Raw genomic sequence first — 90,751 nt, 5'->3', positions numbered from 1 at the left:
CCCCCAGACATCCACAAATGAATGCAAAAAAGCCCAGCTCCCTTTAAAAGCAGGAGCTGGGCTTTCTCTTATTTCAATTACTTGCGCTTCAAGTTGTAGAACGACTTCAAGCCGTTGTATTGAGCAAGCTCGCCCAATTGGTCTTCGATGCGAAGCAATTGGTTGTATTTCGCCACACGGTCGGTACGGGAAGGAGCACCCGTTTTGATCTGACCCGCGTTCGTAGCTACTGCGATATCAGCGATCGTGCTGTCCTCGGACTCACCGGAACGGTGGGAGATCACAGCCGTGTATCCTGCGCGTTTCGCCATTTCGATCGCATCGAATGTTTCCGTCAATGTACCGATTTGGTTTACTTTGATCAGGATGGAGTTACCGATGCCTTCGTTGATACCTTTTTCCAGACGCTCGGTGTTGGTAACAAACAGGTCGTCACCCACGAGTTGAATTTTGTTACCCAATTTCTCGGTGAGCAATTTCCAACCTTCCCAATCGTCCTCGGAGCATCCGTCTTCGATGGTTACGATAGGGTATTTGTCTACCCAAGAAGCGAGCAAGTCCACGAATTCTGCTGGTGTGAAGGATTTGCCTTCGCCTTCCAGAACATACTTGCCATCTTTGAAGAACTCAGTTGAAGCTACGTCCATACCCAGCAATACATCTTCACCTGGCTTGTAGCCGGCTTTTTCGATTGCTTCAATGATGGAAGACAAGGCATCTTCGTTGGACGTGAAGTTAGGAGCGAAACCACCCTCATCACCAACCGCTGTGTTCAGGCCTTTGCCTTTCAGAACGGATTTCAGGTTGTGGAAGATTTCAGCGCCCATGCGAAGTGCTTCTTTGAAGCTAGGTGCGCCAACAGGCAATACCATGAACTCTTGAACGTCAACGTTGTTGTCCGCGTGGGCGCCACCGTTCACGATGTTCATCATAGGTACTGGAAGTTGTTTGGCGTTGAATCCGCCAAGGTAAACATACAGTGGAAGATCCAATGCATCAGCAGCAGCGCGAGCTACAGCCATGGATACGGCCAGGATTGCGTTCGCACCCAATTTGCCTTTGTTCGGCGTACCGTCCAAAGCGATCATCAGCTTGTCGATGCCGAGCTGGTCCAGAGCGTCCATGCCGATCACTTCAGGAGCGATGATTTCATTCACGTTCTCAACAGCTTTCAGAACGCCTTTGCCCAGGTAACGGGATTTGTCGTCGTCGCGAAGCTCAACGGCTTCGTGAACGCCAGTGGAAGCACCGGATGGAACGATCGCGCGACCGATTGCACCGGATTCCAGGTATACTTCAACCTCTACGGTTGGATTGCCGCGGGAGTCAAGGACTTCGCGTGCATATACATCAGAAATAATAGTCATGTGTATAGTCTCCTTTGATATGTTATGTTTATGTTCCATTATGAACCACTTATTTACGTGCTGCAATCATCGAAGTTCCGGTCATTTCGTCCGGCTTCGGCAGACCCATCAGGTCGAGAATGGTTGGCGCGATGTCGGCAAGAATACCACCTTCACGCAGCGTTACATTCTCATCCGTTACGATGAACGGAACCGGGTTCGTGGTATGTGCGGTGAACGGACGTCCATTCTCGTCAAATACCATGTCCGCATTTCCGTGGTCAGCGGTGATCAGAACAACCCCGCCTTTTGCCAAAACAGCCTCAACGACCTTGCCGACACACTCATCCGTAGTCTCAACGGCTTTAATCGTCGGCTCCAGCATACCGGAATGGCCTACCATGTCCGGGTTTGCGAAGTTCAAGATGATCGCGTCATGCTTATCCGCTTCGATTTCTCTCACGCAAGCATCCGCCACTTCATAGGCGCTCATCTCCGGCTTCAGATCGTACGTCGCTACTTTCGGCGAGTTGATCAGTACGCGTGTTTCGCCTGGAAGCTCAACATCGCGTCCACCGCTGAAGAAGAACGTGACGTGTGGATACTTTTCGGTTTCCGCAATACGAAGCTGCTTCTTGTTGTGCTGAACCAGCACTTCGCCCAGCGTGTTGTCCAGATTCTTCGGTTTGTAGGCGACGAAGCCTTCCACCGTCTCACTGAACAGCGTCAAGCAGACAAAATGCAAGTTTTGCGGGAACTTCGGTCCACGTTCAAAGCCACGGAAATCATTATTCGTAAACACCTGGGACAGCTGAATCGCACGGTCAGGACGGTAGTTCAGGAAGATGACGGAATCTCCGCTCTCCACCAGACTAACCGGCTCGCCTTCACCATTCACAATCACGGTCGGTTCTACGAATTCATCGTAAACCGATTTCTCGTAAGATTCAGTGATGGCTTTCAGCGGATCCGTATATTTAGGTCCTTCGCCATACACCATGGCACGGTAAGCCTTCTCGACACGATCCCAACGCTTGTCGCGGTCCATCGCATAATAACGACCGGAAAGCGTAGCGATTTGGCCAACGCCCACTTCTTCAATCTTCGCAATCAGATCCTTAACGAACTGCTTGCCGCTGTCCGGTGCCACGTCGCGTCCATCCATGAAGCCATGGATGTATACGTCATGGAAATCTTCCTTTTTACAAAGATCCAGCATGGCGAACATATGCTCAATATGACTGTGAACGCCGCCGTCGGATACCAGTCCGTACAAATGCAGCTTCTTGTTGTTGTTCTTGGCAGCGCGAACGGCTTCCACCAACGTTTCGTTCTCGAAGAACTCTCCTTCACGAATCGACTTCGTGATACGGGTCAAGTCCTGATACACAATCCGGCCTGCGCCGATGTTCAAGTGACCCACTTCGGAGTTCCCCATTTGACCTTCCGGCAAGCCTACGGCTTCACCGCAAGCGGTCAACGTGGTGTTCGGGTATTGCTTCAAATACCGGTCGTAGTTAGGCTTGTTCGCTTGAGCGACCGCATTGCCCACCTCGGTGTTGCGAAGCCCGAAACCGTCCATGATGATCAGAGCTACGGGTTTTGGAGCAGACATTTACTTCGCCCCCTCAACGAGTGCGATGTAGGAAACCGGTTGTAGACTTGCACCACCAACGAGCGCGCCGTCGATGTCGCTTTGTCCCATATACTCCGCTACATTTTCAGGCTTCACGCTACCGCCGTATTGAATGCGAACTTGCTCTGCAACGGTTTCGCCGTACAGACCTTTAACGAGTTCACGAATATAAGCGATGACTTCGTTCGCATCCTCTGCCGTAGAGGACTTGCCCGTTCCGATCGCCCAGATTGGCTCATAAGCAATAACAACATGAATCGCTTGATCAGCCGGAACACCTGCGAACGCAGCTTCCGTTTGTACTTTGCACACGTCTTTGGTTTGGCCGGCTTCGCGTTCTTCCAGCTTTTCGCCGACGCATACGATCGGAAGAAGACTATGACGGAATGCCGCATGTACCTTCTTGTTCACGATCTCATCGGTTTCGGCAAAATACTGACGGCGCTCGGAATGTCCAATAATGACATAGTCCACGCCCAGATCCTTCAGCATCAAACCGCTGATTTCACCCGTAAAGGCGCCATTATCTTCAAAATGAAGATTTTGTGCACCGATTTTGATGTTCGTGCCCTTGACCGCTTCAACCAATGCAGGAAGGTTGGTAAATGGCGCGCAAATCACGCTTTCCACGCCTTCTACTTCCGCTTTGCCTTTCACATCTTCAATAAATGAAGTTGCTTCCGGAACGGTTTTGAACATTTTCCAGTTACCAGCTATGATAGGTGTTCTCACACGATTCACTCCTTTATTCCCCCGAAGAATCGGGGTCCAAACTTCATCCACTTGCTATCCAATTGTAGTGCCTATTTCTATTTATCGTTCAGTGCCACAACACCAGGAAGTGCTTTGCCTTCCATGAACTCAAGAGATGCACCGCCGCCTGTCGAGATGTGATTCATCTTGTCGGCAAGGCCGAATTTCTCCGCTGCTGCAGCCGAGTCGCCGCCGCCGATAATCGTGTAAGCTTCCGTATCCGCACAAGCTTGTGCCACTTCACGAGTACCGTTGCTGAACGGAGCGATTTCAAATACGCCCATAGGACCGTTCCACACGACAAGTTTGGAGTTCTTGATCACTTCTGCATACTTGGCGCGAGTCTTAGGACCGATGTCAACGCCTTCCCAATCGGCTGGGATGCCGTCGATATCAACGATCTTGGTATTCGCGTCTGCACTGAACTCGTCCGTAACGACGATATCTTCCGGCAGGTAGAAGTTTTTGCCCAGCTCTTTAGCTTTCTCGATAAAACCGAGTGCAACATCAAGCTTCTCTTTATCAAGCAGAGATTGACCGATTTCATGGCCTTGAGCTTTGAAGAACGTGTAAGCAAGTCCACCGCCGATGATGACATTGTCAGCAAGCGTAAGCAGGTTGTCGATCACGTCGATTTTGTCCTTAACCTTCGATCCACCGATGATGGCGGTAAAAGGACGGTCCGGATTCGAAAGGGCTTTGCCGAGAACGGACAGCTCTTTCTCCATCAACAATCCCGATACAGCCGGAAGATGATGAGCGATACCTTCTGTCGAAGCATGCGCACGGTGAGCAGCACCAAACGCGTCATTCACGAACAGATCGGCCAGTTCGGCGAATTGCTTCGCAAGTTCCGGATCATTCTTCTCTTCACCAGCGTAAAAACGAACATTTTCAAGCACGAGCACATCGCCGTTTTGCAGCTTCTCTACCTGCGCTTTAACCGCTTCTCCTACGGCTTCATCCGCTTTGGCTACCGGTTTGCCGAGCAGCTCGGACAGACGCTGACTTGCCGGAGTCAGGCGCAAAGATTCAACGACCTCACCTTTTGGACGGCCCATGTGGCTGGCCAGGATGACTTTCGCTCCTTGCTCTACCAGATAGTTAATGGTCGGCAAAGTCTCGCGAATACGAGTGTCGTCTGTAATTTTACCATCTTCGAGCGGTACATTGAAATCGACGCGGACAAACACCCGTTTTCCGCTTACTTCTACATCACGTACACTTTTCTTGTTCATCTCCACGTTCCTCCTAAGAAAACTATTCTCCTCACCGACAGCATGCAGTTGCTCTCGTTTCTCTCTCTATCGCTAACCAGCGCCCGGATCTTGTCTATTCTTCCCAGTGCTCTGGCATGAAAACAAGGAAAAACCATGAACCAAAGAGGAGACCCGTGAAACGGAACTCCTCTTCGATTGTATGGCTAGATCAATTACAGACCTTTGCTTGCGATGTAAGCAGCGAGGTCAACGACACGGTTGGAGTAGCCCCACTCGTTGTCATACCAAGAAACAACTTTCACCATGTTGTCGCCAACTACCATAGTGGAGAGCGAATCGATCGTGGAAGAAGCTGGGTCACCATTGTAGTCGCTGGATACAAGCGGCTCATCAGAGTAGTTCAAGATGCCTTTCAGCGGGCCTTCAGCAGCAGCTTTCAGCGCTCCGTTTACATCTTCAAGGGTTACGTTTTTGGACAGTTCTACTACGAGGTCTGTTACAGAAACGTTCTTCGTAGGTACACGCATAGAGTTACCGTTCAATTTGCCTTTCAATTGCGGCAGAACGAGGCTCACTGCTTTTGCAGCACCTGTTGTGGAAGGAATGATGTTTTCAGCAGCTGCACGAGCACGACGCAGATCTTTGTGCGGCAGATCAAGCACTTGCTGGTCATTCGTGTAGGAGTGAATGGTAGTCATCAGACCTTTAACGATACCAAAATTCTCGTCAAGAACTTTTGCAAAAGGAGCCAAGCAGTTCGTCGTACAAGAAGCATTGGAGATGATGGTGTGGCTAGCAGCATCGTATTTGTCTTCGTTAACGCCCATAACGATGGTGATATCTTCGTCAGTAGCTGGAGCAGAGATGATAACTTTCTTAGCGCCGCCTTTCAAGTGAGCGGAGGCTTTGTCTTTCGCTGTGAAAATACCAGTGGATTCTACAACGATTTCTACGCCGTACTCAGCCCAAGGCAATGCTTCTGGGTTACGCTCAGCGAATACTTTCACTTCACGGCCGTTTACAACGAGTGCGCCTTCTTTAGCTTCAACCGTTGCATTAAGTCTGCCGTGAGTTGTGTCATATTTCAAAAGGTGTGCCAGCGTTTTTACATCCGTCAAATCGTTGATTGCCACGATTTCAACTTCGCTGTTGTTCAGCGCAGCGCGGAACACGTTACGTCCAATACGTCCAAAACCGTTAATACCTACTTTAACCATGAGTAGTTCCCTCCATATTTGTAAAATTTATATATTCAAGATTGGCTGTTAAGCCAATCAAGACAACAATAATGAAAAATCAGTTGTACGCCCTTGGATTCAAATACCGGCGTCAATCTCCTTCTCGACTTCCAGTGCCGCGGCTTCATCGGTAACGAGAATATCCTCATGTCCGAATTTCAGCACCGCGTGAATCGCCTTGCCCTTACCTTGCCCCCCAGCAATGCCGATGATCGTCTCTGTCCGCATAATATCCTCAAGCCGCAGCCCGAGGGTAAGCATTTTGTGGACAACTTCGCCATCTTCACTGAAGTAGTAGCCGAAGGATTCCGCAATCGCGCCATCGGCCTGCAAGTTCTGAATCGAGTCTTCATCCAGCTTGCGCCTTCTTGCCATTTCCATGGCATCTCCGATGCCGTGAATAATGACTCGGCAGCGCCTGATCACATCCACAATCTCCTGGATATGCTGATCCTGCACCAAAGACTGGTAGGCATCCTCGCTTAGCAGATCCGGTACATGAAGCAATCGGTACTCAGCTCCAACGCGCTTAGCCATCTTAGAGGCAATGGTGTTCGCTTGAATCTCGACACTCTCCCCGAGACCGCCCCGGGCAGGCACAAACCAAGTGCTTGTCAGCGGTTCGCCACCAGGCAAAGAGGACATCTGCTCTGCTACTTCGGCGAGCGTGGAGCCGCCTGTTACGGCAATCGTATCTCCATCCTGCACAAAGCTTAGCAGCGTTCTTGCTCCGGCACGGCCAAGCTCGCGTTTGACTTCCGGAGATGACTCACTGTTACCGGGAATAATGACCACTTTACGAAGCCCGTAAGCCTGACGGATCTTCTCTTCCAGTTCAACCAGTCCGAATAACTCATTCATAACCGGTTCCAGTTCCTCCAGCAAGCATATCCCTGAACTGCTGATCCGCATGCCAAGCGTTTCAATCTCGATCAGCCCTTGCGCTTTCAGAAGATCTGTTTCTGCTCTGAGGACACGCTCGGTCATCGAGAGTGATGAAGCCAATGTTCTTCGGCCAACAATTCCGGACAACTTGATCTGATGAAGGATGGAATACCTTCGTTTAAGAGTGTCCATCAGATCCGGCAGAAGCTGCTCTTGTATTTCTAATAGGTTACGCATGCATTCCACTCCTGCAAACTTCGTCTCGGCTCTCCTCTACCTGGTCGTAAAATGTCCCAGTCAAACTTTTTAAGTCCCACCCTTATTCTAACCAATAATCATGCTGGTTGCAAGTATCCGAAAGTATATTTCTCTGCCCCAGGCATTCTTATACATTATGACCAACTACAGGCTTGTCTATATAAATAGGAACAAAGTTTTGCCCGCTATTGTATTTTTAAAAAAGATGCGGTATAATCAACTTCGTTGCTAATTTTTTAAGATATCAGAAAGTATAAACTTCGCGGAGCCAGCTTCCTGATATCGCAAGAAAAACTACCGCTAAACGCGGTCTGTCTTCTTTGAATGCACGTCGATAGACGTTTTTCTTATGCGCCCGTGGTCCAATGGATATGACGTAGGCCTCCGGAGCCTGAGATCGAGGTTCGATTCCTCGCGGGCGCGCCATTTTATCTTATTCTCTATACTGATTACCCTAAAGTGCCCATGACGGCTCTTTTTTTTACCCAATAGTTTGACTATCTTTGACTTTTTGATTTAAATTGTTTATCATGTGGGTAATACGGTAACAGTATTTATATGAGGTACTTAAGAGGAGGTTTTCCACGTGAGTTTTATACCTATGGTCGTTGAACAAAGCAACCGCGGTGAGCGGGCATACGACATCTATTCCAGATTGCTGAAAGACCGCATTATCTTCCTCGGCTCCGACGTAAATGACGTGGTCGCCAATTCCATCATTGCTCAAATGCTGTTCTTGTCGGCTGAGGATCCTGAGAAGGATATTCATCTTTACATCAACAGTCCTGGCGGTTCCATTACCGCAGGTATGGCGATATTCGATACGATGCAGTTCATCAAGCCGGACGTTTCGACGATCTGTGTCGGCATGGCTGCTTCCATGGGCGCATTCCTGCTCAACGCAGGCGCTAAAGGCAAACGTTACGGTCTGCCTAACAGCGAAATTATGATTCACCAGCCGCTCGGCGGCGCACAAGGTCAAGCCACGGATATTGAGATCCGTGCTCGCCGCATTCTCAAAATGCGCGACAAACTGAACCGCATCCTGTCCGAACGCACCGGCCAACCGCTGGAGCGCATTGAGAAGGATACCGATCGTGACTACTTCATGACGGCTGACGAAGCCAAAGAGTATGGCCTGATCGATCAAGTACTGGAAAATACACCACCGCAAGGACTATAAAAAGAAATGAAGTAAAGGCAGGCGCCGTTATCCGGTGCCTGCCCTTTTTTATCCTCTAGAATCATTGAAAACTTCGAGTACTAAATAGTGAGAGTATCCCCTCCGGTCGCTGTTGAAATCGGGAAACATGAATGAACAGATAAGGAGGTTTCCCGATTTCAAAGGCGAACGCGTTGCTCCTCTGAGGACACTCTCACTGCGGTACGACTATTTCAATAAAACTTAAAGACGGTAATGGCACTGCCCTCCTAAAAGGCCTGCCTTAACTATTGGGAAGGGAATAAAGAGCAAGCCTGTGCAGGATTCCTTTGCACGGGCAATCGGATTGCGTAAGGCCTAATGATGCGCTACCCTCACTCACTGCTTTCATAAACGGGGTGACATCCAATATCGCATAGGGCGAATGTGTGGCCTTTTACCGCACGGCTTTGCTTGCCACTAACCAAGCACCGTGCGCACAGGGAGCAGTGCGCATGGTGTACAAGCGTGTACAAGCTATACAAGTTATCATCGAGAGGACTATGTTAATCAGAGTATGCCTAAATAGCAATTCCTAAGGATCACATATTCGTAATCGGAGGCAATCCTCTCGATAAACACAAACAATCCCTTGATCGCAGGAAAGGAGAATACACTCTCCACATTCCATGATCAAGGGATACTCGCAACTAGTTCCAGCACAGTGTTACATCAGGACAACATATTGTATCAAGACAAAGCTATAGCATTTAAAAAATGATTGCGGCTTATAAATAACTACTTACCGTATACTCTTACTTCCACTCTTTCAGCTTCAGCTCAAACTCCGGAAATCCATAGGCATACGCCGTGTACTCATAAAGCTGGAAGTACAGCACCGCAGCATTATCCTTCACATAAAAATCAGCATCGGCAGGCACGCCCTCAAATCCGCCGAGGTAGCCTCCTTCTTTCTTCATCTTGCTCAGCACAAGGTTGTTCAGCTTCTGCTTGTTCTTGCCCTGCATGTTGATGAAATCGCCCAGCTTCATCTGCTTGCCGTCCTTCAAGGAGAACGTGAAGCTTTTACGGAAGGTCATGCCGTGAGCGCCACCAGTGTAGGAATAATCGTATGCCGTAATGCTCAGGATATCGTTCTGGTTGTAATGGACCACGAAGTCACCGCTGAATTCGTAAGGGAAACTGGATTCCGACGGCGGGAATTCCTCAGCATTCCCTTCGGCACTGGTGATTACGCCGGACGCATTTTCTTTCAGCACTTTGTTGATCTCGGCTTGGGCCTCCGCATTATCAAGTCCACTGATTACAGGATAGTTCACAACGGCATCCACGCCCTGAATCTTCTTCTTCAGCGCTACAGATTTAATGGTGATGTCATTCTGCTTCTTCTGCGTCATGCTGAGTGTTTTCAAGGAAGGATTCCATTGCCCCTGAACACCCATGTATTCGCTGATCGTTTTGAATGGCACATACAGACGACCATTGATGATCTGTCCCCCAGGCTCGCCGGCATACGAACCATTCACCAGAATACCGATTTCAGTTGAATCATATACGATAGCGCTCAGTTTGTTATAACCGTTACCCAGTGTATACGTACGGTTTTTTGCATCATATTTAAGAGGCATCCCCAGGCCGTCCCGCAAAGCGGTTGCCGGCACATAAGTTACTCCGTGCAGCACGAGACCTTTCTGTGACAGGGTCTTGCCATTCCATTTCAGTACGACTTCATTCTTTGAGGATTTTTGGCTGGCGGAAACGGTTGCCTTAGCGGCGCTTGCATCGATGACCTGTCCGCTCAAACCCAGACTGCCAAGCAGGACGCTAGTTGCAATTAATGATGCACATACACGAAATTTAGGATTCATATCAGAATTCCACCTTTGTTAAATTAAGTTTCCGTTAGTTGTTAATCTATTACCCTTAATCATTATAAGGAAAGCTTTGAATGTATTGGTAACAAAGCCAATGACAATTTTGATTCCAGGCCGTAGGACCTATACGTTCTCATTATTCTTTCCGTACGGACGCCGTTACGCTTAGAAACACACCGAACAAGAGAGCGCACGCACCCATCAATAATAGCATTTCACTGCCCTCGACAACATAGGCAAGCAGAAATAAACCGATGCCCACAAGCGCACTGTGAATACTCAATAACAGCAGATGCAGCGCGCTTTTCCTGAAGATGTTCAGAAATAAAACGGCTGCAACCCCCGCAACAATCAATGCAATCAAAAACATGCTCATCACATCGCTCAAGCTGCTTTCTCCTTTTCTGATTAAACGAATAGAAACCTGATGGAAGTCGTTAGCGTCCTCCCTTATATATAACAACGAGACGGGCCCCAAAGTTGTGGTTCAATTCGTATAAATCGGCCAATTTTTCCTATTCCGGGTCTTAGGACCTATTATTCGCAAACAAAAAAAGAGCCTGCCCCCAATGGGACAGACTTTTTTATTACAAAAATATCAAAATGTAAGCTATAATTAACGACCGCTCTTCAGTTCGGTCCATAGACGATCATAGATTGAGAGCGAGTCACCGACATTATCGAGCCACTCGGTACGGCCCAGCTCTTCATCTGTCAGGTTGATCATCGTATTGGTGCGGTATGCCTCGCTATGGAATTCCATCGCCTTGGTGTTCGGATTGCTGTATCCGATGAATTCATAGTTTTTGGCGCTGACCTCAGGCTCCATCATGAAGTTGATGAATTTCTCGGCCAGCTCTTTATTCTTGGCACCCTTAGGAATCGCGTAGTTATCAGAGAAGATGGTAGCCCCTTCTTCTGGCACGACATACGCCACATCCGGATTCTCCGCTGCAATGAAGGCCGCATCTCCGGACCAGACCGTAGCAATCCAGCCTTCTTCTTGGATCATCTTCTGCTTGATGTTATCCGTATCAAACGCGAGCACATTGGGCAGCAAGGTCTTCAGGTCATCCGTAGCTGCGGTGATTTCCGCTTCATCCGTACTGCTGTTTGATTTCCCCTGCTTCTTCAGCGCCATGCCGATCATTTCGCGGTTGTCGTCCAGAAGCAGGACTTTCCCCTTGTATTCCGGGTTCCAGAGGTCTTCCCAGCTGTTGATCTCGTCCTTAACATACTTCTTGTTATATGCAATTCCCGTTACACCGGACGTGTAGACAATCGAATATTTATTGCCCGGGTCATAAGAAGGATCTTTGAAAGTATCCGTAAGATTGACGAAGTTCGGGATATTATTCATATCAAGCGGCTCAAGCAGCTCCGATTCAATCATCGTTTTCACCATATAATCGGACGGCTGAATGAGGTCATATCCACTGCCGCCAGCCTTGATTTTAGCCAGCAGGTCTTCATTGTTTGCGTAATTGTCGTAGGTTACCTTCACGTCGAATTTCTCTTCGAAGTCCTTCAGCACCTCGGGATCAAAGTTATCCGCCCAGCTGTAAATGTGAAGCGTCTCCTTATCCGAGCCGCAGCCGGCCAGCAGTCCTACAGACAATACCGCAACCATGCCTGCCGTCAGCAGGCGGGTCCATCTTGATTTTTTCAATTCAATATCTCCTCTCTTTCCAGTTCCATGTTTTATTTCGAAAAAAAGCGTTTCTATCGCTTAAATCGGTAATGTTTTATGTTTCTTTTCCCCGCTGCCGCGGTTAAGAATATATTGCGCTAACAGAATCAGCGTGATGCTGACCAGAATGAGCAGCGTACACAGCGCGTTAATCTCTGGCGAGATGCCGCGCTTCACCTGAGCGTAAATATAGATCGGCAGCGTCGTTGAGCTTGGGCCGGCGACAAAAAAGCTGACCATAAAGTCATCCAATGACAGCGTAAAAGCAATCAAGGCGCCGGAGATAATGCCCGGTGCAATCTGCGGCAGCGTGACGTGCCGGAACGTCTGCCAAGGCGTAGCTCCCAAATCCTGCGCCGCTTCACCGAGCTGTTTGCCCATTCCAGACAATCTGGCCGTAACTACAACATATACATAAGACATACTGAAGGTGATATGAGCTATAATCACGGTCGTTTTACCGAGCGGCATATTGAGTTGACTGAACAAAACCAGCAGCGACAGCCCCATAATAATATCCGGGATAATGACCGGCAGATACAGCAGCCCATTCATGCCGCTGCGGCCTCTGCGCCCCATACTCCGAAGCGAGAGCGCCGCTGCGGTTCCGAGCAGGGTGGAAACGATCGTCGATATGACCGCCACCGTCAAACTGTTCATCAGCGCTTCCATCACGTGCCGGTTCTCGAACAGCGACACATACCAATCCAACGTAAATCCTTCCCAGTTGCCGCTAAGCCGCGTGTTGTTAAAGGAATAGATGATGATCATGATGATCGGTACATAGATGAAAGCCATCATAAGGAAAGAGTGAATCCCGAGCAGCGGGTGATTCTTCTTCTTCACTTATCTCCCCTCCCCTACGCGTTGATGGCGGGCTTGCATCGCCCGGTTAAAGAGCAGGATTAGCACGAGGGACGTAATCACAAAGATCACCGACAACGCCGCTCCAAAGGGCCAGTTGCGCGCACCCAGGAACTGCTGCTGAATAATATTACTGATCATGGAGGACTTCGCGCCTCCCAAAATATCCGTAACTACAAACATCCCGGAAGTCGAGACATACACCAGAACCGCTCCCGTCATGATGCCGGATTTACTTTGCGGGAAGGTAATGTGCCGGAATGCCTTCCACCTGGAAGCGCCCAGATCGCTGGCCGCATCCAGCAGACGCTTGTCCATCTGCTCCAGAGCCACGTAAATCGGCAGCACCATGAAGGGGATGAAGTTATAGACCATGCCGAGAAGTACGGCGCCATACGTATACAGCATCTGAATCGGCTCGTCGATCCATCCCATCCACAGCAGCAGACTGTTCACCACGCCTTGCGTCCGGAGCAGGAGAACCCAAGCATAGGTCCGGATCAGAAAGTTAATCCAGAACGGGACCGTGATCAGAATTAATCCCCAGGTTTGGATACGCGGGGAAGCGTTGGCTATATAATAGGCCAAAGGATAGCTGACTAACAAGCAAATCACCGTTGTCAGCAGCGACAATACCAGGGTATCCCCGTAAATCCCCAAATATAAAGGGTCAAAAAAGGTTTTATAGCCTTCGAGACTAAAGGAAAAAACGATATTCCCCAGCGAATCCCGCGAGAGCAGGGAGATGCCGACCACAATCAGCATCGGAACCATCAGGAACAGGGATAACCACAGCAGCACCGGAGTCAACAGGAACCTTGATTTCCTCATGGCCCGATGATCACCTCATCTTTGGTGTTCCAGTTCACCCCGACCCGTTCACCAACCTCCCAAGGATGGTCATCCGAGATATCCAGGGCAATCGTGACCTTCATCGGTTCATCATCCAATTGGACCAGCAGCTTATGAACACTGCCGAGGTACTGCACATCCTCGATCACGCCGCTCTTCCTGGCACCCGATTCCCGCTGCGGAATAAGTTTCTCCGGCCTTACGGCAAAAAGACCCTCTGGCGAGGAGAAGACGTTATTCTCCCCAACAAACGTGGCGGCAAACAGCGTTTGCGGTTTCGCATAGATCTCGCGCGGCGTGCCGATTTGCTCTACCCGTCCGTGGTTCATGATGACGATCCGGTCGGAGAGCATCATGGCTTCCTCTTGGTCGTGGGTTACATATACAAACGTAATCCCGAGCGTCCGCTGCAAATGCTTGAGCTCGGACTTCAGGTTCTTCCGCAGCTGCAAATCCAGCGCGCCGAGCGGTTCATCCAGCAGCAGTACCTTCGGTTTGTTGGCGATGGCGCGGGCGATGGCCACGCGCTGCTGCTGTCCGCCGGACAGTTGGTGCGGGAATCGTTCCCGCAGGGGAGTCAGCTGTGTCATGGCAACGGCCTCGTCCACCCGCTCCTTGATAAGCTGACGCGGCATTTTTTTCATTTTCAACCCAAAAGCGATATTGTCTTCTACGGTCATATGCGGAAACAGAGCATAGTGTTGGAATACCAGATTCAAGTCCCGCTTGTTCGGAGGCATTTCCGTCACATTCTGACCCGCCAGCCAGACCTGTCCTTTGGTCGGCTGTTCGAATCCTGCTATCATTCGGAGAATCGTCGTTTTGCCGCAGCCGCTGGGGCCCAGCAAAGTCAGGAATTCCCCTTCTTTAATGGAGAGCGACAGCGGATGCACGACCGCTTGTCCCTGAAAATGCTTCTCGATCTGGACAAGTTCAATCACATGCATCAACCCCTTCTTCAAAATGTGACCTATTCCATGTGTACATTCCTGCTAACCAGTATGCACAAAAACGTTCCCCACTAAGAAGAAACGGTCATACTGCCTATCGTGCTCAGGTTGGCAGAATCCGTTTCTTAAGGGTGGAAGCGTCTAGAAGTCTCTACTAAGAAAAAAAAGCCATATCCATGGGTATGGCTTTAACGTTTAACATAAAGTTCAGTTTTTCGCATATTCACTATACCTCGTTTTCCCCCTATACACAACACTTTTCTGCGTATTTCGACAGGGGAAGGCACGGATATGGGACCGGATTATGGTATTTCATTTTCCGAAAAGGGATGCACAAAAAACCGTTCACCCGGAAAGACCCGGATGAACGGTTTTCAGTATTCTTAGAAGAAAACAGCTACTATTTCAGCTCATATTGCACGTACAGCTGCGTCGAGATTTTGATCTCGCCCGGCTTCACGGATGTGTTGGCACCTGCGTCCGCTGCAGTGGACTGTGCTTCCATCGCCATTTTTTCGAGGCCATAGATGTTATCTACACCAACAGAACCTTCCACAATGTTAAGCACGATACCCAGCTGACGCTTAGAGGCCTTTGCCATAGCTTGGGCTTTCAGATCCGCGTTCGCCATGGCTTTATCTATCACTTGAGCTTCGAAAGCATCACGGTTCTTAACCGAGAAACGGGCGTTGCCAATGGAATTGGCGCCGGCATCGGACGCTGCATCAAGCAGATCGCCGACTTTGCTCAAGTCGCGAAGGGTGACTTCCAGGGAATGATAGGCGCTGTAATTTTTCACTTTACGTCCATTATCATCGGAATACGTATAGTTAGGTTGGACATAGAACTGTTCGGTTTTGATATCCTTGTCATCAATCTTCCATGTTTCTTTCAACAGCTTCGTAATTTTATCCATTTTCTGTGCATTGCTCTTCTGTGCGGATTTTGCGGTTTCCGCATATGATTCAGCCCCGATGGAAAGATAAACGATATCTGGCTTCACCGAGATCTCGCCTTTACCGAGTACGGTAAGAAGGTTTTGCTGTGCCGCCTCCGCCGCATGCACCTCGGTTGCCCCGCTCAATCCTACTAAAGCCGTACTTCCAGTCAACAGTGCACCTGCAATCATGATGGAACCTACTTGTTTGACCCATCTTTTCATTATTGTCAGCCTCCTTCAATATTGGCATCGCTGCCATGCTTGCCTTACCCTTCTAACGTGAGGGCATTGGTAAATGTTGCATCCGAACGGAGCGTCTTAAAATTTTTCTTCGACTTATTTTAATACGCCCCTGTTAATTGGTATATCTAGGCATGATTGGTTGATTAGCAAAATAAGATACCCAATGAAGAAGCGGTAACTGTTTAATAAGGAAGCCTTAATGGGTAACTAACTTACATCGGTGTTTAAAAAGAGGAGGTCACTATGAAATCATTCCGGATGTTATACGCGTTCATGTCACTGCTGCTACTCATGGCAGCGGGCATGCCATACGGGGCGGCAAGCGCCGCGGCAGAGCCAGCCTCCGGTAAAACCTACCAGATCGGAACGGACATTACGTTTGCCCCGTTTGAATTCCAGGATGCAAGCGGCAAATTTGTCGGTATTGACATGGATCTGCTGGACGCGATCGCAAAAGATCAGAACTTCAAATATGAGATCAAGCCGCTCGGCTTCAATGCGGCAGTTCAAGCGCTGGAAGCCAACCAGGTGGACGGAGTCATTGCCGGCATGAGCATCACGGATGAGCGGAAGCAAAAATTCGACTTCTCCGATCCTTATTTTGACTCAGGTGTGGTCATGGCCATTCGCAAGGATCAGGAGTCCATCAAAGGGTATGAGGATTTAAAAGGAAAAAAAGTCGCCGTCAAAACCGGTACGGAGGGCTACAGCTTTGCTGAATCCATATCCTCCAAGTACGGATTCACCATCGTGCCTTTTGACGATTCGGCCCAGATGTATGACGATGTCAGGACAGGCAATTCCGTTGCCTGTTTTGACGACTTCCCCGTATTGGCTTATGGAGTCGAACAGAACAACGGGCTGAAGATCGTCACGGAAATGGAGCCCGGCGCCTCCTACGGATTTGCCGTCGGCAAGGGACGGAACCAGGAGCTTCTGGAGAAATTCAATGCCGGCTTGATCAACCTGAAGGCAAGCGGAGAGTATGAACGTATTAAGGCAAAATACATTGGCGAAAATGCCGTAGGCGCGGCGAGTCAAAGCCGCTGGGAGCTGGTCGTGGAGTCGCTGCCCTCATTGCTGAAGGGCCTTGGCAATACGCTGCTGCTGACCATTGTATCGCTGTTCTTTGCGTTTTTCTTAGGGTTAATATTCGGTTTTATGAAGGTCGGACGCAATAAATGGCTCCGAGGCATCGCCACCGTATTCGTGGATATTTTCCGCGGCATACCGCTGCTGGTCCTTGCCTTCTTCATTTACTTCGGTATTCCGCAGGCGCTCGGATTCACGATGTCGCCGATCGTGGCAGCGGTGCTGACACTTAGCCTGAATGCCGGCGCTTATGTAACGGAGATTATCCGGGGCGGCATCCAATCCATTGACCCTGGACAGCTGGAGGCTGCCCGCTCGCTCGGTCTGCCATACCGCAAAGCCATGATGAAAATCATCATTCCCCAAGCGATCAAAGTCATGATCCCGACCTTTATTAACCAGCTCGTGATCACACTCAAGGATACGTCGATCCTGTCGGTAATCGGTCTGGTCGAACTGACCCAATCCGGGAAAATCATCATCGCAAGAACATTCGCTTCGTTTGATATCTGGCTCGTGGTGGCCATCATGTATCTGGTCGTGATCACGATTCTGACCAAAATTTCGGGCCGTCTGGAAGGGAAGGTGCGTCATGGATAAAATTCGCGTAGAAGGACTGAAGAAGAACTTTGGCACGAACGAGGTGCTGAAGGGCATCAACATGCAGGTCCAGGAAGGCGAGGTTGTTTGTGTCATCGGACCTTCGGGCTCCGGCAAAAGCACCTTCCTGCGCTGCATCAATCGACTGGAGGACATTACGGCAGGCAGGGTGTTCGTGCATGACAAGGATATCAATGACCCTAAAACAGACATTAACAAGGCACGGGAGAATATCGGGATGGTGTTCCAGCACTTTAATCTGTTCCCTCACTTCAACGTGCTGAAGAACATTACATTTGCCCCGGTCGAGCTGGGCAAGCAGAACGCGTCCGAGGCGCGTGCCACGGGGCTAAAACTACTGGAACAAGTAGGCCTCTCCGATAAGGCGGAGGCCTTCCCAAGCCAGCTCTCAGGCGGTCAGAAGCAGCGTGTGGCGATCGCCCGGGCGCTGGCGATGAATCCGGACATCATGCTGTTTGACGAACCGACTTCCGCGCTGGACCCGGAGATGGTCGGCGAAGTGCTCGGCGTCATGAAGGATCTGGCACGCGAAGGCATGACGATGATCATCGTCACGCACGAGATGGGTTTTGCCCGCGAGGTTGCGGACCGGGTGATCTTCATGGATGGCGGGTATATCGTAGAGGAAGGCCCGCCGGAGGAAGTATTCGGCAGACCGAAGCATGAGCGTACGATCAGCTTTTTGGAGAAGGTGCTGTAAACCATGCAGCTAACCTATCTTTAACAAGCCGCTGCCGTGCGGCTGCATCAACCGTACGCACAACTCCCTGTGCGTACGGTGCGTGGCCCTCGGGGTGTGCTTGGATGGCAGCACGCACCTTGCGGGTTGCTCCTTGTGCGGACTGTTCCCTGGCGGACGGTGCGTGGCCTAGGAGCGTGCTTAGTTGGCTGCAGAAACCGTGTGCACGGTGCGTGGCCTCGGGCGTGCTTGGCATGGCTGCAGAAATCTTGCGCACAGAGCGTGGCCTCGGGGCGTGCTTGACATGGCTGTCGACCATATTCATGCAGTGACCCTATTATTCGGCCAGCCTGTTGGGGTGAAACTAACCGGTTATTGTACGGCTAACAATGGCATGTACATGTTATGGCACGCTATGGAGTGGCATAACATGTATCGCACGGCTATGGAATGGCGTGTGCACGTTATCGTATGGCTATAGAATGGCATCTGCATTGAATTTAGAGCCGACCTGCGATGGTCTTGTTGATAGCTGCACCATTCTTTAGAGTAGCTGACGGGCCGAATGGCATCTACATTGAATCTAAGGCCGACCTGCGATGGTCTTGCGATAGCTGCGCCATCCTTTAGAGTAGCTAACGGACCGAATGGCATCTACATTGAATCTAAGGCCGACCTGTGATGGTCTTGCGATAGCTGCACCATTCTTTAGAGTAGCTAACGGACCGAGAGGACCTTATTTGAGGGAAAATAGAGATTTTCCGCAAGCTACCGGACCAAGGATCCGTTATTTCTCGAAAAGGAAGGATTTCCCTAAGCAAATCCTAAAATAACGGCTCTGGTGTCCGTTAATTTTAAATAGGGCCTTAATTTGGAGTAAATAAGGTCCTTTGTGTCCGTTTAAATTCGCAAGATTACCAGGGAATGCTTGTATTGCTTGTATTGCTGCTCTCACTTGCATTACTTGCATACACATGTATTACTTGTATTACTGCCTTCACATGCATTCTTTGCATTACTACTTTCACTCGCATCCACTTGCATTCACATGTATTACTTGCATTACTGCTTCCACTTGCATTCACACACATTGCTTGCATTACTACCTTCACTTGCATTCACTCGCATTGCTTGCATTACTACTTTCACTTGCATTCACTCGCATTACTTGCATTACTGCTCCCACTTCAATTCGCATGTATTACTTGCATTAATTCCATCCAATCTTCATATCCAATCTTCATGCACAATCTTTATATTCATTCTCACGCTCAATCAATGCTTCGTATCCAGAGATCGCTTATAAGGCACCATCACGGTAAAAATAGATCCCTTTCCTAGCTCGGATTGGACCGTTATCTTTCCCTGATGTATATCGACGATCCGCTTCACGATGGATAATCCCAGCCCGCTGCCGCCAGCGGCGCGATTGCGCGATTTATCCGCTTTGTAGAAGCGTTCGAATATATGCAGCTGATCCGACTCCGACATCCCGACTCCCGTATCCGTTATCGTAACCTTGGCCCCGTCTTCCCCTGCTTTCAGCACAATCGTGATCATGCCGTCTTCGGGCGTAAATTTGATGCTGTTGTGCAGCAAATTGGTCCACACTTGACTCAGCAGATCCTCCGTGGCCTCAATCTCTACCTCAGCGAGGTCCAGATCCACCTGAATCCGCTTCGCCAGCCATTGCGGTTCATTCGCCAACACGACCGCACGCAGCTGCCCGTCGAGCCGGTAACGCGCCCTTTCGAATGCCGGTTGCTCTCCTTCCAGGGATGACAGCTTTAACAGATTGTCACTCAGCTGCGACAAGCGGCAGCTCTCTCCTTCGATAATCTCCAGGTAACGGGCTCTCTTCTCCTCCGTGAGGCGGGGATTTCGGAGCGCTCGGGCAAACCCCCGAATCGAAGTAAGCGGGGATTGGATTTCATGGGACACATTAGAGATGAAATCCTGACGCATGGTCTCCATCCGCCCCAATTCGCCGGCCATGTCGTTAATGCCGCTCGCGATCATCTTGAACTCCCCGCGCCATTCATTTTCGTTCATCTTTACATTGAAGTCCCCCTGCGATATCCGGCGCATGGCATCCGTAATGGAATTCAGCATGGCCATTTGCCGGTGCTTGAAGAACATGCCCACGACCAGCATGCACAGGAAGAAGATGATCACGCCGACAAACAAATCGATCAGCTGGATGACATAATCCCACGGCGGGGTTCCCGTCCAGGTGTAAACAAACCGAGTCACATAGGTCGCCGCTGTCCATGACGCTCCCAAGACCGCGAAGACCAAGATCGTCTGAAGCGTTTCTCGAACGATCTTCCACAAGATTTTAGGCGTTTTTCTCATCAGCCCTCACCTGCTTCCAGGCGATATCCCAGCCCGCGCACCGTTCGAATCCTGAACCGGTACTTCTCCTCCGGGAATCGCTCCCGGAGCCGATTCACGTGAACGTCCAGCGTGCGTTCGTTCCCTTCAAAGTCATAACCCCAAATATCCTCGATCAGCCGGTCGCGCGGCAATGTGCTCCCCGGGTAACTGGCCAGCTTGAAGAGCAGCTCGAACTCCTTCAGCGGCAGGGTAAAGACCTCATCCCCCGCCTTGACCTCATAGGTTCTGCGGTTCATCTGCAGCTTGCCGATGGTCACCGTCTGTGATGCGGCTACCTGATACCGCTTCAGCAGCGCTTTGACGCGCACGACGAGCTCCGCGGGCTCGAAGGGCTTCACCAGATAATCGTCGGTGCCCAGCTCAAAGCCCTTCACAATCTGTCTCGTTTCCCCTTTGGCCGTCAGCATCAGCACCGGAATACCGGTGTTCCTCCGGATCTCCCGGCATAACTCCCATCCGTCCATATTCGGCATCATGATATCCATCACGACCAGATCGACGGATGTCTGATCCATGACGGACAAGGCCTCAACGCCGTCCGAGGCTTCGAACACCCCTTCCATCCCCGCTTCCTCCAAGAACACCTTTATGAGTTCGCGGATATTCGGGTCGTCGTCCACTACCAATATTTTTGCCACGGTGACCATCCCTTCTTCCCCAGCATCTTCTAGGCGCCCTTAGGCTCGACCGTTTCATTCATCTGCAGCTGCTGCACGGCAAACTCTCTATACATATCATGCTGCTCAATCAATTCATCATGCGTTCCCCGTCCGGTTACGGTTCCTTTTTCAATGAAAATAATTTGATCCGCTCCTACAACCGTGGATAACCGGTGCGCAATAATAATTGTTGTCCGTCCAGCCATCAGGTTCTTAAGCGCCTTCTGCACTTCAATCTCGGAACGGCTGTCCAGGCTGGAGGTGGCTTCGTCCAGCATCAGAATCTTCGGATCCCGCAGCAGGGCTCTGGCGATGGCAATCCGCTGCCGCTGTCCCCCGGAGAGCTTCACGCCCCGTTCACCCACATCCGTATCAAAACCATGAGGCAGCTCGTCGATAAATCCATCGGCGTAGGCCATTTCTGCCGCTCTTCGGATCTCCCCATCGCTCACTTCCCGGTCCATCCCATAACATAAGTTGTCACGGATGGTTCCCGCGATCATGGGACTATCCTGTGAGACATAACCGATCAATCCGCGCCATGAGCGTAAAGAGAACGTATCAATCGCCGTTTTGCCCAATCGGATCTGTCCTTTTTGTGGAAGGTAAAAACGCTCCAGCATGGAGAACAGCGTCGTTTTACCGCCGCCACTCGGGCCCACCACTGCCGTGACCGTGCCCGGCTCCATCTGAAAGCTGATATCATGCAGTACCAGCTCATCCGGCTTGTAACCAAACGAAAGATTCTCGATGGACACCCGCTGATTCGCGTTCACCACATCGCTACCTGCCGAAATGGACTCTTCCTCTGCATCCAGGGTTTCCAATATTCGCTCCGTTGCTCCTTTGGCCTTCTGAAACTGGGTAAAAAACGTCGTCAACTGCGTCATCGGCATCACGATCTGAATCAGATACAGAATAAACGCAACCAGCTCACCAGCGGTCAGTGCCCCTGTCGATACCTGAAGTCCGCCATACCCGATGACAACCACCAGCAGCATCATCAGCACGAAGGACATCAGCGGTGCGATCCAGGCGGATACCACGCCTTCCTTGATCCCGAAATTCAGCAGATTGGTGATACCTTTATGCCCATTCTCATACTCTCTGTCCTCAGCGTTAGAAGCTTTAACCAGGCGAATCTCCGACAGCACCTGACTGATATTCGCCGTAAACGTAGCCGTCTCGTCTTGCATGCCAAGCGATATTTTATACATTTTCTTGCCAAGCGGCACAAGGATCAGCGCTGCAATCGGAATGACGATGAACATTGTCAGCGTCATCTTCCAGTTTAAATAGAGGAGCACCCCAATGGAACCGACAATGGAGATAATCCCGCTGAAAAATCCGGCCACATGGTCCGATATGAGACTTTTGATCACGCCTGTATCATTCGTCATACGACTGACCGATTCCCCTGAACGGTTATGATCAAAATAGCGGATCGGCAGCACAAGCAGCTTTTTCCACAGCCGTTCCCTAAGAGCAGCCACCATCTTCTGTCCGGTATAGCTTAGCAAGAAAATCGAAACCCCGGCGGCAATCGTCTGCACCACAAACGCGATTCCAAGCCCGATGATATGGGAAGAATTCATATCCGTTAAGGAGAAGCCATCCACCAGGCTCTTCGTAAACATCGGAATGACAAGTCCGACCAGGGTTGATACCACATTTAGCAGGATGGCTCCAATCAGCAGCAGCATCGGAGGTTTCGTTTCTTTCAACAACCGGAAGAAGGCCTGTGAACCTGCTTTGCTGCTGCCGGCCAGCTTTTCCTGCGCTATTTCCTGTATAGAAGAATGATCCGTTTCTCTCATCGTTTCCTCTTCCCTTCCATCCCTGTTTATTGTCTGTAAGGAAAGAATATATCAACAAGTTAAACTGAAGTTAAACGAAGTCTTACTTTTGGGAAAACAACCTAAAACAACCCCATAAGTGGAGACTATGCTACGGTGCTTATTCCAAATACTTTGCGGGGCTCCCAAAAAACATATATATTCCAGTATATAGTAAATAGCCATCCAAGCATGCCCCGGACCACGCACCGTGCGCACAGGGAGCAGTGTGCACGATGTACAAAAAGGGCGGATATCTCCGCCCCTTCTCGAAATCTATTCTTATGTACGCGAAAAACTAGCGAGAATCACAGCAACAAGAACTTGATAGCAAAAAAAGCCTTGCAGTAACAAGACTTTTCTTAAACTTCAATCACGGTTACCCTTATTGGTTCTCGAGTTCCTCTTTGCTCACCAAGTTCACGAGTGAAGTAACCGCTTGCTCCGCGTCGGCTCCCTCAGCACTAATGTAAACTTCCGTACCAGAGCTGATCGCAAGGCTCATAATTCCCATGATACTTTTGGCATTTACTTTTTTATCATCTTTTTCAACGAAGATTTCAGATGAGTATTTATTCGCTTCCTGAACGAACAGCGCGGCCGGTCTGGCGTGAAGACCCGTCTTTAACCGAACGACTACCGGGTGCTTTGTCATGAAAATTACCCCCTATCTAATAAATCTGCTGCATTGAAAGCGCGATTGACATTTTATAATATTATACCATTTTACCATACAGGACACTAGAAGAAAAAATTCTTACCCATTCCGAATCTTTTCGGCCAATTCATCGATTTTGCGCAGACGGTGATTGACGCCGGATTTGCTGACGGTTCCTTTAAGCAGCTCGCCGACTTCCTTCAGATTCATGTCCGGATGAGCCAGCCGAATTTCCGCCACTTCCCGCAGTTTATCGGGCAAATTCTCAAGACCCATTTCCTTTTGGAGCAGCTTGATGTTCTCGATCTGCCGGACGGCCGCGCCGATCGTTTTGTTCAGGTTGGCGGTCTCGCAGTTGACGATCCGGTTTACCGAGTTGCGCATATCCCGCATAATCCGGACATCCTCGAACTTGAACAATGCCTGGTGGGCACCGATCAGATTGAGGAATTCGATAATTTTCTCGCCTTCCTTAATGTAGAAGATAAAGCCTTTCTTCCGCTCGATGCAACGTGCGTTCAGATGAAATTCATTCGCCAGATCCACCAGGGACTGGCAGTGCTCTTCATACATTGAGGCAATTTCCAGATGGTACGAAGATCCCTCGGGATTGTTCACTGAACCGCCAGCCATAAAGGCACCGCGCAAATAGGCGCGTTTACAGCAATTTTTGCGAACGATTTGTTTATCAATCCGCGATTGAAACAGAAAGCCTTCGGAAACGATGCGCAGTTCTTTAAGTATCTCCTGAACCTGGGCGGGAATACGAACGATATATACGTTATTCTTCTTCAAACGCATTTTTTTACGCACCAAAAGTTCAGTATGCGCCTGGAAATGCCTCTTAATTAAGGAATAAATACGTCTTGCAATCGCGGCATTTTCCGTTGAAATATCCAGGATTACCTTTTTGTTCGAAAGCTGAACAGAACCGTTCATCCGAATGAGCGCGGACAGCTCGGCTTTTTCACAGCAGTTCTGGCTTTCGATCATTGTCAGTTCTTTCTTCGTCTGTGCCGCAAAGGACAAGGTACTCACCCCTTTCGTGTAATCCAATCCTGTACCAGCTGAAAAATATGGTTGCTCAGCTTGTCAGCGTCATGCCTTAAGTATGTTCTAAATAGCACAAGCTTATCTGCAATGAGTTTGTACCCTCTGCTGGTCACCTCATCACGATCCAGGAACACGGGCTTTGCACCCTTCTGGGCATACTTATCCTGAACCTGAGGCGGGATTTCTCCATCATTTACAATAACATAATCGAACAGATGAAGACCAATATGGTCGTAAACGGCCTGCAAATGATCGCTCACCGTATAATTATCGGTTTCTCCAGGCTGCGTCATCACATTGCACACGAACATTTTGATCGCCTCAGAGGATACGATGGCTTCAGCAAGCTTGGGAACAAGCAAATTGGGCAAAATACTGGTATACAGGCTTCCCGGACCGATCAGAATCGCATCGGCCTGCTGAATCGCCTCCAGCGCCTCCGGCAGCGGCTCGACATGCTCCGGCTCCAAGAAGATCCGCTTAATTCGCTGTCCAGCCTCCGGGATTTTGGATTCACCGGTCACAATGGAACCGTCCTCCATCTCCGCATGCAAAATAACAGCTTCACCCGCCGCAGGCAGCACCTGTCCACGAACAACAAAAACCCGGCTCATCTCCTTGACTGCCGTGACAAAATCACCGTGCAAATCCGTCATGGCAGCCAAGATTAAATTGCCGAGGCTGTGCCCGGCCAGTCCCGAGCCATTCTTAAAACGGTATTTCAATATATCGGATAACAGCGGCTCCACATCAGCAAGCGCTGTAAGTACATTTCGAATATCTCCCGGGGGCGGCATCTGCAATTCGCTACGCAGTATGCCGGAGCTTCCCCCATCATCAGCGACGGTAACGATGGCCGTAATATCGAGCGGCTTTTCCTTGAGTCCCCGCAGCATAACGGACAGCCCGGTTCCTCCACCCATCACCACGATGCGGGGACGCTTTCTAGCTTGCACAGCCACATTTATCACTTCCCTTAATTAATGCCGATCCCGATCAGAATCACGGTGACTCACAGATACCGTCTCCGTTTCGCTAACGCCCAGCATTTTGCCAAGGTATTCCGCTATCGCAACGGAGCGGTGCTTCCCGCCGGTACAGCCGATGCCGATAATAACCTGGCTTTTGCCTTCCTTCCGATACTGCGGGATCAAGAAATGCAGCATATCGAGCAGTTTGGTTAGAAAAGCCTGCGTCTCCGGCCATTTCATCACGTATTCATATACATCACTGTTCTGACCGGTATTGGGGCGCAGCTGCTCAACATAGTGCGGGTTGGGCAGAAAGCGCACATCAAACACCAGATCAGCGTCAATCGGAATACCGTATTTAAACCCAAAGGATGTGATATTTACCGATAACGTGCTGCTCTCCAGATGTGTGAAGCGTGAGATAATCTTCTCCTTCAATCGCACAGGCTTCATATTGCTGGTGTCGATCACCTGAGTGGCCGAATTCTTTAGCTCATCCAACATTTTGCGCTCCAACCTAATACCGTCGAGCGGCATGCCTTCCGGAGCGAGCGGATGGCGGCGGCGGCTTTCCTTGTAACGTTGAACAAGCACGGAATCCGTTGCATCGAGGAACAGAATCTCGCAATGGATGGTAAAGTGATCCTTGATGTAACTCAGAGACTCTGATAGAGCCGTGAAAAATTCGCGGCCACGCAGGTCGATGACCAATGCAACCTTGCCGATCTTACCCTTGGATTGATCGATCAGCTCCGCGAATTTGGGAATGAGCACCGGAGGCAGATTATCGACGCAAAAAAATCCAAGATCCTCCAGACTTTGTACGGCCAAGGTCTTACCTGCTCCCGACATCCCGGTGATGATGATCAGGGTGGCCATGGATGATGTGTTGCTGCCGCGGTTGGCTGCTTCCAGCATCAGCTTTCCCTCCCTTATAAGTTTAGATCAGACGATGTATGGTGAATAATGACTACGAACGCAAATGCAGACCAGCAGCGCCTACAACGCCGGCATCGTTGCCAAGCTCAGCCGGAACGATGCGTACACCTCGCTGAAGCGGCTCTGGTGTCAGCTTCGCAAATACAGCGCGGACTTCGTTAAACAGAATGTCGCCGGCTTTGGATACGCCGCCGCCGATAATAAAGGCTTCCGGATTCAACACGGCCGCAACGGCTGCCATGGATTTGCCCAGGTAATAAGCTGCGCGATTCACGATCCGAATGGCAACTTCATCGCCGGCTTTTGCAGCATCAAACACTTCCTTCGCCGCAATGCTCTCTACATGTGCAAGGGAAGTACGGTCGCCACGCTCTACGGCATCCTTCGCCATGCGGATAATGCCGGTTGCCGACGAAACCGTCTCCAGGCAGCCCATTTCACCGCATCCGCATTGAATCGCTTCCAAGTCCGGCACAACCGAGATATGTCCAAGCTCGCCAGCCATGCCGCCGAAACCCTGATAAATCTTGCCGTTAATAATAATGCCACCGCCGACGCCGGTACCCAGCGTGTAGCATACGCAGTTCTCAACGCCGCGGCCTGAGCCGCTCCACGCTTCACCCAATGCTGCCACATTGGCGTCGTTGTCTATTTTGACGGGCTTGCCGAGACGCTCTTCAAGCAGTGCGCGAATCGGTACATCTTTAAATCCTACATTCGGTGCCAGAATAATGATGCCTTCACGAATATTCGTAAAGCCGGCGAATCCAGCTCCCACACCAGCAAGTTGATCCCAGCTGTATGGCGATTCTTCTACAATGTGACGTACATATTTCTCAATGTTGTCAATAACCGTGTCAACGCCTTTGGCTGTTTCCGTCGGCCCCTCATACTTATGCAGAAGATGCCCTTCTTCGTTGCAAATTCCAACTTTAATTGCTGTTCCGCCCAGATCGACACCGACGTAGATGTTCTCAGACATGTTTCAAGCCACCTTTTTCCTTCTATATTATAGATTGCTCCTACTGTACCCACTATAATTGAAGGCACTCCTGCGGTCAAGAGAAGACAACGTGACGGGAAACCGTAAGCAGACCTTTAATCGCGCCAATGTAAGCGCATACAAACAACCTCGAAACCGCCCTTATTTGTTCATAATCAAACCTCCTCTATCCTTCATCAGATCACACATGACAAATGTCACTCCGAAGTGATGACATCCTTTACTAACGGGTATTCCTTCGCTTTCGTATGATGAATTCAGATCATTTCGATGACAAAGGAGCGATACCATGTCAAAACCAATCCATGAACCTATTGCAGAACTGCGGCAGGTAACCAAAATGTTCGGAAGCAAAAAAGCAGTCAACCAAGTGTCGTTTACGATAGAAAAAGGATCTATCACGGCCATTCTCGGGCCAAACGGAGCAGGTAAATCAACCGCCATCTCCATGATGCTCGGTCTGAAGGACGCCAGCGAAGGCGAGGTCCTCCTGTTCGGTCGAAGCCCGAAGGACTTGAAGGTCCGCGAGAAGATCGGCGCCATGCTTCAAGAGGTGAGCGTCATGGACGGGCTCCGCACGCGTGAAATCATCAATCTCATTCGCGGCTACTATCCGAACCCGCTGTCACTGTCGGACATCGCCCTGCTTAGCGGGCTCACAACGGAAGAGCTTAACAAATGGGCCGTCAAAATGTCCGGCGGCCAAAAACGCAAGCTCAGCTTTGCACTGGCAATTGCGGGGAACCCTGAGCTGTTATTTTTCGATGAACCCACGGTCGGCCTGGATACATCGGCACGCCGGTTATTCTGGCAGACGGTACGCAAGCTTGCCGATCAGGGCAAAACGATTCTGTTTACCACGCATTACCTGCAAGAGGCTGACGATATGGCTGACCGCATTCTGCTGTTCCACCAAGGTCAGGTTGCTGCAGACGGCACGCCGGATGCTATCAAGGCTAAGCTGACCCGAAGGTCGCTCTCCTTTATCGTCGATGCGGACCACCAGCAGGTCAAGGAGCTGCTTCAGGAGGTTCCCGGCGTAACGGATGTATATGAACTGAACGGTCGGCTGAACGCTGTAACTGATGACACCGACACGGCACTAGCGGCTCTGTTCCGGGCCGGGCTGGCTGTACGTGACGTCCGTATCGATCAAGGTAGCCTGGATGAAGCATTCGACCAATTAACGATGAATCAAGGGGAGGCCGTATAATCATGACAACCTGGAAACTGATGGCCATACAGTGCAGGATGGAACTGCTGCGGATGGTACGCAATCCATATTATATTTTCTGGTCGCTTGCTATGCCGATTCTGTTCTATTTCATCTTTACACGGGTCGTGAATACGGGGGCCGACGATACCGGACAATGGCAGGCGCATTATCTCATGTCGATGGCATCCTTCAGTGTTATGGGCACCGCCATCATGTCGCTCGGCATTCGCCTCGTGCAAGAGAGAGTGCAGGGCTGGGCCGTTTATATGCGGGTTACGCCGCTTCCCGGCAGCGTGTATTTCTTTGGCAAAATGTTTGTGCAGACGGTCATGCATCTGCTCTGTATCATCGTGATTTTCGTAGCCGGCTATCTGATTAATGGCGTCTCCCTCACCTTCGGACAATGGCTGCTCAGCGGACTGTGGATTCTGATCGCATCCGTTCCGTTTCTTGCCATCGGCACCCTGATCGGCTCCATGAAGCGGGTCGATACGGCAAGCGGCGTCAGCAACGGCATTTACTTAGGGCTGGCCGTGACGGGCGGGATGTGGTTCCCGATCGAGGCGATGCCTTCTATTATGCAAGCTATCGGCAAGTGGATGCCCTCCTACCATTTCGGCGGGGGTGCCTGGTCGATCGTGCGCGGAGAAGCGCCGGGCTTGGATAATTTCATGGTTTTGACAGGATATTTGGTAGTATTTATGTTACTATCCACCTATATTCGGAAAAAACAACAAGCCGATTAAGGGGATAGGATGATGGCTTTATGAAAAAATTGAAAGACGCGAAATCTGCAGGGTTTGAGGTGTTTCCAACTCAATTGGGGTTTTTCCCCTATTTATGGCTCATTTATATATCCCTGCCCGTGATCAACATGATGAGCGAACAAGGATGGAAGATGGGGATCGGCTTTACGCTTATTGCCTTGTTTCTCGTCACGTACCGCCAGCTTTACTTCGCCGCTGGAACGCCTCGTTTTTTCTGGTGGCTCGGCATTCAAATGTCCATCATTTTTATCCTCTGTATGTGGTACCACCCAACCTATATGTACATGGGTTTCTTTACTGCCAATTTCATCGGCTGGTATACCGACCGGCGCAAATTCACGATATCCCTTGTGCTGTTTGGCATCATCGAGACCGTTCCTTTAATCAAAAACGCGAGCATGCTGGGATGGAAGGATCTGGTCTTTATGATTCCTTTCTTTCTCATCATGCTATTCTCACCCTTCGGTATCCGCTCACTGAACCGGCGACAAGAGTTGGAGAAGGAGCTCGCGCAGGCTAACGAGCAGATTCGCAATCTGATTAAAGGCGAAGAGCGGATGCGCATCGCCAGGGATCTTCATGACACCTTGGGGCATACCCTCTCCCTCATCACGTTGAAGAGCCAGCTTGTCGAGAAGCTGGCAATGAAGGATCCCGAGAAAGCCCAATTGGAGGCCCGAGAGATTCAGAACACCTCGCGCGCGGCGCTGCGCCAAGTGCGTGAGCTGGTATCCGATATGCGGACCGCCACCTTGCCCGAGGAATTGGTAGAGGCCCAGATCATTCTGGAGAGTGCCGATATCCGGTTTATCTGCACCGGTGATCCAAAGCTGGAGGGAATATCCGACCTGGCCCACAATATTCTGAGTCTCTGCTTGCGGGAGGCCGTAACCAATGTGGTGAAGCACAGCCAAGCAAGCCAGTGCCGGATTGCCATCGAGTCGCTTGATAATGAGTGGCGTCTTGAGGTGGCCGACAATGGAGTTGGTCTTCAATGCAAGGAAGAGGATGCGTCCTCTTCCAATAGTAATGGCCTGAAAGGCATGGTGGAGCGATTGTCCCTCATCGGGGGCACCGTTGAGGCCAGCTCCGACCAACAAGGCACGATATTAGACATTCGTGTTCCGATCATCATCAAGAACCGGAAGGAGGACACATCCCATGAGCATCAAAGTGCTGATCGCCGAGGATCAGCGAATGCTGCGCGGCGCTCTGGCTTCCTTGCTTGATTTTGAAGACGATATTGATGTGATTGGTCAAGCCGGCGACGGCAATGAAGCTCTATCCCTGATTGCTTTGCATCAACCCGATGTATGCCTGCTCGATATCGAAATGCCTGCGCGCAGCGGTCTCGAAGTGGCGGAGGAAGTGAAGCTGCGCGGTTATGCCAGCCGGGTCATCATCCTTACCACGTTTGCCAGACCCGGTTATTTCGAGCGGGCCGTGCAGGCGGGAGTTCAGGGATACCTGCTTAAGGACGAGCCCAGTGAACGGCTGGCAGAAGCCATCCGCCAGGTAATGGATGGGCGGCGGGAGGTCTCCCCTGAGCTCGTATTCGGTACGCTTTCGGGTGCGGGTGCCAATCCGCTGACCGAACGCGAACGGGAAGTGCTGCGGTTGGCTGCAGACGGGAACAGCTCCAATGAAATTGCGTCGAAGCTCCACTTGTCCTACGGGACGGTCCGCAACTATATGTCCGAGATTTTAAGCAAGCTGAATGCCAAGAACCGGATCGAGGCCATCTCGATGGCGGAAGAGAAGGGCTGGATATAGCCTCCTTGCAGCTTGATCACACACCTTACCCTCGTCTTGAAGAGACGAGGGCTTTTGTATTTCACAGCGCAAACAGGCCCATTTGGGTCTGTTTTTTTCTTTTTGATTGACACATCCTCCCATCCGGCATTATAGTATGTTACAAGACTAACATACCGACAGGGTGATATCATGAATTCCAGGTTTGACGAAGGACAGCCGATTTTTCAGCAAATCGCAGATATGATTGAAGATGACATATTGAACGGGACATACCAAGCGGATGATCAGATTATCTCGATGTCGCAGTTCGCGAGTACTTTTCAGGTCAATCCCGCAACAGCTGTAAAAGGCATTGCCCTGCTTGTCAATGAAGGGATTTTGTACAAGAAAAGGGGGCTGGGCATGTTTGTTGCAGCAGATGCCAAACAGATCATATTGACCAAGCGACAGGATCGGTTTTACAACGAACTCGTATTGAAGCTGCTTGATGAAGCCGAAAAGCTTGAATTGACCACCGAGGATGTTATTGAAATGATCAAACAAAAGAGATAGGAGATGAGCAGATGAACGCAATACTTACCTGTTCCAATCTGAGCAAGAGTTACGGGCGTACGGAAGCGGTCCGAAATCTGGAGCTCCAGCTGGAAGAGAATACGATCTATGGTCTGCTGGGCCGCAATGGCGCCGGAAAGACTACGCTGCTTAATATGATGACCGGCGGATCTTTTCCCGACTATGGCAGTATTCAAGTTTCGGGGGTAACGCTTAAGAGCGGGGAAACTCCCAAAGGAATCTGCTACGTCAGAGAGAAAAATTTGTTCTTCGGCGGTGCCAAGGTGATGGATGTGTTGCGCCTGGCTTCGGCCTTTCACGAGAACTGGGATTGGGACTATGCCCAGAGCCTGCTGAAGACATTCAAGCTGAACCCGGACAAAAAAATCCGCCAGCTATCACGGGGTATGGAATCTCTGGTCGGAAACATAATCGGTCTGGCCAGCCGGGCCCCGATCACCGTATTTGATGAACCGGTGCTGGGATTGGATGTGCTCATGCGAGAGAAATTTTATCGCGTCCTGGTTGAGGATTATGCCAATCATCCCCGGACCATCCTGCTCTCGACCCATCTGATTGATGAGATCGCAACCGTCGTTGAGAAAGTCTATATCATGGATTCCGGCGCTATGTTATTGCATGACGATGTTGACCATATCCGCGCCAATTCCCATCTGTTGACCGGGAATCAGGAGCAAGTCGAACAATTTACGAAGGATCGTCACGTGATCTATAAAGAATCTTACGGTAAGGGTTCCTTAACCGCGATATATGGAGCCATTCATGAAGCAGACCGTGCACAAGCCAACAAGCTTGGTATTGCTATTGACGGTTTACCGCTGCAAAAGTTTTTCTCCTATTTAATCGAAGGAGGGCAATCCATTGAATAAAACCACCGCGCTCATGAGGGCTTCATTTCTTCAGCTTCGACCTTATCTCTTGGTGATGCTCGGCACCGTTGCGATTAGTATGATTGCAAATGTTATCGTAAGCCTGTCTCTTGGAGACAGTTCGGAGAATACGCAGGTGTCTGCGGCCAACCTCCTTACGGTGCTCCTGTTATTTGTAGGCAGTGTACTCCCGGCAAGCTTGTTCCGGCGGGTGATGAATTTAGGAGCTACTCGAAAAGAATATTATTTTGGCATGCTCCTGGTTTACTCCCTTTGGTCCGCCATCTTTGCTGTCCTCAATATCATCTGGCTTCAGGTGGAGATCGGCTTTATACGACAATATGAGAATACCTTCAACATCCTTGAAATCTTTGGGTGGAATCAATTCGGAATCGTTGGCATGTTCTTCTATCAATTCGGTGCTTACCTGCTTCTTATTTCGTTACTGAATCTGCTGTTCTCCGGTCTGCGTCATGTACTGGGCTGGGTGGTCTGGGTGGTATTTATTGCGGCAATCCCTATCTTTACATCCATTCCTTCACTTCGGCATACGCTGGCTGATGGCTTGCTGGCCCTTCTCTTCAACGATTCGCTGCTGCAAGGACTCGGACTCACGCTGATCGTCTCCCTCGTTCTGCTGGCAGGAGGCTGGTGGTTCACGGCCAGACGCACCATCGCTTAAGCTTGTTTCCCCTAACAACGCGTTAATGGATCACTCTAGCACGAAAGGAATGATGGATCTTGAAAAAGGATGCTGTCCCCCATGAAGTGTTCCAGTCCTTTCTGTTATGGATCATTGCCATTGGTGCAGGGGTATTCGAGATGACCCTGGCTGTCATCGATTCGATATCCAGCCTAACGGGTGCTGGAATTGTCGGTATTCTCATTCAAGTCGCAGCACGAACGATGATGTTCGCTGTCCTTGTTTACATCATGTTCAGAATGCTTCGGGGTAATAATTGGGCGCGTATCGCACTGGCTTTGTTTTTAGGCGGGTTTGGCATTCTCTCCCTAATCATTGACCCCATCAAATGGCTCATTACAGGAGGTTCCCTTTGGGACGCCTTCGCTAATGCAGACAATATTTCCATACTATTTGCCTCCAGCCGTACCCTTCATATTATCGCCGTTGTTGCAGCCTTGATTTTTATGTTCAGACCCGCGGCGAATCGGTACTTCAAAGCTGAAACGTAACCAACCCACCAACACCGGCTTGATCTTGGGATCAACAGAACAACAGCCCCTGGCCTATTCAAGGCCTGGGGCTGTTTCATGTAGGTCAAGCTCGCTTCAACCATTCTTCCTCGATGAACTGCATCATTTCAAAAGCGCCACCACCGGCATTGGAAGCCACTACAAGGGTATGACCGGTGGCCGGATAATAGGCAGACCGAAAATTCACACCCGGGTCATAACCCATGACGTGGTATTTAAACACATCCTCATTTTTCTTGGTAATCCACACGCCAAGCCCATAATGCAGATCACTGTCCGAAACGTACATATGTGAAGCCAGCAGCTTCTCCGTCATGGATGCGGTGAGCAGCGTGTTATTCATAAGCGATCCCCATAACTTCACCATGTCCGGTGCCGTCACATACGCCCCGCCATCGGCATAACCCTGAATCGGAATGGCATACTGGTTCGTTCTCCACGTGCCGTCTTCCTCATCGATATACCCGTAAGCCGTATTTGCGGGTAGACGATCCAACGGGAAATATCCCGAATCCTGCATGCCGCACGGCTCAAAAACAAACTGCTGAACATAGTCGCGAAACGGCATTCCGGCATGCTGCTCAACGATCAGGCCAAGCACCACAAATCCTGCATTGTTGTAATGAAATCTTTCACCGGGCTGAAATTTCATGCGCTCATCCTGGAACAGAGGAAGGAAATCCCTTCCGTTCCGGAGTGTATACATGGGAACCGCCTTCCACAGATCCTCAAAGTCATCCATGATCTCTTCATCAAAATAATCCGGAATACCCGAGCTGTGGCTTAGCAAATGCAAAATGGTAATCTCCGGGCTAAAATGAGGCAGCGAAATATCCAGACAATCGCTTAGCTTGATGTCCAGCGATAGCTTACCCTGTTCGATAAGCTGACAAACCGCAATAGCGGTAAACAGCTTACAGCCTGAGGCAATGCCAAACCTGGTGTCTGCTTGATTCGGGATGCGATCGGCCCGGTTTGAATAACCAAAGGCACCGTCCCATACGATGTTGTCATTTTCATCTGTTACGAGCACAGCTCCCGAAAAACGGATACTTGCGGCAAATTCCTTCATTTTATGTATCATCACGAACCCCATCCTTTATCTGGTTAGGGGTATTTTAACATGATTCTGGATGAGGGTCTTGGTACAAGATCAGTATAATGAAATATTCCCCCCTTATGTCCGGAATGAAGGTTGAAGCTCCATAGGAGATTTCATTAGGCCTGCGCTGCCCCAACCATGAAAAAAACCCCTCCTGCCAACCATGTCGAATTCATCACTTGATGAGATGAACGCTTCGATCACAGTCTTCTAGTGGGGATTATAAAATGTATTCGCTTCTATCCTAATGTCTCCACATCATCAGCAGGATCACCGGGACCGCAAAAATAAGCAGCCCGGCACCAATCATCGAAGCAACCTGCAGCATGAATCTGTGCTTGGTTGGACCGGACGTCTGCAGCATTCCGCATTGAGCGCATCGGTTAGAGGCAGGGTATACCTCGCCGCCGCAGCTGACACAATTCCCATTATTCCTCATGAATAACGCTCCTTTACTTGGAAAGACAACATCGACATCTAAGCATTTCTTTATCGTTTAACATGTCTTATGGACGGAATCCTCACGGATCCTATCCATGAGTACTTTATTAATGTTCATTTATTTGTGAATATTATCACATAAATGCGATAACAAGTAAAGGCATAAATGATTTATATTCCATCTCATCCCTCCGCTCCTCCATTGCAAAGTTGCTCCGTGCCAACATAAAAACAGGAAGCCTGCAGCTCCCTGTCCTATACTTCATTCTTATTCTTTATAACAATTGATCCTAATACTAAGCCAATAAGCCCTGCGAAGGAGGTTTTACTTGTTCTTGGCATGCAATACCAAATTCCCTACTCCACCAATCGCAAACAACAGTGAAACGATTCCAAATCCCCATTGCCAAGAGCTTCGATCCGTAATGAAAACGACCACCAAGAACGCTATCGCGGCCAAAAAATTAAGCAGCGCAACGATCAAAAATTCCTTTTTCTTCATTATTCATCCTCTACATTCCTACAGAATCAAATCTGTCCAGTCTATAAACCACTGTGGTGATCATATCATATTTTTGCTTATGAAGTATGATCGTTTATATGAACTTACGGTACAAAATTAACCGTCTGCTCCGTCCACGCCGCATCGTCAAATGCCTTGGCCACTCCCTGTTCAGCAATCTTCGCCTTCAACACATATTTCCACTTCACCGAAGCCGACCATGCCTGTTCGAACAGAAACGGACTCAATTGAATCTCGTGCTCGCTTGCCCATGCCGCCATAACCCGTTCCCCATCGATCGACATATCGAAGCCCTCTTTAAACCAAGGATGCTCCTGATCCTTGGAAACACCGGGTGCATTCATGTTTACATAGAGCGAGATATCATCGCACAGCTGCAGCAGGCCAAACTGCCTGTGAACCACATCTTCATCGGGAAATGGAAAGTGATCACGCAGCCGTTTTTGCCGATCCAACTCATCATGGTAGAATTCCACCAGCGGCGCTTCGGACGCATTTTTCATAAATGACGCAAAATGAAGGCTGCAGAGATACCCTGCATAAGGACTCATCGCTTCGATCTCATCAACGCCCTTGGTATACATTAGCATTTTCGGCATGACCGGATAATCGATAAAAGTGAACGGAGTCCGGCTTGCATCATTCCAGATCGGCGTATCATCCATCCGAATCCAGGCGCGGTCATGCTCGGTTATAGCCAGCAGTACTTCTTCCCATACCGTCTCATCCATAAACAGATCTCTTCGAAAGCCCCGGGCCACATCGCCCGAGAAGCGGCCATGGTCGTCCTGGGTCGTCATAACAAAAGCATCTTCCGTCTCGCGAATGATCATCCGATTCTCTCCCTTCGATTCGGTCTTACCCCAGATACGCTTTTCGCTTCATCACGGCAATAATATCTCTGGACTGGCCTTGATGCACGCTCGTATCGAAACACGAGATCAATTCCCAGCCGTCAATCCCGTAACTGTTCAGTAAATCCTCGAATTCCTCCTCGTTCACTTTACCCCCAAGGAATCCTCCGGTTTTGTATTTCAGCGTTTTGTATTCCCATTGATCCATAGTCGGCATCCTCCGTTATCCCATTGATTTTGACAACAAACCTCGCGACCTTCCAACCTGCAGACAAAAATCAGTTCGTATCCCCAACATAGCAAACCACGGGGCGCGCAGCCTTATCCTGAAGTGGCTTGACCAGGGAGCGAGGGTATACTCGAATCTCATCCAATGCGGACAGATCGATCCATTCCACACCCACCTGATATTCATCCGGGTTATGTCCTTGAAACAGGTCCCCCTCGTCCGCCAAACGGCATTCAAAATAAAACTCCACTTGGTGCACGTCGAAATCCCATTCCGCGAACTCGTGGTTGGACCCTATGTATTCACGGACATGCAGCAGATCTTGAACCTCGACCTTGCGCCCGATTTCCTCCAGGCACTCTCTGACCACGGCCTCAACCAAGGTTTCCCCCTTTTCTTGCCCGCCGCCAGGGAACAGATAGAAATCCCCCAAATGGTCTGCGTTTTTCGTTAGAAGAATTTGATGATTCCGCATAATAACGGCCTTGGCCGAGTTTCGTATCGGTTTCATGGGCTGGCTCCTTATCGTATCGGTTTCTAGTTCTATTTTCTATTGTAGCAAATATAAATCCTCCATAGGCCAAGCTGCAACCCGCACAGATACATGTATATAACAAGCCGGTGTCCTATGAGCATACTCAAAGAATACCGGCTGTATTATTGCGCATCGTGAATATGTCTGCCCAGCTCCCGAAGCATCTAGCGCCTATATGAGCCACTCACCCGCTTCTTTCGAACAACGGCAGCCACCCACACAACAATCAGCAGGATCAGTCCCGCCGCAATCCAATTCTTGATGACTTCCCACGGAACACGAGACCCGCCATACTCACCCTCATAACGAGCCATGACATAACCTTCCTGCGTCTCAACCGCGATGGCGGATTCAGGAGCGATTCCTTGGATGGCATAGTATTTCGTTCCCTTTGGGTAAATATTAGAGAAGTTGCCGCCGTAGGTCCCTTCCTGATCCGTATGGTAGGTGACCTTCCCCACCACGTCTCCAAGAGTGGACTCATCCACGCGGTCCTCTGACACAACAAAAATCTTCCCGCCATTCACGACAAATGGATATGCCCAGGAAGCAACCGCAGCGGGCGATGAACAAATCACCAGCAACAGCAGCGTGACCAGCGATATTTGCATAAGCCGACCCGCACGGCGAATATCGACCATGGTTCACCCCACAATTCATGTTATCTGTAGAACCGGATGGCTATTTCACCTGCTTGCTTCTCCCATCGACGATCAGCTCGATGCCCGGCTCGTTCGTTCCACCTGACATCCTGTAGGAAGAGTCAGGCTGTTCCAAGAAACCCTCAAAGGTTTCATGGACCTGCACCACCCCTCGCGGCCGAACCGTAACCACCTTAGGCTCGAAATCAACCATCCTTCCGCCAACATCCACGCTAAGCGGGCGTACCGTAACCTGCCGCTCAGTGCCGTAACTGTAAATTTGAATCTGGCAGCGTGCCCGAATAGCCTCGTTCTCTGTACGATAGTCGCATTTGCTGTCTTTTTTGGAATAGGCGACGGTGGATATTCCGCTCGAATTGAAGTTCGCCACAAACATGACGGACTCCGATACGAATGGAAAAACAACGATCCATGCGACGCAGCCGAACATCACCCTGCTCATGATCTTCGGATAACGTGGGCGATAAATACGCGTTACCCACAGGATGCCGATCGTCAATAAGATAAGACCTGCGATAACGGGCAGATGAAGCCCATAATTGCCTTGCTTAGTCCATGGAGAGATCCCTGACCAGCGAAACAGATCATCCCCGAACGAATAGCCCAGATGCTGGTTGGAAATAAAGAGCAGACCCAGGACGATGGCAGAAATGGAGAGGATTTTGCCTTTCAGTTGTATCTCCTCCTTGACAAACCCATTTTCCACATTATAACAAATAAGAAGACCTGTGGTAACCAACTTTAATCCGCCTTATGCACGGGTTTATTCTCCACGATCGCGAGCCTTGTTCCACTCTTGGCTTCATGCAGCAGCTTCCGGTCACGATGGATGAGACATAACAGCACATGAATGAACACAACGCCGTCCAGCAGCAATATCCCCAGCGCATACATCGCAAGCAGGACATGAGAGCCGGTGACATTAACCGTAATGAGCAAGGCATGGAACCCGCCCCATACCACATACAGCAGGCCGTTGCGCACAATCACTTCCTTCAGCTTCAGATGTTCGCCTGCTCCGCGGATCTGGACCCGGACGACCCATTTCCCCAGCGTCTGCCCCTGCATCATATAAGGCAGCACGATATAATATAAAATCACGGCAAAGAAGTATGCACCCCTCACGTTCATCACGGTCAGCACGCCAATGGTCGGTAGCATGACCGCTGCATCTATGCCAAAAGCAATGGCCCGGCGCGTATAACTGACCCTCTTCTGCGACAGATCCACCTTGTCATCCAAACGATCCAGGCGGGGCAGGTGATTTTTCATCCAATCCGCAAGCACAAGGCCCATCATTCCGCCCAGGGTATTCATCAGCAGATCGTCCACGTCAAACAATCGGTAAGGGTGATCATAGAAGCCGTAAATGCCGGTTACCTGGGTTACCTCGAAGAACAGCGACAAGCCAAATGAGGCAGCCAGACAAACAACCCAGGACGCCCGCGCATAATAACGAAGGAACATGCCGAACGGAACCACGAGAAATACGTTAAACACGACCTGCAAGAAGGCTCTTTCCTTCAACAAATGCATGTAAGTCGATGGCTCGCCCCATACCACCTTGGTCTCTTTCAATATGTCTTGTATAAAATTCAGCGGAATCCACTGCATAACCGAGGCTACATTCATCGGAGCATTATGCCGCGAGGCAGGCAAAGGAAGGAGCACCAGATACACTGCGTTCATCATGTAGAGCAGAAATAGATACAGCAGAAATCCCCGGAATTTATTAAAATAACCATATTTGCGATACTGCACAATCAGAAAGGGAACTGCGCACAGCAAAGCCGCTATGGGAAAGGTTAAAAATGCATAAGATATTGGAAACAGGTAGGCTTCCAGCATGCTTTCGTTCACTCCCTCTGTGATGTTCTACTTATAAGTTACAGGATCAAGTTTAAATGACGGGGATTCCTTCGTTTAAAATGCGTTTAAAAAAGGCACACCCGCGTCATCATCGGCCCTGTTGTTAATCCGGGGGTTATGGCTACAGCCCAAAACCGAATAACCCACACCAACAGTGTGGGCAGGATCACCATATGCAAAAAGCATTTGATGCAATGTCATTGGAATAATGTGGTCGTCATGCCCGCCTTACGCGTAAGTGATGATGGGAGGGTCGGCCCCTGTCTTGCTTCCATGAAATCCCGCTATTCCTTCCGCTTACGGACCGCTTTTCCAAAGCTGATCTTCCGGGGAAGCCCCAGCTTAAACTCTTCACGGTGCCCGTTCCACTCAATCTTTAGGGTTAGAACCTTGTTTGGGTTCATCATATCGAGCAGATGCTCCAAATCCAGCTTCCCCTTGGTTTCCTTCATGGCAGCATGATCGATCCCCACGACAATTCTGCCTTCCATGGAGTAGCCCGTCATATCTTCCAGCCGATAGTCTACCTTGCCATGGTCGAGGAGTTCCTTTCCTAAGTACTGCAGCTTCAGCTTTCCGCCAAGCGAATCCTGAAACACGGTAAACTTCGCATTGACCTTATCCTGATGGGTAATGGCATAAGTCGCTTTCCACTTCTCACCCTTGCCTATAAAGGTCATGGCTTTATTTCGATTCACGGGGACACCCTCCTCACGCAGAACAACCGGTTATCTCGATTCGGCTTATATAAATGATAACGAGTGAAAGAATGAAATGGTTGTTCAACTTTTTAAATAATGGGTGATTTCAAGCAAATCGGTAATCTCCCCATCCTTAGCGAAGTCCTGATCATAATGGGGATCTCGCTTCCAGATGCCCTTCATGCCGATACGCCGGCTTGCGGTTACGTCATTGTCCGGATGGTCTCCAACATAGATCGATTCTTCGGCCTTTGATTCAAGCCGATGTAATGTATGGAGAAAAATCCTAGGATCCGGCTTACGTAAACCTTCCCACTCCGAAATCGTGATAATATCAAAATAAGGCTCAATGCCAAGTCCCCTGATATTGCTGTATTGAAAATCGCCGTACCCATTGGAGATCAGTCCGAGCTTTATCCCTTTACTCCTCAAGTAAGCTAACATTTCATGCAAATGGGGGAAACCGACGCAATGATGATGGAACTCGGATATGTAATCCCGCAGCAGAGCTTCCCAACCGAGGGGGAGCGCAAACTCCTCGGTTAGCTGCCGATATACCTGATCCTTCCATACATAACCTCTACGATCAAGCTCGACAAACCGTCTTACGTACTCATCTCTGCCCACAACTAAACCGTCATGGAGCGCTAGACGATCATACTGATCTTGAACGAAATGAACCAATGACGTGTCGCGGTCAAGCAGCGTCCCGTCCAAATCAAAAACAACGGTGGTAATCATCGCGTCAATCCCTCCTTTCTATAAATTTCGAATCCAAGGAAAGGATCCAAGCGATATGCAGCTGCAAGTCTAGGCGGAATATCCCAGTCTCGCATCCGGTTATTTAACCCTACGCTCTCCGGTACACCCGTTCCGGCCTGCCTACCGTGCCGTATGAAATATCCGCTATCAGCACGCCTTTCTCTACGAAGTACTCCAGGTACCTCCTAGCAGTAGTACGGCTAAAGCCGCCGCGCTTACCCAGCTCCTCCGCGGTCCACACATCCTCCGACTCCTCGATGTAGGACAGGATCTTCTCGCTTGTCAGCTTATCGATGCCTTTCGGAAAATACGTCTCTTTGTCCATTCGTTCGCCGGAACGCCATAACAGCTGGTCGATGCCCTGTTGGTCGATCTGCTTGTTCGCACCGCCGAGCTGCTTCATCTGCTCGTAATATTTCCGGTAGGCTTTCAGCTTCTCCTGGAAACGGTCGAAGACCACCGGCTTGATCATGAAATCATACACCCCGCCGCGAATCGCCTCCCGCACCGTATCGAATTCCTTGGCTGCTGTTATGATAATAACATCGGTATTCGGATATCCCCACTGTATATGCTGCAGCAGATCCAGTCCCGACATATCCGGAAAATACAAATCCAGCAGCACCAGATCAGGTGCCAGAATGTCCAGCTGCTCATGCGCCTGGGCCCGATCCGTTGCAATGCCGACGACCTCGAAGCCCTCTACCTTCTCTACGAACCGTTGGTTAATGCTGGCAATGCGCACATCATCCTCAATGATTGCGACCCGAATCATGGATATCCCCCCTTGTTTTTGGAATCTTGACCGTGAATACCGCCCCGCTCTCTGGTGCGTTACGGTAAGCAATCATACCATGCAATTGCTGTACGGTCCCGTTAACGATAGATAGGCCAAAGCCCCGATTGTGCTCCCCTTTGGTGGAGTAACCCAGCTCAAACAAACGATCCGTATCATTCTCGGCAATACCGTTCCCGCTGTCGGATACTTCGATCATTAATTCATGATCCTTGTCGTGTAACTCTACTCTTACCCATCTGTTATCCGATTTGGATCCCAAGGCCGCCTCCATGGCGTTGTCGATCAGATTACCGATAATGGTGACCAGCTGGTTCCGGCTAATATGACCGGGGATGTCTTTGAAGGAACTGCTCCGGTCGATCTCCACCTTCACTCTCAACTCGCTTCCGCGATTAAACTTTCCGATGAGAATGCCACCGATGATAGGGTCCGGTATCTCTTGCAGCAGAAATTGAATGAGATTCTGATGCACATCGGTCTCATGCGTAATCAGATCCATCGCCTCCTGATATGATTCCAGCTGAATCAGACCGTAAATCGTATAGAGCTTGTTGGAATATTCATGCGTCTGCGCGCGCAGTGCTTCCGTATATCTCTTCACCTGCGTAAGCTCTTCGGTCAGGTGCAGAAGCTCGGATTTATTGCGGAAGCTGGAGACTGCCCCTACAATCCGATGTTCATGATCATAGATAGGCAGCCGGTTCACCACAACCGCATGATCGTTAATGACCATCTCCTGATCCTTCTCCGCTACCCCGGTCTGCATAACCTCCAGCAATCGGGTGCCCGGGATGACATCCTGAATATACTGCCCGGCGATCGCCCTTCGCTCCGCCGGATCAATCAGCATCATCGCTGTATGGTTGGCCAGGGTTACCATGCCCTCTCGATTAACGGCGATAATGCCTTCATGAATCGTTTCCAGAATCGCGCGTTTCTCTTGGTACAATAAGCCGATTTCCTTCGGCTCCAGCCCGTGAATGGATCGCTTGACGCTGGAGGATATCCATATAGCGCCGCCGCACCCCAGGATTAATGCAATTCCCGCAAAGAACAGGACTCGATTGCGGTACGATTGTGCCGATGTCTCGATATCTCTCATTAGAATGCCGACCGATACGATGCCGATGATTTCGTTCTTGTCATTGTAAATCGGCGTCTTCCCCCGGAGCGAGGGCCCCATGGAGCCATTCGCCTTCGATATGATGCTCATGCCCTCCAATACCGGGCCGTTGTCGCCTCCGACCATCTCTTTGCCGATCCGATCGGCAATAGGATGCGCATACCGGATCCCTTCACGGTTACCGATGACGATATACTCGGCGTCTGTCTCCAGCCGGATTTCCTCCACGACGGGCTGAATAATGGCAGACGGGTTCTCCTCCTCGAACGCATCCTGAATGACGTCCATTTCCGCCACGGCCTTTGCCAGCTTTAATGCCGAAGCGCCGATGCTCTTCTCCAGCGTCGTTACGAGCAGTCGCTCAAAACTGAAGGTCAAGGCGACAATGACGGCAAACAACAGGGTGCCAATAAGCAGAATAAGCCTCGTCTGTAAACGCATTCAATCTCCCCCATACGCATGGTCGTCTAAACACACATGTCTCTGATTTTCCTATTGTATTCTAGATCATACCTCTAACATAGTCCTGTAAAAAAATCAGCCGTAAATTTTATGAACAAAATTAGCGAAATGAAGTTTTTTCAACTTATGTCGCAATTCTATTCAAGCCAGACGCTCGATGATAGTATGAAGGAACTTCATTAAGTAAGCGCTTACAGATATTGCGAACTCTCGGTCAATGATAAGGAGGAATTTATCCATGCTTAAACGAAACGGCATAAAAATCATAACCGCTGCGCTTGTCCTGGCGATGAGCCTGACAGCCTGCAGTACTCCCGGAAGCAGCACCGGCGAATATCCGAAAAAACCATTTATCGTGACCGCACCTTCAGGGGCGGGCGGCGGATGGGACAAAACCGCCCGATCTCTCACCAAGGTATTAACGGAAACGAAGCTTATCGAACAGACGATGACCGTTGAGAACAAGCCTGGCGGCGGCGGAACCGTGTTTCTCGCGGAATACGTAGCTAAAGACAACGAAGACCCCTACAAGCTGTTCGTCAGCTCCCCGCCTATTCTAATTAACAATCTGAAAAAAGAAGGGAACAGTCCATTCGGCTACAAGGACGTGACGCCGCTCGCCCAAATGACCAAAGACTTCGGAGCGATTGCCGTACCGGCAAACTCCAAATTCACCGATCTGCAATCGCTGATCGACGCGATCAAAGCCGATCCGACCTCCGTCACACTAGCGGGTGGTTCCGCTCCGGGCTCGATGGACCATTTGATCAGTGTTCTGCCTGCATTCAAGTCCGGCGTGGATCCGAGAACCGTGAAGTACTTATCCTATGATGGCGGCGGCGAGGCCATCGCGGCGCTCCTCGGCAACAATGCCGATGCGATCGGCACGGACATCTCTTCCCTCGGTAGCTACTTGAAGGCCGGCAAGATCAAAATCCTGGCCGTTACTTCAAGCGAACGACTCGGCGGAGACTTCGCGGATGTACCGACCCTGAAGGAGCTCGGTCTGGACGCCGAATTCACCATCTGGCGCGGTGTATTCGGTCCGAAGGGACTGACGGAAGAGCAGTTGGCCTTTTGGGATAAAACGCTGAAGGACCTCTCCGAGAACGAAGTATGGCAGCAAGAGCTCGTTGCTAACGATTGGGCTAGTGAGTATCGTAACGCCGCTGACTTCAAGGCCTTCCTTGAAGAGCAAGAACAAGATGTACAAGAGCTGCTTACGGCTCTAGGCATGCAGAAGTAACGCCTTGGAATGAGGGGGTGGCGCACTCCCTCTCCCGTTTCATCCTTGAGGAGGTGTCAACCTTGAACAGAACGTTTGACCGTTACGCCAGCATCGTCTTCCTGCTCCTTGGCATCGGCTTTATGTGGCAGAGCGCCAAGATCAGCTCATCCGCGTACGGAAGCACCGTTGGCCCTAACATATTCCCGTTCGGCCTCGGCCTGGCGCTTGTGCTGCTCAGCATTCGTTTGTTTTATGAAGCCCTGAAAGCCAGGCCGACGGAGAACCATACAGAGAAACTGGACTACAAACGGTTCTTCATGATTTTTGCGGCAGCCTTTCTCTATGCTTATTTCCTGGAACTCATCGGATATATCATCGGTACCTTCCTGTTCCTCCTGTTTGCGTTTCAGACGCTGGAACGAGGCAAGTGGCTGAAATCCATTCTAATCTCCGCGCTGTTCTCCGGCGGCGTGTACGTCATCTTTGTTATCTTGCTGGAAGGCTCCATGCCGGGCTTCCCGTCTTGGCTATCATGAGCATGGGAGGAATCTACAATGAACGTTCTGGATTATTTGGCGGATGGCTTTATGACCGCCTTGCAGTGGCATAATCTGCTCTTCGCCTTTTTAGGCGTGCTGATCGGCACTTCGGTCGGGGTCCTTCCCGGCATCGGTCCGATGAGCGGCGTCGCGCTTTTGATCCCTGTCACCGCCTCCATGACTAGCGGCTTGCCGGCGGAAGCGGCTGCAACCAGCTCGATTATTCTGCTGGCAGGCGTCTATTACGGAGCTATGTATGGCGGATCTACAACTTCGATTCTGCTGAACACGCCGGGAGAGTCCTCGTCTGTCGTTACGACGCTGGACGGCTACCAGATGGCGAAGCAAGGCAGGGCAGGCCCTGCCTTGTCCATCGCTGCGATCGGCTCGTTCGCAGCCGGGCTCTTCGCGCTTGTGGCATTGATCGCACTGGCGGAGCCTCTATCCAATGTAGCCATTAAATTCGGGCCAGCCGATTATTTCTCGCTCATGCTGCTGGGACTCTGTGCAGTAAGTGGGCTTGCAGGCAAATCGATCACGAAGGCACTCATTATGACCGTATTCGGTCTGCTGCTTGCTACCATCGGCATGGATACCGTATCCGGCGTCGCCCGGTTCACCTTTGATATCCCCATCCTGTACTCCGGACTGGAATTTCTAACGATTGCCGTCGGTTTATTTGCCCTTGGCGAAGTGTTTAAATCCATCCTGGAGAAAGACTACGCAGCAGGTCCAACTTCCAAGATCGGCCGCATCCTGCCGACACGCCAAGACCTGAAGGATAGCGCGGGACCGATTGCCCGAGGCTCGATCCTCGGCTTCTTTATCGGTATTCTGCCGGGCGCCGGCGCAACGCTTGCTTCCTTTTTCAGTTATATCGTTGAGAAAAAGGTCAGCAAGCATCCGGAATCCTTCGGCAAAGGCAACATCGCTGGCGTTGCTGCCCCGGAATCCGCCAACAACGCGGCTTCCGGAGGCGCCATGATCCCGCTGCTGACGCTGGGCATTCCCGGTTCCGGGACAACTGCCATCCTGATGGGGGCGCTCATCATGTACAACATCCAGCCAGGCCCGCTGCTGTTCGAGGAGCACCCACAAGTTGCATGGGGACTGATCGCCAGCATGCTCATCGGCAACCTGCTTCTGCTCGTGCTGAACATGCCGCTGGTCAAGGTTTTCGCCAAGGTCATCCAGACCCCGGCCAAATATCTCATTCCGATCATCATTGCCATCTCCATCTTCGGCGTTTACGCCGTTCAAGCACAGATCTTCGACCTGGTCCTCCTGCTCATCTGCGGCATTGCCGGCTTCCTGCTGGCCCGCAATGACTTTCCGCTCGCGCCGCTGGTACTCGGACTCGTGCTGGGTCCCATGATCGAGAACAATATGCGCCGGGCGCTGACCACATCCAACGGCGACTTTATGATCTTCCTGCAGAAGCCGATGTCCCTGGCATTCCTCATCATCGCCCTGCTCTGGATTATCGTTCCGATTCTGCTCAAGCGAAGAGGCAAGGAAGTTGTCGTGAACGAAGAAGGCTAACCATCATACGTATATCGTAGGCCAAGGAGGCAGTCATGAATACCAGCAAATTAGGCGGCAAAAGTGTCATCGCAAGAATCGAAATGCATATGGAAGAAGCCAACTTCGGCCAAGTCGCGGCCGCCATCTTCGAGGCAGGCGGCGATATCGTCGCCATTGACGTCATTCAGACGAGCAAGCATGCCACGATTCGAGACGTTACCATCACCGTGATCGACACCGTCGACATCGACATTATTGCCGAGCGCATTCGCAGCATGTCCGGCGTTCAGCTGCTGCATCTATCTGATCGCACCTTCCTGCTGCACTTGGGAGGAAAGATCGAGACCAAGCTGAAAGCGCCGATCCAGAACCGCGCCGACCTCTCCCGCGTGTACACCCCGGATGTCGCGCGCGTGTGCATGGCCATTCACGAAGAGCCCCGCAAGGCCTTTACGCTAACCGTAAAGCGCAACACCGTGGCCGTAATCTCCGACGGCAGCGCCGTACTGGGGCTTGGCAATATCGGCCCCTATGCGGCCATGCCGGTGATGGAAGGCAAGTCGATGCTCTTCAAGCAGCTGGCAGACGTGGACTCCTTCCCGATCTGCCTGGATACGCAGGATACCGAGGGCATCATTACGGCGATCAAAGCGATCGCTCCCGCGTTTGGCGGTATCAATCTGGAGGATATCTCCTCGCCGCGATGCTTTGAGATTGAGCAGCGCCTCCGCGAGGAATTGGACATCCCGGTGTTCCATGACGACCAGCACGGAACGGCCGTCGTCCTGTATGCAGCCTTGATCAATGCGCTGAAGGTCGTCGGTAAATCCGTGGATAATCTGAAGGTTGTCGTCTGCGGCATTGGCGCCGCCGGCATTGCCTGCAGCAAAATACTTATGTCAGCGGGCGTGAAGAATATCATCGGCGTCGATCGCCTCGGCGCGCTGACCGCTGATCAGACGTATGACCATGCCATGTGGCAGTGGTACGCCAGCCATACCAACACCGAACGGCGTTCCGGATCACTCCAAGACGTCATCCAAGGCGCCGACGTGTTTATCGGCTTGTCTGCCGGCGGAATCCTGACGAGGGCGGATGTCCAAGCGATGGCAGAGCGTCCAATCGTCTTCGCGATGGCCAATCCGATCCCGGAGATTCTGCCGGAGGAGGCCGAGGATATCGCGGGCGTCATTGCAACGGGAAGATCGGATTATCCGAACCAGATCAACAACGTGTTATGCTTTCCGGGGATTTTCCGCGGCGCCCTGGACTGCAGAGCCTCCACTATCAACGAGGAGATGAAGCTCGCCGCGGCCGAAGCTATTGCTTCGGCGGTGACGGACAAGGAACGGAGCCGGCATTACATCATTCCGAGCGTATTCAACCAGCAAGTCGTCAGCGGCATCCGGGACCTTGTCATCCAGGCAGCCATCCGAACCGGGGTCGCGCGCCGAATCCCAAGGGAATACCGTTAACGAGTACGATTCCATGAAACGGGGAGGATTCATAAATGGGAAGCAGCATACGAGCCATCGTGGACATCAATATGAGGTCGAATGATTTCTCATCAAGCATCGTACTCGTCCTTGGGCCGGATCAATAAATCGACGCAAAAAGCATACTGGGACTAAGCATGACACTGTACCGCAACCAAACGTACCTTCTCTACGTTTACGGTCCGGACCAATGGGAAGCGAAAGCCGCCATGCGGGAAGTATTCGCCAAGCACCGTCTACAGCTGCAGCTGAAGGAGGATTGATCCCTAAGATATCAGAGCAACCCTACTTGAACCGTAAGGGTATGAGTACTTAAAGAAAAAGAGCAAGAGAGTACGGTCCTAACAGGAAACCGTACTCTCTTGCTCTTTGCATGTACGCTCGGCTCTGGCTTACTCGCCGAGGATTGCAACAATTAAACTGACAGATTCAGCGCGGGTAGCATGAGCCTGTGGAGCGAACACCCCCTGGCCTCTGCCTTGAACCAGTTTCGCCTCAACAGCTGCTGCCACGTAAGGCTGAGCCCATGCAGGGATTTGGTCTGCATCGACAAAGGAGACCTTACCTTGAGGGTCTAATGGAAGTTTCTTTGCTCTGGCGATCATGACCGTCATCTCCAGACGTGTCAGTTCTTGTGCCGGCCGGAAGGTCCGATCTTCATAGCCATTCATGATTCCGGCTTTAACAATCCCTGTAACAAATGCTTTAGCCCAAACAGGAATCCCGTCCGCATCTTCGAAGCTCATTGTCCCCTGCTGGCCCTGGTCCAATCCCATCGCCCTTCCTAACAACACTGCAAACTCGGCACGTGTAATCTTGGCGTTTGGACGGAAGGTATAATCTTTATATCCCTGTACCCAACCAAGCTCCACAGCCTTCTCAATAGCCTTTGAAGCCCAGTGTTTACGAATATCCTGAAGATGCACCTCCAGCTTCGGAGGGTTCGGCTTCTCAGCTACTTCCTTGTCATCTTCTTCGGCTTCCCTGGACTCCTCCGGATTCTCGGTCTTCGGAACGGTTGGAGATGGGGTGGTCGACGATGTCCCTCCATCCGATGAACCGCCGCCAGGCTCCGTTACGATTGCGGCTGTTCTGATGGTAATACTTGGCCCGTCGTGGCTCCACTCACCATTACTGCCTGCTTCAACCTTGAAGCTGTATATGCTGTCAGGACTTAGTCCTGTGACATGATAACGGTACACTGACCCGGTTACCGTGGCTAATTCAGCCCCATTCCGAGATATTTTATAGCCTTCAACTTGATCTGCCTGAACCTCACCTGACCAATGAAGATGAACACTGGTGGCAGAGACATTTTCCGCTGTGAGTATGCCTCCTGACCAAGAAGGGACTTTACTTCCTGGAATCATGCTCCCTTTAAACTCCGCAAGGGCCGCATATATGGCACGGATGGCAGCCTGGACGTCCGCTTGCGATACATCCTCATCTGTCATCACGTCTTCTGCTGCTTGAATCGCGTGATGGAACCGCAGCATGGCCTCCGGCGGATATTGTCCGGGCTCTACTCCCTCCACAGCCTCGGCATACACCGATTTGGCCACGGTAATCGCTTCGTTTAAACGACTCTTATCCACCGGAGCTCCCGGGTCCACGATCACCAAGGACTGGAATGCTGCCACAGCCGCTTGAAGTGCAGTGACCGCTGCGTCGATTTCCGCCTGCTTCGGATTTGCTTGGTTCAGCACTGCCTTGGCAGCTTCGATGGCATCGAATAACTGGAGTTTCGAACCTGCTGGATATTGCCCCGGTGCAGTTCCTTCAACGGCAGGATCATAAACGCTTTGGGCGACGGTAATCGCCTGGTTCAAGGCAGCTCTATCCACTGTCTGATGTACGGACAGCGTGAGTTTCTCAGCCGGTTTCGTCACCTTGCCATCCGTCGAAGCATACTTGATATTGTCAAAGGCAAAGGTACGGCCGTTCGCGCTGTCCCACAGGAAGCCAAGCACAATCCGGTCGAAATGGGTGATCACGTTTGTCGTTTTCACCAGATGACCATCGATGTACATGTTTAATTCGGTTCCCGAGGTATAGTCCCATTTCAGTTCATGCCAGCCTTTACTACGCTTAATGCTCGTTTTTTCCCAAGCCGTTGAAACACCGCTTGCCCTCACGGAATAATAGTCCTGGGAACCATAGTTCGGGTTCCCATCATCCAGCACGCCCATACCGGCGAGCAGCTGGCTTCTTGCGTTTCCGACATGGGCAACAACTCGGGTATTCCCCGATTTGGAGCCGTCGTCATACAACATCATGGTTACAATGCCTTGCTGCGGTGATCCGAACAGCTTCTGTATCGCATTGCTGCCATTCCCTTTTACAAATAAGGCGCTTCGTTCTCCTTGATACGCCACTTGATCAGAGATGACCCCTGTCTCAATTGGCGTTCCGGTCTCCGACACGAAGTCTCCCCAGCCCGCTTCAAAGCTCTGTGAATACTGAATGTCGCTGTATTCTTCGACATCAGCCGTGACTTCAATCTTGTCCATACCGGAGACATCACCATTTACCGTTAGAATTCCGGTTTCCTGATCCACGGTGACCCGATCCTGGTCCGTCCTGTATTGAACTTTGTAATAAGGTGCATGTTTCAGAGTAATGCCTTCCTCTGTCACGCCGTCGACTCGGAGCTGCACGGATGGATGAGACTCCGATATCTCCGCTTGATCTGCCCCGACTTGATACGACTTCAGCACGGATGGGGGATGAACCGTAACCTGCGTCTCCGCATAAATGGCAGCATTGAACGTGCTTTCGGCCCTGATGCTCGCTTTCCCCGGGCTCAGCGGAGTGATGAAACCCTTCGCATCTACTGCCGCGACTCGCGGATTGCTGCTGGACCACTTTATCCCCTTGAACCATGCGTCCTGGGGTGTGAATTCAACTGCTAACGTTTGGCCCGCCTGCTGGGCATACAAGTCCAGCTTGTCCTGATTCAGTTTCATCGCCATGGGCAGTACTTCAGGTACCTGATGAGCTGGTGCATCACCCGAATATTCATGCGCCCCGATATCCGCTTTACCGTCAGTCAGGGGATTATCGTAAAAGTCTTTATCTGCCTTGCCCCATACCGAAGGGGTGTGTGCGCTCACATCCAGTCCTGCATTAATGGCAGGCGAATCCGATAACAGCTTATAACCATTCAGCTTCTCGGCATCGAAGAGGCTCGCATCTGCCTGAATGATATCTTTCGGTTCTTCACCCGGTCTGGCGAGCTTCGGGCTTTTAAAGATATTGTCCTCTACGACTGCACCCGGGAATACGGCACCCTTAATCCCCGTTCCCGGATAGAAAATATTGTTCTTGATCTCCCCGCCGGAGAAGGAGGTGGCACCCATAGGCGTATCTGCCTTGGAATAGAAGATGTTGTTATAGAGCCGGGCATACTTGCCCGAAGTGTTAAAGATTTTGGTGGAGATATTCTCGTCTGTAAAAAACGTATTGTTATGAATCAGAGGTGCATACTGTGCCTGTGTCGGTAAATAATGCAGCAGATATCTTCCGTCTCCGTCATTCACGCTGATATTGTACCGGGCCACGGAATTCGTTGAACCGTCCATAAAGAGCATAAAGCCCCCGCGATTGCTGTGACTGTAGTTGTATTGGTACAGCGCTCCTTCCGAGAACATGTCCACGTCAAAGGCTTGGCCGTCGTTATACCCGTACACCCCGCCGTACACTTCGTTATACTGCATGACCATATCCTTGACAGCGATGACCCAAAGTCCCGCGTAGTTGACATTCCCCACGTCTTTAGCTGAGTGTTTGACTACGGTGTTATATTCCATTCGGCCATTCTCGCCGACGTTGCTCATCACAAAGCCATCGCCCTGAACTTCTTCTACATAATTGTTTCTGAAAATAATATCTTTGAAGACTCGCGGAAAATTGGCTTTAATATCGCCTTCTTTATAAAGTCCGGCGTTACGTATCCCTTCAATATCCACCCGCTTCACGATATTGCCCTCAACGAGAACATCCGTAATATTACCGAGAATCAGGATCCCGCCGCTTCCGATTTTCCAGCCCTTTGGATTGCCGTTCACATCATGAATATAATTATTCTTGACGACAATCCCCATGTGAGGATTCGCTTCCCATTCCGATACCGAGGTAGAGGCTGTGCGGATATTGATACCCGCTCGTTGCGAGATGATATCCGGATGATAGTTGGTCAGCTCAAAATTGGAAAACTCCAGATAGCTGCCATCCACTACATCGATGGTGGCCGACATCGTCTTATCCGAAACGCCTCTGTAGTTCTCTATAATTGCCGATCTCTCCGTGGTCGTTGTGCCGTTCCCGTTAATAACCGGCCGGCCATGCCCCACAATATCGCCATAACTGCTGAACACGATCGGCGCATCCTCCGTACCGGATATTCCCCGAAGCTTGAGTGATCCATTCCACACATCCCCGGCTTTAAATAAAATACGATCACCGGGTCCATAGTTCATGCTGTTCACTTTCTCGAGCGTTCTCCAAGACTGACTCTCTGACTTTCCATCATTGGCATCATCGCCGTCCGCGCTGACATAGTAGACCGTTCCCGTCGCAGCCTGAACAGACGCCGCTGCCTCCATGGATTCAGCTGCGCTTACCCAATTCCCGGGCAGATCCGGAACTCCCAAGGAAACCGTCAATATCATGCTGAGACAAACGGTAAGCAACCTTCGCTTGCTGTTTCTTTTCCCGCGATTCATTACATCATCCCTCCTGATACATTCTTTGGGTCATCAGAACGAAACCGACCTCAGCACCTCCTCGTTGATCCGAATGTTTGCATCGTGTAACTTCTGACTTACCTGCTGTTCCAGCTGCTTCTGAATGTATAGTTGAACCAGGGAAGCTTTAACCTGCTCATACGGCGCGTAGCCTTTATCCCTGGTATCGAGAAGCCTGAACATCATAGAGCCTTCCGCATCTTGTTGAATGGCGGTAAACTCACCCGGCTGAGTAGACATCAGCACATCGTGTAGATAACGTGCTCCGTCATCATCTTTGGATTTGGTGTCTATATCCAGCGTGTCTTTTTGCACCTCAACGCCTGTAGAAGGACTCCACCGTGCGATAGCTTCCTCAACACTTAACTTCTCAGAGAGCACAAGCTCCTGAAGGGTATTCAGGGTACGAAAGGACCTCTTGCCTGAGGCTGTTACTTTTTCATAGACGAACGCATACCCCAGATGAAAATAATCGGGTTTAACCTCTTCATAAAGGGCCTTCAGCTCCTCATCGCCAAGCGAATTCCTTGTTTGCTTAACCAACGTATCGATTAATCGTTGATAATTCATGCTCAGCGTATAGGAGTAAAACGAATCGGCCCCATACTGCTGAGGACCATATATCGGCTGCCCTTCCCGAATTTTCTCTTGTCTAGTTTCATTCTCCGCTGCCAGATCCCTTAAGAAGGACGCATAGGAACCATCCTGAATGATCCCGTGCTGCTTCATCAGGCTCTGTTCGGTTTTTATGCGTGTTACATCCTGCACCGTTTTTTGTCTGGCGTAGTCAAGCGGTGTTTCTCCCTCATAAGCAGAAGTCCAAAAGTCTTCACTATAATCGGCATTGTATTTCTGCTTGAAGTAGCTGGTGGTCCATGCTTTATTTTGCCGTAAAAAAAATTGGAACTCCTGAACCGTAACGGGTTCATCGTCAATCGTGAGAACGACTTCATGCGCTGAAGCTCGCATCTCCATGTTCAAGACAACGGCGATCATCACGGTTGCCACAACAAGGCTAAATAACAGGAGTATGAACGTGCGGGCTGTAGGCCTTTTCCCAAACATAATCTCCCCCCATCCATTTGTAAGCACTTACATTTAGAATTAATCTTATTATAGGAAAGTTAAAAAACAGATATAATGAACAAATTTGACGGATGCCACACGATTTTTACCTCTTTGCGTCCGCTGCCTCGCCCTGTTCGTCAGGTCACAAAAAAACTCTGCCGGCAGATCGCCGACAGAGGTCAATATCCGTTACATATTTCAGCTTTAAGATTCGTACCAATAGCCTTTAATTCCTTGTTCTAGCCGGACCAGCGCCTCCAAATAAAAATAATCTCCCCAGATCATATAATCATCCGGCGCCCGGTCCCCCCTGACATGGTAGGATCCGTGCTTTAACAGCCCCTCCGCATCCGGCAGGTCCATTGTTGAATAATGCTCCACCAATGCGCTCATGCTGCGGTTCAAGGCATTCTCGAACAGCATCCTGTCCGGATCACGGTCTTCCATAAGTTCCAGAAGCTCAAGCAATCCGCACGCTGCGATAGCCGATGCCGAGCTGTCGCGCGGTGTGCCCTCATCAATCGGCACATCGAAGTCCCAATAGACAACAGCATCCTCAGCCATACGTTCGATAAAATATCGGGCAAGACGCTTCGCCGTATCCAAAAATGCCTCATGCTTCGTATATCTGTAAGCCAGTGCAAAACCGTATATCCCCCAAGCCTGACCACGTGTCCAGGTCGATCCGTCTTGGTACCCTTGATGTGTGCCTCCCCGAAGCGCATTTCCATTGGTAATGTCAAAATAAAACGTATGGTAGGAGGACCCGTCCCCACGCACCAGAAACTTCTGGCTCTGCAAGGCATGCTTCATGGCAATATCGTAATACTTCGATTCACCCGTCTGCTCATGCGCCCAAAACAGCAGCGGGAGATTCAGCAGACAATCGATAATCATCCGTCCTCCGTTCTCAGGATCATCCGCAGGTCCCCATGCCTGAATCATCCCCATTCGGGGGCGCCACCGTGCCAGCAAGGTATCCGCTGCCTGAAGTGCCGTGATACGAGCCGCATCGCTCCCCGTTACACGCCACTGCGCCACAGCGGACAGTGAGTATAGAAAACCGATGTCATGATGATCCAATGCCACGTGCCCGTCCAGCCGTTCCTTGAAATTGGTCAAGTAAGACTCAGCCGCCTCCTTATAGAAGGAATCTTGTCCATACTCGTATGCAAGCCACATCATCCCGACATAGAATCCTTCGATCCAGTCGTTATTATCGCCCCACTCGTATCGCTGGCCTTCCGTAATATGCGGTAATTTCCCCGGATACTTTATTATATTCTGCTTAATTTTCCGAATGGCATCCTCAATTGCGCCCTTCCACATGTTCATCCTCCCCTTGCTCATATGCTTGTTCGTGCTAAATGTCCAAACGAAAAAGGACGCTTCCGTTCTCGGCATCCGTAACGACGATGTTTCCTTCGAGTGTGCGCTCTACAATCGGAGCGAGGCCGTAGCGTCTACGGTTCTCCTCACGGTTTGAAGCTCCGTATACGGCCGATATCAAAACATGTTCGCCCGGCTCCAGCTGGACGGTTAACGTCGGAATCATCGTTCTTGGCTTAAGCAGGTTGGTATTGGCCTCCGGGTAAACCATCAACGCGCCGCCGTATCCTTGTACATTGACGATTCCACTGATTCCACCCGGCATCATCGCAGCCACCCGTTGGGGTTCCGCCTTTACCGCTTCGGTCTCGCTCAGGGCAAAATCCGTCATCCTTCCCACGGCAAATCCGCCCTCGGCCGCAGTCAGGCAGCGGCTTGAATGGATATGGTGAATCCGTACATGCCACAGTCCTGCAGGAACCAGCCATGTCCGCACTTCGACATCATGCCAAGGAAGCCATCTAGAGTAAACATACTGCTCTTCGATGCGGAACTCCTCGCAAAAGCGCCGTACACGATAATGCTCATCGCATTCGCTTAGAGCAAGCATCGAATCATAAGCCCCCTGTCCGAGGCCATAATACCCTTTGGGGACACTGAAACCAAACCGCGTAGAGTAGGCGAATTTTGCATATTTGGCTGCACTGTGCGCCATATCAAAGTTAGCCATTTGACCGGAAGCCAGGGCTGTTATATGTCCATCATCCTCCGGTTTGCATATCAGCATTCTGGCATGAGGCTGGACTGACACCGACTTCAAGCTTGGCAGGGGCTCCTCTTCCACCGTCCAGAACGGATGATCATCCGGCAAATCCAATATAAGAAATGACTTAAACGCCCAGTATGGTGATCCCGGCGCATTGTAGCTCTCCCCCATGATCAAATTGGGGTAGGCATACCCGATACTTAACAAGCCGTCTGTCGTAAAGATGGGCTGCGCAAGCCACCACCGCAAATGCCTCATAATGATCCCTTTGATTACGCCGAGGGAAAATGGCTCGACGCCGGCGTATACGAGCGCACACCAGAAGGAAACCTGGGCAAAGCGATAGGTCTGGCTTCGCCCAAAGGGAAGACTGCTTCCATCCTTGGCGAACCAATAAATGAATTGCTCTGCAAACGTCTTCGCCCGCTCCTTATAAATCCGTGCACGTTCAGGATCATGTTGCTCCATCAGCTTCGCATAGATCAGCGTATAGAAGTGCATCGCGAACGGAATATAGTAATCCCGCTGGTCCGTCTTGCCGTCGGAATACCATCCATCGCCTAAATAGTAAGTATCGATAATATCGAGGTACTCATCCATAATGGCTTGATTGTAAGGCATGCCTACCTTCTTGAAACCCATATTTACAAGCACCGTAAACATCAGCCAATTGTTCGGATTGGAATGGTCCACGAGATTGATCTGATTGAGCCACCGGTACAGCTGCTGCTTTTCCTGCTCCTGCAATGGCTCCCACAGCTTGTGCGGAGCAAGCGCCAGTCCAAATCCGAATACCGCCTGCTCGACCATGCGCTGATCCTGGGTCGCAAACTCTCCCCAATACTCGGCATGCTCCGGGTCCGTACCATTCACGACTCCCTTCAGGTACAGGGGCCATAAATCCGATTCGCCGCCCCCGCTGGCATGGGGAATCAATCCCCATAAGGGTCTGGCAAAAGCCTCCATAAGAGCGATGGCTTCATTATGTATGGCTGCTGTAGATCCGAGCGTTAGTCCGGCATATCCCGAGGTGAAGCGCTGCTTCAAAGGCTCCAACATATTCAGGAGAGCCTTCTGCAGATCGGCTTTGGTGCAAAGCGATAAGCCTTGTAACGTTTCATCTGTCAGCTCCATGGTCTTAATTCCCTTCTCTTATCGCTAATTAACTCCAAGACGTAAACTCGCTCGGCGTCATGCCAATTTCCCGCTTGAACAATTTGATAAAATAGCTCTTATTGGCATAACCCAAATAATCCGATATCTCCTCGACGGTCTTATTAGACTGCTGAAGCAGCTGCTTCGCCTTCTGGAGCTTGACCATATTGACATATTCGATAAAATTCTGGTTCGTTTCACGTTTAAACAGGCGGCTGAAGTAGCTTGAATTCAGGTTTAAATAACCTGCCATCTCTTCAAGCGTCAATTTCTCGGTCACATGCTGAATCACATATTTCTGTGCCCGGATGATCTCGGAACGTTTTGAGCGGATGGATAATACGCTTAATCTGCGGGAGAGCTCCGTCAGATATGCCATGATCCAGCTCCGCAGATGCTCCATAGAATGAATATCGTTGATCGCGTCATACAGCTTCTCTTCCGTTATGCTGTCCTGAACCTGCAATGTCACTTTCGTTTTCATCTGTAAGTCCATGAGCAGCTGCAGCACCCATTCTTTCACATCGGCAGGGGGAAACCGGTTCGTTTCTACCCATACCGCCCATTCCTTTACAATCTCCTCCAAATGTTCAGGCCGATTCAAGGCCAGCATGTCATTGATCCGCGAGAAGAATACGGCATATTCTCCATACATATCCCCGCTGGTGAAAGACGCCTTCTCGAACCGGCAGATGCTGGATTCCTCCAGATAAAAGCGATGGCTCCATTCCTTGAGCATGGGCATTAATATGAGCCGGAGCTCCTCAGGTGCTGCGGCTTCCCGTCCCAATAGGCAGGTAACTGATATTTTCAAATATTGTTTCATGGCCGTTATCGCCCGCTGCAAGGAATAGTAGAGTATCTGCTGTTCCTTAACGGGTTCCTCGCAACAGATGAGAACGACCAGCTCTTTGTTGCTGTAATGAAAAATAACGCTGCGATGCATCGAATCGAGCACTTCCTGCAGCACATTTTCGACCGCGAATGCAATCGTATAATCGTTCATTTTGCGGGTCCTTGAAACTTCGGGCATACGGTCGATAGAGACAACGAAAGGCAAGTAATATCTGGCCTGAAGGTCGACACCATTTAACCGGGCATGCTTAATCCACGCTTCCTTCGTCCAGGATAACTGATACAGCGTATCCTTCAGAAGTTTATCTTTTAGGGCGGATCGGTTGAGCGATTCCTTCTGCATATACATCATCACTTCCGCGGCTTTATGCTTTTCCTCGCTCAGATCCACGGCGATATGATGCAGCAGCTGCTGCAGCTGTTCTACATCCAGGCTTTCTTTCAGGATATAATCGCTCACTTTCAGCTTCATTGCTTGTTGCGCGTAGTGGAACTCGTTATGGCAGGACAAAATGACGGCTCGAAACAAGGGATTCACTTTATTGAAATTTTCAAGCATCTCCAGGCCATTCATCTTGGGCATCCCGATATCCGTAATAATAATGTCAGGCTGCTTGAGCTGCGCATCCTCCCAAGCCTCCAAACCGTTTGAGTAACAACCGATCAATTCAACACCAAGCTCTTTCCACGCAATGCTTTGCGACAAATAGCGCACAACAGGATAATCATCGTCCACCAGAATCGCTGTCAGCACCATGCTCACCTCTCTCCACCTCGAATGGAAACTTTAACGTGATGTTTGTTCCAATGTCCTGTTCACTGTGAACCTCCAGTTGGGCGTTAGTTCCGTAGATCAGACGAAGACGCTGGAATACATTCTTGACACCAATACCGGAAAATCCCTTTTTGGCAGGTGCTGCTGCCCCTTGAACCGGGTCCACATTGGCACGCAGCTCTTGAAGCGTAGCCTCACTCATACCGATCCCGTTGTCCCGGACGGTTATGCTGATGTCATTGGCTCCTTTTTCAGTGATATGGACCGCTTCAATAAAGATGACCCCGGCAAACTGCTCATAACCATGAATAATAGCGTTTTCAATGATCGGTTGAATCATGAAGCGTGGAACTAATGCTTGCTCGCAGCCTGCCTCGTAATTCACCTCAAGCCTCACCTGGTTGGCATGCCGGAAATTCATGAGCCGGATATAGTGATGAACCGTCTGCACCTCTTCATGAAGCGGAATAAATTCATTATCGCGATTAATCGTCATGCGCAGCAGGGAAGACAAGGAAGCAATCAATTCGGCGTTCTCCTTATCCCCTTCGATCAATATGTTGAGCCTGATGGAATTCAGAAGATTAAACATAAAGTGCGGGTTGATCTGAGCCTGCAGCATCTCCAGCTCGGCCTTTCGCTTCTTTGCCTGTTCCACGGTAATTTGCTCGATATTGGATTCGATCCTGTCCAGCATATGATCGATCGTCCGTGCGAGCTGAGTCACCTCGTTGTTACCGCGTATTCCCGAGCGGATATCCAGCTGACCCCGGCCAATGCGGGTTATGAAGCCGCTCAGCTCCCTCATCGGCTTCGTAAATGCCGAGATCAACACCATCAGCAGAATACAGAATAAGGTAAAGAAAAGCACCTGCAGCCCAAAACTGATTAATAAAATCTGTTTATACTTGGAAACGGCCGATGATAAGGGAATTAAGCTGACCAGATTCCAAGTATTCGGGCGAATGGACTGCTCGGCGTATACATATTCCCGGCCGTCCATTTCAATCGTTCGTGTAGGCTCATCCTGATTCCACCAGGTCATTCTGCTTCCGATTAGGGACGGATCGGAATGGGAGATGACCACGCCCTCCTCATCCAGCAGCATCATATCCTGGTCTGGATTAGAGCCGCTCTGGAGATGGCTGCGAATCTTACGTTCATTCACACTGATGATGACATAACCGATGATGCTGTTGGAGGATGTTCTTATCGGTCGCCCTATCGTAATCAGATAAGAATCCTCCTTGTCGACAGCATGAAAATAATTGTCCTGTAATCCGACCCAATAGGTTGAGAACGAGGGAATTTGGTTAAGCTCCGCGAACCACGGCTGCTTGTATAAGATGGCCGGATTAAAATCGTTGTGAGAGTAATTGGTATATGTAAAATCGTTCTTTCCCAGGATGGTGACATAATAATCATCATGCTGCCCGAAGAGCTCATCGAGCAGCCGGATTAAGCGGCTGTAGTTTACAAGGATCTCATTCTTGTATTCCTGCGTGCCCTCTTTCTGCCTGGACATAATCTGCTGTCTGATCTCCGAGTTCGTCAGCACCATGTTGGACAGCTCCAATGTTTGATCCAGAACGCTGTTCACATCGGATTGAACAGCTTTTAGTGCATCCTCTGAGCTCACAATGGCCCTGTCCAGCAGAAGATCTTTGGTTAAATAATTGGTAACCCAATATATTCCGCCCAGGGGAAGCAGAAAACATAGCAGTGCTGACCAGATTAATTTTTTTCGCAATGAAAATTTGGGAATCATCACAGATGCAGTCCTCAAATCTTAATGAATTGGAATAGGGAAAACCTGAGTTTTCCCCTTGACCATCCTCGTATCCTATTGCTGCATTAGGCATATCACATTCTGTGTCTCAGCCTAATTTTTATTACTATTCACAACCTCGGTAATCTTCTGATCGATGCTGTCGATCGTTTTGTCCAGATCATGCTTATTCAGAATATACAGCTCTGCTTCCGGAATCACAACATTCTTTGCTTCCTCGGCATATTTTACAGGCACGGGGGCTGACCCTGGCACGGTGTTATTAATCGTATATTTCAGTGACTCCACATCGATCTTCGATGGATCTTTAGAGGAGCCTACGATCGTATCGATCAGCTTATCCGTATCCGACTTGGCCCAGCCTGAGAATACTCTTCCCCCAATTTCCAGGCCTTCGGACGTATACCATCTGACGAATTGATAAGCGGCCTCTTTATTTTCGGATTTCGCTGCCACTGCCATATATGTCGGTTGTACCGGGGAGTAATGTTTGCTTTCCCCTTCCAGTTTAGGCAGAGGTGCAAATACAGTTTCGAAGGTAGCCGGAATGGCGTCCGTTCCTCCGGACTCCGCTACCATCCAATCCCCCATAGGGAGCATAGCAGCAAGTCCGTTGAAGTATTGATTACGGTAAGCCAGCTTTTGCGAAATAATATCTTCGTACGGATTCGCACTCTTATCCTCATACATCATTCGCTTCATCATTTCCAGATTGGCTTTCAGCAGAGGGTCCTTGGCATTGGATGTTCCGTCGCCTTTGAGAAATGTATTATCAGACGGCTTGCTCATCAATTGCAGCTGGAAGTAATCCGGCCAATTGTGCAGGTAAGCACCATATCGTTTCTCGATGCCTTCCCCCTTGGTCAGCTTCTTCGCGTAGTCCTCAAACTCTTTCCACGTCCAGTCCGTAGGGATCGGCAAACCCGCTTCCTCCAACATCGCTTTGTTCATGATCACAAACCAGCGCTGCATCGAGGATGGCAGTGCGTAAATTTTGCCGTTGACTCGGGTATCCACCAAGTATTCATCATCATATTGGTAGCCATCTTGTTCTATGTAGCTATCTAGCGGTTCAAACAGTCCGATATCTGCCCGCTGCGAATAATTCGTATAAGGAAGCTCAACGATATCCAGTTGGTCATTTGATGCGGCCATCAGGTCCAATTTTTGCATGGAAGCAAGCGAATCTCCCTTCTCGTTCAGAAGATCCAGCTCCACCTTGATGTTTGGATGCTTCTTCTCGAACTCTGGAATAATCTTGCTCCACTGCGCTTTTGCATCCGTCTGCCACGTGCTTAATTTCAACACAATTTGATCAGGTGCTGTTTCCTTGCCTGAGTCCGTGCTGCCTTGAGCGGCCGAATCAGACGGCGTGCTGCCTCCACCTCCGCAAGCCGAAACAACAAGCGCAAAGGATAAGCTTAACAACATCGCCGATAATCTCTTGATTTTCATATTGACCCTCCTCGAAAGTAACTGCTTCCCGTTATTCATAGAAGTAAGTGCTTACAAAATCATCCTATCATGATCGATCTTTCAGCGTAGTTCCCAATTTTTACGGAAGCCAAACTATTTTGACTTCTTCTCAGCCCTTTACCCCGCCAAGCGAAATGCCCTCGATAACCTGCTTCTGACCAATCGCAAAAATGATAAGCAGAGGCAATATGGCCGATACGGCGCCAGCCATCATGAGGGAATATACATCCCCGTATTGGTCGCCGAAGAGTCGGATGCCGAGCTGGATCGTAAACAGATCTTTGGACTTCAGGAAAATTAACGGATATTGATAGTCGTTCCATGTCCAGATGAACCGGAGAATAGCGTAAGTAGCGACACCCGGTCGGATAAGCGGAAGGGCAATCTGCCAGAAGGTTCGGAAGTGGCCCGCCCCGTCCATTTTGCCAGACTCGATGTACTCGTTGTTCACGCCCATGAAAAATTGTTTCAACATGAATGCTCCAATAATACTGAAGCTGTTCAATAGGATCAGACCCGCATGGGTATCAATCAGATTCATCCAATTGAACAATAAGAACTGCGGGACCAACGAAGCCTGCGGCGGGACCATGTACAAAGCCAGAACAAGCACAAACATCGCATCTCTGCCGCGAAAACGAAGTTTGGAGAAGCCATAAGCTGCGAGCGCGCACACAAACACATTAATGACGGTCGTAGCGATCGTGATATAGATGGAGTTCCAATAATAACGAACGAACTGTCCGCTCCATACCGTCTGGTAGTTCTCTAGCGCATTCCAATTTTTAGGTATCCATTCAATCGGAAATTTGAAGACATCCATCTCCGGCTTAAAGGAGGTCGATAACATCCATACAAACGGAAGAATAAATAGAATACCGATTAAGGCCATAACGATCGTCCAAATCACTTTGGATATATTTAATTTCATGGGATTTCCCTCCTTTCATTGAAATTGCTTAATAGTTGACCCATTTCTTCTGAGCCAGCATCTGTGCACCCGTGATCAGCAGACAGATCAGGAACAGGATCAGAGCCATGCTGGAGGCATAGCCTGTCTTCAGCTGGTTGAAGGCTGTATCGTACAACTCGTATACGATAACGGTTGTCGAATTAGCCGGTCCGCCTTGTGTTAGCACTTGGATCAGGTCGAAGATCTTGAAGGTACCAATGATTCCCGTCACTAATAAGAAAAAGGTGGTCGGTGATATGCACGGCAGCGTAATGCTGCGAAATTTCACCCATGTATTGGCTCCATCAATCTCGGCAGCTTCATACAGATCTCTGGGGATGGACTGTAATCCGGCAATATAGATGATGATGTTGTACCCTAACAGGATCCACACCTGAATCATCATCAAGGACGGCAGCGCAAAATCGATGTCAGCCAGCCATTTCGGCGGATTGTCTATGCCAAGGGACATCAGCGTCTTGTTCACGGGTCCGAGAGAGGGGTGGAACAACACCTGCCAGACCATGGCGACGGCAACGATACTCGAAATATAAGGCAGAAAGTAAATAACCTTAAAAGCATCCTTCAGATAAACATGCCGGTCAATCAATACCGCAAGCACCAAGGCCAAGATCATTGTAATCGGAACGGTAATAATGAAGACCAGATTGTTAACCAAACTCTGCATAAACGCACTGTCCTTGAATAGGGTGACGAAATTACTCAGGCCTGCAAATTCGATCGCGCCCATCCCGGCAACGAAGTTCCAATCCGTAAAGCTTAGCAGCAAAGACCCAATGACAGGGATTAATGTCAAAATAAACAGCCCGAGCATTAAAGGAGCAACAAATAAATATCCGGCAATTTGCTCCTTCGCTGCCATGCTGAGATGGGCAGATCTGTTGGTTCGTTTCATACGTCTCTCCTCCTGGGCATTTTTGCTTAGCACCATTTCACTTGTATCTCTATTTGAGACCGATGCTGTTGAACGTAGAATCTTGATATCTTCATTGTAAAAAAGTCGCTTACCGCTTATAAGAAATAGAAATGTGCATTTTGGAACGAATTTTACTTTTTGTGCGTTTGCCGAAACAAAAAAGGATGAGCCACGCTGGCCCATCCCTGTATATCCAAATATATTTAATTTCGCTCCGCCCGATACTCCATAATCCAGCAGTCCCGCAGTTCTCCCTCATGCTGTTCATGTTTCTCCAGCAGCCTGACCTTCCGGAAACCGCACTTCTCGTAACAGGCAATCGCCCGTTCATTCCAAGCCTGCGGGTCCATTACAATCCGATCGGCCTGCCTCTGAAACACGAGATAATCCACCATGGAAGTCACGAGCTTCGTACCGATGCCTCGATTCCAATAATCCGGCTCCCCGATGAATTGATCCGTGGCGAATGTTCTCCCGCCCGAATCACTCCCGTCATACCCATACTCGCCTAACGTCTCTTCATCCAGAAGATAGAACTGGATATACCCGATCGGCTTCCCCTCATATTCAATGATGCAGCGAGTCTCATCATCATCCACGTAAAAATGCTCCCGCACCCGCTCCACGTCGTGAGGATTGTCCCGTCCCTCATAATACTGCAGCACATCCGGATTGGACAGCCAAGAAGCTAAGGACCATTCATCTTTCTCCTCCAGCTCGCGAACCGTTATCGGCCCTGCCTCGTACACCAGCATCGTAATCCCCCATCTTCCTTATTAGATCATCCAATTCCCGTGTTTCAGATGACATCCGCAACCATCGTGATAGAGGTTCCGCTCATGCCTACCTCTTGAAAGCCGAAACGCTCATATAATTTCATAGCTGCCGTATTCTCCGGAGCGACGCTTAACGATACCATTTGAATCCCCTGCTCCTTCATTCCTCTGAACAATTCCTTCATCAGGGCTGTTCCAAGCCCCTGCCCGCGGGATTCCGGCAGCAGCGCCATGCCCAGCTCCGGGATGTCATCGCTCACGTAACCGAACCCTTTGTTCCCTTCATCAAAATAACGGATGGTAATCGAGCCTGCCGGCTTGCCTGCGGCATTCACGGCAATGTAGCCCAGATCGCCCGCTCGCCCCCAGTCCTCCACGTATTTTTTCATGAACGGCTCTTCGAGTATGTCTCGACTAAAAGGCTCCTCTCCCTCGGGCACATACAGAGACTCATACAGCATTTCCCGCAAAAAGGATTCATCCTCCCGGCCAGCGACTCGAATATGATATGAATTCATGTGCATCTTCCTTTCCACCCTAGATACGATCCGTCAATGCGGTCCATAACGCCAATCTCTCCGGATCAAAATCGTTCCGACCGTAATGGTCGAGAAAAATATCCTGGTAGTCATCGCTCCCCAGGTTATATCGCAGCGTCCATATTCCCCAATAGAGGTCGTAATGAAGGTCCCCGATTCCGCCATTGCCCAGATCGATAAAACCTTCAAGCTGGAAATCTCTCATAATCAAATTCGGCAGGCAATAATCGCCGTGGAGCAGCACATCATGATCAACCGTTCCCTGCAGCTTCTCAAGGCATAATAGGGCCTGTTCTCTTCCACCCGGAAACCCTTTAATATCTCCCGCTTTGTTCATGATGCCTTCCTGATACTCCTGGACAAGTTCAGCCGTTCGATTCGGAAAGGGACAATCGGCAGCAGATATAGAATGGAGATAACGCAAACTCTCCCCGAACACGGAAGCCAGCCTCTTCGGATCCTTCAGATGACCTTCGGACACTCCATCTTCCCCTTGCAGCGCAACGGTGAGGAGGTAATCGTTCTCGCCATGCTGCTCATAAGCCAGCACCTTGGGAGCCAGGCCTTTTCCGTGTAAATAATTTGACATCAACCCTTCTCTCTTAAGTTCATCCCGTTTCGTTATCTTTAAAAACATAGGTTGGTTCCCTCCCTCGATGTACAGGGTTCTGGCCTGTTCCGAGGAGCTGCTGTCATAGACGACAGCTGTCTGGATATATGGCTGCAAGCTGACAGGCAGCGTCATGATGTCGAATGGAATGCGTACTTTTTTCATCGTTCCTCCACACCGACCCGTTCAATCGGTCGGCCTCAGTTCAATAGAATAAAGACGTCCCCATCGGAACGCCTTCGGATCTGTACTGTATGAATTGGCGATTTGCTGGCCTAATCCTTCCCTTCCAGCCGGTAATTTTCGGTTTAAACTATTTTTGCTCACCTGTTTATTAGTACGGAACGCCTTCGAAGTATACCACCTCGGCTAAGCGAATGTGCAGCGCCTTATGATCCCCGACCGTCAATTGGAGATGGTCCACCGCAACGCCGGATAAGATCCCATCGACTTTCCCCGCGGTGGTCATGATGACCACCTTGGCTCCTTTATGCCGCAGCAGATGCTCAATAAATACCGGTTCAACCAGCGCTGCGTAGTGGGCTGGCTGCGGAATTGCCGGGGTACGCGGCGCGTAATACGGTGGTATAGGTTGGGGCGGGGGATAGGCATAGTAACCCGGTGCATAACCCGCAGACGGCGCTGGATAACCAAGATTGTTATGGTTGTTCATGAAAGACCTCCCATGCCAATATTAATCCTACACCCTTATGTATGTCCGGGAAGGAGCCGCTATGTTAACAATCCTCATATTTATATCAACAAGTAAGAAAATCGTCTATCGACGTACCTTCACAGATGACAGACCGCAGTTAGAAGAAGTTTTTCTTGCGATATCAGGAAGTCACAAGCTTCGAAGTGTATACTTTCTGATATCTTAAGAAAACCGCCCAATAGGCGGTTGTGATGATGCTTGATGTTAATCGTTAGCTCTCCAGCATCATCTTCTCGTCGAATGGATTACCATTCTTGCCGTACCCGGTATTGGTAACCGTCTATACTCGGCTTTTCAAGTCGCCTTCCTTACGCCTTCTGTGCAATCAACTTACTCATCGCATGACGGTGCGGTATACCCGACGAATTGCAATCAAAAATCACCTCAGGGCAGCTGTGAATTAACCAATCGTGATAATGCATCATAAGCTCACCGGACCTCCAGTCGTAAGCGTACGGCTCATCCTCGGGAGGAGGCGCAATGAACGGCTTTTGTACGAACACATTAAGGCAATGAAGTCCCTCTGCCGACGTGAATTTTTTATAATTCGCAAAGATCTCTTCACGATACTCGGGTCGGATATAATGCAGCACGCCGCTGGAATACAGCACGTCAAACTCCGAGTCCAGACGGTAATCCGAAATATCCGCCTTGAATACGTTCACGTGAACCCCGATGTGATCGGCCAATCGCTTCGTTTTCTCAATCCCCGCATCCGAAATGTCGAATGCTGTGACCTCATAGCCGTTACGGGCAAAAAACACGGCATCCTTCCCTTCCCCGCACCCGATATCCAGCAGCTTTACCCTTCTTGTGGGCGGGATCATTTCAAGCACCTGATAACAGGCTGCGTTCGGCTCCGTGCCCCAATAGTACTCCGGTGTTTTATACTCCTCTTCATATATGCTGATCGGCTTGCCCGTCGAAGAATAACCAAACAACTTATCGATGCTGACATCAAGCAGCAGTGAGAGCTCGGGAAGCAGCGCAATATCGGGCATGGTCTGTCCCGTTTCCCATTTGGATACCGCTTGGAACGTAACGCCCAGCTTGTGGGCCAATCCCTCCTGCGTAAGCCCCCGTTCTTTGCGGTAACGATGAATATTTTTGGCTAACATGTCTCTCATACGTATCACACTCCTATATAACCACATTGTAGGGGGCGCTGCACGGGGCACACAATAACCCGATCTTTGAATCCCGGAAGAATTCAACCGCCAGTTGAAATCATCCAAATTCAGGAATTCAGTGTCCAGACATGTTACAATAAACCTGTTTTAGAATCACTATAGATGATAATAAGGGAGAACGCTCGTGAACATTAGAAAGCTGAATACTCATGAAAAACCCCCTATGGACCTGCTGCTCCTTGCAGACCCGTCGATCAGACTTGTAGAGGACTATGTAAAACGAGGTCATTGCTATGTGGCTGAAGAGAAATCGCATCCAATCGGGATCTACGTTCTGCTGCCTACAAGGCCCGATACGATCGAGCTGGTTAACGTTGCCGTAAGCGAGAATCTGCACGGCCAGGGATATGGCAAACAGCTCGTGAATCATGCCATCGGGCAAGCACGTGAGCTGGGATATGCAACGATTGAAGTTGGCACAGGGAGTACCGGCGTGGCGCAGTTGGCGCTGTATCAGAAATGCGGATTTCGGATGACAGGCATCGATCGGGACTTTTTTGTCCGTCATTACGAAGAGGAAATCTATGAGAACGGCATGCTGCTGCGCGACATGGTGCGGTTGTCGTTAGATTTGTAAGGTTTCGGGGCTGGGCTATGCACCACTCCTTCATTCGGTGAATAGGCTATCGCATATTGATTATGGAGGAGAATCTATTGAGCATGAGTCAAAACCCGAGGCATCTTGCTTGGCATGAAACGCTGGAGATTCATGAATTAACCGCCTTTCAGGCTAACCACCTGATGGGGTTCAAAATGTCATTGCATGATATTAAAGACCCTCAGCTCCATGGACTATACACCGAGGCGATCCAAGGAGTAGAACAAAACTTACGAGAGCTTTTACCTTACTATTCGGAAGCCCCAACCGGAACCCGTAGTCTTTCCGGTGCCGATTTGACGGCGTATTACGCTGGCCATCTCTTGGGCTTTGCCAAAACCTCTGTCCGCAGCTACGCCATTGCCATTACCGAAGCCGCAACGCCTAGCGTAAGAGAAACCCTGCAGAAGCAGTTGAACAAAGCCATTGAGCTGCACGGGAAGGTCTTCTATTTTATGTATGCGCGCGGTCTGTATCCATCTTACAATTTGAAGCAGCTGCTGGAGAATGACGTGAAAAATGCCAACAAGGCATTAAGTCTCTAACCTCAGCAAAAAAGCCCCGGGCTACACAAGACAGGTTTTTACGAGATGTTAGTCTCGCCAAAACCGTCCGCTGTATAGCTCAGAGGCTTTTTCTAATTTACATATCATCCCTCAAAAAGATAGGGATTATTTATTCAGCGTTTCGCTCCAGTCATGCACCATATGACCCTCGAGATATTTCTCGCAGTCCATAGCCGCCATACAGCCTGTGCCTGCAGCCGTAATCGCTTGACGGTAACGCGTATCCTGAACGTCACCACAGGCGAATACGCCCGGGATATTCGTCTCCGTCGTACCCGGTTTAACCAGGATGTAGCCGGTCGGATCGGTTGTAATCTGATTGCCAAGGAAGCCCGTGTTCGGCGTATGGCCGATAGCCACGAACACGCCTTCCGCTTCAATCAGTTCATCTTCTCCGGTCTCGTTGTTGCGGACCTCTAGCCCCTTAACACCGGTTTCGCTGGTAACCACCTCAACCGGCGTACGATCCAGAGCCCACTGGATCTTCTCGTTCTCACGTGCGCGATCCTGCATGATCTTGGATGCACGCAGTTCGGTACGACGGTTCACTACCGTTACGCTGGAAGCAAAACGCGTCAAGAAGCTGGCTTCCTCCATCGCGGAGTCGCCGCCGCCGATGACAATGATCTTTTTCCCGCGGAAGAAGAATCCGTCGCATGTTGCGCATGTGCTTACGCCGCGGCCAACATTCTCCTGCTCTCCCGGAATTCCAAGATACTTCGCGGAAGCTCCTGTCGAGATAATAACGGACTCAGCCAGAAGCTCGCCCATGCCCTCGACATTCACCTTGAACGGACGCTCGGAGAAATCAACGGACTCGACCCAGGCACTCTTGAACTCCGCACCGAAGCGCTCCGCTTGTTGACGCATATTATCCATCAGCTCAGGACCCATGATTCCTTGCGGAAATCCAGGGAAGTTCTCAACCTCCGTCGTTGTCGTAAGCTGACCGCCCGGCTGCATTCCTTCGATAACGAGCGGCTTCAAGTTCGCGCGTGCCAAGTAGATGGCTGCCGTCAATCCGGCAGGTCCTGTTCCGATTACGATTGATTTGTACATAGATACGGCCTCCTTTAAGGTGTCGATTTTTGTTGCGTGCTTCATTCTATTCTGGACTTATGGAATCTTCATGTACCAAGGTCTCCTAAGTATCCGAATATGGGTTCTTACTTAAATGTTTTCCGTAAATGGCCGAAAATTATCATCCGGCTGTGCTTTCGTTTCACATACGCTATCTATTTGACGTGCGTAACGGCTAACGGTTGATGGCGATATACCATAACGGACAGCCACCTGTTCATAGGTCAGGGTTCGTCCACGCTTCTTGGCCGTCAGATATTCCAATGCCGCTGCCCAGCCCTCCACATTCCGAATGTTCGGAATATCAGGGTACAGCCCGCTTAGGAAATCGGACCAGAGGTTCTCCATCTCTTTTTTCCAAAAAGCGTCTACCCGCATGTCCATCGTCTGCTCTGCCTTCTCCAGCACCGCTTTCCAAGAAGGCAGCCAATCCGGCAGCACCTCGCGGGTCTTGCTGCTGGATACATCGCGATCGTCGCGGCGTTCATTCAGCCGATTGCTTGCGGCCTCCATCTGCTGGAGTACCAGGCGGGCGGCATCTTTCAGCTCCGCATCCTCTCCCGGCTCCTGCAAGAACGACTGCAGCGCATGCTGCACCTCTTCATCGGCAATCAATTCCAGCGTCCGGATTACCTGCAGCTTGGTATGGGGATCGCCATGTCGGAGCGCCCAGAAAAACGAAGATCGAATCAGCGGATTCTGCTTCGCTTCCTCCGTCAACTTGTCGCCGTCATGCTCCCAGCGTTTGAACTGCTCTTCGAACGGAAGATGATAGTGATAACTCACCTTCATCTGGTCCGTACCGGTCTCTTTACGTTTTTGCAGCTGTGCCAGATAGAAATTCGGAATCACCGAGTCTCCGTCCAGCTTCAATGCTTGCCGCCAATATTTCTCGGCCTTATCATAATAACCGCTATTGCAAGCCGCAGCAGCCGTATAATGATACAGACTAGGATCTCCGCTAAACTCCTCATCCTTCAACAAGCGGCGAAAATGACCGTAGGCAATTTCATGCTGCCCCAGTATTCCCATCGTTGTCGCCAGCTTAAACACATGCTCCTGATGAAAAGGAACCGTCACCGTTAGCATGTCCATCAATCGGTCACGCTGCTCCTGATTTCCTTCATGCTGAAAGAAGATAGCTAGATTGCATAGACCGTGCAGATTACCCGGCTCCTGATCCAACACCTCGCCAATCGTGCGCTTCGCGGTATCAAAGCGCCCCATATAATAATAAGCCAGAGCCAGATTGTTGCGCGCAGCCAGAAAATCCGGATAATCCTTGACGATTTCCTCCAACAGCTTGACCGCTTGTGCGAATTTCCCTTCCTCAAGCAGTGCCCGGGCATGCTCATGCTCGACCACGCCTTCACGACTCTTGATCCGGTTCAGCTTGGCAGGACGATTCAGCTCGTAATGAAGCAGCTCCATCATCTCCTCGGCCTCATCCAGAAACTGACCGCTGGGATCCTCCTCCAGATAGGTGACAAGCGCTTCTTCCGCTTTCTCAAACTGTTCCATATTGGCGTAGTTGTTCGCCATATAGAAATAGCACTCCGTCATCAACGGGTCAACCTGCTCCAGAACGTGAGCCAGCACATCGTTGGAAGCTTTATAATCTCCCGTCTCTGATAATATACCCGCCATATTGCAATGATTCACCGGATTATCCGGTTCATATTCAACAGCTTTGCGAAAATATTTCAGAGCCTTGTCATATTGGAAACGATCAAGCGAACGAACCGCGCGATCGAAGAAGAAATTGGCATTCATCTCGATAGATATAACATTGTGGGGGTCACTGGACCCATATGGATGACCATTCACGAAAAGCAAGGCACCTCCTTTAACTTGCTCCTCTATCCACAACAGTATAACACAAGTTTCAACGTCATTTGCAGAAAAAAGACACCAGTTTACACACCGGCGTCTTTGAATAAAGTGGCGATCGATCCGCCCTCGATAATAATGTGGGTTGCCTGGGCCAACATGGGCGCAACAGACAGCACCTTAAGCCGCATCTTGCAGTGATGATCCGGGAGCACGATGGAGTCTGTGACCACGATTTCTTCAATGTGAGCATGGTCCAGACGGCTTAGCGCTTCACCGGAGAAGAGCCCATGGGTCGCACAAACGATGGCATCGTTAGCTCCCCGTTCCTTAAGACCTTCGACCACTTGCACGATGGTGGTTCCGGTATCAATCAAGTCCTCGATAATAATCGGCGTACGCCCTGCCACGTCCCCAATCACATGGGTGATAACGGCTTCGTTATGGGCAGGACGCTGCTTGACCATCATGGCAAACGGCGATCCCAAGCGACTCGCGAGCTTCTCGGCTGTCTTCGCCCGCCCGGCATCGGGGGATACGATAACCGGATTCTCGATATTCTTGGACTTTAGATACTCCGTAATCAGATCCAGTGCAGTCAGATGATCCACCGGTATATTGAAGAAACCTTGAATGGCGGGCGCATGCAGATCAATCGTAATCACGCGGTTGGCCCCGGCTGTGGTCAGCACATCGGCTACCATTTTGGCCGATATCGGTTCACGCGGCGCTGACTTTCGTTCCTGTCTGGCATAACCGTAATAAGGCACAATGATATTGATCGTTCTGGCGGAAGCACGCTTTGCGGCATCAATCATCACCAGCAGCTCTACGAACATTTCATTGATCGGGTGAGAAAAGGACTGCAGTAGAAAAACATCGCAATTGCGGATGCTCTCTTCAAAGTGTACATAAACTTCGCCACTCTGAAAGCGGGAAATCTTGATCTTTCCCAGTTCAACTCCCAACTGCTGACTGATATTTGCGGCAAGCGTCGGATTGGAAGTTCCGGCGAACAATCGTAATGAACGATACATGAGGACCTCCTGACGAGAGTGGTTGATAATGTCGGCTGATGCAGCGATCTCGTTGAAAGCGCTATCGTCAAATCAGGCCGTTCCCGCCTCCTTCAACCTCTTCGAAGAAGGGTCTCTAGGAGTAGAAAACAGCCGTCTGCAATAAACCTGTTTGCAATTAGTGCTTTTCTTTATTATACATCGTTTCCTTCAACATTCAAAAGCACCATCTCCCGCTTCCGGTTACGGAAGGTCGCGATCTCCCGAACGCCAAGCTCCCATAGCAGTGTCCGGGCCTTGTCCAGATGCTCGCCCAGCTTCATCGGCTGATGGGCATCCGACCCTAAAGTCAACGGAATGCCAAGCTTAATCGCTTCCTCCAGCATGCGGCGGCTCGGAAACATTTCCTCACAGGCCTTCGATAAACCGGAGGCATTCAGCTCCATGGCTCGCCCGCTTTGGGCCACGGCCGCAAGCGCGGCTTGCTCCAGAGCGATCACGTCCGGCTTCTGCTCGGGTCCTGGCCCATATCCGAACCGCTTAATTACATCCAGATGGCCCATGATATCATAAAAGCCGGTCGCGGCAGCCTTCTGCACCGCATCATAATATTGTTGATAGACCTCAAGCGGATCCTTGCCCTCCCAGCCTTGGGTCTGGCGGTAATCCGTAATATCCCATTCACCAAGAAAATGAACGGAGCCAATGACATAATCCCACGGATAGTCTTTCACGATCCGCTCGATCTGTTCTTCATATCCCTCGATATAATCGCCTTCGAGACCGATCCGAATGTCAATCTGTCCTTTGTAACGTTCCTTCAGCTGCAGGCATTCTTCCACGTAACGCGGCAGCTCGTCCATCGGCATGGCCATCTCCGGATAATACGTTTCCGGGTTGACGTGAATCAAGGGCATATGATCCGACAAGCCCAATTGATCCATCCCGAGTTCAATGGCGCGTCGTACATACTCCTCCAACTGCCCCTCGGCATGCCCGCACCGGGCATGGTGGGTATGGTAATCAATATGCATCGAGCAGGCCTCCTAATCGCGGCGCGGCCGTTCATGGCGGCGGCTCAGCTCATCCATGATCTCATCCAGCGGGAGCTTCCGCTCCTGAAGAAGCACCAGCAGGTGGTAGATCAGATCGCTGATCTCAAGCTTCAGCTCGGCGTTGTCTTTATTTTTGGCGGCGATGATCGTTTCGGAGGCTTCTTCGCCCACCTTCTTAAGGATTTTGTCCACCCCTTTATCAAAGAGGTATGTCGTATAAGCCCCTTCAGGCCGCTCCACTTCACGCTGGGCAATGACCTCTTCCAGCTCGGCAAGAACCGCAAACCGCCCGCTCTCAGCAGCTGCAGGGTTACTCCCTGACCCGCTTTTCTGCCTCTGAACGGTAATCTCATTGTGGAAGCAGGTCGTTTGTCCGGTATGACAAGCCGGTCCCTTCGGATTCACCTGCAGTAAGAGGGTGTCTCCATCACAGTCGTACGTCATGGATACTACCGTCTGGACGTTTCCGGAAGTTGCCCCCTTATGCCACAGCTCCTCGCGCGAACGGCTCCAGAACCAAGTTTCGCCGCTTTCCAGCGTCAATCGAAGAGACTCCCGATTCATATAAGCCATCATCAGCACCTGCTTGCTCTGTGCATCCTGTACAATCGCCGGCACCAGGCCCGAGGCATCCCAACGGATGTGCTCGCTGACCTGCTCCAGGGATAAATCCTTCAACATATCTTCGCTCACCGTATATCCACTCCTTTTTGACTAAGATGCAACTTCAGATGAGGAATCGAGATCTCTTTATAGTGAAAAATCGTTGCGGCAAGACCCGCATCCGCCTTACCCTTGGTGAACACGTCATAGAAGTGATCCTCTTTGCCGGCGCCGCCAGACGCGATGACCGGGATCTGCACCGTCGAAGATACGGCAGAGGTTAGCGACAGATCGAACCCATCCTTTGTTCCGTCCGCATCCATGCTGGTCAACAAAATCTCGCCCGCACCCAGGCTCTCCGCCTGTTTTACCCAATCCAGCGCTTTGATGCCGGAAGGCGTACGTCCGCCGTGCGTGTACACTTCCCATTCTCCCCACGTTTCGTTGTACTTGGCGTCGATCGCCACGACAATGCATTGGGAGCCGAATTTGCGTGCTCCGGCGGAGATGAGCTCAGGCTGCTTGACCGCGGCCGTATTGATCCCGATTTTATCCGCGCCCGCCCGCAGAATCCGCTTCATGTCCTCGACAGACGAGATCCCTCCACCCACGGTAAAAGGGATGGCGATTTCCCCTGCCGTTCTCCGAACGACTTCTTCCATCGTTGCCCGGCCTTCAACCGAAGCCGATATATCCAGAAAGACTAGCTCGTCTGCGCCTTCCCGGTCATAGAGCGCAGCCAATTCCACGGGGTCGCCCGCATCGCGGAGATTCACAAAATTTACGCCCTTCACCACCCGGCCGTCCTTCACGTCCAGGCAAGGTATGATCCGTTTTGCCAGCATGCCTTTCCCCTCTTCCCCTATGAACTCTATCAATCAATCGCTTATTTGAACGGACCCAAGGTCCAGCCTCACTTGATTCGCGAAATGGCCTCGTTCAGGTCAATATTGCCTGTATACAGCGCCTTGCCTACGATTGCTCCGCCTACACCGTCACCGCTGTGCGCGCTGAGCGCCAGCAGATCGTCCAGCTTCGTCACGCCGCCTGAAGCGATGACCGAGCGGCCGCTGGCTTTGGCCAACGAGACAATCCCCTCTACGTTTGGCCCCTGCATCATTCCGTCGCGGGAAATATCGGTAAAGATGAAGGTTTCCGCTCCTTTGGCTGCCAGCTCCTTAGCCAACACCTCGGCTTGAACCTCCGACGTTTCCAGCCAGCCCCTTGTTGCGACGTATCCGTTGCGCGCGTCGATCCCGATGGCCACCTTATCGCCGTATTTTCCCAGCACCTCTTCCGTAAAGACACGGTCTTCAATCGCCGCCGTACCGATGATAACCCGGCTGACGCCAAGCGACAGCAGCCGCTCCACATCCGCCAGCGTACGCAGGCCGCCGCCTACCTGAACCGGAACCTGGACGCTGGATGCGATCTTCCCGATGATATCGTCATTCACTGGATGGCCAGCCTTCGCTCCGTCCAAATCTACAAGATGAATAAAGGTGCCACCCTGCTCTTCCCACGATTTGGCTACCTCGAGCGGATTGTCATTGTATACCGTTTCTTGATTATAATCGCCTTGCACGAGCCTGACGCATTTGCCGCCACGAATATCGATTGCCGGATATATGATAAAATAGGACATCCCCATTCCCACTTTCCTTCTGGTCTATTTGATCGCCTTACATTACGTTAAAGCCTATGTTAAAGCTAAAAAATTCCGAAGCAGGCTCATCCCAAGCTCCCCGCTCTTCTCGGGATGGAACTGCATGCCGTACACCGAACCACGGCCCACGATGGCCGTCACTGGCTGACCGTAATCGGTAACCGCCAGCAAATCAGCCTGAACCTCAGGAAGAACATGATACGAGTGGACAAAATACACATGACCTTCCTCAAGCCCCGCAAACAGCGGATGCTCCCGCTTCTCGAACTGCAACGAATTCCAGCCCATATGCGGCACCTTGTAGTCACCACCCGCAAACCGTACAACCGATCCGGGCAAAATATCCAGCCCTTCATACTTGCCATGCTCCTCGCTTCGGCTGAACAGGAGCTGCATGCCGAGGCAAATCCCCAGCAGCGGCTTCCCCGATTCCGCAGCTTCCTTCATGACCGAGTCCAGCGAGGTTTCGCGCAGCTGCTCCATGGCATCTCCGAACGCGCCCACCCCGGGCAGAATGATGCCATCCGCCGCCAGAATCTCCTCTCGCTCCCCCGTGAGGAGCGGCTTATATCCAAGCCGCTCCACTGCTTTGCTGACGCTGTGCAGATTGCCCATGCCGTAATCCACGATTGCAATGGCCATCGATTAGAGCACTCCCTTCGTGGATGGCACGCCGGTCACCCGCGGATCCACGGTAGTCGCCTCATCCAATGCACGGCCGAGCGCCTTAAACACCGCTTCAATCATATGGTGGGTATTGTGTCCGTAATGAACGATGACATGCAGCGTGATCCGGGCTTCCAGCGCCAACTTCCACAGAAATTCATGGACAAGCTCGGTATGAAAAGAGCCTACCTGCTGCGAAGGATACTCGGCCCGATACTCAAAATGCGGACGGTTGCTGATATCCACAATGACTTGAGCAAGCGCCTCGTCCATCGGTACAAACACACTGGCATACCGCTTGATCCCTTTTTTATCGCCCAGTGCTTCCCGGAACGTCTGCCCCAGGCAAATCCCGATATCCTCCACCGTGTGGTGGTCATCGATCTCGATATCGCCTTTCGCCTTGACGCGAAGATCGAACTGGCCATGCTTCGTAAACAAATCAAGCATATGATTCAGAAACGGCACATCGGTCTCCAATTCCGAAATCCCGGTTCCATCGACATTGAAATCCAGGGCAATGTCGGTCTCATTGGTTTTGCGGCTCACGCCGGCTGATCTTGCTGCTGCATCCAAACTACTCACGTTGATTGCCTCCTCTAAACGTTTCTAGTACGAATCACTCATGTTCCTCTTTGATGCTTAACGCTCCTGTTCAAGCCGAATCTGGATCGCCCGGGCATGGCCTTCAAGCCCTTCGCGCCGGGCCAGCTCCATAATCTGCTCGCCGTCGCGCAGCAAGGCTTCCTTGCTGTAGTAGATCAAACTCGATTTCTTAATGAAATCGTCCAGATCAACCGGCGATGCGAACCGTGCCGTTCCATTCGTCGGGATGATATGATTCGGCCCTGCAAAATAATCACCTACCGGCTCCGAGCTATATGGCCCGAGGAAGATCGCACCTGCATTCTCGATCTGGCCTACGATGGCCATCGGCTCCGCCGTCACGATCTCCAGATGCTCCGGCGCTAAACGGTTAATAACTTCGATCCCTTCTCTAAGGGATTCTGTTATAATCACCGCGCCGTAAGTGTCAACGGAAGCTCTGGCGATGTCGCGCCGCGGCAGCAGCTCAAGCTGCCGCTCCACTTCAGTGGCAACGGCCTCGCCCAGCTTGCGCGAAGGCGTCACGAGAATGGCGGATGCCATTTCGTCATGCTCTGCTTGGGAGAGCAAATCCGCCGCAATATACGAAGCATCCGCGCTGTCATCGGCCAATACCGCAATCTCGCTCGGACCGGCCAGGCTGTCTATATTGACAGCCCCGTACACTTCTCGCTTAGCAAGGGCAACGTAAATATTGCCGGGGCCGCAGATTTTATCGACGGGGGAAATGGTCTCCGTACCGTAAGCCAACGCTGCAATCGCTTGAGCTCCTCCTACGCGGTAGATCTCCGTAACGCCCGCCTCGGCTGCAGCGACCAGGATATAGGGATTAATCCCATCCTTCCCGCCGGTTGCCGGGGGGGTGACCATGACAATCTCGGGCACGCCTGCCACTTGCGCCGGGATCACGTTCATCAGCACGGACGAAGGATAGGCTGCTTTTCCGCCGGGTACATATACTCCCACGCGCTTTAACGGACGAATGATTTGTCCTAAGATGCTGCCGTCCGGCTGTAGATCCATCCAGGAATTTCGCTTCTGCTTCACATGGAAAGCCCGAATATTATCCGCAGCTGCCTGAATCGCCTTCACGAACGAGGGCTCCACATGATCATAAGCCGCTTTAAGCTCTTCTTCTGTAACTCGAAGCTGATCTGCGGTCAGACGGACACGGTCCAATTGCTCGGTATGCAGCAGCAAGGCAGCATCTCCTTCAGACCGAATATCCCGCACAATCGCCTTCACGACTTCATTCTGCTCTGGTGTGCCGTAATCATTTTCCCGTTTTAGCTGAAAGTCCCGTGCTGATACAACCTTCACCTTAATCTCCCCCAATCCTGCTGCTTGCATCACATCTTGTTTCAATACACGCTTAGCGTTTCTTACGAATCAACAATCTATATGTCCGATCGATCCATGCTCATCTTTGCTTATATCTGCGTTTCTTATCGCTGTATATTGGCTCCCTCAGACATAATGACCGTTTGCAGCCGATCGCACAATGCCTGAATTTCATCATTCTTCATCCGATAGCTGACACGATTGGCAATCAGGCGACTTGTAATTTCAAAGATGCTGGTCATCTCTATAAGTCCGTTCTCCTTGAGCGTTTGGCCCGTTTCCACCATATCCACGATCCGGTCCGCCAAACCGATAAGCGGTGCAAGCTCGATCGAACCGTTCAGTTTAACCACTTCAACCTGCTGGCCTTGTTCACGGAAATACTGTGATGCCACGTTCGGATATTTGGTGGCAACCCGCTGACGTATGCCCGGCTTCCAGTCCGGCATGCCGATAACCGACATCCGGCACCTTGCGATGCCGAGATCGAGCAGCTCATAGACGTCTTTGTTCTCTTCCATCAGCACATCCTTGCCAACGATTCCGATATCCGCGACACCGTATTCCACATAAGTCGGCACATCCACCGGCTTCGCCAGAATAAATTCCATTCCTGCCTCCGGCAAGGGAATGACCAGCTTGCGCGTCTCATCCACATCGAGGGGAATCGGAAGTCCGGCTGAACGGAACAGCGCGGATGCTTTTTTATAAATACGCCCTTTGGGCATCGCTACTTTCAAAGTTTCCGCCACGTTCAAATCCTCCTGACCTTAACCTATATAAAATAGAGTGATATATCAGTGTTCTATTGAAGGGTAATGATCTCCCGATAGCCTCGATTAAGCAGGCTGCCGGATACAACGGGTACCCCCGCATCGCGGACATTCGCCGAGTCCGGCATGATCGAGGTGATGACGGTATGGCCCTGTGCCCGCAATTCTGATGCTTTTGCCAATCCCTCTTTGCGATAGGAGGCCGTGTACCGGATCAGAATGGGCAGCTCCTCCGCAATCTCTTCCCCTTGCACGCCATCCAATATGCGATTGGTCTTGAGTGCAAAGCCGGTTGCCGGAACCGCACGGCCAAACTGCTGCAGAAGCTTGTCGTAACGACCACCGCTTGCGACGGGCGAGCCCAGTTCGGCAGCATATCCCTCGAACGTCATTCCCGTGTAATAGGAGAAGTCGCCGAGCATCGTCAGATCAAACAGAACATGTCTGGAGACGCCGTATGCCTCCAACACCTCCCATACTCTGCACAGGTGCTCAATAGAAGCTCTTGCGAGATCATTGCTGCTAATCTCAAGTGCTTGCCCGGCAATCTCCCGGCCCCCGCGCAGCTTCAGGATTCCTTCCAGCTGATCCTGCTGTGTCTCCGTAAGGCGCAGACTGGCAATGGTATTTCGGTATCCGACATAGTCGCGGTTCAGCAGATCCTGCTTCAGGCTCTCTTGATCCTCCGTCCGCTCAGGCAGCACCTCCTGGAGAAGGCCATTAAGATACCCCATATGTCCCATCGCGATTTTGAATTTCTCCACGCCTGCCGCCTTCAGGGATTCGATGGCCAGCGCAATCACCTCGGCATCCGCCTCCGGCGTATCATCGCCTACAAGCTCGACGCCGGTCTGGAAGAACTCAGCCTCCCGGCCTGCTTCCTCTTCGATTGCGCGAAACACATTTGCATGGTAAGACAAACGCACCGGCAGCGGCTCATCCTTCAGCAGCGACGACATAACCCGTGCTATGGGAGCGGTCAGATCGGACCGCAGCACCATCGTTGTCCCGCGTTTATTCAATAATTTAAACAGTTTCTGGTCCGACGTAGAGCTTGCCACGCCGACCGTATCGTAATATTCCATCGTTGGTGTCATAATCTGCCGGTAACCCCAGCGGTCCATGCATGCAAGCACTTCGCGTTCAATCCGACGCAGCTTGGTGACCGCATGAGGGAGATAATCACGAACACCTGCCGGTTTCTCGAAGCCTTTCGGTTTAGACATGACGCTCCACCTCAAATTCAGTAAAGTCTTTAATATGGTAAAGTGGTACCTTGCTAATAAATTAAAGGATATTGGCTATATTACCATGAATCTTGCCTGATCGTCAATGCATCATGGATGCGTCTGCTTATGTATCGTTCTCAGTTGTCATCCAGCTTAGCCGCCAAAGAATCCGCTTCACTTCTGGGTATAATTGTAACACAAGAACAAGCTGGAGTGGCTTGCTTGTCTATGGGCGACCTTCTGCTATGTCCAGCAGTATAATACAAAAAAAGCCGCCCGATTGCCGGACGGCTTTGCTTTATGATCATTGAAAAGAAAAAAAGTATGCCTGGTATGGTTATAGATCAACTGATTTCTTGCTGTCGCCTGTAACGGTGTCTTTTCTCTGCGTTGGCGCTTTGGGGGCTTTGGATGATGGCTTCAAGGATCGTGGAACGCTGCCAAGCAGCATCCAGGATCCTGGAATCCACCGGAACACCGTTTGTACCACCAGTGCGCTGACAATGAGGGCAGTTACCATGCCGCCATATATCCAGATGAGATAATCATCGGTTACCGGATTCAGCTTGAGATCGTACTCCCGATACAGGAACAGCCAAAGAGGATGCACCAGATAGATCGCGAAGGACAGCTCGCCAATCCGCGTCAGCACCCTTACGATGAGTTTCCAACCGCTGTTATACAGCCAGCTGGCCAGCTGCATCAGCACAATCGCGGAGAAAACCGTGTGCAGATTCCACAACAGCTCGTACAACAGGGAATCGTATTTGGCACCGTGCAATCTCTGATTGTACCAAATCTGCACATGCGTTAGTGCCATCGCGAGCCAGCCGGCCCATAACACGACCGTGCCTGCTCTTTGACCTGAAGTCTGCTTTTTCCAGGATGACGTTAGCCAGCCCTTGAATTTGTCGTAATTCATCGCCAGATAAGCACCCAGCATATAGTAGGCTAAATACGAGATGGCCAAGCTTCCTTTAAACGTGTAGTGCAGCTCGTATTTATTCCAAATGATAAAGCCCCATTGCAGCAGGAACCCGATGGGAACCGCCCACCGTACGAGAAACCGGGACGATTTGAACAGCTTAAGGAAAATCGGGAACAGGATATAGAACTGCAAACTGATAAATACAAAATATAAGTGCGTATAGTTCTGTCCCCGAATTAAACGTTCAAAGAAAATCGGCATCTGTGCCCATAGATCAAATGAGCTGTTGAGCAACCCGTTCTGATACATCCGCACAAAGAAATAGATAATCGAGAACAACACATATGGCAGCAAAATATACAAGAGCCGCCGTTTGTAGAAGTTTTTGATCAGATCCTTGGTCAGCGGCCGGTCCGCATAGTTATAGAACAGCACAAAACTGCTTAGGAATATAAAAGAGGGTGTACCGTATTTAAAGAAAATATTCAAAAAATTAATAATATAATAGAATCGCGAATCAATCGCATCAACCGTTGCAAATGAAGTCGCATGAACGTGAAGCACGCCCAGAATGGCCAGCGCACGATAAATATCGAGCTGCGGCAGCCTTTCCTTTTTGTTCAGCGTTGCACTCATGTCAGGCGTCGCCTCCTTGATTTCAAGTATTTTCATAGAGTCAGTGTATAAGGATAGGCGGGCAAAAAAGTCCCTCAAGGCTATCATACCCAGGGGACTATGGAATCGCTTTGTGTCATGTTATCCTCTACTCATTCTACAATAATTCAGGCAGATTGAGAACCTAACTTGTCACATTACCTCAAATTGACTCACTTTCCGTCGATGTCCTTTTCAGCTCTCGCAATGGATTGCCGCCTACAAAAACACCCGGTGCCACATCTCTATGTACGACAGACCCTGCAGCAACAACCGCTCCATCTCCGATCGTTACGCCAGGCAAAATCGTGGTGTTCGCTCCGATGAGCACGTTCTCCCCGATCCGCACTTCACCCAAACGATATTCCTTTATTAAGTACTCATGGGCAAGAATCGTTGTATTGTAGCCGATGACCGAATTCTCACCGATGGATATTTTCTCCGGAAAAAACACATCCACCATGACCATTAATCCAAACGCGGTATGCTTCCCCACCTTCATCCCGAGCATATGGCGGTATATCCAGTTCTTCAAGGGCAGGATAGGGCAATAGCGGGCCAACTGGATAAAGATAAAGTTCTTGACCCCCTTGAACGGGCTCACGGTGCGGTAGATTTGCCATAACGCGTTGGGCCCTTCTACAGGATAACGGGTAATCTTTCTGGCCATGCTGCCAAAACTCCTATTCCTCTTGAAGTCCTACGATCTCATACAGGTCTTTCATATCCCTTAAAACATAATCCGGACCATACTCCATCAGCTTTTGCTCACCCTTCAGGGACCAAGCTACAGCGGCGGCCTTCACGCCCGCCGCCTTGGCAGATTGAATGTCAACCGGGCTGTCTCCGATCATCAATGTCGTAGCCGGATTGGCGCCCAGCCGCTCAATCGCCGTCAGAACGGGCTCAGGATGCGGCTTCGGATGCTCGACGTCGTTCACCGTAACAATCGCCGACATGAAACGCTCCAGATCGTACTTTTCCAAAGTCATCATTGTGGAAGGACGGATCTTCGTGGTTACAATCCCCAGCGAAAGCCCGTGACGATGAAGACGCTCCACGACTTCATTTACATGGGGGAACGGTCTCACCATCTCATCATGATGAAGCGTGTTGAAGGAGCGGTAGGCTTTGACAAGCGGACTAACATCCTCGACGCCTCCCGAGAACGCCTGCAGCTGCTGTTCCAGCGTGGTTCCCATATGTGGAATGATCTGCTCCCTGGTTAACGGCCCCGGGGCCTGAGCCTCGAAGACATGCAGAAACGACGAGATAATCAATTCATTCGTATCGATAATGGTTCCGTCCAAATCAAACAGTACGGTTTCGATCATGCTGCAACTACTCCTTTTTGTCCTCCGTATCTGGTTTTATTCCCGGAGTATCTTCTACTCGGGACGGTTTGACTTCCGTCTCCTGGGTTAGAGAGCTTTTATCAGCCGTCTCTTCTGGATCTGCTGCCGGTTTATCCTGCTTAACAGGTGCCTGCGCGGATGGCTTCACGGCTTTATTGGTCTGAAGGTCCGCTTCAGGCGTAGGGCCTGCTCCGGTCTTCGTCGACACGATCGGGTCCAAATACCGCACATTGGCGCGACCTGTCACGCGGCGTACAATGATCAGTATGATGCCTCCAATGACAATCAACACGGACAGCAGCTGGGAGATCCTAATATTGCCGTAAGCCGGATCCAGATGGCCCAGTTCAAAGCCCATCCAAGTCATCGGTGCCCATAACGTATTGTTAATGAAGTCGGCAAGTCCGGCTGCGCCTTGGAACGCCAAACTGTCCGTGCGCACCGCTTCAATGAAGAATCGGCCGATGGAATACCAAATGAAATATCCGATGAAAAGTTCGCCTGCGCGCAGGAATTTCTGTCTGCGGAGGATAAGCAGTATGACAATACCCACCAAGTTCCATAAGGATTCATATAAGAAGGTAGGATGATGGAATACGCCTTGTACATTCATTTGATTGACGATGAAATCAGGCAGGTGCAGTTGTCCGCGTAAAAAGGACTCGCTTACAGGTCCGCCATAGGCCTCCTGGTTAACGAAGTTCCCCCAGCGTCCAATGATCTGGCCGGCCAACAGGGACGGAGCACAGATGTCGGCAATCCGCCAGAACGAATAGCCTTTGCGGCGAACATAGATCAACGCACAGATAATGGCACCAATAAGGGCACCGAATATGGCAATCCCGCCGTTCCATATTTTGAACACATCCAGGAAGTTGTCTTTATAGTCTTCCCATTTAAAAGCTACATAATAAATACGCGCACCAATGATAGCGGAAGGAACGCCAAGCAGGAGCAAATCCATGAAAAATTCCTGCGGAATGCCAAAACGCTTCCCCTCGCGTATGGCCAGTAACAGGCCCGCCAAAGCACCCAAACCCAAAATCAAGCCATACCAATGAACACGCAGCGATCCGATGGAGAACGCCACCGGATCGATGAGCAATGTTTGCATCTTTTATAACCTCCCTAGTCCTAGTCCAAATCGTCCATATCTTCAGCGATCGTAGCTGTCAGTTTGTTCGTAAACTGCAGTGCAGCATTCAGTCCCATTTGTTTCAATCTGTAGTTCATAGCTGCCACTTCAATAATAACCGCAAGGTTACGTCCTGGACGAACCGGAATGGTGACCAGAGGGATGTCCGTCTCGATAATTCGTGTTGTCTCTTCATCTAACCCCAGACGATCATACTGTTTATCCTGCTGCCAGGCTTCCAATCGAACAACAAGCGTAATCCGTTTATTGTTCCGAACGGCTCCTGCACCGAATAACGTCATCACATTAATAATACCGACTCCGCGAATCTCCAGAAGATGGCGAATTAGCTCCGGCGCCGTTCCGTGAAGCTGAAAATCCGATGTCTGACGTATCTCCACCGCATCGTCCGCAATTAATCGGTGTCCGCGTTTGACGAGTTCCAGTGCCGTCTCGCTTTTCCCGATACCGCTTGAGCCTGTTATCAGCATCCCTACCCCATAAACATCGCACAATACCCCGTGGATGGTTGTAGTTGGTGCAAGTTTGCGCTCCAGGAAGCTTGTGAATCGGCTTGTCAGAATGGTTGTCGCCATGCTGCTGCGCAGTACAGGCAGACCTCTCTCATTCCCGAGTTCCACCAGTTCTTCCGGCACTTCCAAGGAACGTGTAACCACGATGCAAGGTGTTTCTTCCGTGCACAGGCTGCGCATCCGCTCTTTCCGCTCTTCCGGCTTCAGCATTCCGAAGAAAGCCAACTCCGTGCGCCCCATTAGCTGAACCCGTTCCCGCGGATGGTATTCAAAATAACCGGCCATTTCCAATCCCGGGCGATTCAGATCGTCCGTTGTAATCTGACGTTTCAAGCCTTCCTCACCTGCGATGACCTCCAGCTGAAACTGCTGGACCAGCTCGGATACCTTCACTTTCTTGGCCATGGTCTTACCCCTCTTCTTCCATTGTATGTTGACATCACAACGCAACCGTCACCACGGCTCGTCTTATGATGATATATTTCATGATTCGGTTATTTCCTTCTACAAAACAATGCTTCACATGCCTTACAGCCGTTTGTTACTTAGCATGAAATACGCTTCAACATCCCATGTGATCCATACTTATGTATCCCTTGCTTTGTGCTTATCTTATCGAAAAAAACCAATGAATGCAATTCTCTTCGACTATTCGCTAGGGACATTAGGCTCATATCGGGGTGAACCGACGCTACGATTACGTACTATAACTTGAATAATGTAAATGTAATGTTTTATTACGAAAGGCATTATTAACTCTATTCTTTTTCCCGCCTCCGGGTTTACTGCTTTATATAATCTGCTATTCCATTGAATATATCTACTACCTTCTGCGTGAAGCGCCTTACACCTTCTCTAGGAGTGAATACTAATAATACCTTGATTTATCTATTTTCCTCCTAAAAAAACCGCCCCTTGAGGGGGCGGTTTCCAAGAGATCCCGATTGCTGAAGATTAGTCTTCGAGCAATACGTTCAATTCAGACTCTTTATCAAAGATATGAACTTTGTTCATGTCGAGTGCCAATTTCACATTGTCGCCTTCACGAGTAGTCGAACGTCCGTCTACACGGCCGATAACCGTATCGGTGCCCAAACCGCTCAGGTACAAGAGCATTTCGTGACCAAGGTTCTCGGTAACGTCAACTTTTGCAGTAAAGATTGTGTTCGGGGAAGCTTCGAGGAAGACTGGCTCTTCATGAATATCTTCCGGACGAACACCCATGATTACTTCTTTGCCAATCATGGATTTATTTTTGAGCAATTGTGCTTTACCGCCTGGTACTTGAACGTTCAAGCCCTGGGAAGTAAAGTATACGCCACCGTTTTGCTCGGACAATTTACCGTTGATGAAGTTCATGGTTGGGGAACCGATGAAACCAGCAACGAACAGGTTGTTCGGGTTGTTGTACAGTTGCTCTGGGGAATCCGCTTGTTGAATAATACCGTCCTGCATAACAACGATACGGTCACCCATCGTCATAGCTTCTGTTTGGTCATGCGTTACATAGATACAAGTGGTTTCAAGACGCTTAACCAGCTTTGTAATTTCGGCACGCATCTGACCGCGGAGTTTCGCATCCAAGTTGGAAAGCGGCTCATCCATCAAGAAGACTTGTGGATCACGGACAATCGCACGACCCAAGGCAACACGCTGACGCTGACCACCGGACAGAGCTTTTGGTTTGCGCTCAAGCAAATGCTCGATATCCAGGATTCTCGCTGCTTCACGTACACGTTTATCGATTTCGTCTTTCTTCACTTTACGGAGTTTCAAACCGAATGCCATGTTCTGATATACGTTCATATGTGGATACAAGGCGTAGGATTGGAATACCATCGCGATGTCGCGATCTTTAGGTGCTACATCGTTAACAACGCGGTCGCCAATGTAAAGTTTACCCTCAGAAATTTCCTCAAGACCTGCGATCATACGCAGTGTTGTGGACTTACCGCAACCGGAAGGACCTACCAATACCAAGAATTCTTTATCTTTAATATCCAGATTAACGTCAATTACAGTTGCTTTATCCGCACCTGCATACTTTTTGTAAATATGCTCTAAGCGTACACCAGCCATGTGCATTTGCCCCCTCATATGAATGTTATGAAATCGAATACAATTAATTTATAATCTTATATTACCCCATAGGCACCTGACTTGCTATACACAATCTGCACAAAAAACCTATTTCCTTTTCGTCACTTTATACAATAGAAGCGTTATTTTCACTAAAACCGCATCACTGAAGCTGCGAACATCAAGCCCCGTCTCCTGTTTGATCTTATCCAAGCGGTACAGCAGCGTGTTACGGTGGATATACAGGTGCTTGGCCGTCTCACTCACGTTACAATCCAATTCGAAAAAAGACTCCAGCGTTGACAAGGTCTCACTATCCTCGAATAAATCGGTATGTCCGGCAGCGTACTCTCGCAGGAATTGATTGCGCTGGTACTCGGGAATGCTATAGACCAGACGCTCCAGATGAAGTCCAGTCGACAGATGGATATGTTCCTTCACCTGGAATGTACGGCCGATGGTCATGGTCTCTCTTAACATGCTAACGGTCTGTGGCAGAGCATGCAGAGCATTAACCGCCGGTATCGCGGAGATATGGAAATCCCCCACCCATTCCGTTGAGATAAGCTCGTAGAGCCCCATACAGAATAAGGAGAGTAACTCCTGATCGCCTTCCGCCGGAGTATCCTCTTTATCATCGGTCGTTATACCGTCCAGCAATTCTTGGTCCGCTAGGATAATCCATTCCTTATCAAGCAGTGGCACCAGAATGATGTCCCCATCAAAATAGCTGCGCAACAACCGATGCAGCGCCTTATAACTTGGAGTGGGAGCATGCTCGCTCTCATGAATAAGAAGAAAGGGAACCATGTCCTCCGTCAAGCTTGTCCGAATCAACATTTCCTCTGGTAACTCGGCAAGCAGTTCACCGGCCTGCAGGCGTTCCTTTAACCAACCACCCAACTGTTGGGCGCGCCGTTCTTCTTCAACCTTACCGGCATTCTTTGGCGTTAGCCCTGGCGTCGTATCCTGAAGGCTGGACAATAGTAGAGTTATAAGCCCAATCTCCGACTCCGTCAAAGTACCTTGATCCGCTACGATTACCCGGCGAGGATCCTGTTGATTCACCGGAATCCAAATCTCACCGAGATCCTTGTGTAAATAGATGCCTTGAACCCTTCGTGATTTGTGTGAGGTTCCATTACTCGACCCCTGGGCTCCTTCCTCATGAACAATCCGATCACCGAATTGCGGTGAGGTCGCCATTGATTTTGTTAACCATGCTGCTTCCTGATCATTCAATGTTTTTAAACCGAGTGAGGTACCCAAGGTCTGCTCTAGTTTCTGAACGATGTGCTCCATCTCCACCATTGATGACTCCACCACTTTATCGTTTTTTCTTATTTTAGCATAACACCCTGTACAAACGACAATGCCTTCTCTCTAAGTCCACCTACATTGGGGAAAAACAGCTTAAAAACAACACAAAAAGAGCCGTCAACAACGTTGACGACTCTTCGGATGAGCCATGAAGGACTCGAACCTTCGACACCCTGATTAAAAGTCAGGTGCTCTACCAACTGAGCTAATGGCTCTTATTACTGGTGGAGGATGATGGATTCGAACCACCGAACTCGGACGAGAACAGATTTACAGTCTGCTGCGTTTGGCCACTTCGCTAATCCTCCAGGATATAAAGGTGGCTCGGGACGGAATCGAACCGCCGACACGAGGATTTTCAGTCCTCTGCTCTACCGACTGAGCTACCGAGCCTTACATAAAAATAAAGCACGGATTCCCACTTTAATCTGTGGAAAACCGACCATTTTTATTCCTTAAAATTAATAATGGCGGAACTGACGGGATTCGAACCCGCGATCTCCTGCGTGACAGGCAGGCATGTTAGGCCTCTACACCACAGTTCCACATTATTAAAAATGGTGCCGGCGAGAGGACTTGAACCCCCAACCTACTGATTACAAGTCAGTTGCTCTACCAATTGAGCTACACCGGCATGGTAAGGTGATAAAAATAGTACATGGTGGAGGCTGAGGGGATCGAACCCCCGACCCTCTGCTTGTAAGGCAGATGCTCTCCCAGCTGAGCTAAGCCTCCAGGTATGTATGGTAGCGGCGGAGGGGATCGAACCCCCGACCTCACGGGTATGAACCGTACGCTCTAGCCAGCTGAGCTACACCGCCATATAAACCTATTTGCGTTCAAGTTATTCAAATGGCGGAGAGAGAGGGATTCGAACCCTCGCACCGCTTACGCAGTCTAACCCCTTAGCAGAGGGTCCCCTTATAGCCACTTGGGTATCTCTCCATCATAACTTGTATGCAGTTACAGAGATTGATTC

General features: G+C 50.4%; 86 protein-coding genes and 9 tRNA genes. 20 read left to right on the top strand and 75 right to left on the bottom strand.

Features of this window, described 5'->3' with window-relative positions; translation table 11 throughout:
* Positions 1–77: 77 nt before the first annotated feature.
* The 6 genes from eno to PLA01S_RS27755 all read right to left on the bottom strand — a co-directional run bounded on the left by eno (position 78) and on the right by PLA01S_RS27755 (position 7,315).
* Positions 78–1,367, bottom strand: a complete 1,290-nt coding sequence (eno, locus tag PLA01S_RS27780) for a phosphopyruvate hydratase (protein WP_071219501.1) — start codon at positions 1,365–1,367, stop codon at positions 78–80.
* Between the two features lie 49 nt (positions 1,368–1,416).
* Positions 1,417–2,961, bottom strand: coding sequence for a 2,3-bisphosphoglycerate-independent phosphoglycerate mutase (gene gpmI / locus PLA01S_RS27775; RefSeq protein WP_127595111.1), 1,545 nt, complete (start codon positions 2,959–2,961; stop codon positions 1,417–1,419).
* Positions 2,962–3,714 (bottom strand): triose-phosphate isomerase, encoded by a 753-nt coding sequence (tpiA, locus tag PLA01S_RS27770; protein ID WP_127595109.1) that lies wholly within the window; start codon positions 3,712–3,714, stop codon positions 2,962–2,964. It abuts the gene before it with no gap.
* Positions 3,715–3,791: 77 nt separating this feature from the next.
* The gene (locus tag PLA01S_RS27765) at positions 3,792–4,973 is read right to left on the bottom strand and encodes a phosphoglycerate kinase (protein WP_127595107.1); all 1,182 of its coding nucleotides are present in this window, start codon (positions 4,971–4,973) and stop codon (positions 3,792–3,794) included.
* 194 nt (positions 4,974–5,167) lie between these two features.
* The gene (gap, locus tag PLA01S_RS27760; protein ID WP_127595105.1) at positions 5,168–6,172 is read right to left on the bottom strand and encodes a type I glyceraldehyde-3-phosphate dehydrogenase; all 1,005 of its coding nucleotides are present in this window, start codon (positions 6,170–6,172) and stop codon (positions 5,168–5,170) included.
* 99 nt (positions 6,173–6,271) lie between these two features.
* Complete coding sequence (locus tag PLA01S_RS27755) at positions 6,272–7,315, bottom strand: sugar-binding transcriptional regulator (protein WP_127595103.1); 1,044 nt, start codon at positions 7,313–7,315, stop codon at positions 6,272–6,274.
* A gap of 372 nt (positions 7,316–7,687) precedes the next feature.
* On the opposite strand from PLA01S_RS27755, the gene PLA01S_RS27750 reads away from it, so the two are divergent.
* Positions 7,688–7,762 (top strand) — tRNA-Arg (locus PLA01S_RS27750).
* A gap of 160 nt (positions 7,763–7,922) precedes the next feature.
* Positions 7,923–8,519, top strand: coding sequence for an ATP-dependent Clp endopeptidase proteolytic subunit ClpP (gene clpP / locus PLA01S_RS27745; RefSeq protein WP_009593635.1), 597 nt, complete (start codon positions 7,923–7,925; stop codon positions 8,517–8,519).
* Positions 8,520–9,292: 773 nt separating this feature from the next.
* Here clpP and PLA01S_RS27740 read toward each other — a convergent pair.
* The 7 genes from PLA01S_RS27740 to PLA01S_RS27710 form a co-directional block, all read right to left on the bottom strand.
* Positions 9,293–10,366 carry a PdaC/SigV domain-containing protein gene (locus PLA01S_RS27740; protein WP_127595100.1) on the bottom strand — a complete coding sequence of 358 codons (1,074 nt, stop codon included), beginning with the start codon at positions 10,364–10,366 and terminating at the stop codon, positions 9,293–9,295.
* Between the two features lie 142 nt (positions 10,367–10,508).
* Positions 10,509–10,751, bottom strand: coding sequence for a hypothetical protein (locus tag PLA01S_RS27735; RefSeq protein ID WP_246059887.1), 243 nt, complete (start codon positions 10,749–10,751; stop codon positions 10,509–10,511).
* Positions 10,752–10,988: 237 nt separating this feature from the next.
* On the bottom strand, positions 10,989–12,041 hold the full coding sequence (locus PLA01S_RS27730) for an ABC transporter substrate-binding protein (protein ID WP_127595096.1): 1,053 nt from the start codon (positions 12,039–12,041) through the stop codon (positions 10,989–10,991).
* 60 nt (positions 12,042–12,101) lie between these two features.
* Positions 12,102–12,908 (bottom strand): ABC transporter permease, encoded by an 807-nt coding sequence (locus PLA01S_RS27725; protein WP_127595094.1) that lies wholly within the window; start codon positions 12,906–12,908, stop codon positions 12,102–12,104.
* Entirely contained in the window at positions 12,909–13,757 is an 849-nt protein-coding gene (locus PLA01S_RS27720) for an ABC transporter permease (protein WP_127595092.1), read from the bottom strand.
* The gene (locus tag PLA01S_RS27715) at positions 13,754–14,725 is read right to left on the bottom strand and encodes an ABC transporter ATP-binding protein (RefSeq protein WP_127595090.1); all 972 of its coding nucleotides are present in this window, start codon (positions 14,723–14,725) and stop codon (positions 13,754–13,756) included. Before PLA01S_RS27715 ends, PLA01S_RS27720 begins: the two co-directional genes overlap by 4 nt.
* 403 nt (positions 14,726–15,128) lie before the next feature.
* Positions 15,129–15,890 (bottom strand): SIMPL domain-containing protein, encoded by a 762-nt coding sequence (locus PLA01S_RS27710; protein ID WP_127595088.1) that lies wholly within the window; start codon positions 15,888–15,890, stop codon positions 15,129–15,131.
* A 324-nt stretch (positions 15,891–16,214) separates the two neighbouring features.
* Between PLA01S_RS27710 and PLA01S_RS27705 the strand changes: the two genes are divergently transcribed.
* The 3 genes from PLA01S_RS27705 (at position 16,215) to PLA01S_RS27695 (ending at position 18,784) form a co-directional block, all read left to right on the top strand.
* On the top strand, positions 16,215–17,603 hold the full coding sequence (locus PLA01S_RS27705; protein WP_246059885.1) for an amino acid ABC transporter substrate-binding protein/permease: 1,389 nt from the start codon (positions 16,215–16,217) through the stop codon (positions 17,601–17,603).
* Complete coding sequence (locus PLA01S_RS27700; RefSeq protein WP_127595084.1) at positions 17,596–18,324, top strand: amino acid ABC transporter ATP-binding protein; 729 nt, start codon at positions 17,596–17,598, stop codon at positions 18,322–18,324. Before PLA01S_RS27705 ends, PLA01S_RS27700 begins: the two co-directional genes overlap by 8 nt.
* A 184-nt stretch (positions 18,325–18,508) precedes the next feature.
* The gene (locus PLA01S_RS27695; RefSeq protein WP_127595082.1) at positions 18,509–18,784 is read left to right on the top strand and encodes a hypothetical protein; all 276 of its coding nucleotides are present in this window, start codon (positions 18,509–18,511) and stop codon (positions 18,782–18,784) included.
* Between the two features lie 794 nt (positions 18,785–19,578).
* Here PLA01S_RS27695 and PLA01S_RS27690 read toward each other — a convergent pair.
* From PLA01S_RS27690 to PLA01S_RS27655, 8 genes are all read right to left on the bottom strand, one after another.
* Positions 19,579–20,658 carry a HAMP domain-containing sensor histidine kinase gene (locus PLA01S_RS27690; RefSeq protein WP_127595080.1) on the bottom strand — a complete coding sequence of 360 codons (1,080 nt, stop codon included), beginning with the start codon at positions 20,656–20,658 and terminating at the stop codon, positions 19,579–19,581.
* Positions 20,658–21,338, bottom strand: a complete 681-nt coding sequence (locus PLA01S_RS27685; protein ID WP_127595078.1) for a response regulator transcription factor — start codon at positions 21,336–21,338, stop codon at positions 20,658–20,660. The genes PLA01S_RS27690 and PLA01S_RS27685 overlap by 1 nt, the downstream gene beginning before the upstream one ends.
* Before the next feature lie 29 nt (positions 21,339–21,367).
* Positions 21,368–23,176 carry an ABC transporter ATP-binding protein gene (locus PLA01S_RS27680; RefSeq protein WP_127595076.1) on the bottom strand — a complete coding sequence of 603 codons (1,809 nt, stop codon included), beginning with the start codon at positions 23,174–23,176 and terminating at the stop codon, positions 21,368–21,370.
* Between the two features lie 403 nt (positions 23,177–23,579).
* Positions 23,580–23,849, bottom strand: coding sequence for an HPr family phosphocarrier protein (locus PLA01S_RS27675; RefSeq protein WP_006207570.1), 270 nt, complete (start codon positions 23,847–23,849; stop codon positions 23,580–23,582).
* Positions 23,850–23,951: 102 nt separating this feature from the next.
* The gene (gene whiA, locus PLA01S_RS27670) at positions 23,952–24,881 is read right to left on the bottom strand and encodes a DNA-binding protein WhiA (RefSeq protein ID WP_127595074.1); all 930 of its coding nucleotides are present in this window, start codon (positions 24,879–24,881) and stop codon (positions 23,952–23,954) included.
* Positions 24,882–24,886: 5 nt separating this feature from the next.
* A complete protein-coding gene (mgfK, locus tag PLA01S_RS27665) occupies positions 24,887–25,867 on the bottom strand; it encodes a gluconeogenesis morphogenetic factor MgfK (protein WP_098741336.1) in 981 nt (326 codons plus the stop codon).
* 18 nt (positions 25,868–25,885) lie between these two features.
* Entirely contained in the window at positions 25,886–26,794 is a 909-nt protein-coding gene (rapZ, locus tag PLA01S_RS27660) for an RNase adapter RapZ (RefSeq protein ID WP_071219481.1), read from the bottom strand.
* Positions 26,795–26,846: 52 nt separating this feature from the next.
* Complete coding sequence (locus PLA01S_RS27655) at positions 26,847–27,797, bottom strand: ROK family glucokinase (RefSeq protein ID WP_098741335.1); 951 nt, start codon at positions 27,795–27,797, stop codon at positions 26,847–26,849.
* Positions 27,798–28,107: 310 nt separating this feature from the next.
* Here PLA01S_RS27655 and PLA01S_RS27650 point away from each other — a divergent pair, with 310 nt between their 5' ends.
* The 8 genes from PLA01S_RS27650 (at position 28,108) to PLA01S_RS27615 (ending at position 34,192) form a co-directional block, all read left to right on the top strand.
* Positions 28,108–29,031, top strand: a complete 924-nt coding sequence (locus PLA01S_RS27650) for an ABC transporter ATP-binding protein (protein WP_127595072.1) — start codon at positions 28,108–28,110, stop codon at positions 29,029–29,031.
* A 2-nt stretch (positions 29,032–29,033) separates the two neighbouring features.
* On the top strand, positions 29,034–29,780 hold the full coding sequence (locus PLA01S_RS27645; RefSeq protein WP_127595070.1) for an ABC transporter permease: 747 nt from the start codon (positions 29,034–29,036) through the stop codon (positions 29,778–29,780).
* 20 nt (positions 29,781–29,800) lie between these two features.
* A complete protein-coding gene (locus tag PLA01S_RS27640; protein WP_127595068.1) occupies positions 29,801–31,030 on the top strand; it encodes a sensor histidine kinase in 1,230 nt (409 codons plus the stop codon).
* Positions 30,963–31,574, top strand: coding sequence for a response regulator transcription factor (locus PLA01S_RS27635; protein ID WP_127595066.1), 612 nt, complete (start codon positions 30,963–30,965; stop codon positions 31,572–31,574). The genes PLA01S_RS27640 and PLA01S_RS27635 overlap by 68 nt, the downstream gene beginning before the upstream one ends.
* 171 nt (positions 31,575–31,745) lie before the next feature.
* The gene (locus PLA01S_RS27630; RefSeq protein WP_076326172.1) at positions 31,746–32,108 is read left to right on the top strand and encodes a GntR family transcriptional regulator; all 363 of its coding nucleotides are present in this window, start codon (positions 31,746–31,748) and stop codon (positions 32,106–32,108) included.
* 11 nt (positions 32,109–32,119) lie between these two features.
* Positions 32,120–32,998: an ATP-binding cassette domain-containing protein gene (locus PLA01S_RS27625; protein WP_127595064.1), complete on the top strand. Its 879-nt coding sequence runs from the start codon at positions 32,120–32,122 to the stop codon at positions 32,996–32,998.
* Complete coding sequence (locus PLA01S_RS27620) at positions 32,991–33,680, top strand: hypothetical protein (protein ID WP_127595062.1); 690 nt, start codon at positions 32,991–32,993, stop codon at positions 33,678–33,680. Before PLA01S_RS27625 ends, PLA01S_RS27620 begins: the two co-directional genes overlap by 8 nt.
* Before the next feature lie 59 nt (positions 33,681–33,739).
* Positions 33,740–34,192, top strand: coding sequence for a hypothetical protein (locus PLA01S_RS27615; RefSeq protein ID WP_127595060.1), 453 nt, complete (start codon positions 33,740–33,742; stop codon positions 34,190–34,192).
* 85 nt (positions 34,193–34,277) lie between these two features.
* On the opposite strand, the gene PLA01S_RS27610 is transcribed toward PLA01S_RS27615, so the two are convergent.
* The 13 genes from PLA01S_RS27610 to PLA01S_RS27555 form a co-directional block, all read right to left on the bottom strand.
* Positions 34,278–35,297: a serine hydrolase domain-containing protein gene (locus PLA01S_RS27610; protein WP_127595118.1), complete on the bottom strand. Its 1,020-nt coding sequence runs from the start codon at positions 35,295–35,297 to the stop codon at positions 34,278–34,280.
* A 262-nt stretch (positions 35,298–35,559) separates the two neighbouring features.
* Positions 35,560–35,754 carry a hypothetical protein gene (locus tag PLA01S_RS27605; RefSeq protein WP_127595058.1) on the bottom strand — a complete coding sequence of 65 codons (195 nt, stop codon included), beginning with the start codon at positions 35,752–35,754 and terminating at the stop codon, positions 35,560–35,562.
* 327 nt (positions 35,755–36,081) lie between these two features.
* The gene (locus PLA01S_RS32160) at positions 36,082–36,258 is read right to left on the bottom strand and encodes a hypothetical protein (RefSeq protein ID WP_009595674.1); all 177 of its coding nucleotides are present in this window, start codon (positions 36,256–36,258) and stop codon (positions 36,082–36,084) included.
* A gap of 104 nt (positions 36,259–36,362) precedes the next feature.
* Entirely contained in the window at positions 36,363–37,112 is a 750-nt protein-coding gene (locus PLA01S_RS27600; protein ID WP_127595056.1) for a DUF3891 family protein, read from the bottom strand.
* A gap of 25 nt (positions 37,113–37,137) precedes the next feature.
* Positions 37,138–37,341, bottom strand: coding sequence for a DUF4177 domain-containing protein (locus tag PLA01S_RS27595; RefSeq protein ID WP_009595662.1), 204 nt, complete (start codon positions 37,339–37,341; stop codon positions 37,138–37,140).
* A gap of 70 nt (positions 37,342–37,411) precedes the next feature.
* Positions 37,412–37,873 (bottom strand): NUDIX domain-containing protein, encoded by a 462-nt coding sequence (locus tag PLA01S_RS27590; RefSeq protein WP_127595054.1) that lies wholly within the window; start codon positions 37,871–37,873, stop codon positions 37,412–37,414.
* A gap of 188 nt (positions 37,874–38,061) precedes the next feature.
* Positions 38,062–38,538 carry a hypothetical protein gene (locus PLA01S_RS27585; protein ID WP_127595052.1) on the bottom strand — a complete coding sequence of 159 codons (477 nt, stop codon included), beginning with the start codon at positions 38,536–38,538 and terminating at the stop codon, positions 38,062–38,064.
* 40 nt (positions 38,539–38,578) lie between these two features.
* Positions 38,579–39,298, bottom strand: a complete 720-nt coding sequence (locus tag PLA01S_RS27580) for a cytochrome c oxidase subunit 3 family protein (RefSeq protein ID WP_246059883.1) — start codon at positions 39,296–39,298, stop codon at positions 38,579–38,581.
* 2 nt (positions 39,299–39,300) lie between these two features.
* A complete protein-coding gene (locus PLA01S_RS27575; protein ID WP_127595050.1) occupies positions 39,301–40,407 on the bottom strand; it encodes a VanZ family protein in 1,107 nt (368 codons plus the stop codon).
* Positions 40,408–40,712: 305 nt separating this feature from the next.
* Complete coding sequence (locus PLA01S_RS27570; protein WP_127595048.1) at positions 40,713–41,126, bottom strand: hypothetical protein; 414 nt, start codon at positions 41,124–41,126, stop codon at positions 40,713–40,715.
* An 84-nt stretch (positions 41,127–41,210) separates the two neighbouring features.
* Positions 41,211–41,870 carry an HAD family hydrolase gene (locus tag PLA01S_RS27565; protein WP_127595046.1) on the bottom strand — a complete coding sequence of 220 codons (660 nt, stop codon included), beginning with the start codon at positions 41,868–41,870 and terminating at the stop codon, positions 41,211–41,213.
* Between the two features lie 109 nt (positions 41,871–41,979).
* Entirely contained in the window at positions 41,980–42,666 is a 687-nt protein-coding gene (locus PLA01S_RS27560) for a response regulator (protein ID WP_100539559.1), read from the bottom strand.
* Positions 42,644–44,254, bottom strand: a complete 1,611-nt coding sequence (locus tag PLA01S_RS27555) for an ATP-binding protein (protein ID WP_127595044.1) — start codon at positions 44,252–44,254, stop codon at positions 42,644–42,646. Before PLA01S_RS27555 ends, PLA01S_RS27560 begins: the two co-directional genes overlap by 23 nt.
* Before the next feature lie 259 nt (positions 44,255–44,513).
* Here PLA01S_RS27555 and PLA01S_RS27550 point away from each other — a divergent pair, with 259 nt between their 5' ends.
* The 5 genes from PLA01S_RS27550 (at position 44,514) to PLA01S_RS32960 (ending at position 49,325) form a co-directional block, all read left to right on the top strand.
* On the top strand, positions 44,514–45,521 hold the full coding sequence (locus PLA01S_RS27550; RefSeq protein ID WP_127595041.1) for a Bug family tripartite tricarboxylate transporter substrate binding protein: 1,008 nt from the start codon (positions 44,514–44,516) through the stop codon (positions 45,519–45,521).
* 62 nt (positions 45,522–45,583) lie between these two features.
* Positions 45,584–46,039 (top strand): tripartite tricarboxylate transporter TctB family protein, encoded by a 456-nt coding sequence (locus PLA01S_RS27545; RefSeq protein WP_127595039.1) that lies wholly within the window; start codon positions 45,584–45,586, stop codon positions 46,037–46,039.
* A gap of 18 nt (positions 46,040–46,057) precedes the next feature.
* A complete protein-coding gene (locus tag PLA01S_RS27540) occupies positions 46,058–47,584 on the top strand; it encodes a tripartite tricarboxylate transporter permease (RefSeq protein WP_127595037.1) in 1,527 nt (508 codons plus the stop codon).
* A gap of 35 nt (positions 47,585–47,619) precedes the next feature.
* Positions 47,620–49,041, top strand: coding sequence for an NAD-dependent malic enzyme (locus tag PLA01S_RS27535; protein ID WP_127595035.1), 1,422 nt, complete (start codon positions 47,620–47,622; stop codon positions 49,039–49,041).
* A 158-nt stretch (positions 49,042–49,199) separates the two neighbouring features.
* Positions 49,200–49,325, top strand: a complete 126-nt coding sequence (locus PLA01S_RS32960) for a hypothetical protein (protein WP_307719778.1) — start codon at positions 49,200–49,202, stop codon at positions 49,323–49,325.
* 129 nt (positions 49,326–49,454) lie between these two features.
* On the opposite strand, the gene PLA01S_RS27525 is transcribed toward PLA01S_RS32960, so the two are convergent.
* From PLA01S_RS27525 to PLA01S_RS27460, 14 genes are all read right to left on the bottom strand, one after another.
* The gene (locus PLA01S_RS27525; RefSeq protein WP_127595033.1) at positions 49,455–53,786 is read right to left on the bottom strand and encodes an S-layer homology domain-containing protein; all 4,332 of its coding nucleotides are present in this window, start codon (positions 53,784–53,786) and stop codon (positions 49,455–49,457) included.
* Between the two features lie 33 nt (positions 53,787–53,819).
* The gene (locus tag PLA01S_RS27520; protein WP_127595031.1) at positions 53,820–54,872 is read right to left on the bottom strand and encodes a peptidylprolyl isomerase; all 1,053 of its coding nucleotides are present in this window, start codon (positions 54,870–54,872) and stop codon (positions 53,820–53,822) included.
* A 207-nt stretch (positions 54,873–55,079) separates the two neighbouring features.
* The gene (locus PLA01S_RS27515; protein ID WP_174819263.1) at positions 55,080–56,204 is read right to left on the bottom strand and encodes a glycoside hydrolase family 88 protein; all 1,125 of its coding nucleotides are present in this window, start codon (positions 56,202–56,204) and stop codon (positions 55,080–55,082) included.
* 34 nt (positions 56,205–56,238) lie between these two features.
* Positions 56,239–58,104, bottom strand: coding sequence for a DUF2264 domain-containing protein (locus tag PLA01S_RS27510; protein WP_127595027.1), 1,866 nt, complete (start codon positions 58,102–58,104; stop codon positions 56,239–56,241).
* Between the two features lie 28 nt (positions 58,105–58,132).
* A complete protein-coding gene (locus PLA01S_RS27505) occupies positions 58,133–59,737 on the bottom strand; it encodes a helix-turn-helix domain-containing protein (protein ID WP_246059884.1) in 1,605 nt (534 codons plus the stop codon).
* Positions 59,706–61,505, bottom strand: coding sequence for a sensor histidine kinase (locus PLA01S_RS27500; RefSeq protein ID WP_246059881.1), 1,800 nt, complete (start codon positions 61,503–61,505; stop codon positions 59,706–59,708). Before PLA01S_RS27500 ends, PLA01S_RS27505 begins: the two co-directional genes overlap by 32 nt.
* A 132-nt stretch (positions 61,506–61,637) precedes the next feature.
* Complete coding sequence (locus tag PLA01S_RS27495) at positions 61,638–62,999, bottom strand: ABC transporter substrate-binding protein (protein ID WP_127595023.1); 1,362 nt, start codon at positions 62,997–62,999, stop codon at positions 61,638–61,640.
* Between the two features lie 130 nt (positions 63,000–63,129).
* Positions 63,130–63,951: a carbohydrate ABC transporter permease gene (locus tag PLA01S_RS27490; protein ID WP_127595021.1), complete on the bottom strand. Its 822-nt coding sequence runs from the start codon at positions 63,949–63,951 to the stop codon at positions 63,130–63,132.
* Positions 63,952–63,979: 28 nt separating this feature from the next.
* Entirely contained in the window at positions 63,980–64,888 is a 909-nt protein-coding gene (locus PLA01S_RS27485) for a carbohydrate ABC transporter permease (protein WP_127595019.1), read from the bottom strand.
* Positions 64,889–65,112: 224 nt separating this feature from the next.
* Positions 65,113–65,664: a GNAT family N-acetyltransferase gene (locus PLA01S_RS27480; RefSeq protein ID WP_127595017.1), complete on the bottom strand. Its 552-nt coding sequence runs from the start codon at positions 65,662–65,664 to the stop codon at positions 65,113–65,115.
* A 44-nt stretch (positions 65,665–65,708) separates the two neighbouring features.
* On the bottom strand, positions 65,709–66,203 hold the full coding sequence (locus PLA01S_RS27475) for a GNAT family N-acetyltransferase (RefSeq protein ID WP_127595015.1): 495 nt from the start codon (positions 66,201–66,203) through the stop codon (positions 65,709–65,711).
* Between the two features lie 19 nt (positions 66,204–66,222).
* Positions 66,223–66,999: an aminoglycoside 3'-phosphotransferase gene (locus PLA01S_RS27470; RefSeq protein WP_127595013.1), complete on the bottom strand. Its 777-nt coding sequence runs from the start codon at positions 66,997–66,999 to the stop codon at positions 66,223–66,225.
* A 169-nt stretch (positions 67,000–67,168) separates the two neighbouring features.
* A complete protein-coding gene (locus PLA01S_RS27465; protein ID WP_127595011.1) occupies positions 67,169–67,507 on the bottom strand; it encodes a DUF2642 domain-containing protein in 339 nt (112 codons plus the stop codon).
* Positions 67,508–67,857: 350 nt separating this feature from the next.
* Positions 67,858–68,676: a methyltransferase domain-containing protein gene (locus PLA01S_RS27460; RefSeq protein ID WP_127595009.1), complete on the bottom strand. Its 819-nt coding sequence runs from the start codon at positions 68,674–68,676 to the stop codon at positions 67,858–67,860.
* A gap of 187 nt (positions 68,677–68,863) precedes the next feature.
* On the opposite strand from PLA01S_RS27460, the gene PLA01S_RS27455 reads away from it, so the two are divergent.
* Complete coding sequence (locus PLA01S_RS27455) at positions 68,864–69,316, top strand: GNAT family N-acetyltransferase (protein WP_127595007.1); 453 nt, start codon at positions 68,864–68,866, stop codon at positions 69,314–69,316.
* Between the two features lie 83 nt (positions 69,317–69,399).
* Complete coding sequence (locus PLA01S_RS27450) at positions 69,400–69,882, top strand: spore coat protein (protein WP_100539547.1); 483 nt, start codon at positions 69,400–69,402, stop codon at positions 69,880–69,882.
* Between the two features lie 126 nt (positions 69,883–70,008).
* Here the strand turns inward: PLA01S_RS27450 and trxB are convergent, their stop codons facing one another.
* From trxB to PLA01S_RS27315, 27 genes are all read right to left on the bottom strand, one after another.
* Entirely contained in the window at positions 70,009–70,962 is a 954-nt protein-coding gene (gene trxB, locus PLA01S_RS27445; RefSeq protein WP_127595005.1) for a thioredoxin-disulfide reductase, read from the bottom strand.
* A gap of 111 nt (positions 70,963–71,073) precedes the next feature.
* Positions 71,074–72,756 carry a tetratricopeptide repeat protein gene (locus PLA01S_RS27440; RefSeq protein ID WP_174819262.1) on the bottom strand — a complete coding sequence of 561 codons (1,683 nt, stop codon included), beginning with the start codon at positions 72,754–72,756 and terminating at the stop codon, positions 71,074–71,076.
* Between the two features lie 143 nt (positions 72,757–72,899).
* On the bottom strand, positions 72,900–73,850 hold the full coding sequence (locus PLA01S_RS27435) for a ribose-phosphate diphosphokinase (protein ID WP_100539545.1): 951 nt from the start codon (positions 73,848–73,850) through the stop codon (positions 72,900–72,902).
* A gap of 173 nt (positions 73,851–74,023) precedes the next feature.
* Entirely contained in the window at positions 74,024–74,863 is an 840-nt protein-coding gene (gene hisJ / locus PLA01S_RS27430; RefSeq protein ID WP_127595001.1) for a histidinol-phosphatase HisJ, read from the bottom strand.
* A 12-nt stretch (positions 74,864–74,875) separates the two neighbouring features.
* Complete coding sequence (gene hisIE, locus PLA01S_RS27425; RefSeq protein ID WP_371860463.1) at positions 74,876–75,565, bottom strand: bifunctional phosphoribosyl-AMP cyclohydrolase/phosphoribosyl-ATP diphosphatase HisIE; 690 nt, start codon at positions 75,563–75,565, stop codon at positions 74,876–74,878.
* An 8-nt stretch (positions 75,566–75,573) separates the two neighbouring features.
* The gene (hisF, locus tag PLA01S_RS27420; RefSeq protein ID WP_127594996.1) at positions 75,574–76,332 is read right to left on the bottom strand and encodes an imidazole glycerol phosphate synthase subunit HisF; all 759 of its coding nucleotides are present in this window, start codon (positions 76,330–76,332) and stop codon (positions 75,574–75,576) included.
* Between the two features lie 68 nt (positions 76,333–76,400).
* A complete protein-coding gene (gene hisA, locus PLA01S_RS27415; protein ID WP_174819261.1) occupies positions 76,401–77,132 on the bottom strand; it encodes a 1-(5-phosphoribosyl)-5-[(5-phosphoribosylamino)methylideneamino]imidazole-4-carboxamide isomerase in 732 nt (243 codons plus the stop codon).
* A 54-nt stretch (positions 77,133–77,186) separates the two neighbouring features.
* Positions 77,187–77,795 carry an imidazole glycerol phosphate synthase subunit HisH gene (gene hisH / locus PLA01S_RS27410; RefSeq protein ID WP_100539540.1) on the bottom strand — a complete coding sequence of 203 codons (609 nt, stop codon included), beginning with the start codon at positions 77,793–77,795 and terminating at the stop codon, positions 77,187–77,189.
* 3 nt (positions 77,796–77,798) lie between these two features.
* A complete protein-coding gene (gene hisB / locus PLA01S_RS27405; protein ID WP_009595657.1) occupies positions 77,799–78,404 on the bottom strand; it encodes an imidazoleglycerol-phosphate dehydratase HisB in 606 nt (201 codons plus the stop codon).
* Between the two features lie 57 nt (positions 78,405–78,461).
* Positions 78,462–79,745 carry a histidinol dehydrogenase gene (hisD, locus tag PLA01S_RS27400; RefSeq protein WP_127594992.1) on the bottom strand — a complete coding sequence of 428 codons (1,284 nt, stop codon included), beginning with the start codon at positions 79,743–79,745 and terminating at the stop codon, positions 78,462–78,464.
* Positions 79,746–79,870: 125 nt separating this feature from the next.
* Positions 79,871–80,518: an ATP phosphoribosyltransferase gene (gene hisG / locus PLA01S_RS27395; protein ID WP_127594990.1), complete on the bottom strand. Its 648-nt coding sequence runs from the start codon at positions 80,516–80,518 to the stop codon at positions 79,871–79,873.
* A gap of 53 nt (positions 80,519–80,571) precedes the next feature.
* Positions 80,572–81,765, bottom strand: a complete 1,194-nt coding sequence (locus PLA01S_RS27390; RefSeq protein ID WP_127594988.1) for an ATP phosphoribosyltransferase regulatory subunit — start codon at positions 81,763–81,765, stop codon at positions 80,572–80,574.
* Between the two features lie 340 nt (positions 81,766–82,105).
* Positions 82,106–83,332, bottom strand: coding sequence for an acyltransferase (locus PLA01S_RS27385; protein ID WP_127594986.1), 1,227 nt, complete (start codon positions 83,330–83,332; stop codon positions 82,106–82,108).
* A 181-nt stretch (positions 83,333–83,513) separates the two neighbouring features.
* Positions 83,514–84,020, bottom strand: coding sequence for an acyltransferase (locus PLA01S_RS27380; protein WP_127594984.1), 507 nt, complete (start codon positions 84,018–84,020; stop codon positions 83,514–83,516).
* 13 nt (positions 84,021–84,033) lie between these two features.
* A complete protein-coding gene (gene ppaX, locus PLA01S_RS27375) occupies positions 84,034–84,684 on the bottom strand; it encodes a pyrophosphatase PpaX (RefSeq protein ID WP_127594982.1) in 651 nt (216 codons plus the stop codon).
* 7 nt (positions 84,685–84,691) lie between these two features.
* The gene (lgt, locus tag PLA01S_RS27370) at positions 84,692–85,819 is read right to left on the bottom strand and encodes a prolipoprotein diacylglyceryl transferase (RefSeq protein WP_127594980.1); all 1,128 of its coding nucleotides are present in this window, start codon (positions 85,817–85,819) and stop codon (positions 84,692–84,694) included.
* A gap of 20 nt (positions 85,820–85,839) precedes the next feature.
* Positions 85,840–86,778, bottom strand: coding sequence for an HPr(Ser) kinase/phosphatase (hprK, locus tag PLA01S_RS27365; RefSeq protein ID WP_071219440.1), 939 nt, complete (start codon positions 86,776–86,778; stop codon positions 85,840–85,842).
* Between the two features lie 549 nt (positions 86,779–87,327).
* Positions 87,328–88,452 (bottom strand): ABC transporter ATP-binding protein, encoded by a 1,125-nt coding sequence (locus PLA01S_RS27360; RefSeq protein ID WP_100539532.1) that lies wholly within the window; start codon positions 88,450–88,452, stop codon positions 87,328–87,330.
* A 108-nt stretch (positions 88,453–88,560) separates the two neighbouring features.
* Positions 88,561–89,775, bottom strand: coding sequence for a PucR family transcriptional regulator (locus tag PLA01S_RS27355; RefSeq protein WP_246059879.1), 1,215 nt, complete (start codon positions 89,773–89,775; stop codon positions 88,561–88,563).
* 139 nt (positions 89,776–89,914) lie between these two features.
* Positions 89,915–89,987 (bottom strand) — tRNA-Lys (locus tag PLA01S_RS27350).
* A gap of 7 nt (positions 89,988–89,994) precedes the next feature.
* Positions 89,995–90,080: transfer RNA gene (locus PLA01S_RS27345), tRNA-Tyr, on the bottom strand.
* Between the two features lie 12 nt (positions 90,081–90,092).
* Positions 90,093–90,165, bottom strand: a tRNA-Phe gene (locus PLA01S_RS27340).
* A gap of 75 nt (positions 90,166–90,240) precedes the next feature.
* Positions 90,241–90,317 (bottom strand) — tRNA-Asp (locus tag PLA01S_RS27335).
* Between the two features lie 13 nt (positions 90,318–90,330).
* Positions 90,331–90,406, bottom strand: a tRNA-Thr gene (locus PLA01S_RS27330).
* Positions 90,407–90,431: 25 nt separating this feature from the next.
* Positions 90,432–90,507: transfer RNA gene (locus PLA01S_RS27325), tRNA-Val, on the bottom strand.
* Positions 90,508–90,516: 9 nt separating this feature from the next.
* A tRNA-Met gene (locus tag PLA01S_RS27320) sits at positions 90,517–90,593 on the bottom strand.
* Positions 90,594–90,625: 32 nt separating this feature from the next.
* Positions 90,626–90,717: transfer RNA gene (locus PLA01S_RS27315), tRNA-Ser, on the bottom strand.
* Between the last annotated feature and the right edge of the window lie 34 nt (positions 90,718–90,751).

It is taken from the genome of Paenibacillus lautus NBRC 15380 (genome assembly GCF_004000945.1).
GTDB classification, from domain to species: domain Bacteria; phylum Bacillota; class Bacilli; order Paenibacillales; family Paenibacillaceae; genus Paenibacillus_AQ; species Paenibacillus_AQ lautus.
This window is presented reverse-complemented; position numbering and strand designations above follow the sequence as displayed.

Excerpts from the sequence above, each read along its gene's own strand:
- PLA01S_RS27360 (WP_100539532.1), bottom strand. The coding sequence starts at position 88,452 with ATGGCTGGTGTACGCTTAGAGCATATTTACAAAAAGTATGCAGGTGCG.
- PLA01S_RS27550 (WP_127595041.1), top strand. The coding sequence starts at position 44,514 with ATGCTTAAACGAAACGGCATAAAAATCATAACCGCTGCGCTTGTCCTG.
- PLA01S_RS27610 (WP_127595118.1), bottom strand. The coding sequence starts at position 35,297 with ATGATACATAAAATGAAGGAATTTGCCGCAAGTATCCGTTTTTCGGGA.
- PLA01S_RS27475 (WP_127595015.1), bottom strand. The coding sequence starts at position 66,203 with ATGAATTCATATCATATTCGAGTCGCTGGCCGGGAGGATGAATCCTTT.
- PLA01S_RS27605 (WP_127595058.1), bottom strand. The coding sequence starts at position 35,754 with ATGAGGAATAATGGGAATTGTGTCAGCTGCGGCGGCGAGGTATACCCT.
- PLA01S_RS27640 (WP_127595068.1), top strand. The coding sequence starts at position 29,801 with ATGAAAAAATTGAAAGACGCGAAATCTGCAGGGTTTGAGGTGTTTCCA.
- hisJ (WP_127595001.1), bottom strand. The coding sequence starts at position 74,863 with ATGCATATTGATTACCATACCCACCATGCCCGGTGCGGGCATGCCGAG.
- PLA01S_RS27740 (WP_127595100.1), bottom strand. The coding sequence starts at position 10,366 with ATGAATCCTAAATTTCGTGTATGTGCATCATTAATTGCAACTAGCGTC.
- hisH (WP_100539540.1), bottom strand. The coding sequence starts at position 77,795 with ATGGCCATTGCAATCGTGGATTACGGCATGGGCAATCTGCACAGCGTC.
- PLA01S_RS27710 (WP_127595088.1), bottom strand. The coding sequence starts at position 15,890 with ATGAAAAGATGGGTCAAACAAGTAGGTTCCATCATGATTGCAGGTGCA.
- PLA01S_RS27630 (WP_076326172.1), top strand. The coding sequence starts at position 31,746 with ATGAATTCCAGGTTTGACGAAGGACAGCCGATTTTTCAGCAAATCGCA.
- PLA01S_RS27675 (WP_006207570.1), bottom strand. The coding sequence starts at position 23,849 with ATGACAAAGCACCCGGTAGTCGTTCGGTTAAAGACGGGTCTTCACGCC.
- lgt (WP_127594980.1), bottom strand. The coding sequence starts at position 85,819 with ATGCAAACATTGCTCATCGATCCGGTGGCGTTCTCCATCGGATCGCTG.
- PLA01S_RS27520 (WP_127595031.1), bottom strand. The coding sequence starts at position 54,872 with ATGTTTGGGAAAAGGCCTACAGCCCGCACGTTCATACTCCTGTTATTT.
- PLA01S_RS32960 (WP_307719778.1), top strand. The coding sequence starts at position 49,200 with ATGACACTGTACCGCAACCAAACGTACCTTCTCTACGTTTACGGTCCG.
- PLA01S_RS27465 (WP_127595011.1), bottom strand. The coding sequence starts at position 67,507 with ATGAACAACCATAACAATCTTGGTTATCCAGCGCCGTCTGCGGGTTAT.
- PLA01S_RS27560 (WP_100539559.1), bottom strand. The coding sequence starts at position 42,666 with ATGATTCGGGTCGCAATCATTGAGGATGATGTGCGCATTGCCAGCATT.
- eno (WP_071219501.1), bottom strand. The coding sequence starts at position 1,367 with ATGACTATTATTTCTGATGTATATGCACGCGAAGTCCTTGACTCCCGC.
- hisF (WP_127594996.1), bottom strand. The coding sequence starts at position 76,332 with ATGCTGGCAAAACGGATCATACCTTGCCTGGACGTGAAGGACGGCCGG.
- PLA01S_RS27450 (WP_100539547.1), top strand. The coding sequence starts at position 69,400 with ATGAGTCAAAACCCGAGGCATCTTGCTTGGCATGAAACGCTGGAGATT.
- hisIE (WP_371860463.1), bottom strand. The coding sequence starts at position 75,565 with ATGTTGAAGGATTTATCCCTGGAGCAGGTCAGCGAGCACATCCGTTGG.
- PLA01S_RS27720 (WP_127595092.1), bottom strand. The coding sequence starts at position 13,757 with ATGAGGAAATCAAGGTTCCTGTTGACTCCGGTGCTGCTGTGGTTATCC.
- PLA01S_RS27385 (WP_127594986.1), bottom strand. The coding sequence starts at position 83,332 with ATGAGTGCAACGCTGAACAAAAAGGAAAGGCTGCCGCAGCTCGATATT.
- PLA01S_RS27525 (WP_127595033.1), bottom strand. The coding sequence starts at position 53,786 with ATGAATCGCGGGAAAAGAAACAGCAAGCGAAGGTTGCTTACCGTTTGT.
- hisA (WP_174819261.1), bottom strand. The coding sequence starts at position 77,132 with ATGTCCTATTTTATCATATATCCGGCAATCGATATTCGTGGCGGCAAA.
- PLA01S_RS27650 (WP_127595072.1), top strand. The coding sequence starts at position 28,108 with ATGTCAAAACCAATCCATGAACCTATTGCAGAACTGCGGCAGGTAACC.
- PLA01S_RS27380 (WP_127594984.1), bottom strand. The coding sequence starts at position 84,020 with ATGGCCAGAAAGATTACCCGTTATCCTGTAGAAGGGCCCAACGCGTTA.
- ppaX (WP_127594982.1), bottom strand. The coding sequence starts at position 84,684 with ATGATCGAAACCGTACTGTTTGATTTGGACGGAACCATTATCGATACG.
- PLA01S_RS27600 (WP_127595056.1), bottom strand. The coding sequence starts at position 37,112 with ATGATCATTCGCGAGACGGAAGATGCTTTTGTTATGACGACCCAGGAC.
- PLA01S_RS32160 (WP_009595674.1), bottom strand. The coding sequence starts at position 36,258 with ATGAAGAAAAAGGAATTTTTGATCGTTGCGCTGCTTAATTTTTTGGCC.
- PLA01S_RS27565 (WP_127595046.1), bottom strand. The coding sequence starts at position 41,870 with ATGATTACCACCGTTGTTTTTGATTTGGACGGGACGCTGCTTGACCGC.
- PLA01S_RS27505 (WP_246059884.1), bottom strand. The coding sequence starts at position 59,737 with ATGGTGCTGACAGCGATTCTGGTGGACGATGATTATCCTGTTGTGCGC.
- PLA01S_RS27510 (WP_127595027.1), bottom strand. The coding sequence starts at position 58,104 with ATGGAGCTGACAGATGAAACGTTACAAGGCTTATCGCTTTGCACCAAA.
- PLA01S_RS27645 (WP_127595070.1), top strand. The coding sequence starts at position 29,034 with ATGACAACCTGGAAACTGATGGCCATACAGTGCAGGATGGAACTGCTG.
- PLA01S_RS27390 (WP_127594988.1), bottom strand. The coding sequence starts at position 81,765 with ATGTCTAAACCGAAAGGCTTCGAGAAACCGGCAGGTGTTCGTGATTAT.
- PLA01S_RS27625 (WP_127595064.1), top strand. The coding sequence starts at position 32,120 with ATGAACGCAATACTTACCTGTTCCAATCTGAGCAAGAGTTACGGGCGT.
- PLA01S_RS27635 (WP_127595066.1), top strand. The coding sequence starts at position 30,963 with ATGAGCATCAAAGTGCTGATCGCCGAGGATCAGCGAATGCTGCGCGGC.
- rapZ (WP_071219481.1), bottom strand. The coding sequence starts at position 26,794 with ATGCTGGAAGCAGCCAACCGCGGCAGCAACACATCATCCATGGCCACC.
- PLA01S_RS27700 (WP_127595084.1), top strand. The coding sequence starts at position 17,596 with ATGGATAAAATTCGCGTAGAAGGACTGAAGAAGAACTTTGGCACGAAC.
- PLA01S_RS27435 (WP_100539545.1), bottom strand. The coding sequence starts at position 73,850 with ATGTATCGTTCATTACGATTGTTCGCCGGAACTTCCAATCCGACGCTT.
- PLA01S_RS27680 (WP_127595076.1), bottom strand. The coding sequence starts at position 23,176 with ATGAGAGAAACGGATCATTCTTCTATACAGGAAATAGCGCAGGAAAAG.
- PLA01S_RS27515 (WP_174819263.1), bottom strand. The coding sequence starts at position 56,204 with ATGTGGAAGGGCGCAATTGAGGATGCCATTCGGAAAATTAAGCAGAAT.
- PLA01S_RS27705 (WP_246059885.1), top strand. The coding sequence starts at position 16,215 with ATGCCATACGGGGCGGCAAGCGCCGCGGCAGAGCCAGCCTCCGGTAAA.
- gpmI (WP_127595111.1), bottom strand. The coding sequence starts at position 2,961 with ATGTCTGCTCCAAAACCCGTAGCTCTGATCATCATGGACGGTTTCGGG.
- PLA01S_RS27495 (WP_127595023.1), bottom strand. The coding sequence starts at position 62,999 with ATGAAAATCAAGAGATTATCGGCGATGTTGTTAAGCTTATCCTTTGCG.
- PLA01S_RS27555 (WP_127595044.1), bottom strand. The coding sequence starts at position 44,254 with ATGCGTTTACAGACGAGGCTTATTCTGCTTATTGGCACCCTGTTGTTT.
- PLA01S_RS27535 (WP_127595035.1), top strand. The coding sequence starts at position 47,620 with ATGAATACCAGCAAATTAGGCGGCAAAAGTGTCATCGCAAGAATCGAA.
- PLA01S_RS27480 (WP_127595017.1), bottom strand. The coding sequence starts at position 65,664 with ATGCTGGTGTACGAGGCAGGGCCGATAACGGTTCGCGAGCTGGAGGAG.
- PLA01S_RS27490 (WP_127595021.1), bottom strand. The coding sequence starts at position 63,951 with ATGAAATTAAATATATCCAAAGTGATTTGGACGATCGTTATGGCCTTA.
- PLA01S_RS27440 (WP_174819262.1), bottom strand. The coding sequence starts at position 72,756 with ATGAATGCCAATTTCTTCTTCGATCGCGCGGTTCGTTCGCTTGATCGT.
- PLA01S_RS27585 (WP_127595052.1), bottom strand. The coding sequence starts at position 38,538 with ATGGTCGATATTCGCCGTGCGGGTCGGCTTATGCAAATATCGCTGGTC.
- PLA01S_RS27715 (WP_127595090.1), bottom strand. The coding sequence starts at position 14,725 with ATGCATGTGATTGAACTTGTCCAGATCGAGAAGCATTTTCAGGGACAA.
- PLA01S_RS27470 (WP_127595013.1), bottom strand. The coding sequence starts at position 66,999 with ATGAAAAAAGTACGCATTCCATTCGACATCATGACGCTGCCTGTCAGC.
- PLA01S_RS27595 (WP_009595662.1), bottom strand. The coding sequence starts at position 37,341 with ATGGATCAATGGGAATACAAAACGCTGAAATACAAAACCGGAGGATTC.
- gap (WP_127595105.1), bottom strand. The coding sequence starts at position 6,172 with ATGGTTAAAGTAGGTATTAACGGTTTTGGACGTATTGGACGTAACGTG.
- PLA01S_RS27485 (WP_127595019.1), bottom strand. The coding sequence starts at position 64,888 with ATGAAACGAACCAACAGATCTGCCCATCTCAGCATGGCAGCGAAGGAG.
- PLA01S_RS27590 (WP_127595054.1), bottom strand. The coding sequence starts at position 37,873 with ATGAAACCGATACGAAACTCGGCCAAGGCCGTTATTATGCGGAATCAT.
- trxB (WP_127595005.1), bottom strand. The coding sequence starts at position 70,962 with ATGTACAAATCAATCGTAATCGGAACAGGACCTGCCGGATTGACGGCA.
- PLA01S_RS27690 (WP_127595080.1), bottom strand. The coding sequence starts at position 20,658 with ATGAGAAAAACGCCTAAAATCTTGTGGAAGATCGTTCGAGAAACGCTT.
- PLA01S_RS27460 (WP_127595009.1), bottom strand. The coding sequence starts at position 68,676 with ATGAGAGACATGTTAGCCAAAAATATTCATCGTTACCGCAAAGAACGG.
- PLA01S_RS27755 (WP_127595103.1), bottom strand. The coding sequence starts at position 7,315 with ATGCGTAACCTATTAGAAATACAAGAGCAGCTTCTGCCGGATCTGATG.
- PLA01S_RS27575 (WP_127595050.1), bottom strand. The coding sequence starts at position 40,407 with ATGCTGGAAGCCTACCTGTTTCCAATATCTTATGCATTTTTAACCTTT.
- hprK (WP_071219440.1), bottom strand. The coding sequence starts at position 86,778 with ATGGCCAAGAAAGTGAAGGTATCCGAGCTGGTCCAGCAGTTTCAGCTG.
- PLA01S_RS27540 (WP_127595037.1), top strand. The coding sequence starts at position 46,058 with ATGAACGTTCTGGATTATTTGGCGGATGGCTTTATGACCGCCTTGCAG.
- PLA01S_RS27655 (WP_098741335.1), bottom strand. The coding sequence starts at position 27,797 with ATGTCTGAGAACATCTACGTCGGTGTCGATCTGGGCGGAACAGCAATT.
- PLA01S_RS27765 (WP_127595107.1), bottom strand. The coding sequence starts at position 4,973 with ATGAACAAGAAAAGTGTACGTGATGTAGAAGTAAGCGGAAAACGGGTG.